The organism is Ferrimonas sp. SCSIO 43195, from assembly GCF_023716685.1.
Taxonomy (GTDB): domain Bacteria; phylum Pseudomonadota; class Gammaproteobacteria; order Enterobacterales; family Shewanellaceae; genus Ferrimonas; species Ferrimonas kyonanensis.
In genome coordinates, this window is the sequence record NZ_CP072679.1 from 4,070,925 (window position 1) to 4,185,647 (window position 114,723).

The 114,723-nt window shown below is 57.9% G+C and carries 107 protein-coding genes and 6 tRNA genes (2 of these 113 running past the window's edge); 40 read left to right on the forward strand and 73 right to left on the reverse strand.

Annotated features, from left to right (window positions below; genetic code table 11):
* The 4 genes from J8Z22_RS18750 to J8Z22_RS18765 form a co-directional block, all read right to left on the reverse strand.
* Window positions 1-1,017: the 5' portion of a methyl-accepting chemotaxis protein gene (locus J8Z22_RS18750; RefSeq protein WP_252007537.1), read on the reverse strand. 843 nt of this gene lie to the left of the window's left edge; only the first 1,017 of its 1,860 coding nucleotides appear in the window; the start codon lies at window positions 1,015-1,017; its stop codon lies beyond the left edge, outside the window.
* 205 nt (window positions 1,018-1,222) lie between these two features.
* Complete coding sequence (locus J8Z22_RS18755) at window positions 1,223-1,963, reverse strand: phosphoadenylyl-sulfate reductase (RefSeq protein ID WP_028114455.1); 741 nt, start codon at window positions 1,961-1,963, stop codon at window positions 1,223-1,225.
* Window positions 1,956-3,668, reverse strand: a complete 1,713-nt coding sequence (cysI, locus tag J8Z22_RS18760; protein ID WP_252007540.1) for an assimilatory sulfite reductase (NADPH) hemoprotein subunit — start codon at window positions 3,666-3,668, stop codon at window positions 1,956-1,958. Before cysI ends, J8Z22_RS18755 begins: the two co-directional genes overlap by 8 nt.
* Window positions 3,668-5,452, reverse strand: coding sequence for an assimilatory sulfite reductase (NADPH) flavoprotein subunit (locus tag J8Z22_RS18765; protein WP_252007542.1), 1,785 nt, complete (start codon window positions 5,450-5,452; stop codon window positions 3,668-3,670). The genes cysI and J8Z22_RS18765 overlap by 1 nt, the downstream gene beginning before the upstream one ends.
* 423 nt (window positions 5,453-5,875) lie before the next feature.
* On the opposite strand from J8Z22_RS18765, the gene J8Z22_RS18770 reads away from it, so the two are divergent.
* The 5 genes from J8Z22_RS18770 (at window position 5,876) to J8Z22_RS18790 (ending at window position 11,747) form a co-directional block, all read left to right on the forward strand.
* On the forward strand, window positions 5,876-7,045 hold the full coding sequence (locus J8Z22_RS18770) for an NAD(P) transhydrogenase subunit alpha (protein WP_028114452.1): 1,170 nt from the start codon (window positions 5,876-5,878) through the stop codon (window positions 7,043-7,045).
* On the forward strand, window positions 7,046-7,324 hold the full coding sequence (locus J8Z22_RS18775) for an NAD(P) transhydrogenase subunit alpha (RefSeq protein ID WP_028114451.1): 279 nt from the start codon (window positions 7,046-7,048) through the stop codon (window positions 7,322-7,324).
* Window positions 7,325-7,330: 6 nt separating this feature from the next.
* Window positions 7,331-8,710, forward strand: coding sequence for an NAD(P)(+) transhydrogenase (Re/Si-specific) subunit beta (locus J8Z22_RS18780; protein WP_028114450.1), 1,380 nt, complete (start codon window positions 7,331-7,333; stop codon window positions 8,708-8,710).
* Between the two features lie 466 nt (window positions 8,711-9,176).
* Window positions 9,177-10,517: an amidohydrolase family protein gene (locus J8Z22_RS18785; RefSeq protein ID WP_252007546.1), complete on the forward strand. Its 1,341-nt coding sequence runs from the start codon at window positions 9,177-9,179 to the stop codon at window positions 10,515-10,517.
* 39 nt (window positions 10,518-10,556) lie between these two features.
* Window positions 10,557-11,747, forward strand: a complete 1,191-nt coding sequence (locus J8Z22_RS18790; protein ID WP_252007549.1) for a carbohydrate porin — start codon at window positions 10,557-10,559, stop codon at window positions 11,745-11,747.
* Window positions 11,748-11,879: 132 nt separating this feature from the next.
* Here the strand turns inward: J8Z22_RS18790 and J8Z22_RS18795 are convergent, their stop codons facing one another.
* The 4 genes from J8Z22_RS18795 to hldE all read right to left on the reverse strand — a co-directional run bounded on the left by J8Z22_RS18795 (window position 11,880) and on the right by hldE (window position 14,958).
* A complete protein-coding gene (locus tag J8Z22_RS18795; RefSeq protein ID WP_028114447.1) occupies window positions 11,880-12,218 on the reverse strand; it encodes a hypothetical protein in 339 nt (112 codons plus the stop codon).
* A 9-nt stretch (window positions 12,219-12,227) separates the two neighbouring features.
* Window positions 12,228-12,470: a hypothetical protein gene (locus J8Z22_RS18800; protein WP_028114446.1), complete on the reverse strand. Its 243-nt coding sequence runs from the start codon at window positions 12,468-12,470 to the stop codon at window positions 12,228-12,230.
* 221 nt (window positions 12,471-12,691) lie between these two features.
* A complete protein-coding gene (locus J8Z22_RS18805) occupies window positions 12,692-13,525 on the reverse strand; it encodes a hypothetical protein (protein WP_028114445.1) in 834 nt (277 codons plus the stop codon).
* The gene (gene hldE / locus J8Z22_RS18810; RefSeq protein WP_252007552.1) at window positions 13,525-14,958 is read right to left on the reverse strand and encodes a bifunctional D-glycero-beta-D-manno-heptose-7-phosphate kinase/D-glycero-beta-D-manno-heptose 1-phosphate adenylyltransferase HldE; all 1,434 of its coding nucleotides are present in this window, start codon (window positions 14,956-14,958) and stop codon (window positions 13,525-13,527) included. The genes J8Z22_RS18805 and hldE overlap by 1 nt, the downstream gene beginning before the upstream one ends.
* A gap of 95 nt (window positions 14,959-15,053) precedes the next feature.
* Between hldE and lpxL the strand changes: the two genes are divergently transcribed.
* Window positions 15,054-15,977 carry an LpxL/LpxP family Kdo(2)-lipid IV(A) lauroyl/palmitoleoyl acyltransferase gene (gene lpxL, locus J8Z22_RS18815; RefSeq protein ID WP_028114443.1) on the forward strand — a complete coding sequence of 308 codons (924 nt, stop codon included), beginning with the start codon at window positions 15,054-15,056 and terminating at the stop codon, window positions 15,975-15,977.
* Between the two features lie 51 nt (window positions 15,978-16,028).
* Here lpxL and J8Z22_RS18820 read toward each other — a convergent pair whose 3' ends face one another.
* Window positions 16,029-16,499: a hotdog fold domain-containing protein gene (locus J8Z22_RS18820; RefSeq protein WP_028114442.1), complete on the reverse strand. Its 471-nt coding sequence runs from the start codon at window positions 16,497-16,499 to the stop codon at window positions 16,029-16,031.
* 61 nt (window positions 16,500-16,560) lie between these two features.
* The gene (glnE, locus tag J8Z22_RS18825; RefSeq protein ID WP_252007554.1) at window positions 16,561-19,380 is read right to left on the reverse strand and encodes a bifunctional [glutamate--ammonia ligase]-adenylyl-L-tyrosine phosphorylase/[glutamate--ammonia-ligase] adenylyltransferase; all 2,820 of its coding nucleotides are present in this window, start codon (window positions 19,378-19,380) and stop codon (window positions 16,561-16,563) included.
* A 67-nt stretch (window positions 19,381-19,447) separates the two neighbouring features.
* Here glnE and J8Z22_RS18830 point away from each other — a divergent pair, with 67 nt between their 5' ends.
* Entirely contained in the window at window positions 19,448-20,338 is an 891-nt protein-coding gene (locus J8Z22_RS18830) for a hypothetical protein (RefSeq protein ID WP_156897112.1), read from the forward strand.
* 7 nt (window positions 20,339-20,345) lie between these two features.
* Window positions 20,346-21,173, forward strand: coding sequence for a potassium channel family protein (locus tag J8Z22_RS18835; RefSeq protein ID WP_252007557.1), 828 nt, complete (start codon window positions 20,346-20,348; stop codon window positions 21,171-21,173).
* Here the strand turns inward: J8Z22_RS18835 and J8Z22_RS18840 are convergent.
* Window positions 21,091-22,005, reverse strand: coding sequence for an inorganic triphosphatase (locus J8Z22_RS18840; RefSeq protein ID WP_252007560.1), 915 nt, complete (start codon window positions 22,003-22,005; stop codon window positions 21,091-21,093). The two genes, J8Z22_RS18835 and J8Z22_RS18840, sit on opposite strands and share 83 nt — an antisense overlap.
* Before the next feature lie 235 nt (window positions 22,006-22,240).
* On the opposite strand from J8Z22_RS18840, the gene J8Z22_RS18845 reads away from it, so the two are divergent.
* The 4 genes from J8Z22_RS18845 to putA all read left to right on the forward strand — a co-directional run bounded on the left by J8Z22_RS18845 (window position 22,241) and on the right by putA (window position 28,345).
* A complete protein-coding gene (locus tag J8Z22_RS18845; RefSeq protein WP_028114439.1) occupies window positions 22,241-22,921 on the forward strand; it encodes a TIGR00153 family protein in 681 nt (226 codons plus the stop codon).
* A gap of 27 nt (window positions 22,922-22,948) precedes the next feature.
* Window positions 22,949-24,217: an inorganic phosphate transporter gene (locus J8Z22_RS18850; protein WP_252007563.1), complete on the forward strand. Its 1,269-nt coding sequence runs from the start codon at window positions 22,949-22,951 to the stop codon at window positions 24,215-24,217.
* A gap of 71 nt (window positions 24,218-24,288) precedes the next feature.
* Window positions 24,289-24,915 (forward strand): TIGR04211 family SH3 domain-containing protein, encoded by a 627-nt coding sequence (locus J8Z22_RS18855; RefSeq protein ID WP_252007566.1) that lies wholly within the window; start codon window positions 24,289-24,291, stop codon window positions 24,913-24,915.
* A 259-nt stretch (window positions 24,916-25,174) separates the two neighbouring features.
* Window positions 25,175-28,345 (forward strand): bifunctional proline dehydrogenase/L-glutamate gamma-semialdehyde dehydrogenase PutA, encoded by a 3,171-nt coding sequence (gene putA / locus J8Z22_RS18860; RefSeq protein ID WP_252007568.1) that lies wholly within the window; start codon window positions 25,175-25,177, stop codon window positions 28,343-28,345.
* Between the two features lie 61 nt (window positions 28,346-28,406).
* On the opposite strand, the gene J8Z22_RS18865 is transcribed toward putA, so the two are convergent.
* The 3 genes from J8Z22_RS18865 to J8Z22_RS18875 form a co-directional block, all read right to left on the reverse strand.
* The gene (locus tag J8Z22_RS18865) at window positions 28,407-31,292 is read right to left on the reverse strand and encodes a DUF748 domain-containing protein (RefSeq protein ID WP_252007571.1); all 2,886 of its coding nucleotides are present in this window, start codon (window positions 31,290-31,292) and stop codon (window positions 28,407-28,409) included.
* A 273-nt stretch (window positions 31,293-31,565) separates the two neighbouring features.
* A complete protein-coding gene (locus tag J8Z22_RS18870) occupies window positions 31,566-32,420 on the reverse strand; it encodes a general secretion pathway protein GspB (RefSeq protein WP_252007574.1) in 855 nt (284 codons plus the stop codon).
* Window positions 32,420-33,958 (reverse strand): ExeA family protein, encoded by a 1,539-nt coding sequence (locus J8Z22_RS18875; protein ID WP_252007577.1) that lies wholly within the window; start codon window positions 33,956-33,958, stop codon window positions 32,420-32,422. The genes J8Z22_RS18870 and J8Z22_RS18875 overlap by 1 nt, the downstream gene beginning before the upstream one ends.
* A gap of 109 nt (window positions 33,959-34,067) precedes the next feature.
* On the opposite strand from J8Z22_RS18875, the gene J8Z22_RS18880 reads away from it, so the two are divergent.
* From J8Z22_RS18880 to J8Z22_RS18890, 3 genes are all read left to right on the forward strand, one after another.
* A complete protein-coding gene (locus tag J8Z22_RS18880) occupies window positions 34,068-35,294 on the forward strand; it encodes a multifunctional CCA addition/repair protein (protein ID WP_028114433.1) in 1,227 nt (408 codons plus the stop codon).
* 135 nt (window positions 35,295-35,429) lie between these two features.
* The gene (locus J8Z22_RS18885; RefSeq protein WP_252007580.1) at window positions 35,430-37,358 is read left to right on the forward strand and encodes an ATP-dependent DNA helicase RecQ; all 1,929 of its coding nucleotides are present in this window, start codon (window positions 35,430-35,432) and stop codon (window positions 37,356-37,358) included.
* Window positions 37,359-37,551: 193 nt separating this feature from the next.
* Window positions 37,552-39,546: a TonB-dependent copper receptor gene (locus tag J8Z22_RS18890; protein WP_252007583.1), complete on the forward strand. Its 1,995-nt coding sequence runs from the start codon at window positions 37,552-37,554 to the stop codon at window positions 39,544-39,546.
* Between the two features lie 79 nt (window positions 39,547-39,625).
* Here the strand turns inward: J8Z22_RS18890 and J8Z22_RS18895 are convergent, their stop codons facing one another.
* The 3 genes from J8Z22_RS18895 to folB are packed head-to-tail and all read right to left on the reverse strand — an operon-like array spanning window position 39,626 to window position 41,292.
* Window positions 39,626-40,420 carry an undecaprenyl-diphosphate phosphatase gene (locus J8Z22_RS18895; protein WP_028114430.1) on the reverse strand — a complete coding sequence of 265 codons (795 nt, stop codon included), beginning with the start codon at window positions 40,418-40,420 and terminating at the stop codon, window positions 39,626-39,628.
* On the reverse strand, window positions 40,421-40,927 hold the full coding sequence (gene folK, locus J8Z22_RS18900; protein ID WP_252007586.1) for a 2-amino-4-hydroxy-6-hydroxymethyldihydropteridine diphosphokinase: 507 nt from the start codon (window positions 40,925-40,927) through the stop codon (window positions 40,421-40,423). It lies immediately after the preceding gene.
* Window positions 40,927-41,292, reverse strand: coding sequence for a dihydroneopterin aldolase (folB, locus tag J8Z22_RS18905; protein ID WP_245595624.1), 366 nt, complete (start codon window positions 41,290-41,292; stop codon window positions 40,927-40,929). Before folB ends, folK begins: the two co-directional genes overlap by 1 nt.
* 154 nt (window positions 41,293-41,446) lie before the next feature.
* Between folB and plsY the strand changes: the two genes are divergently transcribed.
* A complete protein-coding gene (plsY, locus tag J8Z22_RS18910; protein ID WP_028114427.1) occupies window positions 41,447-42,052 on the forward strand; it encodes a glycerol-3-phosphate 1-O-acyltransferase PlsY in 606 nt (201 codons plus the stop codon).
* A 1-nt stretch (window position 42,053) separates the two neighbouring features.
* On the opposite strand, the gene tsaD is transcribed toward plsY, so the two are convergent.
* Window positions 42,054-43,073 carry a tRNA (adenosine(37)-N6)-threonylcarbamoyltransferase complex transferase subunit TsaD gene (gene tsaD / locus J8Z22_RS18915; RefSeq protein ID WP_028114426.1) on the reverse strand — a complete coding sequence of 340 codons (1,020 nt, stop codon included), beginning with the start codon at window positions 43,071-43,073 and terminating at the stop codon, window positions 42,054-42,056.
* A gap of 335 nt (window positions 43,074-43,408) precedes the next feature.
* Here tsaD and rpsU point away from each other — a divergent pair, with 335 nt between their 5' ends.
* The 4 genes from rpsU to rpoD all read left to right on the forward strand — a co-directional run bounded on the left by rpsU (window position 43,409) and on the right by rpoD (window position 47,844).
* On the forward strand, window positions 43,409-43,624 hold the full coding sequence (rpsU, locus tag J8Z22_RS18920) for a 30S ribosomal protein S21 (RefSeq protein ID WP_084144540.1): 216 nt from the start codon (window positions 43,409-43,411) through the stop codon (window positions 43,622-43,624).
* 12 nt (window positions 43,625-43,636) lie between these two features.
* Entirely contained in the window at window positions 43,637-44,080 is a 444-nt protein-coding gene (locus J8Z22_RS18925) for a GatB/YqeY domain-containing protein (RefSeq protein ID WP_028114425.1), read from the forward strand.
* Window positions 44,081-44,165: 85 nt separating this feature from the next.
* Entirely contained in the window at window positions 44,166-45,932 is a 1,767-nt protein-coding gene (dnaG, locus tag J8Z22_RS18930; protein WP_028114424.1) for a DNA primase, read from the forward strand.
* Window positions 45,933-46,011: 79 nt separating this feature from the next.
* Window positions 46,012-47,844: an RNA polymerase sigma factor RpoD gene (gene rpoD, locus J8Z22_RS18935; RefSeq protein WP_028114423.1), complete on the forward strand. Its 1,833-nt coding sequence runs from the start codon at window positions 46,012-46,014 to the stop codon at window positions 47,842-47,844.
* Window positions 47,845-47,911: 67 nt separating this feature from the next.
* On the opposite strand, the gene J8Z22_RS18940 is transcribed toward rpoD, so the two are convergent.
* Window positions 47,912-48,700, reverse strand: coding sequence for a crotonase/enoyl-CoA hydratase family protein (locus J8Z22_RS18940; protein WP_252007588.1), 789 nt, complete (start codon window positions 48,698-48,700; stop codon window positions 47,912-47,914).
* Window positions 48,701-48,885: 185 nt separating this feature from the next.
* On the opposite strand from J8Z22_RS18940, the gene J8Z22_RS18945 reads away from it, so the two are divergent.
* On the forward strand, window positions 48,886-49,782 hold the full coding sequence (locus J8Z22_RS18945) for a response regulator (protein WP_051252883.1): 897 nt from the start codon (window positions 48,886-48,888) through the stop codon (window positions 49,780-49,782).
* Between the two features lie 7 nt (window positions 49,783-49,789).
* Entirely contained in the window at window positions 49,790-50,752 is a 963-nt protein-coding gene (locus tag J8Z22_RS18950; RefSeq protein WP_028114420.1) for a GGDEF domain-containing protein, read from the forward strand.
* Here J8Z22_RS18950 and J8Z22_RS18955 read toward each other — a convergent pair.
* From J8Z22_RS18955 to J8Z22_RS18985, 7 genes are all read right to left on the reverse strand, one after another.
* Window positions 50,746-50,904, reverse strand: a complete 159-nt coding sequence (locus J8Z22_RS18955) for a hypothetical protein (protein ID WP_169629313.1) — start codon at window positions 50,902-50,904, stop codon at window positions 50,746-50,748. The two genes, J8Z22_RS18950 and J8Z22_RS18955, sit on opposite strands and share 7 nt — an antisense overlap.
* A 44-nt stretch (window positions 50,905-50,948) precedes the next feature.
* Window positions 50,949-51,470: a type II secretion system protein gene (locus J8Z22_RS22170; RefSeq protein ID WP_051252882.1), complete on the reverse strand. Its 522-nt coding sequence runs from the start codon at window positions 51,468-51,470 to the stop codon at window positions 50,949-50,951.
* Window positions 51,471-51,533: 63 nt separating this feature from the next.
* On the reverse strand, window positions 51,534-51,887 hold the full coding sequence (gene rraB, locus J8Z22_RS18965) for a ribonuclease E inhibitor RraB (protein ID WP_035416282.1): 354 nt from the start codon (window positions 51,885-51,887) through the stop codon (window positions 51,534-51,536).
* 37 nt (window positions 51,888-51,924) lie between these two features.
* The gene (locus J8Z22_RS18970; protein WP_028114419.1) at window positions 51,925-52,662 is read right to left on the reverse strand and encodes a 1-acylglycerol-3-phosphate O-acyltransferase; all 738 of its coding nucleotides are present in this window, start codon (window positions 52,660-52,662) and stop codon (window positions 51,925-51,927) included.
* 91 nt (window positions 52,663-52,753) lie between these two features.
* A complete protein-coding gene (locus J8Z22_RS18975) occupies window positions 52,754-53,395 on the reverse strand; it encodes a CatA-like O-acetyltransferase (RefSeq protein WP_252007590.1) in 642 nt (213 codons plus the stop codon).
* Window positions 53,396-53,522: 127 nt separating this feature from the next.
* Entirely contained in the window at window positions 53,523-55,778 is a 2,256-nt protein-coding gene (gene parC, locus J8Z22_RS18980; protein WP_252007592.1) for a DNA topoisomerase IV subunit A, read from the reverse strand.
* Window positions 55,779-55,783: 5 nt separating this feature from the next.
* Window positions 55,784-56,875 (reverse strand): sorbosone dehydrogenase family protein, encoded by a 1,092-nt coding sequence (locus J8Z22_RS18985; RefSeq protein WP_252007594.1) that lies wholly within the window; start codon window positions 56,873-56,875, stop codon window positions 55,784-55,786.
* A gap of 460 nt (window positions 56,876-57,335) precedes the next feature.
* Between J8Z22_RS18985 and J8Z22_RS18990 the strand changes: the two genes are divergently transcribed.
* A complete protein-coding gene (locus J8Z22_RS18990; protein ID WP_028114415.1) occupies window positions 57,336-57,674 on the forward strand; it encodes a hypothetical protein in 339 nt (112 codons plus the stop codon).
* Window positions 57,675-57,737: 63 nt separating this feature from the next.
* Here the strand turns inward: J8Z22_RS18990 and parE are convergent, their stop codons facing one another.
* From parE to nudF, 5 genes are read right to left on the reverse strand one after another with little or no spacing between them, the layout of a single operon-like run.
* Complete coding sequence (gene parE, locus J8Z22_RS18995) at window positions 57,738-59,630, reverse strand: DNA topoisomerase IV subunit B (protein WP_028114414.1); 1,893 nt, start codon at window positions 59,628-59,630, stop codon at window positions 57,738-57,740.
* A 57-nt stretch (window positions 59,631-59,687) separates the two neighbouring features.
* A complete protein-coding gene (locus tag J8Z22_RS19000) occupies window positions 59,688-60,263 on the reverse strand; it encodes a YqiA/YcfP family alpha/beta fold hydrolase (RefSeq protein WP_252007596.1) in 576 nt (191 codons plus the stop codon).
* An 11-nt stretch (window positions 60,264-60,274) separates the two neighbouring features.
* Window positions 60,275-61,099 carry a 3',5'-cyclic-AMP phosphodiesterase gene (cpdA, locus tag J8Z22_RS19005; protein WP_028114412.1) on the reverse strand — a complete coding sequence of 275 codons (825 nt, stop codon included), beginning with the start codon at window positions 61,097-61,099 and terminating at the stop codon, window positions 60,275-60,277.
* 8 nt (window positions 61,100-61,107) lie between these two features.
* Entirely contained in the window at window positions 61,108-61,542 is a 435-nt protein-coding gene (locus J8Z22_RS19010) for a DUF1249 domain-containing protein (protein ID WP_051252880.1), read from the reverse strand.
* Window positions 61,535-62,164 carry an ADP-ribose diphosphatase gene (gene nudF, locus J8Z22_RS19015; protein ID WP_252007599.1) on the reverse strand — a complete coding sequence of 210 codons (630 nt, stop codon included), beginning with the start codon at window positions 62,162-62,164 and terminating at the stop codon, window positions 61,535-61,537. The genes J8Z22_RS19010 and nudF overlap by 8 nt, the downstream gene beginning before the upstream one ends.
* A gap of 213 nt (window positions 62,165-62,377) precedes the next feature.
* Between nudF and tolC the strand changes: the two genes are divergently transcribed.
* Window positions 62,378-63,691 carry an outer membrane channel protein TolC gene (gene tolC, locus J8Z22_RS19020; protein WP_252007602.1) on the forward strand — a complete coding sequence of 438 codons (1,314 nt, stop codon included), beginning with the start codon at window positions 62,378-62,380 and terminating at the stop codon, window positions 63,689-63,691.
* Window positions 63,692-63,754: 63 nt separating this feature from the next.
* On the opposite strand, the gene J8Z22_RS19025 is transcribed toward tolC, so the two are convergent.
* The 3 genes from J8Z22_RS19025 to J8Z22_RS19035 are packed head-to-tail and all read right to left on the reverse strand — an operon-like array spanning window position 63,755 to window position 65,857.
* A complete protein-coding gene (locus J8Z22_RS19025) occupies window positions 63,755-64,420 on the reverse strand; it encodes a TIGR04219 family outer membrane beta-barrel protein (protein WP_028114409.1) in 666 nt (221 codons plus the stop codon).
* 7 nt (window positions 64,421-64,427) lie between these two features.
* Window positions 64,428-65,399, reverse strand: a complete 972-nt coding sequence (locus J8Z22_RS19030) for a DUF2333 family protein (protein ID WP_371878031.1) — start codon at window positions 65,397-65,399, stop codon at window positions 64,428-64,430.
* 11 nt (window positions 65,400-65,410) lie between these two features.
* Window positions 65,411-65,857 (reverse strand): copper chaperone PCu(A)C, encoded by a 447-nt coding sequence (locus J8Z22_RS19035; protein WP_028114407.1) that lies wholly within the window; start codon window positions 65,855-65,857, stop codon window positions 65,411-65,413.
* 60 nt (window positions 65,858-65,917) lie between these two features.
* Between J8Z22_RS19035 and J8Z22_RS19040 the strand changes: the two genes are divergently transcribed.
* Window positions 65,918-66,658: an enoyl-CoA hydratase-related protein gene (locus J8Z22_RS19040; RefSeq protein ID WP_028114406.1), complete on the forward strand. Its 741-nt coding sequence runs from the start codon at window positions 65,918-65,920 to the stop codon at window positions 66,656-66,658.
* A 65-nt stretch (window positions 66,659-66,723) separates the two neighbouring features.
* On the opposite strand, the gene J8Z22_RS19045 is transcribed toward J8Z22_RS19040, so the two are convergent.
* The 4 genes from J8Z22_RS19045 to deoD all read right to left on the reverse strand — a co-directional run bounded on the left by J8Z22_RS19045 (window position 66,724) and on the right by deoD (window position 68,383).
* Window positions 66,724-66,885: a hypothetical protein gene (locus tag J8Z22_RS19045; protein ID WP_156897110.1), complete on the reverse strand. Its 162-nt coding sequence runs from the start codon at window positions 66,883-66,885 to the stop codon at window positions 66,724-66,726.
* Entirely contained in the window at window positions 66,870-67,070 is a 201-nt protein-coding gene (locus J8Z22_RS19050) for a PspC domain-containing protein (RefSeq protein ID WP_028114405.1), read from the reverse strand. The genes J8Z22_RS19045 and J8Z22_RS19050 overlap by 16 nt, the downstream gene beginning before the upstream one ends.
* Window positions 67,071-67,175: 105 nt before the next feature.
* Window positions 67,176-67,463, reverse strand: coding sequence for a hypothetical protein (locus tag J8Z22_RS19055; RefSeq protein ID WP_252007605.1), 288 nt, complete (start codon window positions 67,461-67,463; stop codon window positions 67,176-67,178).
* 209 nt (window positions 67,464-67,672) lie between these two features.
* Entirely contained in the window at window positions 67,673-68,383 is a 711-nt protein-coding gene (gene deoD, locus J8Z22_RS19060; protein WP_252007608.1) for a purine-nucleoside phosphorylase, read from the reverse strand.
* An 89-nt stretch (window positions 68,384-68,472) separates the two neighbouring features.
* Between deoD and J8Z22_RS19065 the strand changes: the two genes are divergently transcribed.
* Complete coding sequence (locus J8Z22_RS19065) at window positions 68,473-69,132, forward strand: Crp/Fnr family transcriptional regulator (RefSeq protein ID WP_252007610.1); 660 nt, start codon at window positions 68,473-68,475, stop codon at window positions 69,130-69,132.
* A 60-nt stretch (window positions 69,133-69,192) separates the two neighbouring features.
* On the opposite strand, the gene dusA is transcribed toward J8Z22_RS19065, so the two are convergent.
* Together dusA and J8Z22_RS19075 are read right to left on the reverse strand one after the other, a co-directional pair.
* The gene (gene dusA / locus J8Z22_RS19070) at window positions 69,193-70,146 is read right to left on the reverse strand and encodes a tRNA dihydrouridine(20/20a) synthase DusA (RefSeq protein WP_252010498.1); all 954 of its coding nucleotides are present in this window, start codon (window positions 70,144-70,146) and stop codon (window positions 69,193-69,195) included.
* A gap of 261 nt (window positions 70,147-70,407) precedes the next feature.
* Entirely contained in the window at window positions 70,408-70,818 is a 411-nt protein-coding gene (locus J8Z22_RS19075) for a secondary thiamine-phosphate synthase enzyme YjbQ (protein WP_252007613.1), read from the reverse strand.
* Window positions 70,819-71,043: 225 nt separating this feature from the next.
* Between J8Z22_RS19075 and J8Z22_RS19080 the strand changes: the two genes are divergently transcribed.
* From J8Z22_RS19080 to J8Z22_RS19100, 5 genes are all read left to right on the forward strand, one after another.
* Entirely contained in the window at window positions 71,044-71,430 is a 387-nt protein-coding gene (locus tag J8Z22_RS19080; protein WP_028114400.1) for a curli production assembly/transport protein CsgE, read from the forward strand.
* A 16-nt stretch (window positions 71,431-71,446) separates the two neighbouring features.
* Entirely contained in the window at window positions 71,447-71,836 is a 390-nt protein-coding gene (locus J8Z22_RS19085; protein WP_252007616.1) for a curli assembly protein CsgF, read from the forward strand.
* A gap of 2 nt (window positions 71,837-71,838) precedes the next feature.
* Complete coding sequence (locus J8Z22_RS19090) at window positions 71,839-72,594, forward strand: CsgG/HfaB family protein (protein ID WP_028114398.1); 756 nt, start codon at window positions 71,839-71,841, stop codon at window positions 72,592-72,594.
* Between the two features lie 242 nt (window positions 72,595-72,836).
* Window positions 72,837-73,355, forward strand: a complete 519-nt coding sequence (locus tag J8Z22_RS19095; protein ID WP_084144537.1) for a hypothetical protein — start codon at window positions 72,837-72,839, stop codon at window positions 73,353-73,355.
* Between the two features lie 15 nt (window positions 73,356-73,370).
* Window positions 73,371-75,179 carry a hypothetical protein gene (locus tag J8Z22_RS19100; RefSeq protein ID WP_252007618.1) on the forward strand — a complete coding sequence of 603 codons (1,809 nt, stop codon included), beginning with the start codon at window positions 73,371-73,373 and terminating at the stop codon, window positions 75,177-75,179.
* Between the two features lie 62 nt (window positions 75,180-75,241).
* Here J8Z22_RS19100 and J8Z22_RS19105 read toward each other — a convergent pair whose 3' ends face one another.
* On the reverse strand, window positions 75,242-75,877 hold the full coding sequence (locus tag J8Z22_RS19105) for a response regulator transcription factor (protein ID WP_028114396.1): 636 nt from the start codon (window positions 75,875-75,877) through the stop codon (window positions 75,242-75,244).
* 251 nt (window positions 75,878-76,128) lie between these two features.
* Here J8Z22_RS19105 and J8Z22_RS19110 point away from each other — a divergent pair, with 251 nt between their 5' ends.
* Both J8Z22_RS19110 and J8Z22_RS19115 read left to right on the forward strand, forming a co-directional pair.
* Window positions 76,129-77,115, forward strand: coding sequence for a cytochrome-c peroxidase (locus J8Z22_RS19110; protein ID WP_252007621.1), 987 nt, complete (start codon window positions 76,129-76,131; stop codon window positions 77,113-77,115).
* A complete protein-coding gene (locus tag J8Z22_RS19115; protein WP_252007624.1) occupies window positions 77,112-79,517 on the forward strand; it encodes an ATP-binding protein in 2,406 nt (801 codons plus the stop codon). Before J8Z22_RS19110 ends, J8Z22_RS19115 begins: the two co-directional genes overlap by 4 nt.
* Here J8Z22_RS19115 and J8Z22_RS19120 read toward each other — a convergent pair.
* The 4 genes from J8Z22_RS19120 to J8Z22_RS19135 form a co-directional block, all read right to left on the reverse strand.
* Window positions 79,444-80,361: a DUF5692 family protein gene (locus J8Z22_RS19120; protein WP_252007626.1), complete on the reverse strand. Its 918-nt coding sequence runs from the start codon at window positions 80,359-80,361 to the stop codon at window positions 79,444-79,446. The genes J8Z22_RS19115 and J8Z22_RS19120 overlap by 74 nt on opposite strands.
* Before the next feature lie 182 nt (window positions 80,362-80,543).
* Window positions 80,544-81,383: a hypothetical protein gene (locus J8Z22_RS19125; protein WP_252007628.1), complete on the reverse strand. Its 840-nt coding sequence runs from the start codon at window positions 81,381-81,383 to the stop codon at window positions 80,544-80,546.
* Window positions 81,384-81,429: 46 nt separating this feature from the next.
* Entirely contained in the window at window positions 81,430-82,602 is a 1,173-nt protein-coding gene (locus J8Z22_RS19130; protein ID WP_028114392.1) for a DUF5692 family protein, read from the reverse strand.
* Between the two features lie 49 nt (window positions 82,603-82,651).
* Complete coding sequence (locus J8Z22_RS19135) at window positions 82,652-83,314, reverse strand: hypothetical protein (RefSeq protein WP_252007631.1); 663 nt, start codon at window positions 83,312-83,314, stop codon at window positions 82,652-82,654.
* 639 nt (window positions 83,315-83,953) lie between these two features.
* On the opposite strand from J8Z22_RS19135, the gene J8Z22_RS19140 reads away from it, so the two are divergent.
* A complete protein-coding gene (locus J8Z22_RS19140) occupies window positions 83,954-84,514 on the forward strand; it encodes a chalcone isomerase family protein (protein ID WP_028114391.1) in 561 nt (186 codons plus the stop codon).
* Window positions 84,515-84,556: 42 nt separating this feature from the next.
* On the opposite strand, the gene alr is transcribed toward J8Z22_RS19140, so the two are convergent.
* Both alr and dnaB read right to left on the reverse strand, forming a co-directional pair.
* Window positions 84,557-85,639, reverse strand: a complete 1,083-nt coding sequence (gene alr, locus J8Z22_RS19145; protein WP_252007634.1) for an alanine racemase — start codon at window positions 85,637-85,639, stop codon at window positions 84,557-84,559.
* Window positions 85,640-85,649: 10 nt separating this feature from the next.
* Window positions 85,650-87,050: a replicative DNA helicase gene (dnaB, locus tag J8Z22_RS19150; RefSeq protein WP_028114389.1), complete on the reverse strand. Its 1,401-nt coding sequence runs from the start codon at window positions 87,048-87,050 to the stop codon at window positions 85,650-85,652.
* Between the two features lie 95 nt (window positions 87,051-87,145).
* On the opposite strand from dnaB, the gene J8Z22_RS19155 reads away from it, so the two are divergent.
* Window positions 87,146-89,350 (forward strand): S46 family peptidase, encoded by a 2,205-nt coding sequence (locus J8Z22_RS19155; protein WP_252007636.1) that lies wholly within the window; start codon window positions 87,146-87,148, stop codon window positions 89,348-89,350.
* Between the two features lie 139 nt (window positions 89,351-89,489).
* On the opposite strand, the gene rplI is transcribed toward J8Z22_RS19155, so the two are convergent.
* The 4 genes from rplI to rpsF are packed head-to-tail and all read right to left on the reverse strand — an operon-like array spanning window position 89,490 to window position 90,948.
* On the reverse strand, window positions 89,490-89,942 hold the full coding sequence (rplI, locus tag J8Z22_RS19160) for a 50S ribosomal protein L9 (RefSeq protein WP_028114387.1): 453 nt from the start codon (window positions 89,940-89,942) through the stop codon (window positions 89,490-89,492).
* A gap of 42 nt (window positions 89,943-89,984) precedes the next feature.
* Complete coding sequence (gene rpsR, locus J8Z22_RS19165) at window positions 89,985-90,212, reverse strand: 30S ribosomal protein S18 (RefSeq protein WP_028109942.1); 228 nt, start codon at window positions 90,210-90,212, stop codon at window positions 89,985-89,987.
* 11 nt (window positions 90,213-90,223) lie between these two features.
* A complete protein-coding gene (gene priB, locus J8Z22_RS19170; RefSeq protein ID WP_084144535.1) occupies window positions 90,224-90,532 on the reverse strand; it encodes a primosomal replication protein N in 309 nt (102 codons plus the stop codon).
* Between the two features lie 5 nt (window positions 90,533-90,537).
* Window positions 90,538-90,948, reverse strand: a complete 411-nt coding sequence (gene rpsF, locus J8Z22_RS19175) for a 30S ribosomal protein S6 (protein WP_028114386.1) — start codon at window positions 90,946-90,948, stop codon at window positions 90,538-90,540.
* 298 nt (window positions 90,949-91,246) lie between these two features.
* On the opposite strand from rpsF, the gene J8Z22_RS19180 reads away from it, so the two are divergent.
* Window positions 91,247-91,990: a YdiY family protein gene (locus J8Z22_RS19180; protein ID WP_252007639.1), complete on the forward strand. Its 744-nt coding sequence runs from the start codon at window positions 91,247-91,249 to the stop codon at window positions 91,988-91,990.
* A 56-nt stretch (window positions 91,991-92,046) separates the two neighbouring features.
* Here J8Z22_RS19180 and rlmB read toward each other — a convergent pair whose 3' ends face one another.
* From rlmB to orn, 22 genes are all read right to left on the reverse strand, one after another.
* On the reverse strand, window positions 92,047-92,784 hold the full coding sequence (rlmB, locus tag J8Z22_RS19185) for a 23S rRNA (guanosine(2251)-2'-O)-methyltransferase RlmB (protein WP_028114384.1): 738 nt from the start codon (window positions 92,782-92,784) through the stop codon (window positions 92,047-92,049).
* A complete protein-coding gene (rnr, locus tag J8Z22_RS19190; RefSeq protein ID WP_252007642.1) occupies window positions 92,784-95,240 on the reverse strand; it encodes a ribonuclease R in 2,457 nt (818 codons plus the stop codon). Before rnr ends, rlmB begins: the two co-directional genes overlap by 1 nt.
* 53 nt (window positions 95,241-95,293) lie before the next feature.
* Window positions 95,294-95,923: a tetratricopeptide repeat protein gene (locus J8Z22_RS19195; RefSeq protein ID WP_252007645.1), complete on the reverse strand. Its 630-nt coding sequence runs from the start codon at window positions 95,921-95,923 to the stop codon at window positions 95,294-95,296.
* A gap of 84 nt (window positions 95,924-96,007) precedes the next feature.
* On the reverse strand, window positions 96,008-97,303 hold the full coding sequence (locus tag J8Z22_RS19200) for an adenylosuccinate synthase (RefSeq protein WP_252007647.1): 1,296 nt from the start codon (window positions 97,301-97,303) through the stop codon (window positions 96,008-96,010).
* A gap of 63 nt (window positions 97,304-97,366) precedes the next feature.
* Window positions 97,367-97,558 (reverse strand): DUF2065 domain-containing protein, encoded by a 192-nt coding sequence (locus J8Z22_RS19205; protein ID WP_028114381.1) that lies wholly within the window; start codon window positions 97,556-97,558, stop codon window positions 97,367-97,369.
* A gap of 59 nt (window positions 97,559-97,617) precedes the next feature.
* Entirely contained in the window at window positions 97,618-98,502 is an 885-nt protein-coding gene (gene hflC, locus J8Z22_RS19210) for a protease modulator HflC (RefSeq protein ID WP_028114380.1), read from the reverse strand.
* Window positions 98,503-98,505: 3 nt separating this feature from the next.
* On the reverse strand, window positions 98,506-99,627 hold the full coding sequence (gene hflK / locus J8Z22_RS19215) for an FtsH protease activity modulator HflK (RefSeq protein ID WP_028114379.1): 1,122 nt from the start codon (window positions 99,625-99,627) through the stop codon (window positions 98,506-98,508).
* A 106-nt stretch (window positions 99,628-99,733) separates the two neighbouring features.
* Complete coding sequence (gene hflX, locus J8Z22_RS19220) at window positions 99,734-101,020, reverse strand: ribosome rescue GTPase HflX (protein ID WP_028114378.1); 1,287 nt, start codon at window positions 101,018-101,020, stop codon at window positions 99,734-99,736.
* Between the two features lie 17 nt (window positions 101,021-101,037).
* Window positions 101,038-101,313, reverse strand: a complete 276-nt coding sequence (gene hfq / locus J8Z22_RS19225) for an RNA chaperone Hfq (protein ID WP_028114377.1) — start codon at window positions 101,311-101,313, stop codon at window positions 101,038-101,040.
* Window positions 101,314-101,408: 95 nt separating this feature from the next.
* Window positions 101,409-102,335, reverse strand: a complete 927-nt coding sequence (miaA, locus tag J8Z22_RS19230) for a tRNA (adenosine(37)-N6)-dimethylallyltransferase MiaA (protein ID WP_028114376.1) — start codon at window positions 102,333-102,335, stop codon at window positions 101,409-101,411.
* 1 nt (window position 102,336) lies between these two features.
* The gene (gene mutL, locus J8Z22_RS19235) at window positions 102,337-104,133 is read right to left on the reverse strand and encodes a DNA mismatch repair endonuclease MutL (RefSeq protein ID WP_028114375.1); all 1,797 of its coding nucleotides are present in this window, start codon (window positions 104,131-104,133) and stop codon (window positions 102,337-102,339) included.
* A gap of 8 nt (window positions 104,134-104,141) precedes the next feature.
* On the reverse strand, window positions 104,142-105,470 hold the full coding sequence (locus J8Z22_RS19240) for an N-acetylmuramoyl-L-alanine amidase (RefSeq protein ID WP_252007649.1): 1,329 nt from the start codon (window positions 105,468-105,470) through the stop codon (window positions 104,142-104,144).
* 4 nt (window positions 105,471-105,474) lie between these two features.
* Entirely contained in the window at window positions 105,475-105,930 is a 456-nt protein-coding gene (gene tsaE, locus J8Z22_RS19245; protein WP_028114373.1) for a tRNA (adenosine(37)-N6)-threonylcarbamoyltransferase complex ATPase subunit type 1 TsaE, read from the reverse strand.
* A gap of 6 nt (window positions 105,931-105,936) precedes the next feature.
* Window positions 105,937-107,433 (reverse strand): NAD(P)H-hydrate dehydratase, encoded by a 1,497-nt coding sequence (locus J8Z22_RS19250; protein ID WP_252007651.1) that lies wholly within the window; start codon window positions 107,431-107,433, stop codon window positions 105,937-105,939.
* A 163-nt stretch (window positions 107,434-107,596) separates the two neighbouring features.
* Window positions 107,597-108,052 (reverse strand): hypothetical protein, encoded by a 456-nt coding sequence (locus J8Z22_RS19255; RefSeq protein ID WP_028114371.1) that lies wholly within the window; start codon window positions 108,050-108,052, stop codon window positions 107,597-107,599.
* Between the two features lie 1,128 nt (window positions 108,053-109,180).
* Window positions 109,181-109,256: transfer RNA gene (locus J8Z22_RS19260), tRNA-Gly, on the reverse strand.
* 42 nt (window positions 109,257-109,298) lie between these two features.
* Window positions 109,299-109,374: transfer RNA gene (locus tag J8Z22_RS19265), tRNA-Gly, on the reverse strand.
* Between the two features lie 41 nt (window positions 109,375-109,415).
* Window positions 109,416-109,491 (reverse strand) — tRNA-Gly (locus J8Z22_RS19270).
* A gap of 42 nt (window positions 109,492-109,533) precedes the next feature.
* Window positions 109,534-109,609, reverse strand: a tRNA-Gly gene (locus J8Z22_RS19275).
* Window positions 109,610-109,650: 41 nt separating this feature from the next.
* Window positions 109,651-109,726, reverse strand: a tRNA-Gly gene (locus tag J8Z22_RS19280).
* Window positions 109,727-109,768: 42 nt separating this feature from the next.
* A tRNA-Gly gene (locus tag J8Z22_RS19285) sits at window positions 109,769-109,844 on the reverse strand.
* 99 nt (window positions 109,845-109,943) lie between these two features.
* Entirely contained in the window at window positions 109,944-110,489 is a 546-nt protein-coding gene (orn, locus tag J8Z22_RS19290) for an oligoribonuclease (protein ID WP_252007654.1), read from the reverse strand.
* A 120-nt stretch (window positions 110,490-110,609) separates the two neighbouring features.
* On the opposite strand from orn, the gene rsgA reads away from it, so the two are divergent.
* The 4 genes from rsgA to J8Z22_RS19310 form a co-directional block, all read left to right on the forward strand.
* Window positions 110,610-111,659: a small ribosomal subunit biogenesis GTPase RsgA gene (rsgA, locus tag J8Z22_RS19295; protein WP_028111623.1), complete on the forward strand. Its 1,050-nt coding sequence runs from the start codon at window positions 110,610-110,612 to the stop codon at window positions 111,657-111,659.
* A gap of 19 nt (window positions 111,660-111,678) precedes the next feature.
* Complete coding sequence (asd, locus tag J8Z22_RS19300; protein ID WP_252010499.1) at window positions 111,679-112,539, forward strand: archaetidylserine decarboxylase; 861 nt, start codon at window positions 111,679-111,681, stop codon at window positions 112,537-112,539.
* Window positions 112,539-113,396: a DMT family transporter gene (locus tag J8Z22_RS19305; protein ID WP_028111621.1), complete on the forward strand. Its 858-nt coding sequence runs from the start codon at window positions 112,539-112,541 to the stop codon at window positions 113,394-113,396. The genes asd and J8Z22_RS19305 overlap by 1 nt, the downstream gene beginning before the upstream one ends.
* An 83-nt stretch (window positions 113,397-113,479) precedes the next feature.
* Window positions 113,480-114,723 carry the beginning of a mechanosensitive ion channel domain-containing protein gene (locus J8Z22_RS19310; RefSeq protein WP_252007656.1) on the forward strand. Its footprint extends 1,909 nt past the window's final position, so 1,244 of the gene's 3,153 nt are visible here — the first part of the coding sequence; its start codon is at window positions 113,480-113,482; its stop codon lies beyond the right edge, outside the window.

Here is a 114,723-nt window from a genome sequence, read left to right on the forward strand (position 1 = left end):
CTGTGCCAGTTGCGCCATAAAGGCATTGAGCTTTTCCGATACCCGGCCAAACTCGTCCCGGCGAACCACCTCGAGACGACGGGTCAGGTCCCCATCCCCGTGAGTCAGATCGTCCATGGCCAGCTCCAGATCCTGCAGCGGCTTCAACAATCGCTTCAGCATGAACGACGCCAGCATCACCGCCAGCAACAGACCGACCAGGGTAATGGCCCCAAGCCGCATCAATGCCGAGCTCATCTGCGCCTGCTGTTTGCTCAGATCCAGCGCCACCAGCACCTGCCAGTCCATACCGGCAATCGGTACCATCGACACTTGAGTGGCCTTACTGTGACGTTCGATGGTCATCACCTCGCCGGAGGCCAGCCTGGAAAAGGCACCAGGCTGCTGCAACACGCTGTTAAGGGGCTGCATCAGCTCATTGCGGTCATTGGCGGCAATCACCCGCTGTTGCCCATCCACCAGCAACAGTTCCCCCTGCTCTTTGGGGAGCAATTGCAAAATCTCCTGGCTCAATGTGGCCAGGCTCAGATCACCACTGACCACCCCGGCCCGGCTGCCCGGCAGCGGCGTAGTCAGGGTAACCACCATCTTGCCGGTAACGGCATCCTGGTAGGGCGCCGTTAATACCGTGGCACCGGCACGCTGAGCGGTCTGAAACCACACCTGCTCCTTCACCCGCATCGCCGGCGGCTGGCCGTCGGCACTCCACACAATGCGGTCGTTATCGGCGTAACCCAGGTAAACCAGATCGAAGCCAAACGCCTTAATCAACTGCAACTGTTCCTCGATGGGCACGACCTGCGCCGACTGACGAGCCAGCTCCTCCAGCAGGACGCTGTGATCCTCAATCCAGGTGGACAACAGATCGGTGGCACTGCGCTGTGACAAGGTACGCGTCTGATCGACGGCATCGGCCTGGGCCTGACGGTATTGGGACAGCCCCAGGAAGGAGCCCACCATGGCCATGGTAAACACCGCCAGGGCGATAAGAAGTTGAAGTTTACGATTAAAGGTCATCAATGCTGCCTGAAAGAGAGAGAATCCGGAGGCCCGTCTCTGTCCATTGAATCGGTCTAACCGCTTAAGCATCCTGCTAAGTGCCTCATTTTCCAGCGAACCCTAGCACAATTCCACTCACAAAGATCAATCCCAGTCGCTCATTCAAGCAAAAAAATGCCGCCCTGCTTGGCAAGGCGGCATTGGCTCTAAGTATTTATTTTAACTAAATATCATAATGAAGCCCGCATTCACGACGAAAACCGGCAAAGCGGCTGTCCTCTTCGCTCATGCCCAGCTCCATCGGCCGGCTGGTGTGGACATCGCCCACTGACGCGTAGCCCTGATGCCATAACGGGTGGTACGGCAACTGATGCTGCTCCAGGTACTGGTGCACATCCTTATTGGTCCACTCCAGGATCGGCAGCAACTTGTAGCGTCCGGAGCGAATGGCCAGAAACGGCAGCTCGGCCCGGGATTGCGCCTGCTGGCGGCGCAGGCCGGCAAACCAGGTGCCCACCTGCAACTGTTCCAAGGCCTGTTGCATCGGCTCAACTTTATTGAGGCGGTTGTAGGTATCCAGCCCCTCCTGCCCTTGCTCCCACAGCTGACCAAAACGAGCCTCCTGCCAGGCTGGCGTCAAGTGACTGCGATACACCTTGAGATTCAGCTTCAGTCGTTCAGTCAGCTCATCAATAAAGCGGTAGGTTTCAGGAAACAGGTAACCGGTGTCGGTGAGAATCACCGGCGTGTCCGGCTTAACCGAGGTCACCAGATGCAGCATCACCGCCCCCTGGATACCAAAGCTGGAAGAGAGCGCATGCTGCCCAGGCAGCTCCTGCAGCGCCCAGGCCACCCGCTGCTCGGGCGTCATCGACGCCAGCTCAGTATTGACCTGTTCGAGCTGATGACGCTGCGCCTCACTGGGCAAGCGCTGCAACAGGGCATTCAAACTTTGACTAGGCATAGAAGTCCGTCCTCGACACAATCACCTCGGGCACAATCCCGATGCGAATCACAAAGTCACCAAACCCCTCTCCGTCGAGGCGCTCACGAGCCCAGCGGCCACTGAGGTTGTCCAGCTCCGCCAGGATGGCGTCTTCATCCAGGTTTTCTTTGTACAGTTTTGGCACTCGGGTGCCCGCCAGGTTGCCCCCCAGGTGCAGGTTGTATTTACCGGGCCCTTTGCCCACCAACCCCACTTCGGCCAGCATCGCCCGACCACAACCATTGGGGCAGCCGGTTACTCGAAAGATAATGGCGTCATCGGCGATGCCATGGCCTGCCAGTACCCCTTCGATGCGAGTGACAAAATCCGGCAGGAAACGCTCGGCTTCGGCCATGGCCAACGGGCAGGTCGGCAGAGACACACAGGCCATGGAGCTTTTACGCTGATTGCTGACGCCCTCATCAAATAAGCCATGCTCGCGTGCCAGTTGTTCAATGGCTGCCTTGTCTTCGCTGGCCACCCCAGCCACCACCAGATTCTGGTTGGCGGTCATGCGGAATTCGCCCTTGTGCTGACGGGCAATGCGCGCCATGCCAGATTTGAGCGGCTTACCCGGGTAATCCAGCAATCGACCGTTTTCAATAAACAGGGTCAGGTTATGCTTGCCGTCAATACCAGCCGTCCAGCCAAAGGCATCGCCACGGCCGGTCAGTTCATAAGGTCGAGTGGGCTCAAACTGGAAGCCGGCGCGTCGCTCCACTTCGGCCTTGAACACCTCCAAACCGACCCGATCCAGGGTGTATTTGGTCTTGGCATTCTTGCGGTTAACCCGGTTACCCAGGTCCCGCTGAGTGGTCACCACCGCTTCGGCGATGGCCAGGGTCTTGTCCAGCGGCAAATAACCAAATTCATCGGCTTTTCTGGGGTAGGTGGCCTCATCGCCGTGGGTCATGGCCAAGCCGCCCCCCACCAACAGGTTGAAGCCCACCAACTGGCCGTTATCGGCAATGGCGACAAAGTTCATGTCGTTGGCGTGCAGATCCACGTCATTCTGTGGCGGCACCACCACGGTGGTTTTGAACTTTCTGGGCAGGTAGGTCTTGCCCAGAATCGGCTCATCCCGCTCCGTGGTCTCCACCTTCTCCCCATCGAGCCAGATCTCGGCGTAGGCGCGCGTCCTGGGCAACAGGTGCTCGGAGATGGTCTTGGCCCACTCGTAAGCCTGGCTGTGCAGTTCCGACTGCTCCGGGTTGGAGGTGCAGAGCACATTGCGGTTGACGTCGCCGGCGGTGGCGATGGAGTCAATGCCGATCTTATCCAGGGTCTGGTGCATCAATTTAATGTCACGCTTGAGCACCCCGTGAAACTGGAAAGTCTGGCGGGTGGTCAAACGAATGCTGCCGGCGCCGGTGTGACTCTCGGCAAACTCATCGATGGCCAGCCACTGTTTCGGGGTGATCACCCCGCCGGGCATCCGCGCCCTGAGCATCACCGTGTGCAGCGGTTCCAGCTTCTGCTCGGTGCGCTCCTGACGAATGTCACGATCGTCCTGCTGATACATGCCATGGAAGCGAATCAACTGAAAATTGTCTGACGTAAAGCCACCGGTCAGGGTATCGGTCAGATCCTCGGCGATGGTGCCTCGCAGCAGATCGCTGTCGCCCTTAATGCGCTCGTTATCCGCCAGCTTGCCGCTGACCTGCAGTTTGCTAATGTCGGTCATCAGTACACATCCTTCTGATAGCGTTTGCTGCTGCGCAATTCGCTCAAATAATCCTGGGCGGCTTCGACACTGAGCCCCCCGTGTTGGGCCACCACGTCAATCAGTGCCTGCTCCACGTCCGCCGCCATGCGGTTGGCATCGCCGCACAGGTACAGGTGGGCACCGCGCTGCAGCCACTGGTACAGCTCTGCGCCCTGCTCCCGAATCCGGTCCTGAACGTAGATCTTCTGCTGCTGATCGCGGGAGAAGGCCAGGCTGATGTGGGTCAACAAGCCACTCTTGACGTAACCCTGCCACTCCAGTTGGTACAGGAAATCTTCGGTAAAGGTGGGGTTGCCGAAAAACAGCCAGTTCTGCCCCTGAGCACCACGGGCGTCACGCTCCTGCAAGAAGGCCCGGAATGGGGCGACCCCGGTACCGGGGCCAATCATGATCACCGGCGTGGTGTCATCACTGGGCAGGCGGAAGTTGTCATTGGCCTCCACATACACCCGCACCCCATCGCCTTCCTGCAGGCGATGAGCAAAGGCACCAGACACCGTGCCCTGGCGAACATGGCCATCGCGCTCCTCCTCCACCAGCGCCACCGTCAGGTGAACCTCCTCATCGACTTCCGCCTGGCTGGAAGCGATGGAATACAACCGTGGCGTCAGTTTTCGCAGGGTTGCCAACAGGGCCTCGGCGTCGACGCTGGCTGGATAACGCTGCGCCAGGTCAATCAGTTGATGCTGCCCAATGAAGGTTTTCAGTTGGTCACGATCGGCGACGATCGCCGCCAGCGCCTCGCTGCCACTGAACTCGGCCCAGGCACCGACCAGGGCCGGATGCAGTAGCGTCAACTCGTAGTGATCCGTCAGCGCCTGGCGCAGCGACAGCGTCTGATCTTTCACCTCAACCTGCTGCTCGCCTTCCAGGGCCAGTAGCCGCAGTAAGGCTTCCACCAGCTCGGGGTCATTGCTCATCCATACGCCCAGCGCATCACCGGGTTGGTAGCTCAGGCCGGATCCCTCCAGGCTCAACTCCACATGACGGGTGTCTTTGACCGAACCTCGGCCGGTGATCTTCTGACTGAGCAGCAGGGACGACTCAAACGGAGTACTGCGGCTATAGCCACTGGCTTGGGCCGGCGGGGCAGAAGCCACGGCGGCGCCGGTCGCCGGCGACACGGTCGCCAACCGCTCCAGCACCTGTGCCTGCCACTGGGCCGCAGTGTCTTCAAAATCCACATCACAATCGGCCCGCTCCAGCAGCCGCCGAGCACCCAGTTGATGCAGGCGCTGATCGAACTCCAGCCCGGTCTGGCAGAAGTTGTCGTAGCTGGAATCCCCCAACGCCAGTACGCTGTAGCTCAACTGCGGCAACTTAGGGGCTCGAGCAGAGTGCAGAAACTTGTGCAGCGCCATGGCATCGTCCGGTGGATCGCCTTCGCCATGAGTACTGACCAGCACCAGCAGTTGCTGCTCCTCCTTCAGTTGCCGGGGCTTGTAATCCGCCATCGACACCAACTTCACCACTCGCCCCTGAGACTGGGCCTGCTGCGCCAAGGCCGAGGCCAGTGAGCGACTGTTACCGGTCTGGCTGCCGTAAAGGATGGTTAGAGACGACGACGGTGGCTGGTCTTCGGCAGGCGACTGCCCCGCGGCCCCCTGATTGGCAAAGGCCGCCAGGTAGCCGCTGACCCAGGCCAACTGCACCGGTGACAGGCCAGAAGCCAGCTGCTGCAACTGTGTTAATTGCTCCTGGCTCAGGCCGCCGGCCCCCTGTTGTAACTGCTGTAACTGCATGCTCTGCGCTCTTCTGATTATGGGATTGACACAGAGTAGGCTCAGTGGAATATATAAAAAAGAATAAAAAAATTCTTTTTATTCCATATAAGAATATGACGATAGCGGCGAAAAACTGTTCACATTTCACAAAAAATGCATTAAATGTAGATAGAGTAAAATAGTTGCTAAAAATGTGACTAATGGAATGGAAGCCTGAATCACATTCTGTCAGGGCGGCATCACCCCCGCCTCAGCACAGAATGCCAGCGAGCTGTCACCTCGACAGCGTGATAACCAGACGACTTCCATTCAATAAGACGATTGTGGCGATTGGGTTTTTTGACTTAGCATCGCATATTAATTAGTTCAAAATACTCAGTGGTTTGCGCTTAAAAGCCAACAATTAGTAATCGATAAACCCATCTGCTAGAGGATAGCGTTGTGAAGATCGCAGTGATCAAGGAGCAACTCGCCGGCGAAACCCGCGTCGCTCTGTTACCCGCCAACGTCACCAAGCTCGTTAAGGCGGGCGCCCAGGTAACGATTGAAACCCAGGCCGGATTCGAAGCCGGCTTTACCGATCAAGACTATCTCGACAGTGGAGCGACCATCGGCTCTGACCGCCAGCACACCCTGGACGGCGCCGAATTGATTTTGACCCTGCATGCCAAAGGCGAACAACTGGAGCTGCTGCTCAACCAGTTGCAGTCAGGCCAGACCCTGATAGGCATGATGGATCCTCTCGGCCACCCGGACAGTGCCCAAAAAGCCGCCGACAAAGGGATCAACACCCTGGCCCTGGAGCTGATTCCACGTATCACTCGAGCCCAAAGCATGGACGTGCTGTCCTCCAACGCCACCATCGCCGGATACAAGGCGGTGATTCAGGCGGCCGAACTGACGCCGCGACTGATGCCGATGATGATGACCGCCGCCGGCACCCTGAAACCGGCCCGCACCTTTATTATGGGCGCCGGTGTAGCCGGTCTGCAGGCCTGTGCCACCGCCAAACGTCTCGGTGGTGTGGTCGAGGCCTACGACATCCGTCCGGCGGCCCGAGAGCAGATCCTCTCCGTTGGTGCCCGTCCGGTGGAGTTGGACATTGAAGACGCCGATACCGAATCCAGTGGTGGTTACGCCAAGGAGCAATCCGCCGAGTTCATTGCCAAGCAACAACAGGCCATGGCCAACGTGCTGGCACAGCAAGACATCGTCATCACCACCGCCGCCATTCCCGGCCGTAAGGCACCGACGCTGATCACCAAAGAGATGGTGGCGCAGATGAAACCCGGGGCGGTGATCGTCGACCTGGCCGCCGAAGGTGGTGGTAACTGTGAACTGACCGAACTGGGCAAGGTGATCACCGTCAACGGTGTCATCATCTCCGGTCCCGATAACATCGTCGCCAGCACCGCCAACCACGGCAGCCAGATGTTCGGCACCAACCTGGAAAACCTGATTCGTCACCTGATCACCGACGACGGCGATCTGTACTTCGATTTCGAAGACGAAATTGTCCACGACACCGTCACAGCCTACCAGGGCCAGGTGGTCAATGGCCGCATTCGTGAACTGCTCAACCTGCCCGCCATCGACAAGGAGGAGGCGTAAATGGAAACCCTGCTGTTGTTATTAACCCTGTTTGTTATCGCCATTTTCCTTGGCGTCGAACTGATCACCAAGGTACCGCCCACGCTGCACACGCCGCTGATGTCCGGCTCCAATGCCATCTCCGGCATCACCCTGGTGGGGGCCCTGTTGTCCGCAGGCTCCGGCTCCGGCATGCTGGTTAATGTGCTCGGCTTCATCGCCGTGACCCTGGCCACCATCAACGTCATCGGCGGTTACATGGTAACCAACCGCATGCTGGCCATGTTCAAAAGGAAGTAAGACACGATGAATACAGCCATAATCTACCTGGCCTACCTGGTGGCCGCGGTGTTCTTCGTGCTCGGCATCAAGAACCTGACCAAACCCAGAACCGCCGTACGCGGTAACCGTCTCTCGTCACTCGGTATGTTCATTGCCGTGGTGGTAACCCTGTTTGACCAGCAGATCCTCAGCTATGAGTGGATCATCGCCGGTGTGGTCACCGGTGGCGCCCTGGGCGCCATCATGGCCAAGCGGGTACAGATGACCTCCATGCCACAAATGGTGGCCGCCCTGAACGGCTTCGGTGGCGGTGCCTCGCTGTTTGTGGCCCTGGCCAACTTCATGGATCCGGCGGCAGCCACCGGCCTGGTGGCCCAGGTGTCGGTCGGCGCCACCATACTGATCGGTGCCGTAACCCTGTCCGGCTCCTTTATCGCCTTTGGTAAATTGCAGGAGATCATCTCCGGTAAGTCCATTGCCGTACCCGGCAACACCCTGGTCAACGGCCTGTTGCTGTTGGTTTCCGTCGGCCTGGTGATCGCCCTGGTGATGGATCCGAGCCCAATGCTGGTGTATGCCCTGGTGGCCGCAGCCCTGCTGCTGGGCATTCTGCTGGTACTGCCCATCGGCGGCGCCGACATGCCGGTGGTCATCGCCCTGCTGAACTCCTACTCCGGCATCGCCGCGGCCACCGCTGGCTTTATCTCCAACAACACCGTACTGATTGTGTCCGGTGCCCTGGTGGGGGCCTCCGGCCTGATTCTGACCCAGATCATGTGTAAGGCGATGAACCGCAGCCTGACCAACGTCCTGTTTGGGGTGATGGCCGAAGCCGGCGAGATCATCGACGCCGACGAGGTGTATCAAGGCAAGGTTAAGTCCTCCTCCCCGGAAGAGGTGGCGATGATGCTGGAAACCGCCGAGCGAGTGGTGATTGTCCCCGGTTTTGGTCTGGCCATGGCCCAAGCCCAACACGCGGTGCGGGAACTGGCTGACGTACTGGAAGGCCGGGGTACCGAAGTGAAATACGCCATTCACCCGGTGGCCGGACGGATGCCGGGTCACATGAACGTGTTGCTGGCCGAAGCGGAAGTGCCCTACGACCAACTGGTGGAGATGGACGCCATCAACCCTCAGTTTGAACAGACCGACGTGGCCATCGTGATCGGCGCCAACGACGTCACCAACCCCATGGCCCGGGAAGACAAAGGCAGCCCGATTTACGGCATGCCAATTCTGAATGTCGACAAGGCCCGCACCGTGGTGGTGGTAAAACGCTCCCTGAGCCCGGGTTTTGCCGGCCTGCCGAATCCGCTGTTCGCCAAAGACAACACCCTGATGCTGTTTGGCGATGGTAAGAAGGCGATCATCGACCTCACCGGTAGCCTCAACGAAGCCGACTAACGATTTGCTAGCGCAGCAAACAACCCAAAACGGAGCCATTAGGCTCCGTTTTTTTCATGGTCATCATTCAGAGCCAGGACAGCCCCGCCAGCAGCCCCCACTGGTTTGACGCCGGTGGCGTTGACCTTGGTCAATAACCACCAAACTCCCCGCCCCTTCGGCAAACATGCACCGGAAAACCGTAGAAAAAACAGGGGCAATTACCGTCTGAACCGCACTTCTCATCCATGGCAAAGCCAGATTTCTCGACTAGACTAGTTTACCGAACCCCGCTCATGGCGGATGCGACTCCTCTCCAGCCCCGTCCCAAAGGAGAGCAGGTTACCGGTTACCAAACCAAGCCCGGATAGCATTGCCTGAGCCCTGTCACCCTTTTCTGGCCCGGATGGCCCGAGGGGAATGGCAGGCCTTTCACCCCCGTAGGGAGGCAACAGCCCCCCATGAAGTTCGACAGCAGGAGTAGCTGATGAAGAATGTAGTGCGCCTATTCGTTGCCGCAGTGGCAGTTGTGACCAGCCTGAGCGGCGTCGCAAACGGCAACGAGCAAAACCAGATTTTAATCAAGAACGTCAACGTGTTTGACGGCAAAAAAGACTCACTGATTGAAAATGTCGATGTTCTGGTCGAGGGCAACCTCATCGCCAAGGTAGGCCGCGACACCGGCGCGCACACCAACGCCACCCTCATCGACGGCAAGGGAATGACCCTGATCCCGGGGCTTATCGACATGCACGCCCACTTCTGCATTCAGGAGGGAATGCTGGCGGGACGGGATGCCTATGACCAGATGGCGATGGGCGCCAGGGCTCATCAATCGATGCTGCAGTACCTGGACCAGGGCTTTACCACCGCCCGGGACGCCGGCTGTAACATTCTCGGCCTGGCCAAGGCGATCAACAATGGCCTGTTAGAAGGTCCCCGGCTCTATCCATCCGGAGGCTTTCTCAGCCAGACTGGCGGCCACGCCGACACCGGTAGCTTCAACGACGTGCCTGGGCGGGTGGACGATCTTGAGCGTCACAGCTTCGGCTACATCGTCGATGGTGGTACCGAGGCCCGCCGGGCCGCGCGACAGAACCTGCGCGCCGGAGCCACTCAGATCAAGATCATGGCCGGCGGCGGCGTCGCCAGTGAGTTCGATCCCATCCACACCACCCAGTTCTCCGAAGAGGAGATGAGAGCCATCGTCGAGGTCGCCGAAGACTACGGTACCTATGTGATGGCTCACGCCTACCACGATCGCTCGGTCAACCGGGCCATCGACGCTGGGGTCAAGGTTATCGAGCACAACTTCCTGGTCTCGGAGAAAACCATTAAGCGAATGAAGAAAGAGGGAGTGGCATTATCAGCACAAGCGGTGATGTCTCTGGAAGCCTTCGCCGAACCGGAATCGATCACCTTCTTCAGCCCGGACCAGAAAGCCAAGGCCGCCTCGGTAAACAAGGGGGCCACCCAGATGTTCCAATGGGCTCGCAAACACGACCTGCTGATCGTCACCGGCGGCGACATGTTCGGCCCAGCCTACAACCTACGCCAGGCCGACAACATGGTGTGGATGTCCAAAGTGGGCTTCTCACCCTTTCAGATCATGAAGATGGGCACTTCCAGCGCGGCGGAGGTACTGAGCTGGTCCGGCGGCATGAATCCCTACAAGTACGGCAAGCTGGGGGTGATCGAACCGGGGGCGTACGCCGATCTGATCCTTGTCGACGGCAATCCACTCGAGCAGATCGCCATCCTTAATGACTACACCGACAAGTTCAAGGTGATCATGAAAGATGGCAAGATCCACAAGAACTCCCTTTGATTCCAAGCACCTGACCGACCACCTTCAAGAGGGTTTGCGATGCACAACGGTTATCATCCCCATGCGGCGCTTGTGGGCCTGCTGTTGCCACTGGTTGTCACTGGTGCGGCCGCCAGCGATACCAATTTTGGCGGTCCCGACGCCGTCGACAACCAGATCAGCGCCGATAAAAGCGATCAGCAGACGCCCCTTCGGGAACAGTGGTCTGCCAAAGGGATTGAGTTAGGCCTCGACTACTCGGCGGTGGGTCTGTACGCCGACACCGTGCTGCCGGGCTCCGACAAGGAGGCGGTCAGCGGCATGGTAAGGTTCTACGGTTCCTGGCGCCCTCAGGGACAGCCGCAGAACGGGGGCGGCTCCCTGGTGTGGAAGCTGGAACACCGGCACAGCTACAGCGACACCTCGGTGAAGAATTTTGAGTTTGGCGCCGGCGGCCTGGGGTTGGTTACGCCCCCCTTCAGTGACGAGAAGGGCAGACTCACCAACCTCTACTGGAAACAGACCCTGTCCGACGGCGAGGGTACTTTGATCGCCGGCTTTATGGATGTCACCGACTATGTCGATGTCTACGCTGCCGCCAGTCCGTGGACCGGCTTTATGAACTTCGCCTTCAGCACTGGCACCAACACCATCGCCCTTCCCAGCGACGCCACCTTTGGCGTGGCCATGGGTCACATGCTCACCGACAGCCTGTTTGTCATCGCCGGCATCAGCGACATGGAGGCGGATCCCACCCGTCCCCTGGAAAGCGTCGACAACTTCTTCAGCGACAACCGTTACTTTAAGAGCTTAGAACTCGGCTGGACCTCTTCACAGCAGCAGATCTTCCTCAACAACATCCACCTGACCCTGTGGCAGTCGGACAACAGCGACTTTCTCAATCAGGCCAGCGACCAGGGTTTCAACCTCTCAGCCTCGGTGATGAAGGGCAACTGGCTGCCCTTTGTCCGCTACGGTAATGCCCAGGATGGCAGCCTGCTGGGTATCAAGGAGTCACTGAGCCTGGGCGTGGTCTACTACGGCATGCTGGCGCCCAAAAACCACTTCGGCTTTGCCGTCAACTGGGCCGACGCCGGCAGCGACCAGTACACCGCCGAAGCCTTCTACTACATGAAACTGGGCCAACACCTCGAGCTGACACCGGATCTGCAGCTTATCGTCGATCCCGCCCTCAACCCCGGCCAGGACCAGATCTGGATCGCCGGCATTCGGGCCCGACTGTTCTGGTAATCCCCTCGACACCCAAGCCGCGGTTGGGCAAGCCCAGGGGACGAAGTCCAGCGCATCCATATCACTTTAGTGATGCCGCCACCTCAAGCATCAAGCCGTTTGTGGTTATTGAGCCGGGCGGTAACGGAAGACTCAGAGGTGCCGAATCGCCTGGTCAACCTGATGGCCGCTGTCGGTCACCAACGCCTCCAGGGTTTCAATGCGCCGGCGGTCGTTTTCCGACTGCGCCTTCAGCGCCGCCAACTGCTGCTCGAGTTGCTGCAGGCGCTGCGCCATCGGCTCGGATTCCGCCTCCCCTGACGCATCCATCTCAGCGGCCAAATCGCCGCTCCCCAGCACCTTGTTGATAACGGAAGTGTACTTGTCGTAATGCTGCTTCAGCTTGGACTTGTTGCTGTCGTTCAATACCAGCGAGCCGAGGCCCCACAGGATCAACCCGGCAAATACCAGGATCAGAATCATGGATTCCATAGCCCCTCCCTATCCCAGCCGGGATATCTCCTGCTTGAGATCAAAGCCGGAATCGGTGACGATCTTCTCCAGCACTTCGACCCGCTCCTGCAGCGCCAGGGTCTGCTTGCGCGCCTGTTGCAACTCCTGCTGCAGCTTCTCCAGCTGGCCCCGGCTGGCCCGGCTCTGGCTCTTGTGTTTTGATTCAATCATCGCCACCAGGCATCCCATCACGATGGCGACGACTGCAATAATGGTTCCCGAGCTAAACATATCCGCTCCCTTTGGTTGTGTTGTTCTCGTCAATGCCCATCGCCGCCGAACCAAGATCCAGCGGCGATGGGCGGTCGTTGTCGTCAAGGCGGGGGGTTTCCCGTCGCTGCCGGGAGGTCAAGCCCGGCAGTAACCACAATGTAGCAACTTTCACACCAAAAAGTTAAATGATTGATTGGTTTGAGATTTTAAATTTGGGGTCAGCAGGGCAGTGACGAAAATCACCGTGAATTAGCGGATTTCACCATCATCGACTCCACCCGCTGACGATAGCTTGGGTAGTCTGCCGCCAGCAACAGCGACAGGGTCGGCTCCAGCATTCGCCACCAACGTTGCACCAGCGGCGGTGGCACATAGGGAAAGCCGCTGCTGTGGGGCGAGCCGCCAAATTGACGCTGGCCCAGCATGCGGTAATGATTCAGGTCTGACAGGGTAAAGCGACTCTCGAGCAGCATCGACTCGAACGATGCCTCGGCGGCACGCTGCAATCGCCGTGGCTGCGACAACCAAGGATACAGCACCGGCACACTCCAGTGGCTCCAGTCCGGTGCCGATTGAATCAGATTGATGTTGCGCAGGTGATACAGGCGCCAGGCCATGTCAAGCTCGCCGCGGCGGGCGCTCTGCCAAAGCAGATGCAGATCGGCCACCACTTCGTCGGCCCAGGGGCTGGGCCAATGGGGGGCTCGAAACGCCTGTCCCAGAGAACGGGGCAGCAGGTGCCCCTGTTCATGAGCCAGGGCCAGAGACGGGCTATGAACACTGGGCCATTCGATGACCCTGCCGTCCAGCAACACGATGTGTGGTTGGGCAATGCGACGACGATCGGTCACGATCAGTGCCTGCTGTTCGAGCAGCAGGGTTACCGCACCCTGACCGTCCAGTTGCCGGCTCAAATGGGCGGCCTGTTGCTCGGCAGACTGCCCCCAGAGGGACGGAAACGATCGCCGCAGTGACGGCGGCAATGACGCCACACAGGCCGGCAGTTCGGCGCGATCGCACACCGGCGCCGACGGCATGGTCAACCCTGCCGCCAACAGCAGGGTAACAAGCATCAATCGGCCCGGGACTGAATTGAGTTGATAATGGCCGTGGTGGAGCAGCCATCCTCAAAGCCCAGAATTTTAACCTCGCCACCGTTGGCCATCACCTCCTGACCGCCGGCAATCTCCTCGACCCGATAGTCACCGCCTTTGACCAGTACCGACGGCAACACCTCACCGATCAACCGCTGCGGGGTGTCTTCAGCGAACGGTACCACCCAATCCACCGCACCCAGTCCAGCCAGGACCGCCATGCGACGATCGACGCTGTTGACCGGACGGCCGTCCCCTTTCAGCTTGCGCACCGAGGCATCGGTATTGACCGCCACGATCAGGCGATCCCCCAACTCCCGCGCCTGTTGCAGGTAACTGACGTGACCGGCATGGAGAATGTCGAAACACCCGTTGGTCATGACCACGGTTTCGCCGCGAGCCTTGGCACTGTCGACCGCATACTTGAGCTGGGCTTCCGACATCACCCCGTAACCGCCCTCCTGATGGTTATGGGCCACCGCCTGCCCCAGTTCCAGCGCCGAAACCGTCGAGGTGCCCAGCTTACCGACCACCACCGAGGCCGCCGCATTGGCCAGGGCGCAGGCCTGATCCAGCGGCGAGCCGGCCGCCAGCGCGGTCGCCAGCGCCGAGATCACCGTATCGCCGGCACCGGTGACGTCGTACACTTCACGGGCGGCGGCAGGCAGATGCAATTCCGGTTTTCCCGGCTCCAACAGGGTCATCCCTTTTTCCGAGCGGGTCACCAGCAAGCCATCCAGTTCCAGTTGCTGAATCAGTGCCTGGCCCTTGGCCACCAGATCCGCTTCATCGGCGACCGGTCCCACCACCTGCTCAAATTCGCTCATATTGGGGGTCAACAGGGTCGCGCCGCGGTACTTCTCAAAATCGCTGCCTTTAGGATCCACCAGTACCGGAACTCCGGCCTGGCGACCGAGTCGCACCAGTTCACCGACGTCGGTCAGGGCGCCCTTGGCGTAATCGGACAGCACCAGGGCACCGACGCCAGGCAGCAACGACTCGGTGCGCTCGGCGATCAGAGCCGGATTGATGGGAGCAAAGGACTCTTCGAAGTCCAGCCGAATCAGTTGCTGGTTGCGGGACAGCACCCGCAGCTTAGTGATGGTGGGCCACTGAGCCACCTCCACCAGAGATTCACGGACACCCAGGCCTTCGACCCCTTTTCTCAGGGCATCGGCGGCTTCATCCTTCCCCACCAGCCCCACCAATTGAGCCTGGCCACCCAAGGCGGCAATGTTCAGGGCCACGTTGGCGGCACCACCGGGGCGATCTTCGATCTGCTCCACCTTGACCACAGGCACCGGCGCTTCCGGTGAGATGCGGCCAGTAGGGCCGGTCCAATAACGATCGAGCATCACATCACCGACGACGAGCACTCGGGCTTGATCAAAAGCAGGCAGGGAAACTTTCATAGCGAATCTTAGTTAAATGCAATGCAGCAAAGTGTATCACAGCGCCCCGCAGGGCTGTTAGAATACCCAGCTCACTCTTTTTTAATGGGATTACCATGGTCACCGACGCTCAATTTGATCGTGCGTTTCTGCACCCCAGATTCTGGCCCATGTGGCTCGGCATTGCCGTACTCAAGGTACTGGTTTTATTGCCCTTGCCAATCCAGTGGCGGCTGGGGAAAGCCCTTGGCGGCGTATTGAAACGGCTGTTGAAAAAACGCGCTCATGTGGCTCGGGTGAATCTGAAGCTGTGTTTTCCTGACAAAAGCGACGCCGAGCGGGAAGCCCTGCTCGATGCCAACTTCGCCGAAACCGGCATGGCGCTGCTTGATTGCGTCAACGGCTGGTGGTGGAGCGATGCCCGCATTCAAAGCCACATGACCCTGAAGGGGATGGAGCACATCGATCAGGCTAAAGCGGACGGCCAGGGAGTGATCCTGTTTGCCGCTCACTGCCTGATGCTGGAGCCCGGCGCCCGGCTGTTCGGTCAGCACTGCCCCGGTGTGGGCGTCTACCGGCCCCACAACAACAAATTCATGGAATACCTGCAGGTGAAAGGTCGACTGCGTTCCAACAAGGGGCTGATTCCAAAGAAAGAGGTTCGGCAGATGGTCAAGGCGCTGCGGGCTGGAGAGGTGATCTGGTATACCGCCGATCAGGACGCCGGCCGAAAAGGGGCGGTGTTTGCCCCCTTCTTTGCCGTAGACCAGGCCGTCACCGTGACCGGGGCCTCGACCCTGGCCAAGCTGGGTAAAGCCAAGGTGATGCCGTTCTTTGTCGAGCGCAATGCCGATCACTCCGGCTACACCATCGAGGTGTTGCCACCTCTGGAGAACTTCCCCGGCGACAGTGATCAGGCCGATGCCGAACGCGGCAATAAGATTCTGGAGTCATTGATCAGCCGCCGTCCTGAGCAGTACATGTGGCTGCACCGGCGCTTTAAAACCCGGCCCAACCCGGACGATCCCAAATTCTACTGACCCCTGCTGACGCCCGCTTCATCGCGGGCGTCTGTCCATTGACCGCCTGGCTCAGTGGCGAGCCGGCTTCTCCGACAACCACAGGTTGATCACCCCTTTGACCACCACCGTACCTTGGTCATCGTAAGCGGTGACGCTAACCGGCAGGTTACCCGGTTGCCAGGCATCGGCATCGGTCTCGGCCACACAGCGAATGTCTGAGCCCGCCTTGGCGGTGTAGTCCAGGCTCATCCCTTTGGGAATCCAGCGCAGGTGCTTAGGTATCGACGCTTCGGCCACCAGCCCCATCGCAATCTCCAGACCATTACAGATGGCGATCACGTGCACGGTGCCGATGTGGTTCTCGACTTTGCGCTTCTTGGGGATCACACAACTGGCACGGTTGGGCTCCAGCCCATCGAGACGGGCGGAGATGGTTTTAAAGTAGGGAGCCTTGTTGGCCACCACCCGCATCAGCAGCCAATCACCAAAGGGCAACACCCCGAGTCGCTTACGTAACTTGAGCAGATAGTTGTCTGACATACTCTTCCTTGTCACTGGTCGGATCAGTTTAGGGTGATTATTCCCGCTACTGTGATCAATGTCAAAAAATCGCCTGCCACAACGCCGCCACTTGCTCACACAGCGGCGGCCGGTCCTGCAGCGCAATCACCCCGCTTTGCCCCGCCAACACCAGGTGGTGATTGCTGTCGCGAATGTCGGTATAGGTGCGCACCAGCAAGTCGGCCTGCTCGGCGCTGAGCAAGCCTTTCTCCAGCGCCAGTTCCAGAATCCGGACATTGTCGGACCAGCGGGTCAATTCCGGCATCGCTTCGCCGTGGGCCAGCACCAGGTATTGAGTAATGAACTCGATGTCAGTAATGCCGCCGGGGCCTTGTTTCAAGTCAAACTGGTCGGCGCCGCCTTTGAGCAGGTGATCGCGCATCTTCTGACGCATCTCAGCCACCTGCTGGGTCAACACCGACCGATCGCGGTGCTGACACAACACCTGCTCACGAATGCCGTTAAACTGTTTCACCAACTCCGCGTCACCGTACACCATTCGCGCCCTCACCAGGGCCTGATGCTCCCAGGTCCAGGCTTCCTGGCGCTGATAGTCGGCGTAACTGTTGATGTGGCTCACCAGCAACCCGGAGGCACCGGAAGGCCGCAGGCGCATGTCCACCTCGTACAAAATGCCGGACAGGGTGCGAGTGGAGAACAAGTGCAGCACCCGCTGAGCCAGCTTGAGGTAGAAATGACCATTGTCGATAGGCTTGTCGCCGTCGGTGCTGCCCGGTTGGGCGTTATGCAGAAATACCAGATCCAGATCCGAGCCATACCCCAGCTCCAGCCCCCCCAACTTGCCGTAGGCCACCACCGCAAAGCCCTTGTCCGGACCGACCCCCGCCGGCGCTCCGTGGCGCACCAGCAGCTGTTGCCAGGCCTGGTTGACCACCTGCTCGATGATGGCTTCGGCCAACCAGCTCAGGTGATCACTGACTTTCATCACCGGCAACACTCCGGTGACATCGGCGGCGGCGATGTGCAGCTGACTGATCTGCTTAAACTGCCGCAATGCTTCCATCTGCTGCTCCATGTCCTCCTCAGGCACCCGCATCAGGAACTCCCGCAGCTGGGCCGCGTAGCCATCCTGGGGCAGCACCTGATACAGCTGCATGGGATCGATCAGTTCATCGAGCAGGATCGGATAGGCCGCCAGCTGTTCGGCGATCCAAGGGCTGGCAGCACACAGGCGCACCAACTGCTGCCGAGCGGCGGGGTTTTCCAGCAGCAACTCCAGGTAGGTGGTCCGGGTTAAAATGGTGGCCACCACCGCCACCGTGCGCTCAAACAACTGCACCTGGCCGACATTGCCCGCCAGCTCCAGCAGCAGCCTCGGCATCAACTTGTCCAGGGTATCGCGTCCCCGGGGGCCGATGGTGCGACGGGAGAACTCGCTGCGAATCCGCATCAACGGCGCCGCCAGCTCGGCCTCCAGCCCCTGTTCAGTCAAGATGGCGTCCACATCCGGCTCCGGGTGCTGCCACAATGCCGGCAGCTCACCCAGCTCCTCCTCGTCCTGCTCGCCACCACCGATGGTCTCCTTAAACACCATATGGATGCCATCCATATGGGTCTGAATCTGTTCCAGCAACTGCGGGTAATCGGCGTACCCCATGGTCAGCGCCAGCCGCAGCTGATCCTCCGGGTTGTCCGGCAGGGTCTGTGTCTGTTGATCCGCCAGCGCCTGCAACAGGTTTTCCAGCCGCCTTAAGAAACGGTAACCGTCATGGAGGCGACGAAAATCCTGACCGGTAATGCAGTTACTGCGCTGCAGCTCCGCCAGCACCGGCAACAGTTGCTGACGCCGAAGTGCTGGCTCCCGGCCGCCGCGGATCAGTTGGTGAGTCTGCACCACGAACTCCACCTCACGAATGCCGCCGCGGCCAAGTTTAATGTTATTGGTCAGGGCGCTGCGCCTGAGCTGAGACTCGATCAACGCCTTCATCCGCCGCAGGGCATCGATGGCGGAAAAGTCCAGATAACGACGATAGATAAAGGGTCGCAACAACTTCGCCAGCGCGTCTCCGGGTTCGCTGGCCCCCATCACCCTGGCCTTGACCATGGCGTAACGCTCCCACTCACGCCCCTGTTCCTGATAGTAGTCCTCGATGGCATCGAAGCTGACGGCCAGCGGTCCGGCCTCGCCAAAGGGACGCAGCCTCATGTCTACCCGGTAGCAGAAACCGTCACCGTCCACGTCGGCCAGCAAACCGATCAGCTTCTGCCCGAGACGAATAAAGTACTGCTGATTGTCCAGTTGTCGGTCGCCGTCGGTGCTGCCGTTCTCCGGGTAGGTAAAGATCAGATCGATGTCAGAGGAAAAATTCAGCTCACCACCGCCCAGCTTACCCATCCCAAGAATCAACAGGCGTTGCCGTTCCCCCTCGGCGTCACAGGGGTAGCCGTAGCGCCCGGACATAAACTCCGCCAGCCAGTCGCGGCTGGCCACAATCAGCGCCTCGGCCAGCTCTGACAGGTGGGCCAGCGATTCGTCCAGTCCGGCGTAGCCGAGAATGTCGCGACTGGCGATCAGCATCATCTGCCGCTGCCTGAACTGCCGCAATGCCCGCTTGGCCTCGGCTTCTGACTGACACCGGGCCAGTGTTTGTGTCAACTCGGGCAGGTACTGAGGATGCCGCAGGTGCTGTGACAAGGACTCAAAGAACGGTGGCAACCACTGGCTGTCGCGGCTCATCTGGGTACCGATGAAATCAGAGATGGCGAACAACAGCAGCAATTGCTGCCGCTGCAATGGCGGCAGATTTGCCGCCGCCGCGGAATCCAATCGGCCAAAATGATGCCGAGCCTGCTGCTGCAGCGGCGAAGGGAGGTTGTCGAACTCAAACGGCAGGCTCATAATAACTTCCTGTGATGACGGATTTTTCTGCGATTACCTTAGCAGAAACCAGGGAGGAAGGCAGCGGGTGACAATGGCTCAATGGTGGCAACCAGACTGGGGATACCTGGGTTTGGATATCGGTGTCAGTCTGGCGCTGTTTACCCTATTACGCTTCAGCCAGGGCTGGTGGGAGGGGGTCAGCAGTCAGCAGGAACTGGCCGACCGTGACAACGTTGCCTTTGGCATCAGTACCTCTGGGTCGTTGCTGGCCATGGCCATGGTCATCAGTGGCATCCTGCCGCGGACGGCCGCGGCCGGTTATCTCGAGCAGGGACTGAGTCTGGCCAGCTTCGGCCTCGGTGGCCTGCTGCTGATCCGCATCAGCCTGTGGGTCAACGACCGTTTCGCCATCGATCGGGTCGAGAAGAAAACCCAGATACTGGCGGGCAACCTGGCCATGGCTCTGACCGATGCCAGCGCCGCCATCGCTGCTGCCCTGGTGGTGCGCGCCCTGCTTCAACAACTGACCCCCGCCCCCAACTTCATGGCCTTCATCAGCTACAGTCTCCTCTACCTCGCCAGCCTGGCGCTGCTGACCGCCATCAGTCACGGTATTCAGTGGCTGCACAACCGCCGAAGCTATGGCCCGTTTCAGCAAGCCATTGGTCAGGACCAACGTTCGGTGGCCCTGAACCACAGTGGCATCATCCTGGCCTCGGCCATGGTGATGGCCAATGCCATCCCTCTGACCGATGGCAACGTTCATCAGCCGCTGTCCCTGTTGTGGCAATGGCTAAGCATCAGCCTGGTAGGCCTGGTGATTCTGGTCCTGTGGCAGCGGTTGCTCAGTACCTGGGTGATGCTCAAGATCAATCCGGACAAAGAGATTGCCCTGCAGGACAATGGCGGTATCGCCGCCCTTGCCGCCGCCCAATGGATCGGCGTGGCCTGGTTACTCGATGCCATCATGAATTGAGAGAACTATGAATAAAGACTCACTAAGCCCCAGAGAACTGGGAATGATGCTGCTGTCGCTGCTGTCGGTGATCATCGTGCTGGTCATCGCCTTCAACGACGAAACCAAGGAATCGATTCGGCTGTTGATCCTGCTCGATTTCGCCATCTGTATGGTGTTCATCAGCAACTTTTTCTGGGGGTTGTTTAAATCGGATCACAAGGGGCACTTCATTCGCGACCACTGGATCGATCTGGTTGCCTCGTTGCCGATGATCGAACAACTGCGTTACGCGCGGATTTTTCAAGTGCTGCGGGTCATCCGCCTGGTGCGCATGAGCCGATCGCTGTTGACGCCGTTTCTGCAGCACAAGCGGGAAACCACCGTCACCAGCCTGCTGGTGGGGCTGGTCACGGTACTGACCCTGTCGTCGGTGCTGATTCTGCTGTTTGAAGACGGCGTGGCGGGCGCCAACATCACCACCGCCGAAGACGCCATCTGGTGGTCGTTGGTGACCATCTCCACCGTGGGCTACGGCGATTTCTATCCGGTGACCATGGAGGGACGCGTCATCGGCGCGGTGGTGATCGTCTGTGGCGTCAGCTTCTTCGGCATCGTCGCCGGTTACCTGGCGTCGGTGTTTGTCTCCCCCGAAGAGGAAGAAAAGCTGCACCAGCAAAACCAGCAGCTGCAGCAGCGCTCCGATGAGCTTGAGCGACAGCTCAAGCATCTGCATCAACAAAATGAACAGATTCTGGCCCGGCTGGAAACCCTTACTCCGGCTCCTGCGCCAGTACCCGTGCCAACAACGCCAACTGAGCCTGACCATAGCCCGGATTCGCCAACAACGCCCTGAGCCGACGCTCGGGGTCCTCGGCGTCCATCAAAGATTGTCCCAGCGCCCCCAGGCGCATCGCCAGCGCCGGCTCAGTGGCCATCAGCGCCTGGGTCAGCGCACTGAACTGAGTGACCAAAGCCTGGCAGGCAGCGGCCCCCCCGGCCAGCAAAACCGATTCATTGGCCTGCCAGGCCGCCAGCCCCTGCGCCAGGCTGGGGGCCGCTTCCGTCTCCAGAGCCATCGGCGGCTGCAATCCCGCCAGCCGGTAGCCCCTGGCCGCTTTACTGGCCCGCCCCAGGCGCAGCGCAAATCGCTGTGCCAGCCCCTGGGCCAGGGTCAGCGCACTGGCCAGCGAGCCCTCGATCAGCTCCAGCTCCAACTCATCGATGGCGTCACTACGACCAGCCGCCAACACCTGCCCCTGATCCAGCGCCACCTCCAGCCGAGTACCGTCCGCCAACAACAGTTCGATGGCGTGACGCTCAAAATTGGTGGCAAACTGCTGCTGCAACTGACGCTGCAATTCGGCCACGTCCGCCCCCTGCCACACCCCGGCCGGAAACGCCCTCAAGTCCGGCCAGTCACCCTCGAGGTCAAGGTTATACTCCGGCCGACTGTGGACACCGGCGACCGAGGTACCGGCGGTTTTAATGGTTTGTTCACGGGCCAGGCCCTTTTGGCGTACCCTTAGACCAATGTCCATTCGACGCAGATCCAGGGCCGGCGTATCGAAATAGCGATTAATTAGGTAGTGCCGTGATTCTCCCAGCACCTGGCCATGCTCCGACAGGGCATCGACGAGGTGATGGTGGTTCACCCCGGTCAAAAGAAGCTTTAATTCAGTTTCCATAAGCAGTTAAAATTAGTGAAATCTTCAATTTACTGTCAGCAAGGTGTCACATTGTCATATAAGTGTCACACAACTGTCCTAGGATTCGCCCGGCCTTGAAAATCGATGCGTTTATAGCGCATGGTTCTAAAACGAACCCCCCAAGGTCGACTATTTGATGTTGCTTATATTGGTGCATAGGGTAACATGCGCGCGCCAATGCAATTGAGCTCAATACCCAGAAGGTTATTTGGCTATGCCAGTGAACTCGATCTTAGGTGTCTTTGCAAAGTCACCGATTAAACCGCTTCAAGAGCACATGCAGAAAGTGCATGAAGCGTCCAAAAAGCTGATTCCATTTATGGAAGCGGTAATCGACCAACAGTGGGATGACGCCCGCGCCCTGCAAGCGGAAGTAAGCCGCCTGGAACGCGAAGCCGACTCTCTGAAGCGGGAGATCCGTCTGACCCTGCCCGGGGGCCTGTTCATGCCGGTAGAACGTACCGACATGCTCGAGCTTCTGACTCAGCAGGATAAGATCGCCAATAAGGCCAAAGACATTGCCGGCCGCATTATTGGACGAGAGATGGTGATGCCTGCAGAACTACAGGAAGATTTAAAAGCCTATCTACAACGCTGCATTGACGCAGTATCTCAAGCCGCCAAGGCCATCAACGAACTGGACGATCTTCTGGAAACCGGCTTCCGTGGCCGTGAAGTGAACCTGGTCGAAGAGATGATTCAGCAACTGGACCGCATCGAAGACGACACCGATCACATGCAGATTATTCTGCGCCGTCGTTTGTTCAGCATTGAGGACACCCTTAATCCTGTGGATGTGATGTTCCTGTACAAAATTCTTGAGTGGGCCGGCGATTTGGCCGACCAGGCAGAGCGTGTAGGCTCACGTCTGGAGTTGATGCTCGCTCGCGCATGATGCGAAAACAATAGTTAAGGTTTTACCATGGTTGAAGTACTGGTAAATTACGGCCCCTGGTTGATTTTGGTGGCTGCAGTATTCGGTTTTCTGATGGCTTACGGTATTGGCGCCAACGACGTCGCCAATGCGATGGGAACCTCGGTGGGTTCCGGCGCACTGACCATTAAGCAGGCCATTATCATTGCAATGATTTTCGAGTTCGCGGGTGCCTATCTGGCTGGTGGCGAAGTGACCTCGACAATCCGTAAGGGGATCATCGATTCCGCCTACTTCGTCGATAGCCCAGAGCTATTGGTGTACGGCATGATCTCCGCTCTGTTGGCTGCCGGCATCTGGCTGGTTGCGGCCTCCTTCCTCGGTTGGCCGGTGTCCACCACCCACTCCATCATTGGCGCCATCATCGGTTTTGCCTCCGTGGGAGTCGGGGTTGACGCCGTCTCCTGGAGCAAGGTTGCCGGCATCGTCGGCTCCTGGATTGTGACCCCCGCCATCGCCGGCTTTATCGCCTATCTGATTTTCCAAAGTGCCCAAAAGCTGATTTTTGATACCGAAGATCCGCTCAAGAACGCCAAGCGCTGGGTGCCTTTCTACATGGGTCTGGCTGGCCTGGTGATCTCTCTGGTAACCATCAAGAAAGGTCTGAAGCACGTCGGTCTGCATTTCGACAATGCCGAAGCCTGGGCGCTGGCCCTGCTGGTTTCGGTGATTGTTGCCATCATCGGTAAGTTCTTCATCGGCCGTCTCAAGCTCGACCCCAGTGCCAACAAAGACACCCACTTCGCCAACGTGGAGAAGGTGTTCGCGGTACTGATGATCGTCACCGCCTGTGGCATGGCCTTTGCGCACGGCTCTAACGACGTTGCCAACGCCATTGGTCCGCTGGCCGCCGTGGTCTCCATCGTCCACGCCGAAGGTGCCATTACTGCCAAAGCCGGTCTGGCCTGGTGGATTCTGCCTCTGGGTGGCGTCGGTATTGTTATCGGTCTGGCGACCCTGGGCAGCCGGGTAATCACCACCATCGGTAAGAACATCACCCACCTGACCCCAAGCCGTGGCTTCGCCGCCGAACTGGCCGCCGCGTCGACCGTAGTGATCGCCTCCGGTACCGGCCTGCCAATCTCCACCACTCAGACTCTGGTCGGTGCGGTATTGGGTGTGGGCATGGCTCGTGGCATCGCCGCCCTGAACCTGGGCGTGGTACGCAACATCGTGGTGTCCTGGGTCATCACCCTGCCTGCCGGTGCGGGTCTGTCGATCGTAATCTTCTACCTGATTCGCGCCATTATGGGTTAATATCAGGGTAAGATAATACCCGCTGTCTTAACGGGCAGCGGGTTTTTTTGGTTTTGAAAAGGCACAAAAACATGCGCAAGACATTAGCAGGTTCTGCTTTTCTGCTCAGTCTTCTGTTTGCAGTAGGCGCGCCGGTAAAGGCACAAGAGTTCAGTATCTCCGAAGACATCTACGTCTACCTGGTCGCCGGGCCCGGCACTCAGTTCCGCATCCTGGGGTCGGTCTCCGCCGGCACACCGGTCACCCCCACCGGGGAGACTCAGGGTGACTACGTCCAGATCACCGATGACAAAGGCCGCACCGGCTGGATCAAGCAGGATCAACTGGCCCAGAGTGAGAGTTTTCGCCTGGCGGTTCCTCGCCTCAATCAGCAGGTCGACAACCTGCAGCAGCAACTTCAGCAACAGCAGCAGCAAAACAGCCAGTTGCTGAGTCAGGTTGAGCAGTTGAACAGCCAACTCGAGGACGGCCAGCGCTCGGCCATGAACGTCGAGGCCGATCTGAAAACCAACCTCGACGCGCTCTCCATCGAGAATGAGCAGCTCAAGCGAGAAAACAAGAGCATGAAAAACAACGAACGTTGGCAGTGGCTGCAGCAAGGGGGCATGGTGGCCGGCGGCGGTCTGCTGGTGGGGTTGATTCTGGCCTACCTGCCACGACCTCAACGTCGACGCAAATCCCAGGGTGGCTGGGTCTAAGACGGTCGGCCCAATTTGAGTGATTAATGACTCAATAGGCTGATTCTAAAGCCATTACTCCTCATGCTACCGCGACAGTTCAGGCGCCCCACAGGGGCGCCTTTTGTTTGTCCGCCGACCACTGAATAATCCTTAGCCAAGAGCTGTTCCAGGTCACAATTTAGCGATATACTGTGCGCGCCATTGGCGCGGATTGTATACAAAAATAACCCAGATCACAGCAATTCGTGCCCCCCCCATGGAATTAGAGGGACACGCGATGTTTAAAGCAAGCCAAGTACTGGCTAATGGAACCCCTGCGGATCTCAGCAGCCTGAGAGAGGCCATTAGCCTCAATCACTCTGCCGATGAGCAGGGCTATCTGAAAGAGCTACTGCAGTTGGTTCCGCAGGACCAGCAAACCCTAACCCGCATCACCACTCGGGCCGAGGCCTTGGTAACCGAGGTCCGCAGCGTCGAGAAGAAGGGACTGACCGTCGGCATCGATGCCTTCCTGCAGGAGTACAGCCTCGACACTCAGGAAGGCATCATCCTGATGTGCCTGGCGGAGGCGCTGCTGCGCATTCCCGATGCCGCCACCGCCGATGCCCTGATTGAAGACAAACTGTCCGGTGCCAACTGGGCCAAACACCTGAAGGGCTCAGAGTCGGTGCTGGTTAACGCCTCCACCTGGGGGCTGATGCTCACCGGCAAGGTGGTCACTCTGGACAAGACGCTGGACGGCAACCCCAACAACCTGCTGGCGCGACTGGTAAACCGCGTCGGCGAGCCGATCATTCGCAAAGCGATGTACGCGGCCATGAAGATCATGGGCAAGCAGTTTGTGCTGGGACGCAACATCGACGAGGCACTGAAAAACAGTGATGCCAACCGTGGCATCGGCTACACCCACTCCTACGACATGCTCGGCGAGGGCGCCCTGACCCAAAGCGATGCTGATCGCCATTTCCGCGAGTACAGCCAAGCGATCAATACTCTGGGCAATCATCGCTATAACAACAGTGACGCTCCCCTACCCAGCATCTCGGTCAAGCTGTCCGCCATCCATCCCAAATACGATGCCGCCAACGCGTCACGGGTGCTGGATGAGTTGTACCAGACCATGATCAAGCTGATCACTCAGGGACGACAACTGAATGTCGGCATCACCCTGGATGCGGAAGAGGCGGATCGGCTGGAACTGTACCTGTCCCTGTTTGAAAAGCTGTATCGCAGCGACGCCAACCGCGGTTGGGGCAACTTCGGCGTGGTGGTCCAGGCCTACGCCAAGACCGCCCTGCCGGTCCTGTGCTGGTTCAACGCCCTGGCGAAAGAGCAGGGGGATCGCATCCCGATTCGACTGGTAAAAGGCGCCTACTGGGACACCGAAATCAAGCACTGCCAGCAACTGGGAGTGAAAAACTACCCGGTCTACACCCGCAAAGCCGCCACCGATGTCTCCTACCTGGCCTGCGCCCGCTTCCTGTTGTCAGAACTGACCCAGGGCAACATCTACCCGCAGTTTGCCAGCCACAACGCCCACACCGTGGCGGCCATTCTAGATATGGCTGGCGAGCGGGAATTTGAGTTCCAGCGTCTGCACGGCATGGGCCAGGAGTTGTATGATCCGGTGATCCGCCAGCATCACCCACGGGTACGCATCTATGCCCCGGTGGGCGCCCATGAAGACCTGTTGCCCTACCTGGTTCGCCGGTTGCTGGAAAACGGCGCCAACACCTCGTTTGTGCACAAACTGGTGGATCCCAACACCCCAGTCAGCAGCCTGATCGCTCACCCGGTCAGCACCCTAACCGCCTGCGCCACCCTGCATAATAATAAGATTGTTCTGCCTGCGGCCATCTTTGGCAATGAGCGTCAGAACTCGAAAGGAATCAACATGAACATTGCCGCAGAATCCCGCCCCTTCTTCGCCAAACTGGACAGTTTTAAAGACAGCCAGTGGCAGGCCGCCCCGCTGGTGGACGGCGTCGCCCTGCTCTGCGGCGAAGAGCAATCGGTCACCAGCCCGCAGAACCACACTCACAAGGTAGGCCAGGTGCACTTTGCCGATGCCGACACCATCGAGAAAGCGGTTCAGGTCGCCAATGCCAGTTTCCCAGTCTGGAGCCGCACCGACGTGGATTTGCGGGCCAGTGCCATCGAAACCCTGGCCGATCTGCTGGAAAGCCACCGGGAGGAGCTGATCGCCCTGTGCACCCGCGAAGCGGGCAAGACCCTGCAGGACGGCGTCGACGAAGTGCGGGAAGCGGTGGACTTCTGTCGCTACTACGCGGTACAGGCCCGAAAGATGCAAGGTGAGCCGACCACCCTGCCCGGTCCTACCGGCGAACTGAACGAACTCTTCGTACAGGGACGAGGCACCTTCCTGTGCATCAGCCCCTGGAACTTCCCGTTGGCGATCTTCCTGGGGCAGGTGGTCGCGGCCCTGGTTACCGGCAACACGGTGATCGCCAAACCGGCGGAACAAACCAGCCTGATCGCCTACCGGGCGGTGCAGTTGGCTCACCAAGCGGGTATCCCCACCGGTGCGCTGCAACTGCTTCCTGGTACCGGCGCCCTGGTTGGTGGCACCCTCACCGGTGACGACCGCATCGCCGGCGTCTGCTTTACCGGCTCGACCCAGACCGCCAAGGTGATCAACCGCTCACTGGCGGGCCGGGAGGGGGCCATCGTCCCCCTGGTGGCGGAAACCGGAGGCCAGAACGCCATGGTGGTCGACTCCACCTCCTTGCCAGAGCAGGTGGTGCTGGATGTGGTGCAATCGGCCTTTGCCAGTGCCGGCCAGCGTTGCTCGGCCCTGCGGGTGCTCTACGTGCAGGACGACATCGCCGACAAAATGATTGAACTGCTCAAAGGCGCCATGGCCGAGTTGCATGTGGGCAACCCGGCCCTGTTCAAGACCGACCTCGGCCCGGTCATCGACGCCACCGCCCAGGCCAACCTCAACGGCCACATCGACCGCATCGGCAAAGAGGGCACACTGATCTTCCAGACGCCCCTATCGGCGGAGTGCGACCACGGCCATTTCGTTCAGCCAACCGCGGTCGAGATTCGCCACATCGGTCAGCTGGAAAAAGAGCACTTTGGTCCGATCCTGCATGTGATTCGTTACCCGGCCAATCAACTGCAGCAAGTGGTGGATGAGATCAACAGCACCGGCTTTGGCCTCACCCTGGGGATCCACAGCCGCAACGAGTCTCACGCTCAGTCCATCGCCGATCAGGTTAACGTCGGCAACGCTTACATCAACCGCAACCAGATTGGTGCCGTGGTCGGAGTACAACCGTTCGGAGGCCAGGGCTTGTCCGGAACTGGCCCTAAGGCGGGTGGTCCTCACTACCTGACCCGGTTTGTCACCGAGAAGACTCGCAGCAACAACATCACCGCCATTGGCGGCAATGCCACCCTGCTGTCTCTCGGCGATGGCTAACCCGTCCGCAATTCAATAAAAAGCCCGCGCTTCGGCGCGGGCTTTTTTGTCCAGGTCTCGGTCAGGGATCGGCATCCAGTTCCAGAATCACCTTGGCACCACTGCGATCAAGCTCCACCCGGCTCTCGCGAATGAACACCCGGTTCGCCGCCAATCCCAGATCGTCACTCAGCACTCGCTTAACGGCATCGGCGCGGGCCGCCGCCAGCGCTGCCAACTCGTCGTCGGCCACCTGGGTCTGAGCCAACAACTGCCGGTACAGTTCAGCCCGCCAGTCGGCATCGGCGTCGGGGTAACTGACTTTCAGGGCTTCGGCGGCACCGACCTCCCGGGTTGCATCGAAGGCCGCCACCAGGGCAGGCTCCAGCGCCGGATCCGGCGCCAGTTCATCGACCTCGGCGCTGGCCCCAAGGCGAGGATCCAGTCTGGCCTTGGCCAGGGCGTGGCCATCCACCGCTGGCATCACCGCCCCCTGCACCGACAGAGTCAGCTTAGGCCGCTGCGCTAACGCCGACACCAACTGTTTCAACTGCCCCTTTTGCGCCGGCGCCACCTGGTCGCTGCCGGCCACAAACACCACCTCATTGGCCGGCTCTTCGCCACCGAGGAGGCTGCCAAGCAGAGAAAAGGGGGAAGTAACAATCTTGGTAATGGCATTAAACAGCGCCTTGCCAATCAATGGACCGATGGCAAAATCCGGCTCGTCGACGTTACCACTGACCTCCAGCCCCAGATCGATAACGCCATTGGCGTCCTGCATCAAGGCGATGGCCAAGGCGACCGGCAGGCTGGTGGCCTTGTCTGAGTCACTGCGCTTACCCAGTTTCAATTTGTCGACCACCACCTGGTTACTGCCTCGAAGCATTTGATCCTCGAGGGCATAGTGCAGCGCCAGATCCAGTTGTCCCTGATCGATGTAGTAACCGGCATACGTGCCGGAGTAGGCGTTCAGGGAGGTGAGATCGAGGTTATCAAACGTCAGCGCCAGGTCGATAAAACTCTCTACCGCCAACGGCTGCAACTCGCCGGTAAGGCTCATCGGAGCATAACGATCCACCTGTCCTCGAATATCAACCACCGCGCGGGAAGCGGGGTCCGAATTCAGCCCTTCGATGCTGCCAGCGAGGGTTTCGATGCCGGTGGCGAATTTCGGGGTCAGGCTGTTATCCGCGAAGAAGGCGCCACCGTCGTTCAACTCGATCCGCTTAATCGCAATCGCTATCGGTGCCGCGTCAGTCTCCTGAGACTGAGGCTGTTCAGCCGCGGGCTTGGCACTGGCGGGCGCCGCTTCAGCAGGCGCGGTCAATGCCTGAATATTGGTACTGCCATCCTCCTCGATGATCACCCGCGCATAGGGCTGATCCACGGTCACCGTATCGATGGACAGTGCCATTGGCACAGTGGTGAATGACAGATCCGCCACTTTCAGCGACTGCCACTTCACAAAATCGCGCCCCTGTTCCGGGTCCTGAGTGACCAGGTCTGCCACCGTTAACGCGCCATCGTAGCTCAGTGCCAGCGGCGACAGCCCCTGAATCACCAATCCCCCCTGGGTCGACAAGGCCCCCTGGGTCAAAGACAACGGCACCAAGGACTGCCAATAGGGCAAGGTATCGGTCAGGGCGAACGTGGACAGACTCAGTTGACTGGTTAGTGAAAATGGCTGCGGGGTCACCTGTCCGTCAAAGGTCAGTGGGCTACGTTCGTTAATGCGGCTGGCCAAAGCTACGTCGATGCTCTGGCTCAGATCCGAACTGATGGGGCCCGCACTGGCCTGATCCAGGTCCAGGCGCCAACTCACCGGCTCAGCCTGGGTGGCATCGGTGAAGGCCAGCCCCAGGTCGCGCAGCTGCAGCTGCGTTAACCTGACCTGCCAGGGGGGCGCAGGCTGCTGTTGCACCGGCTCCGCCGCCGGCGACTCACCACTGTCGGCCAGCAATTCGGCCCAATCCAGCCCCTGAGGGTTCAATTGCATTCTGGCCTGGCCACCCGATAAGGTCACACTGTCCAAGCCAAGGCGTTGCTCCAGCAGCGACATCTCAACGCCCGTCACGGCCAGGGACTCCAGGTTAAGCAAGGGCCGCTGCGCTCGGGTCAGAAGCAATTGACTCAGTGTCAATTGGCTCTGGGACAGTGCCAACTCCAACTCCTGCTGCTGTTGAGCCAGGCGTAATGAAAATTGCGCGTCCACCAGCCCCTGCTGCAGATCAAAATTGAACAACCTGGCCACGAAGGGCCAGTAACGGGTCAGATCCGCCTTATCGAGCCGACCATCCACGGTCAACGCCAGTGGGTTCAATCCCGCCACCACCGACAGCGCCAGGGTGCCGCCGCCTTTTCCGGTCAGCGCCAGTTGCAGCCGGTTGTCCTGGGCCGCCAGCGCCAGGTCTGTGGCTTGCAACTGCAGTTGAGTCAGTTCGGTACTGGCACCATCCTGCTGCTGATAACGAACCCGGCCTTGGGACAGTTGAATCCGGTCGATGGTGACCCCGGGCGGCTTAGCCGCTGGCGCAGGCGCCGGGGTATCGTCTTCCGGTGCGTTAAGCACCGGCGCCAGAACCTGCATCAGGTTAGAGTCACCTTCAGCCCGCTCGATGTAATTCACATAGGGGGCCGTCAGGGACACCTCACGCAGACAGGCTTGCCAGCTAAACAGGGAACGCCAGGGATCCAGATCCACCGAGAAATGCTCAAAGCCCGCCAACGACTGGCCATCGGCATCCATCAGCGCCAACCGGTGCAACTGCAGTTGCCAGGTGAAGGGGTGAAACTGAGCCTGCCCCAGTGTCAACTGGCCATTGAGCTGTTCGCCTGCCAGTTGCGGTAACTGGCGCTCAATCACTCTTGGTAATACCCAGCCACTCAGCAGCAGATACAGACCCAACAGCGCCACCACCACAGTGATGCGCTTTGTCCAGGGTCGCGCCCACACAGTTTTAATATCCACACGGCTCCCTAGTCGAAAACGACAACCTTAACGGCCAGTTTTGCGGCGAGTCTTAATCATAGACCGCCGCGGCTCTTTCCCTGGCTGACAGTGCTTATTCAGTCACGGCACGCCGTTTAATGACGCCGCCGAGATCATAGAGTTATGACGATCATTATACCCGCAGCCACTGGATAAGTTGCTGTCGCAATGACATTTCTCAGCTGCTTTTTTTGTCGCGGTAAGAACCACAAAAAAAGGAGCCCGCAGGCTCCTTGGTGTTCACCGCCGCAATCAGAGTTGACCCAGGGCGGGCACGCTGAATGCCTGGCCGGCTTTCTCGAGAATCACCTCATTGGGACGAATCTCTTTCAGGGTGACACCGGGCGCCACCGCATCCCCCTCCTGAAGCTCTCGACCGTTGGCCCGCAGCCAGCGGTTGTCGGCGTCGGAGGAGTACACATGGGCGGTGATGTTGATGTCCGGCAAGCCCTTCTGGAAGGCCCAGGGTAAGGTGCCCAGCTTGGGCGCCTCGGTCGGTTGTTGGCTAGCCACTTCGGCAGGCTTTGGCGCCATCAGCGCTTCGGCGCTCAGTGACGTCGCCTCAGGCTCGCTCACTGGCGTCGGCTCCACGGCTGGTTCCTCGGCCGGCTCCGCCAAATCCAAATCCGCCACCGCCTGTTCAAAGGCCGCCAACAGCTTGGCATTGGCCGGTTCACTGACCTCGGCCGGCGTCGAAGCCACGACCTCAGGCTCGGTAACAATGGCAGCGTCGCTGCGAACCTCCTTGCCTGTCGGGGCTGCCGGCTGGCTTACCTCGGTCGTCATACGCTGCTGCTCGGGTTGGTACAGATACTGCACCGGCTCTGGTTCTGGTTCTGGCGCGACGTCGAAGGCCACCGGAATCGGCATCGCCACCTGCTTGACCCGCACCACCTCAGCCGCCACCTGGGCTGGCGCCTCGATTTCGGGCACCGGTTGCAGGGCCAGTACGGCGTACATCGCCACCGCCCCCGTCAGGGCCCCCGCCAGCGGCCAGGCAAAATGCCAGGGCAGGGCCGACTTCGGTGCCAGAGGCACCGCCACGGTGGCATCGAGTTGGCCTTGCTGCTGCTTTTCCCGACCCACTGCATCCAATAAATACGACATTAGCCCTGGCCTCCATCACTCAGGCGCGGGCCATGGGAATTCCCCAGCACGCTGATCAACTCCAGAGTCTGCCTGCCGGCCACTCCATCCACATCCAGACCATACCGCCGCTGAAAGCGCTCCACCGCCTGACGAATACCCTCGTCGTAATGGTCAACAATTCTGGCCTGGCGCTGTTGTAACCGGCTCAGGCTGTTCTCCAACCACTGCACCTGGCCTTCAGGGCTGCCCTGGCTGATGAGCCGCGGCAACGACTCGGAAGCCTGCCACAGCAGGGTGTAATGGCCATCGAAATGACGAATAAACCACTCCTGGGATACCGCCACCCATTGGTCGCCAAACTGCAACGTCAGTTGCTGTGACTCTCGGCTGAGTAAAGCCCCGTAATAAGGCGAGCCATCGTCATCCCGCAAGCCCACCACCGCCGGATAATCCATCTTCAGCAACTGCTGCCAACTGCTGACTCCTGCCAGGCAGGCCAGGCCCTGAGTCTGGGCAAAGTCGCAGGGGGCGTTGGCCGGCACCGGCTTATGCCAATGATGAAACAACGCCTGATAGGCCTGCAGATCCTGTTGGAAGCGCGCCAAATCCGGCGCCGGCTCCGCCGCCTCCACCGCCTGGGACACCGTCACCGGTTCCGGTCGCGGTGTCAGGGCATAGACCACGGCGGCACTGGCCAGCGCCGACACGGCGGTGGCCGCCAGCCAGGGCCAACGCCCCCGAGCCTTGGCTTTGATCCCCAGCACCTCCGCCGCGGCCGCCTCCACTTCGCGCCGTCCGAGATGAATTTTCTGGTGGGCAAAGCCCCCCATCAACGCCCGCTCACACAACAGGTTGATCACCCGCGGCACGCCGCCGCTGTACTGGTGCAGGGCACGAATGGCCCCGGGCTTAAACAGTGGCTGAGGCCGTCCCGCCACCTGCAACCGATGCTGCACGTAAAAGGCCACCTCTTCCCGGGTCAACGGCAACAGATGGTAGCGAGCGGTAATTCGCTGGGCCAACTGACGCAGTTCCCGTCGCTGCAACAACTCCTGCAACTCCGGCTGACCAATCAAAATCACCTGCAACAGTTTGCGAGTGTCGGTCTCCAGGTTGGTCAGCAGTCGCAATTGCTCCAGCACCTCGGGTTTCAGGTGCTGAGCCTCATCGATGATCATCACCGTGTTGCGGCCAGCTTGGTGGTTGGCCAACAGGAAGGCGCTGATCTTATCCGTCAGCTGCTTTAGGGTCGGGTCTGGATCGTAGCCAATCTTCAGTTCGTCACACAGAGTTGCCAGCAACTCCAGCTCGGTCAGGGCCGGATTCAGAATGAAGGCGGTGTCGGTATTGTCCGGCAACTGAGCCAGCAGGCTGCGTGACACCGTGGTTTTGCCGGTTCCGACCTCGCCGGTTAACAGCACAAACCCCCCGTGCTCGCCGAGGCCATAGGTCAGATGGGCCAGGGCTTCTCGGTGGCGGCCGCTGAGAAACAGAAACGCGGGGTTGGGGGCGATGGAAAACGGGCTTTCCGTTAGCCCGTAAAATCCCTTATACATAGCAGGTGTGCGCTCTCGAACGAATTTGCCCCAAGGTACGACCTGGCTTCTGGCTTGTCAAAGCCGAGAAGTCATATAATGACCGAGCTAATACTATTGGGAGCAACAAGTGCAGATTTACTTAGTAGGCGGAGCCGTCCGGGATCAGTTGTTGGGCTTGGAGATCAAAGACCGGGATCATGTGGTGGTGGGCGCCACCCCTGAGCAGATGCTGGCACAGGGATACCAGCAGGTGGGTAAGAGCTTTCCGGTGTTTCTGCACCCCGACAGCCACCAGGAGTACGCCCTGGCCCGCACCGAGCGCAAAGCCGGCCATGGCTACACCGGCTTCGACGTCTGTGCCGATCCGAGCGTCACCCTGGAAGCGGACCTGTTGCGCCGGGACCTGACCATTAACGCCATCGCCCAGGCCCAGGATGGCAGCCTCACCGACCCCTATGGCGGCCAGCAGGATCTGGAGAAGCGCCTGCTGCGCCACGTCTCCGGGGCCTTCGTCGAAGATCCGCTGCGCGTATTGCGAGTAGCCCGGTTTGCCGCCCGCTTCCATAGCCTGGGTTTTACCGTGGCCGACGAGACTCTGGCGCTGATGCGTCAGCTGGCCGAGTCCGGCGAGTTAGCCCACCTGACGCCGGAACGGGTCTGGAGTGAAACCGAGCGCGCCCTCTGCGGCCCGACCCCCAGAGTCTATTTCGAGGTACTGCACGCCTGCGGCGCCTTGACGGTACTGATGCCAGAACTGGCGGCCCTGGCCGGCGTGCCCCAGCCGCCGGCCCACCACCCGGAGGTCGACAGCCTGGAGCATACGCTGCTGACCCTGAACCGGGCGGCGGCGCTGTCGCCGTCTGTGACTATTCGGTTTGCCGCCCTGGTCCACGATCTGGGCAAGGCGCTGACCCCCAGGGAGCAATGGCCCCAGCACATTCGCCACGAGCAACTGGGACGAGAGCCCTTGTTGGCACTGTGCCAACGCCTCAAGGTACCCAACGCCTGCGCCGAACTGGCGGAGATCGCCTGCGTACAGCACCTCAAAGTCCATCGGGCCAAAGAGTTGAAGCCGCAAACCCTGCTGAAGCTGTTTGACCGGGTCGATGCCTGGCGCAAACCGGAGCGGTTTGCCGACCTGCTGTTGGTTTGCCAGGCCGATGCCCAGGGACGACAAGGCTTTGAGCAACGGCCCTACCCTCAGGCGGATTACCTGAGCCAGGCGCTGGCGGTAGCCAACCGGGTTCAGGTGCGCCCCATTGTCGAAGCTGGCTTCAAAGGCCCGGCCATCAAGGCCGAACTGGCTCGACAACGCATCGAAGCGCTGAGCCGCTATAAAGCCGACGCACAATGAGCCCCGGGTCGATGGCGGCCTTGTGCGCCATTGACCTGCTATGCTCCCCGACTTTGCTGATCCTGTTGCCGGCACCGCCACCGACGCTCCCCGGGCCATATACTGAGATCAGCCTCCTTTATCAGGATCCTTGTTATGCCCCACTCTCTGCTGCAGCAGCACTTCGGTTTCACTCAGTTTCGTCCTGGCCAGGAAGCGGTCATCGGCCACCTGCTCGGCGGGCACAGCAGCGCCGCCATTTTTCCTACCGGCTCCGGCAAGTCGCTGTGCTATCAACTGCCGGCGCTGGCCTTGCCCCACCTGACCCTGGTGATCTCGCCGCTGCTGGCGCTGATGCAGGACCAGCTGGCCTTCCTGCAATCCAAGGGCATCGCTGCCGCCAGCATCGACTCCAGCCAGAGTTACGACCAGGCTCAGCGGGTGATGCAGCAGGTGCGCCAGGGAGAGATCAAGATCCTGATGATCTCGGTGGAACGCCTCAAGAACGAGCGTTTTCGCCGCTTCATCAGCCAGGTTCCGTTGTCCCTGCTGGTGGTGGATGAAGCCCACTGCATCTCGGAGTGGGGACACAACTTTCGCCCGGACTACCTGAAACTGCCGGATTACCGTCGCTGGCTGAAGATCCCACAGGTGCTGCTGCTCACCGCCACCGCCACCCCCAGAGTGATTGAGGACATGGCAGCCCGGTTTGAGATTCCGCCGCAACAGATCGTGACCACCGGTTTCTACCGCCCCAATCTGGATCTGAATGTGGTGGCACTGACCCCGGCCGAGCGCCAGCCCTACCTGTTGGAATACCTGCTCCCCAGGCAGGGACAGCCGACCATCGTCTATGTCACCCAACAGAGCAGCGCCGATGATCTGGCCCGCTACCTGTCCGATCATGGCGTCGCTGCCCAGGCTTACCACGCCGGCATGGACCATCCTCGGCGTCAATCCCTGCAACAGAGCTTCATGGCCGGGACCTGCAACACCATTGTTGCCACCATCGCCTTTGGCATGGGGGTGGACAAAGCCGACATTCGCCAGGTGGTGCACTTCGATCTGCCCAAATCCATCGAGAACTACTCGCAGGAGATCGGCCGCGCCGGCCGCGACGGCGAGCGCTCCGAATGCCTGCTGATGGCCAACACCGCCAACCGTTCGGTGCTGGAGAATTTTGTCTACGGCGACACCCCGGAGCTGGCCGGCATTCAGGAGGTGGTCAATCAAATGGCCGCCGCCGGGCCGCAGTGGGAACTGCTGGCCACCGCCCTGTCCAACGACAGCAACGTCCGCTCCCTGCCGCTGCGAACCCTGCTGGTGTACCTGGAGATGGCAGGGGTCGTGCAGCCCCAGTACAGCTACTTTGCCGAGGTCAAATTTAAGCTGCTGGCCGATGAAGCCACGTTGTTGACCCGTTTCGACGGTGAACGGCGCCAGTTCTTGCAGGCGCTGTTGACTCACTCCAACAAGGCCCGCACCTGGTACCAGCCCGACTTCGACGCCCTTCATCAAAGCTATGGCTCCGATCGCAACCGCGCCATGGTGGCGCTGGAGTACCTGGCGGACCAGCAGTTGCTGGAGCTGCAAAGCAAGCAGATGACCGAAGTCTATCGAGTGACTCAGCCGCTGCCGCCGTTACCCCCTCTGGTGCAGCAGTTGCATCAACAGTTTCTCGACAAGCAGCAGAGTGAGATCGACCGCATCGCCCAGATGCTGGCGTTGCTGCAGGAGCCCAACTGCCTGAGCCGCGCTTTGGCACAGTACTTCGGTGACCCGGACGCGCCGCAACGCTGCGGTCACTGCTCGGCCTGTCGCGGTCAGGGGGTCTCCCTGCCCGCCACCCCACAGGCCGACGATGAATCGATGCCGCAATACCAACAGTGGCTTTCGCCACTGGCCGAGGCGGTGGAACGACGTTACCAGACGCCGCTGACCCCAGAGTTGGCCAGTCGCTTTCTGGCGGGAATCCCCACCCCCTGGCTTGGAAAACTGCGGGCCCGCTCCCTGGCCGGATTTGGTGCCCAGACTCAGGTGCCCTTTGCCCGGCTGCTGGAACTGTGCCGCCAGGCACTGGCATGAACCGCGGTCATCGCTCTCACCCAGCAAACATAAAAAGTAAAAAAATTCCTCAAAACCAGTAGATAATTCCCCATTAAAACAGGCAACTGCGACCGATTGTCGCAGTTTGCCCCGGCGCGATTGCCGCCCTGAGACTAAGACAAAATAATGGCATTCATTCCAACATTACTTGTCTTAACACTCAGGAAGAGAAATGAAATTTGCATTGTTACCCAGTGCCATTGCAGTCGCCGGTCTGCTGTCCTGGCCCGCCGCGGCCGAGCCCACTGATAGTCAGGATGACGGTCAGTGTGACCATCAACGCTGCGACGAACGGATGGTGATCACCGCCGAACCCATGCAGACCCCGCTGACCATCGTCACCGATCCCAAGCAGCCCAGGCAGCCGCTGCCGGCGTTTGACGGCTCCGGTTTTCTTCGCACCATTCCCGGCTTTACCGTAACCCGCAAGGGCGGCTCCGGCGGCGACATCAGCCTGCGTGGCCTGGGAGGATCTCGCATCAATGTGGTCAACGACGGTCAGCAGGTCGGCGGCACCTGTGGCGGCCGCATGGATCCGCCCACCAACTACATCTCACCGGAAACCTATGAGCAGGTTACAGTCATCAAAGGCCCGCAGACCGTCAAATACGGTCCGGTAGGCAGCGCCGGAACCGTGTTGTTTGAGCGCACTCACTATGGCCTGGCCGAAGCGGGTACCGAAGGCCGCGCCAGCCTCACCGCAGGCAGTTTTGATCGCAAAGATTACCTGATGGAGCTGAGCGCCGGCACCACCGAGCACTACTGGAGCCTGGACATCAACGGCTCCCAGAGCGACGACTTCAAAGACGGCGACGGCACCACCATGCAGTCGGAGTACGACCGCCAGAGCGTACATACCGCCGTGGGCTGGACGCCAGACGAAGATACCGTGGTGGAGCTGGGTTACGGGTACTCTCAAGGCAGCGCCGAGTACGCCGACCGCGCCAACAAAGCCCGCCAGATCGACAATGAAAATCTGACCCTGTTGGCCCGGACGGGCCTCGACTGGGGCTGGATTCAGGGGGTGGAATGGCAGGCCTACGCCAATGAAAATGACCACATCATGGATCAGTTCGATCGGCCGGTAACCGATCCGGACAACCTGCCCATGGGCATGAACCCCAAACGCACCAACTACGGCGGCCACCTGTGGCTGGAGCTGATGCCCAATGTCAACTGGGGGGCCACCGTCGGCCTGGATCTGCTCGACAGCACCCAGGAGATGCGCGGCGGCAAGAGTCTGGATGAACTGGAAAGCGCCAGCTTCGAAGAGGTGTTTAACAAACAAAACCTGGGGCTGTTTATCGAATCCGATGCCGCGGTGGGTCAAGGCACCCTGTTTACTGGGCTACGATACGATCGCTGGCGTACGCGTCTCAGCGGCAGCTGGGCCGGCGCCGGCAAAGACAACGATCGTGACGACGACCTGTTCAGTGGCTTTGTCCGTTACGAAATCGAGCGCGGTAACCACCAATGGTACGTCGGCGCCGGCCACGCCGAGCGTCTGCCGGATTACTGGGAAGTGATGAAAGCCGGTAAACGCCTGACCCTGGACCCGGAAACCACCGACCAACTCGACATCGGCTGGATCCATCAGGGGCCGTTGGAGCTGTCGCTGTCGCTGTTCTATGCCGACATTCAGGACTACATCCTCATCGACACTCAGACCATGCCTAACGCCCGCAACATCGACGCCACCCTGTGGGGCGGCGAAGCCGGCCTGACCTACCGGTTTGCCGAGCGCTGGAGCTGGGTCACTACCCTGGCCTACAGCCATGGCGACAACGACAGCGACGATACCCCCTTGGGCCAGGTGTCACCGCTGGAGGGTAAGCTGGCGCTGAACTACGACGGCGATGCCTGGAACTTCGGTGCCCTGTGGCGGCTGGTGGCGGCCCAGGATCGGGTCACCGTGGGCCAGGGCAACATCGTTGGCCAGGATCTGGGGGAGACCGCCGGCTTTGGCGTGCTGTCGCTGAACGGCGCCTGGAAACCCACCGCCGCGGTCGCAGTCAGCCTGGGTATCGACAACCTGTTCGATAAAACCTATGCCGAGCACGTCAGTAAATCCGGCGCCGGTAACGACCTGTTGCCCCCCGAGCAGCGCACCGTGCAGGTGAACGAACCCGGCCGCAACCTGTGGGTCAAGCTGGACTACCAGTTCTGATTCCGAGGCCGGCGCCGTTACGGCGTCGACCCGCACAAAAAAACGGCCACTGAGGCCGTTTTTTTATTGTTGCCTGACTTCAGACAAAGAAGGCGAACAGCACCCCGGCCAGCGCCAGGCGATAGATCACGAAGGGCAGCATGCCCATTCGACTGATGATCTTCAGGAAGAAGTGGATGCACAGATAGGCGGAGATAAAGGCCACCACCAATGCGGCACTGAGAGAGGTCCAGTCTACCGGCTCTGGATTGCTGACCAACCCCAAGGCCTCATAGCCTCCGGCCAGGGCACCGACGGGAATCGCCAGCAAGAAAGAGAACCGGGCCGCCGCCATGCGGCTCAGCCCCAGAAACAGCGCCGCGGTAATGGTGGCTCCGGAGCGGGAAGTCCCCGGGATCAGCGCCAGGGCTTGAGCCAGACCAATCACCAGCACGATCTGCCAGGTGATGTCGGCGATCTCCCGCTTCTCGCTTGGCTTACTGTCGGCCCACCACAGCAACAGACCAAACACCAACGTGGTGGAAGCCAGTACCCAGGATGCCCGCAGCTCGGTGGAGATAAAATCGTTAAACAGGATGCCCGCCAGGCCGACGGGAATGGTACCCAGAATGATCAGCCAGGCCAGGCGACTGTACTCACTGTGCTGGCCGGTCAGAGATCGAAGCCAGGCCATCAACAACTTGCTGACGTCCTCTCGAAAGTAGATCACCACCGCCACCCAGGTGCCCAGATTAATGATGGCATCAAAGGCCAATCCCTGATCCGGCCAACCCAGTACCTGAGAAGGCAAAATCAGGTGCGCCGAGCTGGAAATCGGCAAAAACTCGGTGACGCCTTGAATCAGCGCCAGCCAAAAGGCTTGAATCAGGTCCATTTACTGTTGGTCTCCCGCACGCGGCCAGTGAAAGCTCACCGGCCACAGCTTCTGTGTAGTCTTATCAAATTTCTGCCACAGCTGTGACAGGCTCGCACCACTCCCTGGCAAGATCATGGTCGGGGCCAGCTCCGACAGTGGCCACAGCACAAAGGCGTTGTAGCGAATTTCCGGCCTGGGCAATACTACGGGGTGCTGACAACACAAATCGTCGTACAGCAGCAGATCGAGATCGACGCTGCGACTGGAAAATTTCCTGGCGTTCAACGGCCGGCCATGGGCCAGCTCAATGGCTTTCAACCTGGCGATGGTATTGGCCACTGACTCATTCGAATCGCAGGCCACCACAAAGTTCAGAAAATTGTCACCGGAGAAGCCAACCGCTTCACTTTCAAACACCTGGCTCAACTGCAGCGGTCCGAACTGGCGCTGCAGATCGTCCAGCGCCGGCGGCAAGGCCCGGTGCGGGTCGATGTTACCACCGACGCTGATGAAGATGCGTGCCATCAGCCCGCCCGCTGACCACGGGCGATGCGTACTCCCAGCGTGGTGGTATTGGCCACCGCGCCCGGTTTATGCACCGTTACCTGGACCCAGTTAACGGAAAAGCGGCTACGGATCAGCTCGGCCACCTTTTCCGCCACGGTTTCAATCAGTTCATGAGGTGCCCCTTCGACCAGCTCCACCACCGCCTTGGACACCGTGTCGTAACACAGGGCCTGGCGATAGTCGTCACTGCTGGCCGCCGGCTTGATGTCCCAGCTCATCTCCAGATCGAGATACAGGGCCTGACGAATCTGCTTTTCCCAGTCGAAAACGCCGATCACCGACTCACATTTCAACTGCTGAATAAACACCGTATCTGCTTGCAAGGCTGGTACTCCCATCAAAGGTTAGATACCCTAACGCTCTGTCTGTTTTAGGTTTGCGCAGGATAATAATCGCTTTCGGCGTCTGTCAGCAAACCCAATCCGGCCGCGTCGGCATTAGCGCCAGAATTTAGGTTGCGAAGGAAACCCTCACTCTATGGTTCCACTGATGATTGTACTGGCCTACCTACTGGGATCGATTTCCAGTGCGGTTTTGGTGTGCAAACTGAAAGGGTTACCGGATCCCCGCTACCATGGTTCCAACAACCCGGGCGCCACCAACGTCCTGCGTCTGGGGGGCAAGGCGGCGGCGGTGATGGTACTGCTGTTCGACGTCCTCAAAGGCACCATTCCAGTCTGGACCGGCTACTACCTGGGCATCGACCCTCTGTCGTTGGCCTTCATCGGTATCGCCGCCTGTCTGGGCCACATCTACCCGGTATTTTTTGGCTTCAAAGGCGGTAAAGGCGTGGCCACCGCCCTGGGAGCGCTGGCCCCCATCAGCGACTGGATGGGCTTGCTGATCATCGCCACCTGGCTGGTGATCGTGTTTATCACTCAGTACGCGTCATTGGGGGCGGTGCTGACCTCAATGCTGGCACCGCTGTATACCTACCTGATCAAGCCCCAGTACACGTTGTCGGTGGCGCTGCTGTGCCTGCTGATCATCTGGCGTCACCAGGACAATTTGGTGCGGCTATGGCAAGGCAAGGAACCCAAGGTGTCCGAGCGCATCAAGCGCAAACGCGACGGACACCCCTGACTCAGCTTCCCGGCTTCTCCAGGCTGTCCAATGGCCAGCGCGGCTGCCCTTTGACGGCCAGAGGCTGGGTCTCACCCGCCTTCAGACGCTGCAACCCCGCATAGGCGATCATGGCGCCGTTATCGGTGCAGAACTCATTGCGCGGGTAAAACACCTCACCGTTGAGCTTATCCATCATCGCCTTTAACTCCGCCCGCAAGTGACGGTTGGCACTGACGCCTCCGGCCACCACCAGCCGGTTCAGGCCGGTCTGCTTCAGGGCTCGACGACACTTGATCGCCAGAGTGCCCACCACCGCATCCTCGAAGGCGCGGGCGATGTCGGCCCGAGTCTGATCGCTGTCGTCTTCGGCGGCAATGGTGTTGGCCGCGAACGTCTTCAGGCCGGAAAAGCTGAAATCCAGGCCGGGGCGATCACACATGGGACGGGGAAAGGTAAATCGGCCACTGTGCCCCTGCTGAGCCAGCTTAGACAGCAGCGGGCCACCTGGGTAATCCAACCCCATCAACTTAGCCGTCTTATCGAAGGCTTCACCGGCAGCATCGTCGATGGACTCGCCCAGCATCTGGTACTGACCAATGCCGTCCACCTGTACCAGCATGGTATGGCCCCCGGACACCAGCAGTGCCACGAATGGGAACGATGGCGGCACCTCCTCCAGCATCGGTGCCAGCAGGTGCCCCTCCATGTGATGCACGGCCACGGCGGGCTTGTCCCAGGCAAACGCCAGGCTACGACCGACGCAAGCGCCCACCAGTAACGCGCCAACCAGACCCGGGCCGGCGGTGTAGGCGATGCCGTCGAGCTGCTCAGCCGTGGTGTCGGCATCGATCATCGCCTGCTTGATCAGCGGAATGATCTTGCGAACGTGGTCCCGGGACGCCAGTTCTGGCACCACGCCACCGTAATCCGCATGCAGTTTCACCTGGCTGTAGAGGGCATGGGACAGCAATCCCTGCTCATCATCGTAGATGGCAATGCCGGTTTCATCACAGGAAGTTTCGATTCCCAACAGTCGCATGCTAGACTCTCTTGCTAAAATTTGAAGGACGCAATTCTACCTGTGCTCAGCGCCGGATACCAACCCAGCATTCTGCCGGGACAGTAACCGGGGGACGGTCCCGCCGTACGGACGGGCCCGACAAGGCGGAAAAATACCAATAAATTGCTTAATTCAGAGCAGTTTGCGTTACCACCCTTGGGCCTGCCCAAGGGTGTGGGTGACTATTGGGTCAGTTATCGACATGACTGCCCTTTACAAGCCTGCCTTGTTCAGAGTAGAATTTCGCACCATTTTGAAGTTCTGCTGGTCAAAAGATGACCAGCGTTAACCCCATTTATTGAGGTGAGTGGCAGATGCCAGTAATTAAAGTACGTGAAAACGAACCGTTTGACGTAGCCCTACGTCGCTTCAAGCGTTCTTGTGAAAAGGCAGGTATCCTGTCTGAAGTACGTCGTCGCGAGCACTACGAGAAGCCTACCACTGCACGTAAGCGTGCTAAAGCTGCCGCTTCCAAGCGTCACGCTAAGAAGCTGTCTCGTGAAAACGCACGTCGTACTCGTCTGTACTAAGTAGAGACGACTATGTCTGTAATTGAGCGTTTAAAAGAAGAGCAAAAAGCTGCCATGCGTGCCAAAGCTAAGGCGCGTCTGGGAGCCATTCGTCTCGCTCTGGCTGCCATTAAGCAGCTGGAAGTCGATGGCCAGAAAACACTGTCTGACGACGAAGCCATCGCTGTACTGACCAAAATGGTTAAACAGCGTCGCGATTCCATCAGTCAGTATGAAGCTGCCAATCGCCAGGACCTGGCCGACGTGGAAGCCGCCGAAGTCGTGGTGCTGCAGGAGTTCCTGCCACAACCTCTGACCGACGACGAACTGGCCGCTCTGATTGAAAAGGCAATGGCTGATTCCGGTGCCAGCTCAATGCAAGACATGGGCAAGGTGATGGGGCTGCTGAAGCCTCAGGTTCAGGGTCGTGCCGACATGGGGGCCTTAAGTGGTCTCATTAAGGCGCGTCTGGGCTAAGTCAGCTTGCCTTCGCGTGAAACAAGCCGTGCCCTGCACGGCTTGTTCGTCTCTATTCGATCGCTTTCAGGAGACTCTGAAGTAAGTGGCAGGCCGTATCCCAAGAGATTTCATTGACCAGCTACTGGCCCGAGTCGACATTGTCGACCTGATCGACGCACGCGTAAAATTAAAGAAATCAGGCAAAAACCACAGCGCCTGTTGCCCTTTCCATAACGAAAAATCCCCCTCCTTCACCGTCAGTCAGGATAAGCAGTTCTATCACTGTTTTGGCTGTGGCGCCCACGGTAACGCCCTGGACTTTGTGATGGAGTACGACCGTTTGGAGTTCGTTGACGCCATCGAAGATCTGGCGGCAATGATGGGTATGGAAGTCCCCCGGGAGCAAGGCAATCAACGCAGCAATGCGGCCCAGGCCCCCAAACTGACCAGCCATTACGAATTGATGGACTGGGCAGCCAAATTTTTTCAATTGCAGCTGAGAAAACACCCCAGCCGCCAAGCCGTCATTGAGTACATCCAGCAGCGTGGGCTGGACGGTGACACGGTCAAACGCTTCGGAATCGGCTTTGCCCCCGATGGCTGGGACAACCTGCAATCGCAACACAAGCACAACCCCAGCGGCCTGGCGACGCTCACCGAGTGTGGCATGCTGATCGCCAAAGAGGGCGGCGGCCGCAGCTACGACCGCTTCCGCGACCGGCTGATGTTTCCCATCCGCGACCGTCGCGGCCGGGTGGTGGCCTTTGGTGGCCGGGTACTGGGTGACGGCACCCCGAAATACCTGAACTCGCCGGAAACCCCTATCTTTCACAAGGGACGGGAGCTGTATGGGCTGTATGAACTGAAACAGCACCAACGCAATCCGCAGCGAATCCTGGTGGTGGAAGGCTACATGGATGTGGTGGCCCTGGCCCAGCATGGCATCCCTTACGCGGTGGCGTCTCTGGGCACCTCAACCACCTCGGATCAGATGCAGTTGCTGCTGCGCACCAGCAGCCAGATCATCTGCTGCTATGACGGCGACAATGCCGGCCGGGAAGCGGCCTGGCGCGCCATGGAAACCGCATTGCCGCACCTGCGCGATGGCGTGCAGCTGAAGTTTATGTTCCTGCCGGACGGCGAAGACCCTGACAGCCTGGTGCGCCAGCAGGGGCAACAGGCTTTTGAAGCCCTGGTGGACGACGCCACGCCGTTGTCGGACTACCTGTTCTCCACCATGTTGAAACAGGCGGACCTCTCCAGCCAGGAAGGCAAGTCCAAGTTGGCCACCAGCATGGTGCCACTGTTGAATCAAATCCCGGAGGGGCTGCTGAAAGAGAGTTTATTCTCACAGCTGGAGCGCTCTCTGGGCTGGGGAGCCCGCTCCCTTCGAACCCAATCCACTCCCGCGGTGTCTCAACCTAAGGGAGTGCAAGGCCGAGGCACACCGGTTCGCCGGGCCATCGCCTTGTTGCAACAACACCCTCAGTTGGGTTACCAGCTGCCGGCCCAGGAGGAGTTAGCTCACCTGGACCTGGCCGGTCTGCCACTGCTGAGGGAGATGTTGGAGCTGTGCCGTCCAGAGCCTTTGACCACAGGGCAGTTGATGGAACGGTTCCGCGGGCGCCCGGAATATGGTGCCCTGAGTAAACTCCTTGGCTGGAAACTGGAGATCGAAGACGAATCTCTTTTCGAACAGGAGTTTACCGATTGTTTATTGTGGTTGAATCAACGATTTTTTGAGCAGATGTCAGAGCAACTGCAGCGTAAAGCGCGTGATGGTTCGATAACCACCGAGGAGCTTAGGCAGTTACAAGAGATGAATCTGTTATTACAGGGGCTGAAAGCGTCCCGAAAGGCTAGCGATTGAACATGCAAAAAGCTATAATTGGCTATTTGCGCGCCAATCGCCAAATACCCGTATTCACAACCGTAAGTGGATGATATCTATGGATCAAACTCCGCAGTCACAACTTAAGCTTCTGGTAGCAAAAGGCAAAGAGCAGGGCTACCTGACCTACGCCGAGGTGAACGATCACCTGCCGGCGGATATGATCGATTCCGATCAGATCGAAGATATTATCCAGATGATTAACGACATGGGCATCAAGGTCTTCGAGACCGCACCTGACGGTGACACCTTGATGATGTCGGAAGACGCAACGGATGAAGATGCCGCCGAAGCGGCAGCCCAGGCGCTGGCCAGCGTCGAAGGTGAGCTTGGCCGTACCACCGACCCAGTCCGCATGTACATGCGTGAAATGGGCACCGTGGAACTGCTGACCCGTGAAGGTGAAATCCTGATCGCCAAGCGCATTGAAGATGGCATTAACCAGGTTCAATGTTCCGTTGCCGAATATCCGGAAGCCATCTCGTTCCTGCTGGATCAATGGGACCGATACGAAGCCGATGAGATTCGCCTGGCGGAGATCATCTCCGGCTTTATCTCCGACGACGAAGACGAAGCGAACGTGGCCCCCACCGCCACCCACGTGGGTTCTGAGCTGTCGAAAGAGGAGCTGGAAGACGAAGACGAAGACGACGAGGATGACGACGACGACACCCCGTCCGGTCCGGATCCAGAGGAAGCCCGTGAGAAATTCGCCGAACTGCGCCGCCATTATGAGCTGGCTCAGCAGGCGATCGCCGAGCACGGCCACGACTCTCTGGAAGTGGCAATGATCGTTACCCGGCTGTCCGAACTGTTTAAGCAGTTCCGTCTGGTTCCTAAGCAGTTTGATCATCTGGTCGGCAACATGCGCACCATGATGGACCGAGTTCGTGTTCAGGAACGTCTGATCATGAAACTGTGTGTCGAACAAGCCAAGATGCCGAAGAAAAACTTCATGAAGGCGTTCGCCGGCAGCGAAACCGATCCTGCCTGGCTGACCACAGAGTGTGACGCCGGCAAGAGCTACAGCCCCGCCCTGGCGCTGGTGCAGGAAGAGCTGAACCGCTGCATGGGCAAGCTGAAGCTGGTGGAGCAGGAAACCCGCCTGACCATCGGCCGCATCAAAGACATCAACCGTCGCATGTCCATTGGTGAAGCCAAGGCCCGTCGCGCCAAGAAGGAGATGGTGGAAGCCAACCTGCGTCTGGTGATCTCCATTGCCAAGAAATACACCAACCGGGGCCTGCAGTTCCTGGATCTGATTCAGGAAGGTAACATCGGCCTGATGAAGGCGGTGGACAAGTTTGAATACCGTCGCGGCTACAAGTTCTCCACCTACGCCACCTGGTGGATCCGTCAGGCCATTACCCGCTCCATTGCGGACCAGGCCCGAACCATCCGGATTCCGGTGCACATGATCGAAACCATCAACAAACTGAACCGCATCTCCCGTCAGATGCTGCAGGAGATGGGCCGAGAAGCCACCCCGGAAGAGCTGGCTGAACGGATGATGATGCCGGAAGACAAGATCCGCAAGGTACTGAAGATCGCCAAAGAGCCGATCTCCATGGAGACGCCCATCGGCGATGATGAAGACTCCCATCTGGGCGACTTTATCGAAGACACCACCCTGGCTCAGCCCATAGATGCCGCCACCAGCGAAAGTCTGAAAGTGGCCACCAATGAGGTGTTGGAAGGCTTGACCGCCCGCGAAGCCAAGGTGCTTCGAATGCGTTTCGGTATCGACATGAATACCGACCATACCCTGGAAGAAGTGGGCAAGCAGTTTGACGTAACCCGGGAGCGGATTCGTCAAATCGAAGCCAAGGCGCTGCGTAAACTGCGTCACCCTTCCCGTTCAGAGATTCTGAAAAGCTTCCTGGACGAATAGGATTTCGGTTACCGAAACAATAAAAACGCCCTGCCATTGCAGGGCGTTTTTTTATATCAACCAACCACTATCTGGGTAAATAATTTCGCTCTTTCCCCATCTGTTTGGCCACCGCTATTCGCTGGTTTTTAGACAGCATCATTTTAATCTGGCCCCAGGTTTCGCCAATCAGAATTCGGCCATTTGAGGCAAAGCCCCGCCGTCGATATAAACGCTTCACTTCCGCCAGGGCATTCGGAGAACGCTCCATCAGGGCCTGCGCCAATATCTCGGCGCGCTGTTTGGGCTGTTCGGCCACTTCGGTGACCAGGTTCAGCTGCAGTGCCCGCTCCGCTTCCACCGGCTCCGCCAGCATCGACAACATCAGCGCCTGATCCTGGGGCAATTGTTCCCGCAGGGCCAATGTGCCGCCCATATCAGGAATCAGCCCCCAGCGCCCCTCCATCACCGCCAGGCTGGCGTCGGGCGCAGCGATGCGAAAATCGGCCCCCAGGGCAATCTGCATGCCTCCGCCCCAGCAACGGCCCTCGATGGCGGCAATCACCGGCACCGGCAGATCCCGCCAACCGGTGTTGACCCTCTGAGCCAGGTTAGCCCGCCAGGGAAACACCTTAAACAACAATTTCATTGCCGAAGAGGGAGAATTAAACAACGACTTAATATCGATGCCCGAGCAAAAATCTCGTCCCTCACCGGACAAAATAACCACCCGCACATCTCGACGTCGATGCAGCTGTTTTTGCACGGATACCAAGGCCTTGAACAACGCATAATCCAACGCATTGCATTTATCCGGGCGATTCAATGACACCCAGGCAACACCATCTTTTACTGCCAATTTTACTTTTTCCGACATGACCACTCCTTTGCCGTCAGAAATTCATCACCGTCAGGATCATGACATTCTCGAATTAATTCAATAGAATGTTCACTAATACCACTGAATAAGAAGGTCTTTTGACCCAAGGGCACGGAGGCACCACTATCAAGGTTCTAATATGCGATGACTCAGCACTGGCCAGAAAGCAGCTGGCTAGGACCTTGCCGTCTGGCCTCTGCAGCGACATTGCGTTCGCCGAAAGTGGCGAGCGAGCGCTGGAAATGCTGAGCCAATCTGATTATCAGTTGCTGTTTCTCGACCTGAATATGCCAGGAATCGACGGCTATCAGGTGTTAGAAACGCTATCTGGTCAGACCTCCAAGCCTCAGACTATCGTGGTTTCCGCCGATATCCAAGCCCGGGCACTGCAAAGAGTCAAAGAACTCGGCGCGTTGGACTTCCTGAAAAAGCCCCTCAGTGCCTCGGATCTGGCCAGTGCCCTGGCCCGCTATCAGTTGCATGACGACAGCCCACCAACCCGGGTGGACGCCCAAAACGTCAGCCTGGAAGACGCGCTGCGGGAAATCTGCAACGTCGCCATGGGGCGTACCGCGTCGCTACTGGCGAAGGTGATCGATGACTTTGTGCACCTGCCGGTCCCCAAAGTCTCTCACTGGAGCGCCAACGATCTGGAGATGATGCTGACCGGTGCTCGCCAGGACAACGGCACTCAGATTCTGTCCCAGGGGTTTATCGGCGCCGGCATCGCCGGTGAAGCACTGCTGCTGTTCCATGACATCAATGAAACCGATCTGGGCCAGCTGTTTGGCTTCCAGGGGTGCAGCATCGACCAGCAGGAAGAGGTACTGATGGACGCCGCCAACCTGCTGTTTGGCGCCTTCCTCAACAGCCTGTCAGAACAGCTCAACGTTGCCTTCAGTCAGAGCCCGCCACTGATCTGGCGACACTCCAGCGAAGACACCCGGCTCTCCGGCGAGGTGTACGCCATCGAAATCAGTTACCGTCAGGAGCAGCACAAGCTCAATTGCGACCTGCTGCTACTGCTGCCCCAACCCAGCTGGCAACTGTTGCAAGTTCAACTAAAAGACCTCGTCTGAGCCCACCATGTCCAATAAAATCAGTCCCAATCCCGAACTGGATGCCCTGCACCTGCTCACCCAACTGGTGCAAACCATCGAAGTGGGGCTGGTCGTACTCGACCGGGATTGTCGAGTGCACCTGTGGAACAGTTTCATGGAAAACCACAGTGGCAAGCGTGCATCGCAACTGCGTGGCAGACGCATCTTTGATGTCTTTGCCGAATTGCCGGAGCGCTGGCTGACCAGCAAGCTGGAAACCGCCTTTCTGCTCAATAACCGCGCCTTTACCACCTGGGAGCAACGGCCGTTTATTTTTGAGTTTCCCAACTCGCGGCCGGTTACCGGGCAAAGCCCTTATATGTATCAGAACCTCACCATTCAGCCTCTGAGCAACCGTCTGGGCGAGGTCAACCATGTGGCGCTGGTCGTTTACGATGTCACCGTCGAGGCCAATCACCGCATGGCCCTGGCGAGAATGAGCCAAATCGACACCTTGACCGGACTGGCTAACCGGCGCCTGTGGCAGGAACACCTGGATAAAGAGTTTGAACGCAGCCGTCGCTACCAGCACCCTGCAACACTGATGGTACTGGACATCGACCACTTCAAATCCATCAACGATACCCTGGGCCACAGTGCCGGCGATACCGTCCTGGCCCAGGTCGGACAGCAACTGCGTAAGCTGCTCAGAAAGAGTGACATTGCCGCCCGGTATGGCGGTGAAGAGTTTACCCTGCTGCTGCCGGAAACCGGGCCCGAACAAGCGGCCCTGTTGGCCGAGCGGATTCGAAGTACCATGGAAGCGCAAGAGGTCAGCACTGAAAGCGGTTTAGCCCGCTTCACCGTCAGCATCGGTTACGCCATGTTTGAGCCGGGATTCAGTGACGATAAACAGTGGTTCAGGGCTGCCGACAAGGCCTTGTACGAAGCCAAACGCAGTGGTCGCAACCGCTGCATCCTCTACAGCGACACCCTGGATGCTCACTGATTCGGATAGCTGAAGGGCCCGTCTTCACGACGCCTGCCGCCCCCGTGACGCCGCTCAGCCTTGCCGGGTTCCCAGCGAATGTACTGACGACGATCTACCGTCTGGCGACGATGGATGCTGCGGCGTTCGACGCCGGATTGATGCTCTGCCATGGCCCCACCCCTCAACAGTCAGGTTGTTGAGCCACTCACTATAGCTACAAACGCACCACCTCTCCAGAAAGGCTGTTGTAACGAAATCTTAGACTGGTGTCTGATAGCAGGGTATAGCGACAACTCTGGCTGCCGATGTATTCAGACTGATAGGTGGCCAACTCTTTGGATACGGCCGGAGCGCGGTTGTCGGAGGCACTCCAGACCCCCTGTTCGGTATCAAGAATGGCATCCCACAGCAGCAGGCAGTCGTGTTCGTTGCCCACCGACTTGGTGCCGCCGCCCTCCAGGGTGCCTACTGGAAAGCCCTCGGCGTTGTAATCGACGCTGTTGTACAGGGCCTCGTTGGAGCAACTCAGGTTTTCCTGATCGCTGCCGCCACCACGGAGGCGCCAGCACAAATGGCTCTGATTCACGGCCTGACGAAACGCGGCAAAGGTGGTTTCAAACACGGCGGTTTCGGATTCGGAGTTAAGATCGATGAAGCGAGGTGCGGCGACAACCGCCAGAATGGCGAGCAGGATGATCACCACCACCAGCTCGATTAATGTAAACCCTTTGTTCATTCGCCCTCCCTGGCGCCTAAACCTAAGCGCCTTCATCAGCGCATCAGAATACCACCTGAGTGGTTACTCTACAAAATAGGTTCCCCAACCGTCGTACTGAACACCGTGTTTTTCGGCAAGTTCAATCAAAGTTTTGGCATCGCTGTTCAGGCGTTCGATATCGAGCTTATGTTCGATGATGGCATCAAACGCAAACACGGTGGCACCGTCATCCAGCTCCAGCTCTTCGGCGTCATCCACCTCAAAACCGGCCTTAAAGGCATCCACCGCCGCCTTCTCCAGTTTGTCAAAATTGGCACCGGAAAAATGGTGCTCAATGGTGTAGTCGGCATCGGGATTGGAGCCGTCTTCCAACAGCGCCTCGACAATATCCTGATTCTCTTGCAACTGCTCCTGAACCAACTCTTCAATGGTCATCGCCATCTCCACTAATAAACAAGTTTAGCCAATTATATCAGGCTGGCGTCGCCTTAGCTCCAGCCAGGCTCAATGCTTCCTGATTCAATTCATTGAGGCGCTGCTGCATCCGCTGATACACCTCTTCGGCCAACTCGCGAACGTGCTCCCGGCCATAGCCCTTGGTGGGAATCGGCTCCAGAGTCTCGACAATCACCACGCCATTGTTTTTCTGGTTCAGGTGTATGCCCTGCTGGTTGGAGGCCACCACCGGCACAATGGGCACCCCAGCCTGAATGGCAGTGTGGAAGGCGCCAGTCTTAAACGGCAACAAGCCGCGGCCACGGGAACGGGTACCTTCGGGAAAGATCCACACCGACAGCGACTTGGCGGTGATCTTCTCCGCCGCCTGCTGCAGGGTTCGTACCGCTTTGGAGCGATTAGCGCGATCGATCAGAATGTTGCCGGTCAACCAATACAACTGGCCGAAAAATGGAATCCATTTGAGGCTCTTCTTACCCATGGACACGGTTCCCGGAGGCACCGAACCGGTATGAGTAAACAGATCGTAGTTATTCTGGTGATTACTGACGTACACCACCGGCTCGTCACTGTCAGACTGGTGACCACGGTGGATCACCTTGATGCCCAGCACCGGCGCGACGCTGGAAAACACCTTGGCGGTATAGTGGACATTATTCCGGTGAAACGGGCGCAACAGGCACAACAGCATTCCCATCAGGGACACCACCACCAGTAGCACCGATAAAATCAAAGAACGCAACAGCAGCAACATCGGCGAATCTTTCTCCTCAAATCAGGGGCGCCCAGTATAGGCAACTCCCCTCATCGAAACAACGAATTCGTTACAACTGTGCGCTCAAATTTTATACCCAGTTGTGGCAGTCATCGAGACGTTGCTGTAATTGCTGATAAAACTGACCGGCATGCAAACCATCGGCAATGGCATGATGAATCTGAAATGCCAGCGGCAACACCACCTTATCGGGCTGTATGTCGTATTGGCCCCAGGTGATCCTCGGTACCGAATCGGCCGGACTCAAAGGCATCGGGTTGGTCATCTGGGTAAAGCGAACCCAGGGCAGACAGGACATGAAAATGGCGTCATCGTCGCTGTCATCCTGGTCGGAGAACAACTCTGAGCGCCGTACCGAGGCCAGTGACTGTTCGGTCATCGCCTGGGAAAACGCCTGAAAATCCTCACTGAATGCCACCCGGGTAAACCGCACCTGCTGATCCTCGCCCAAGGACGTCAGACCGGCATTGAGCCTGGGGTGCTCCAACACCCGTTGGCCCCGTATGCGCCAACGCATCCAGGGCAGTTCATTGGCCACGGTCATGATGGCATGGCTGATGGCGTGATACACCGAGATTCGACCGGACTGTCCCAACTGATGCAAGGCGGTGATCTCAACGTCGGCGCAGAGGCTAAAATAGGGTTGGTCCAATTGATTGAAAAAATGAAACTGCTGAGCACGAGGCCAGGTTTCCATGTCGAGGTACTTCATATATCCCTGTCTGAATCGGGCTGACCAAAGCCAGCAATAACGGCGCACCTATGCTACCACCATCGTGGCCACGAGTAGCCACTGCGCCATAAAAAAACGGAACCGTTGCGGTTCCGTTTGTGTGTTATCAGCCCTGAACCAGCTCCAGGTTATCCACCCGCTGCAGCCCCCTGGGCAACTTGTTGCCGCGACGGCCACGCTCGCCCTGATAGTGGGCCAGGTCGTCCGGCTTCAGGGTCAATTTGCGCTTGCCCGCCCACAAGGTCACTGCGGCCGTTTCCGGCACCACCATCAGGTGTTTGACAAACTCTTCGCGATTTTTCACTCGCTCGGTGGGGATGCCGATGATCTTGTTGCCCTTGCCCTTGCTCAGCACCGGCAGTTGGGCGATGGGGAACAACAACATCCGCCCTTCGGTGGTGATCGCCAGCAAGCGATCACTGGCCTGATCCGCCACCAGCGTCGGCGCCACAACCCGGGCACCCAACGGCACCGTCAGCAACGCCTTACCGGCCTTATTGCGGCTGATCATGTCCTTCAGGGCGCAGACAAACCCGTAGCCGGCATCGGTTGCCAGCAGGTACAAGGCCTCCGGGTCACCCATCATGGTGTGTTCCAGCACCTCGCCCGCCACCAGGTTAAAGCGGCCGGACAACGGCTCGCCCTGGCTGCGCGCCGACGGCAGGGTGTGGCTGTCGGTGGTGTAGCTGCGACCGGAACTTTCCAGGAAAATTACCGGCTGATTACTGCGGCCTCGAGCATGAGACAGGTAGCTGTCGCCGGATTTGTAGTTGAGCGTCTCAGGGTCCACCTCATGGCCTTTGGCCTGACGGGCCCAGGCTTTCTGAGACATCACCACGGTGATCGCTTCGGTGGGCATCAGCTCGGTTTCGCTCAGGGCCTTGGCTTCTCCCCGCTCCTGCAACGGGCTGCGACGTTCGTCACCGTAGGTCTCGGCATCCGCCAGCAGCTCTTTTTTGACCAGTGTCTTCATCCGTCGCTCGGAAGACAAAATCAGCTGCAGCTTATCGCGCTCGGTCGCCAGCTCATCCTGCTCGGCGCGAATCTTCATCTCTTCCAGCTTGGCCAGGTGGCGCAGCTTCAGATCCAGAATCGCTTCGGCCTGTTTCTCGCTGAGACCAAAGTGGGCCATCAGCACCGGCTTGGGCTCATCCTCGTTGCGAATGATGGCGATCACTTCGTCGATGTTCAGAAACGCAATCAGCAAACCATCGAGGATGTGCAGCCGAGCCAGAATCTTATCCAGACGGAATTGCAACCGCCGCCGCACCGTTTCCAGCCGGTACTCCAGCCATTCGGACAGGATGGTTTTCAGTCCCTTCACCGCCGGGCGCTGATCCAGCCCCAGCATGTTAAGGTTCACCCGGTAGCTTTTCTCCAGGTCCGTGGTCGCAAACAGGTGGGCCATGACCTGGTCCAGATCGACCCGGTTAGAACGAGGCACCACCACCAGGCGAGTGGGGTTTTCATGGTCGGACTCATCGCGAAGATCGGTGACCATCGGCAGTTTTTTGGCCTGCATCTGGGCGGCGATCTGCTCCAGAATCTTGGCGCCGGACACCTGGTGCGGCAATTCGGTAATCACCACCTCTCCCTGCTCGATGCTGTAGACCGCCCGCATCTTGATGGATCCCTTACCGGTGGCGTACAACTTGGCAATGTCGGCCTGGGGGGTAATGATCTCCGCCCGGGTCGGGTAATCCGGCCCCTTAACGAAGGTCATCAATTGCTCCAGCTCGGCCCTGGGGTTGTCCAGCAGGTGCGCACAGGCGTTGGCGACTTCGCGGGCGTTATGGGGTGGAATGTCGGTGGCCATGCCGACCGCAATGCCGGTGATGCCATTAAGCAGGATGTGAGGCAATCGAGCCGGCAGGGTTTTCGGCTCCTTCATGGTGCCATCAAAGTTGACGCCCCAGTCGACGGTGCCTTGCCCCAGCTCTCCCAGCAACACCTCAGAGAACTTAGACAGGCGGGACTCGGTATACCGCATGGCGGCAAACGACTTAGGATCGTCGGCGGCGCCCCAGTTGCCCTGGCCATCCACCAGCGGGTAACGATAGCTGAAAGGCTGGGCCATCAAGACCATGGCTTCGTAGCAGGCGCTGTCACCGTGCGGATGGTACTTACCCAGCACATCCCCCACGGTCCGGGCGGACTTCTTGTATTTGGCGGTGGCCGACAACCCCAGCTCACTCATGGCATAGATGATTCGCCGCTGTACCGGCTTGAGGCCATCACCAATGTGGGGCAGAGCACGATCCATGATCACGTACATGGAGTAGTTCAGGTAGGCCTCTTCGGTGAAAGCGTGCAGCGGCCGCTGCTCAATCCCTTCCAGGCTCATTTCAGTTGCATCACTCATTGTCATTATCTATCCGCGTGGGCCGGCGAGTCGGTGTACGTCAATTTGTAAACGGCACCATTATAATCGTCAGAAATCAAAAGCGAACCGTCTGGGTGCTCAAGAAAAGCGACCGGACGGGCCAAAGGTTGTTCTCCATCAAGCCAACCGTCAATAACCACCTGATATTGAGGCGCTCCCTGCTCATCCTCTCGCAACATGGTCACCCGGTAACCCACCTTGCTGCTGCGATTCCAACTGCCGTGTTCGGCGATGAACAACGCCTGCCGATACGGGGCCGGAAACTGAGTTCCTCGATAGAAATGCACCCCCAGGGGGGCAACGTGAGCCTGCAGTTCAAACCACGGCGGCTGAACTGCCCGCAGCCGATCCTCGGAAGTACGAAACTGCGGATCCAACACCGAGTTACCATGGACAAAGGGAAAACCAAAATCGGCTCCGGCCGTGCTCAGGCGATTGATCTCATCCGGTGGTGAATCGTCCCCCAGGTGATCGCGGCCGTTGTCGGAAAAAAACAGCTCACCGGTACGGGGATGGAAGTCAAAACCGACGCTGTTCCTCACCCCGGTGGCCAACACCTCATAGTGCCCCTTGTGCAGATGCAGGGCCAGCAGACTGGCGTAAGGCCGCCCCCGATTGCAGACGTTGCAGGGCGCCCCCACGGGGACAATCAACCGACCGCTCGAATCGAAACGGATGAACTTCCAACCATGATGGGAATCGCTGGGTAAACCATCAAATGCCACCTCATAGGTGGGGTCCATCAAGTTGGCTTCGATGTCATCGAAGCGCAGGATGCGGTTCACCGCCGCCACGTACAAGGCGCCGTCACGAAACGCGATGCCGGATGGCATAAACAGCCCTTTGGCAATGATGTCGCGGGTTTCATAGTGGCCATCGCCATCGAGATCGCGCAAGGCATACACCTTGCCCTGTTTGCGGCTACCGACAAACAGGGTCCCCTGTGCTCCCCAGGCCATCTGCCGGGCGTCGGGCACCCGATCCGACACTGTCTGCAGAGAAAATCCCGGCGGTAACTGCACCGCCCACACCCAGGCAGGCAACAACCACAGACTCACCATCGCCACTATCCGCATCCAACAATCTCCTTTTGTCACTGTCACCAACCTAGTGCAACCAGCCAGCCAAAGAAAGCCATCTACTCTGTGAGCTCAGAAAAACAGTGCATTAATCGGCGTATTTGCTGAATATGCACTCACAGACAGACTGAACCCTCTGGTGGCTGTTGTTTGCTCGAATGTTAAGAAAAAACCACCGACAGATAACCAGCTTTGCGTTTCCCGACCAGCAGATCTTCAATATTTATTATAATCGGATGGTTAACATCAATAATTTGTGATTATTTCGCAAATTCCGGAGATCACAAAACCAGGCAGAAACGCGACAGCCATCACCACACCAACACCTCATCAGTGACCGCAAGCACAGAAAGAGAGGTTAAAAAAACCGCAGATCCATTAGTGTGAACTGGTCACAGAATCCACCAATCACGGTTTGCTATTAATACGCCAGCACTCAACAAGGTGGGTAAAAACCATGCAAAGCGTAATCAATACATTGGATAAAAACAGCCCTTCAACGCCGCGCCGCCCAAAACTGGAAGATTTGGTCAAAGACAGCGGCTGGATCAATGAAACCACCGCCGTTACCCAGGAACCCGATGGCAGCCTGGTGCATTGGCGCATGCCTCTCCACCAGGTGGTGGCTGCCCGTCTGTCCTACCCGGCAAAATCTCTGCGCAGCGAGCTGGGCGGCAGCTTTTCCAAATGCGTGGTGCAGGTCGCCCATGAAAAACGTGAACTGGCAGAAGACTGGTCCAGCGGCGTTGTCAGTGCCCTTAACTTTATGGACTGCAAAAAGCGCACCGCCTGGTAAGCCCTGCCCGATCGAAAAGGGCCACCTGATGGCGACCCTTTTTCTGAGGGTGGCGTGGCGCACTCAGTTTTCCAGTGCCGCCAGGTCGCCCTTACTTTCCAACCAGCTTTTGCGATCGCTGGCCCGCTTTTTCGCCAGCAACATGTCCATCAAGGCCTCGGTGGCCTGCTGATCGTCCACGGTTAACTGCACCAGGCGACGGGTATTGGGGTCCATGGTGGTTTCCCGCAGTTGCCCCGGATTCATTTCACCCAGGCCCTTGAATCGGGTGACCTGGACTTTTCCGCGTTTCTTCTCGGCGGCGATGCGATCCAGAATGCCTTGGCGCTCACTGTCATCCAGGGCGTAGTGCACCTCTTTACCCACATCGATGCGGAACAGCGGCGGCATGGCAACGTACACGTGTCCGTGCTCCACCAGGGTGCGAAAGTGCTTCACAAACAGGGCACACAGCAAGGTGGCGATGTGGAGGCCGTCGGAGTCGGCATCGGCCAGGATGCACACCTTGCCATAACGCAACCCGGACAGATCCTCGGAATCCGGATCCATGCCCAGGGCGATGGAGATGTTGTGCACCTCCTGAGACGCCAGCACTTGAGAGGCGTCCACCTCCCAGGTATTCAGAATTTTCCCCCGCAGCGGCATGATCGCCTGGAAATCCCGATCCCGGGCTTGCTTGGCACTGCCACCGGCGGAGTCACCCTCCACCAGGAACAGTTCACCGCGCATCGGCTCGGTGGTGGTGCAGTCGGTCAGTTTGCCGGGTAGGGCCGGCCCCGAGGTGATTTTCTTGCGGGCCACTTTTTTGGCTTTGCGCAGACGCGTTTGAGCGCTGGAGATACAGAACTCGGCGATCGCCTCGGCCTGCTCGGTATGCTCATTGAGCCACAGGCTGAACGCGTCCCGAACCACGCCGGAGATGAACGCGGCAGATTGCCGGGACGACAACCGCTCCTTGGTCTGGCCGGCGAACTGGGGATCCTGCATCTTGGTGGAGAGGATGTAGCTGACCTTGTCCCAGATGTCTTCTGGTGCCAGCTTGATGCCCCTGGGCATCAGGTTGCGGAACTCGCAAAACTCCCGCAACGCTTCCAGCAGCCCCTGGCGCAAACCGTTGACGTGAGTTCCCCCTTGCGCGGTGGGGATCAGGTTGACGTAACTCTCGGTGATCGATTCGCCGCCCTCCGGCTGCCATACCAGGGCCCAGTCAACCGCTTCATTGTTTGCGGAAAACGCACCGGTAAACGGAACCTCAGGCAGCATCGGCCACGACTTGACCGAGTCATACAGATAGTCTTTGAGGCCATCCTCGAAATACCATTCGGTGACTTCACCGGCGACCTTGTTGTCAAACTTGATCCTCAGTCCCGGGCACAGCACCGCCTTGGCCCGCAGCAGGTGGGTCATTCTCGCCACCGAAAAATTGGCGGAATCGAAGTAGCTGGGATCGGGCCAGAAATGAACCCGGGTGCCGCTGTTGCGGCGGCCACAGGTGCCGGTCACCTGCAAATCCTGAACCTTATCCCCGTGTTCAAACGCGATCTCGTGCACCTGGCCGTCGCGGCGAACACTGACTTCCACCCGGGAGGACAAGGCGTTCACCACCGAGATGCCCACCCCGTGCAGACCGCCTGAAAACTGGTAGTTCTGGTTGGAGAATTTACCGCCGGCGTGCAGCTTGCACATGATCAATTCGATTCCCGGGACCCCCTCTTCCGGGTGAATGTCCACCGGCATCCCCCGGCCATCGTCGATCACTTCCAAAGACTGGTCTTTATGAAGGATGATCTGAATGGAGCTGGCATGACCCGCCAGGGCCTCATCGACGCTGTTGTCGATCACTTCCTGCCCGAGGTGGTTGGGGCGGGTGGTGTCGGTGTACATTCCCGGGCGCCGTTTAACCGGCTCCAGTCCATTCAGAACCTCAATGGCATCAGAGGTATATTGAGTTGTCATCTAGGGGTCCAATTCGATTTTACTAAGGGTCATAGTACCGAGTGTGATCACCGGCAATCAAGCCAGTTCCAGGAACCGGCAGGCGTCAGGCAACTGCCGCTCGAAATTGACAAAACTGTGGTCGCCGCCCGCCTCCACCACCATCTGGCAGTGATGGTACTTATCGACAGCCTGACGATAATCCAGCACTTCATCGCCGCTTTGCAACAACACCAAGAACTGTTGCGGTTCGCTGATCACCGGCGTATCCAGCGCCTTGAGCTGAGTCATGTGCTCAGGCAACACCTCAAAGTGCTCCTGAGTGTAGGGATTCTGTTGCGGCCCCAGATAATCCCGCAGCAACTCATAGGGCCGCACCGCCGGATTGATCAACACCGCCTTACCGCCGTACTTCTGAGCCAGGTAACTGGCAAAGTATCCCCCCAGGGAACTGCCCAGCATTCTCAGGGGCTCTCCGGCCGCGACCGCCGGGGCCACCAGCGCCTGCAACTGGGCCATGGCCTCCGTCGGAGTGGTCGCCAATCTGGGCACCGCCAGCGGTTCGTGCGGATGGTGGCGCGCCAGATAGCGCCGTACCTGCATCGCCTTTTCAGATTGGGGGGAACTGTTGAAACCGTGGATATAGAGCAGCATAGGTCCCTTGCCTAATAGCCCGATGCAGTCCTGTCCGGTTGGAACTGATCACCAGGCAATCGTTTCACTTGGGTGTCGATGCTACCATCGGCACCCAGGGTCAGCAAACGGTAGCCCGGTTGCAGATGATCCAGGGTAAAGTCATGGCAGTGGGGACGAAACTGAATCGAGGTCGAAGGCGCCGCCATCATTCGAATCCCCCCAATGCGCTGATCCATCTGCTGATGCACGTGTCCCCAGATCACCCCTTTAACGGTGTCGAACCGCTGAATCAATGCATTGAATTCAGGTCCGTTGTCGAGACGATGCTGGTCCAGCCAGGTACAGCCGGTATCCAGTGGGTGGTGATGCAGGGCGATCAAGGTGTGGTAAGCCGCAGAGTGGGTCAGCACCGCTTCCAACCACTCCAGCCGATGATGGTTGAGGTGGCCACCCGGCAGCCCCAGCACGGTGCTGTCGAGCTGCAACAACTGCCAACGTCCGAGGATGATGCGCCGGTCAAGCATGATGCCACTGCCCGCCAGGCCTTGCTCCATGCGGTCAAAGGCATCGTGGTTGCCTGGCAGGGCGGTGGCCGGCAGGCCCAGTTGACCCACGGCATCGGCAAAATTGCGGTAGGCGCCGATGCTGTGATCCTGGCTGATGTCCCCGGAGGCGATCACCATGTCGATCGGCTCCTGCGCCACCTGCTTCAACACCGTCTCAAAGCTGTCCCAGGGATTCAGGCCCAGAAACTCCGCCCCTTTATCGGCAAACAGGTGGGGATCAGAAATTTGTGCGATGCAAACATCCTGCCGGTGGGCAGGGAACGTCAATGCCTTGGCTCGAACACTCAAGGGCCGGTTTACTCCCTAACTACAGCCGCCATCGATTTCAGCCGGTGGGGCGCTAAACATTCCAATATCTCAGCCAGAAACAAGTTCGTCTGAAACCTGTCCCGAGCAAGTAACAATTTGGCAGTCTTCCAATCATATACCGGCCACAGTCCAGAGATCTGTTGACCACTTAACACTTCTGCAAGCTGAGCATCGTGGTACATCCTAACCGACATTGTCGGCAGAGTCAGCCAGGCACTGGAAGGCAACCAGCGTTGAATCTGTAACACCTGGGTGTAGCGAGTTTGTTCCAGCAGACAGAACCCCAGCTCCACATTGGGTGCCAGATTCAGGTGCCAGTGTTGGCCCTGAGAGACGGTCTCCGGCACCAGGGGCAGCAGCCGCAAATAGTTGCGGCCATAGAGTGCGTGCAGCTTTGCCAGCGAGTGGCGGCCTTTAGCCATGATCGACCCGATGCTCCAGTTTATGATGATTCAGCTCAAGCCATTGTAGCCCAATCACACTGCTGGCATTGTCGATTCTTCCCTGCTCCACCCACTGATAGGCGTCGGCACGGGGCAACACCAGCACTCGAATGTCTTCATGTTCGTGATCCAACCCGTGCACGCCGGATGCCCGCTCGCTGTCCACTTCCGCCAATACCAGGAACAGCCGCTCCGAACTGCCACCGGGCGAAGACAAGTGACTGCCCACCTGAGTCAGACGGCGGGCGCTAAGGCCGGTTTCCTCCATCAACTCCCTGGCCGCGACTTCGAGCACCGACTGCTCATCGTCCATCATTCCGGCCACCAACTCATACAACCAGGGCGAATCGGCATTACCGATGGCCGGCACCCGCAGTTGCTCAATCAGCACCACCCGATCCCGAACCGGGTCATAGGGCACCACCACCACCGCATTGCCGCGCTCAAACACCTCCCGGGTCACCGTGCCACTCTGGCCGCCCTCGAACAACGGATGGCGCAAAGTCAGCTCCACCACCTTGAAAAAGCCCTGGTAGACGACTTTTCTATTTAAAATATCAATGTTTTCAACAGATAACTGAGTTGGAACGTCGTTATTCATCGCAGTCCCCTGTGTTTGATGAATTGTTGCAAGCTGTCTGATTCCATAACCTGTTACACTTATCGAAGTAAAATGATTGACTTACCTAGGCTCAATTCAGTTTACTAAGCCTGTCAAAGTCAAGGTCGTCTTGGGAATAACGGGTTTTCCCAGCCCGGAAATATAGCTTGCCATAGGTGCAGGCTAGCTTTGTATTTACTTTAAGGATTTGAAATGCGATTCAAATTTCGTGCAATGACCATTGCGCTTGGCCTGGCCAGTGCGACCCTGCCAGCCCAAGCGGACGATCTGTACCAGATCTACCAGCAAGCACTTACCAAGGACCCGGTACTGCTGCAAGCCAAAGCCACCCGGGATGCGGCGTTCGAAGCCATCGATCAGAGTCGAGCCTCTCTGCTGCCACAAATCAGTGGTTCATTGGGCTACGGCGTTAACTGGTTCGATGATTTGGGCGAACAGACCGACGACGGCGGCAGCGGCAGCGCTGGCTTGTCGTTGAACCAAAGCATCTACGACCACGCCAACTACGTCAATCTGGCGTTGTCAGAGAAGAGTGCCTCTCAATCCGATGCCAACTACGCTCTGGCGGTGCAGAACCTGGTGGTTCGCGTGTCTCAGGCCTATTTCGACGTACTGTCGGCTCAGGATGCCCTGGAGTTCGTGCAGGCCAACAAGCGCGCCATTGAGCGACAGTTGGAACAGACTAAGCAGCGGTTCGCCGTCGGCCTGACCGCCATCACCGATGTGCATGAAGCACAGGCGCAATACGATCTGGCGGTCGCCGAAGAGATCAACGCTCAGAATACGCTGGAAAACAGCTACGAAGGCCTGCGTGAAATCACCGGCATACCGCACACCGACCTGGCGGTGCTGGACACTCAACGATTCAGCCCTTCCACACCGACGCCGTCCACTCACGAAGCCTGGCTTGCCCTGGGTGAAGAGAGCAGCCTGGAGCTGTTGAGCCGTCGTCTGGGTGTGGATATCGCCAAAGAGCGGATCAATCTGGCCAAAACCGGACATCTGCCAAGCCTGGGCCTGAGTGCCGGCGTGACCAAGTCGTTCAGCGAGGACGATCGGGTCGGCAGCATCAGCAATGACACCACGGGTAATGTGGCGTTGCAGTTGAGCGTGCCGATTTTCCAGGGTTTCTCCGTCAGCAGCCAGGTTGAACAGGCGAAGTACAACTTCGTGGCTTCCTCCCAGGCACTGGAAGAGTCTCACCGCTCGGTGGTACGCAGCCTGCGCAACAGCCTCAACAACGTCAACGCCTCCATGAGCACCATCCGAGCCTATGAGCAATCCGTTGTCTCGGCGGAAAGCGCCCTGAAAGCCACCGAAGCCGGCTTTGAGGTGGGCACCCGTACCATTGTTGAAGTACTGACCTCCACCCGTCAGTTGTACAGCGCCAAGCAGCAACTTGCCGACGCCCGTTACAACTACATTCTGGCGGTGCTGTCGCTGAAACAAGCGGCCGGTACCCTGAGTGAAGAAGACGTGCAGATGATCAACAAGGGTCTGAAATAACCCGCGTTCATCGGCCACAAAAAAACCGCCCTCGGGCGGTTTTTTTATGCTTTGTATCTGGACTCAGAAGCTGAGTTCGACACCGGCAAACACACCGGAGAACTCCAGATCGGCGTTGGTGCCCCAACGGCTGACATCAAAGCTGTGCTGACGATAGCCGCCTTTGACCGCCAGATTCAGGGGCAGCATGTCCAGCTCCCAGCCCAAACCCAGTTGATAATCACTGATGTCCTTGTCGTCGTATTTGCCCACAGACACGTCGGTATAGATAAACAGACCGGTGCCAACCAGGTTCACCTGGCCTTTGGCGTACGCCAGCAAAATGCCGTCATCGAGATCATCGCTGTTAAAGCCACCGTCATTGAGTTTACCGCTGTAGATGCGGTAGTTGGCACCCAGATCCAGCTCGACGGCGCCGTTGTCCAGCAGCTCATAATAGGCAATGAAATCGGTGTTGGTCAGATCCGCACTCAATGAACCGTTGCCGTCGGCTTCCTGCTGGTTATGACGCACCATCAAGTTTGGTAGCAACGGAATGAAGTGCTCAAACGCCACATAGCCGCTGAAGCGGTAGCTATCGTCCCAGCCGGCACCACTGCCACGCACATTGCCATCAACGCTGTTCTGCTGAAGATCCAGGCCCAGTTTCACTCCCAGCACATCGGCATGAGCGCCCACGGAGATCAACGAAGCAATTGCGGCGGCAGCCAGGCTTAGTTTTACACGCATTGTCTATTTACCCTTGAGTTAACAACTGTTTTAAGTCAATCAGTGCGGCATTAGCCCGACTGATGTAGTTGGCCATTACCAACGAATGGTTGGCCACAATTCCAAAGCCACTGCCATTGAGCACCATCGGACTCCAGACGGTTTCCTGGGTGGCCTCCAGTTCACGAATGATCTGTTGCAGGCTGACGGTGGCATTTTTCTTTTCCAGCACCTGTTCGAAATCCAGCTCCACTGCCCGCATGATCCCCAGCAGGGCCCAGCAACTGCCGCGAGACTCGTAGAACACGTCATCGATCTTCCACCAGCTGGTTTTGACGATCTGATCGCTGACGGTCAGGGTGGAACTACTGGCGGAGCTGTCTCCGGCCAGATCGGTATTCAAACGACTCTGGCCGACACTGGCGGACAATCGCTGTGACAGGCTGCCCAGACGCTTATCCACCTGGTCCAGCAGAGCCACCAGGTTATCGGCTCGGGCGTAAAATTGTGCCGTTGGCTGAGTCGGATCGCTGATTCGGTCCCGATAGGCACGCAGCGATGCGGCTCCTTCCCGGTACTGGGACTCGGCGCTGGGAATCACCCAGCTGCGATGATCGATGTTGAATTTAGGCTGCGCCTTCTGCAGATCCGGATCGGCGGTAGATTGCGACTGAGACCGGGACAGGTCCTTGCGCATCACCAAGGTCAGATCCCGCACCTGCTCCAGGGCACCAAACTCAAAGGCCGGCATGTTATCCATAAACACCGACGGTGGCAGTTTGTCGTTGGACAGAAAACCTCCGGGCTTATCCAGCAGGGTTTCGGTGATCAAAATGGCGGCGGTGGTCGTCGCATACCCGGTGACCTGTGGTTCACTGCGCAGCTGCGCGTACTCGATGGCATCCGGCTCAATGCTCCACCATACGGCGATCAGCCAGCCCAAAACGACCAGGCCCAATGTGGACCCGATAACCCACTTGCGATTCAGTGCAACCATCATTAACTCCCTACTCAGTGATTGTGGTGGTGGGCCCCATGTGCCTTCATAGCGACCACCGGCAGCTGCAGCTGTTGGCTGCTGCCATTGTCAAAAGACAGCTGACAGGTCACCTGCTGGCCTGCCTTGGGCGTGTGGTGTATGGCCAGCAGCATCAAATGATCGCCACCTTGCTGAAGCTTAACTTCTTTCTCTTTCGGCAACGCCACCTTTTCAATGCGCCGCATCTTCATCATGCCATTTTCGGTCAGCATGGTGTGGATCTCGGTCTTAGCGGCCAGGTCACAGCTCGCCCCCACCAGGGCGGTGTCTTCACCGTGATTGATCAGTGTCATATAGGCGGCGGTATTGGGCACACCCGGTGGCATCTCTCTGACCATTCCCTGGACAATCTCAACCTGAGCAAACAGCGGTGTCGCCAGCAGCAATGCCGACCAAGCAAACAGTTGTTTGAATTTCATATGGCTTACCTTACACTTCCTTGGTATAAAAAATACTCACCTCCACGGAAAGGAACTGAAATGGCATCCAGCATAGAATTGTCCCGTGACGGTCATGTCATGGTACTGACCATCAATCGCCCGGACAAGCGTAACGCACTGACTCAAGAGATGTATTGCAGTCTGACAACACACCTGCAACAGGCTGATGACGATCCCGAGGTGCGTGCCTACCTGATCCGCGGCCAGGAAGACTGCTTTACCGCCGGCAACGATCTGTCTTCTTTTCTCGATACCGGCTTTGGCGAAGACAATGAAGCGGTGCGCTTCATCAAGACACTGCCCACCCTGAAAAAACCGCTGATCGCCGCAGTCGCCGGCAGCGCCGTGGGCGTCGGCAGCACCCTGCTCCCTCACTGTGACATGGTCATCGCCGCCGACAACGCCAAATTTGTCCTGCCCTTCGTCAATATCGGCATTGTTCCGGAAGCCGCCTCCAGCACCTTGATTCCGCAGATGTGTGGCGGCCCTTTGGCCTCGGAGTTGCTGCTGCTGGGCGAACCCTTCGGTGTCGAAAAAGCCAAGGCCGTGGGATTAGTGAACCACAGTTGTCCGGCTGACCAGCTGATGAAGCTGGCCATGGAGTACGCCCAGAAATTTGCCGCCCGACCGCCCGAAGCGATGCAGCAAGCCAAGGCGCTGCTGAAGTTGTCTCAACCTCAGTTGGGCCAGGTGATGCAGGCGGAGTTTGCAGCGCTGGCCGAGCGGCTGAGCAGTAATGAGACTCGTCAGGTGATCGGCGCGCTGATCAACAACAAGTAGCGCCAACGCTGGATTAAGGTGGCGGAGCCCCTGAGAGGGCGATAGGGACTCCGCCGAAACTGACATTACCGGCTTCTCTGCCACACCCAGCAAGCCAGCAGCAAAACCGCCACCAACAGCAGTGACGGCGTGCCATAGTCCTGCCACCACCACACCATGGCGGTGGCGTCTGCGATGGTGACCATTATCAGGCACACCACCAACAGGATAATCAGTAATACCGGCATCGCCGCTTTGGCATCAGCAAAGAGGCCACAATGTAGATCAGGGTGGCGGAAACAGGCTCTATCATCAGATAGACCGCGAACACCACCCGGCACCAAAACAGATTCAGGCCCCAGTGCTCACACAGGCCGGCAAATAATCCAGCCACCCACCCCTTTGCGGGGTCCCGCATTAATCGACTGCTCATGTCGCTCTCCTTAGTGTCGAGATTGATACCACCATACGCCCAGGGCGCTGACGCCCCACCCGGCTACCGGTAACATGCACAGCAGCACGGGGGTCCAGCCGGCGATCATTCATCGTCTCCGAATTGGCCGTTGGAAGCGGTCAAGTTGCTGTCATCGGTGATCAGCACCAGCTCGGTACGCATCTCGGCAATGCCGCGGGATGCATCGGACTTCAGTTCACCATCGAGTTGAGCGGCGATGTCCAGCCGCAGGGATGAGATCTGGGAAGACACGAACTGCTCGACTCCCTGTTCAATCTCATCTTGTGGGTTTGCAACCGCAGCGCCAGACACCATCATCAGGGTGACCAGGGATACCGACAGCAGGGACTTCACTTTGATTGAACCTTCCATGAGTTGCTCCATTTAGGATGTTGGTTAATGACACTGATGGTTATTCAATCAGCGTGCCAACTTTTATTTCATTGATACTAAAAGGAATTGTTAAAAACCGAGGAGGGTGTGGTGTGCCGATTTAAGGAGATTGCCGGGGAAATGGTGATTTTCACCACCCCTTGGTGAAATTGGTCAAAAAAGGGACAGCAGCTGCCCCTTGGTCTGAATCAAACCGGCTGCACCGCTGTGGCCAGAGCCAGCTCGACCATGTCGCCGAAGCTTTTCTGGCGCTCCTCAGCGGTGGTCTCCTCGCTCTTCAACAGATGGTCGGAGACGGTGAGAATGGTCAGGGCACGCACCCCATGTTCTGCGGCGATGGCATAGAGGGCCGATGCCTCCATCTCCACCGCCAGCACCTTCATTTTCTGCAGCGCGGGCAACAAAGCCGGATCGCTGCCGTAGAAAAGGTCATTGGTAAACACGGTGCCAAAACGGGCGGCCATCCCCAGCCGCGTCGCCTGCTGCTGACAGGCCATCGCCAGATCGAAATCCGCGACCGCCGGGTAGTCATAGCCTGCAAAGCGAGTACGATTGGTCAGTGAGGCGGTGCCCGCTCCGGTCGCCACCACCACATCCCTGAGCGAGAGATCCTCGGCCACCCCGCCACAACTGCCGACGCGGATCAGGGTTTTTACCCCATAGTCGCGAATCAGCTCCTCGGCGTAGATCGAGATCGACGGGACGCCCATGCCGTGTCCCATCACCGACACCCTATGGCCATTCCAGGTGCCGGTAAAGCCCAACATGTTGCGCACATTGGTCACTTCCACCGCATCCTCGAGAAAGGTATCGGCAATGTACTTGGCCCGCAGGGGATCACCGGGAAACAACAGCAATTCGGCAAAATCACCAGGCTTAGCGTTGATATGGGGAGTCATTTTGATTTCCTCTTTTTTCAGTGTCGGGGACAGTGTAAAAAGAGGTTTGAGATCAGCATGAGGACAATTGTCCGCCAGGGGAGTCAGAAATGCCTGCGTCAGCGTCCCGCCCTTTAAGCAGTGCCATTAACGAGGGCCATCAACAGTTGATGGACGCCATCCACGCCCTACCTTTAAAGCAATGGCAGTTGGAGGAGGGACAGCCCTTGTTGCACCAGGGAGAGCATGTCAACGCCCTCTACTGGGTGGAGAAAGGCGAGTTTACCCTGCACTACGCCGCCGCCAACGGCAAAGAGTTTGGCCTGGGGATCTGGCAAGGGAATCGGCGGCTATTCGGCGAAGTGGAACTGCTAACCGGTCTTCCCTGCCAGTTTGACGTGGTGCCGCTGGCGCCCGTCATTGTCCGGCAACTGCCCAGAGCCAAACTGGAGTCCTTGCTCATCGAACACCCCAAAATCGGCCTGTGGCTCAGCCAACAGTTGGCGGGTTATTACCAGCAACAGATGCAGCGAAACATGACGCTGAGCCTCTATCCTCTGGCGCACAATATCGCCTTGGATCTGATGCAGCGCAGAGCCCGGGGCGAGCCGGACCTCAAGCTCTATCAGGAAGCGGCCCGCTTCGGCTGCTCCGAACGGGTCTACCGACGCGTGGTGGCCCAGTTAACCGAATTGGGGCTGTTGGAAAAGCGTGGAGGGCGGCTGGAGGTCGTCAGCCAAGACAAGTTAACGGCCTTTCTGGACCTGTAAACAACAACGCCGCCCCGATAGGGCGGCGTTGGCTTATTCGCTATCCCGGGTGACCAGTGATCAACCCGCCGCGTCCTCGAGGGGCTCGCCCACGTGGGCCATCGCCTCCAGCAGCAATGCCGGTGTGGCATCCGCGTGATGGGCTCGCTCGGACAGAGTGCGGCGCCAGGTGCGGGCGCCGGGCAGCCCGTTAAACAGACCCAGCATATGGCGGGTCACGTGGTTTACCCGGCCGCCACCGGCAAGATGGCGTTCTACGTAAGGCACCATCATCTCCACCACTGCGCGGCGATCCACTGCCGGGGTATCACAGCCGTAGATCTCTCTGTCCACCGCCGCCAGCAGGTAAGGGTTCTGATAGGCCTCGCGACCGACCATCACCCCATTCAGGTGCTGCAGGTGGGTCTGACACTCCTGCAGGGTTTTTATGCCGCCGTTGAGGGCCAAGGTCAGCGCCGGGTAATCCCGCTTCAGTTGATAGGCCCGCTCATAATCCAGCGGTGGAATCTCACGGTTCTCTTTCGGACTGAGCCCCGACAACCAGGCTTTTCGAGCATGGATGGTAAAGCTGTCGCACCCCGCCGCCGACACGGTATCGATAAACTGAGTCAAAAACTCGTAGCTGTCCTGATCGTCGATGCCGATGCGGGTCTTCACCGTCACCGGCAGATCCACCGCCTGTCTCATGGCGTCCACGCAGCGGGCCACCAATGTCGGCTCCGCCATCAGGCAGGCGCCAAAACGGCCATTTTGCACTCGATCCGATGGGCAGCCGACGTTGAGATTGATCTCGTCATAGCCCAACTCCTGCGCCCGCTTGGCACACAGGGCCAGATCCGCGGGATCGCTGCCCCCCAGCTGCAGAGCCAACGGATGTTCCTGCTCGTTGTAGCCAAGATAATCGCCCTTACCGTGAATGATGGCACCGGTGGTGACCATCTCGGTATACAGCAGGGTGTGACGGGACATCAGCCGTGCAAAATAGCGATAATGGCGGTCGGTCCAATCCAGCATGGGGGCAACGGAAAACCGGCAGTTGTGTTCAACCTGACTCAAGAGCATGACACCTTTTACAAATTCACTCAGACCATTCGGTCGCGGATGGTCAACCCGGCCGCCCAGCTTGGGCAACCTAAGGCCCTAACGGGCCAGGGGCGGCAGTATAGCAGAGCCAGGCGGCACTGAAAAAAGCCAATCGCCCCTCGGTCTATGGTGCCTCGACACCACCCGGCCTAACTCCCTGCCGGTACTGACTTTACCCTGAACAACGCCTCGTTAGCCCATCAGGGTAGCCAGCAGCCGTCGTGCTCCGCCGTGATCCCGGTGTTCACCGAGATAGATCCCTTGCCACTGTCCCAGCCCCAGTCGCCCTTGTCGCACCGGCAGCAACAAACTGGTGCCCAACAGGCTGCTCTTAATGTGGGCAGGCATGTCGTCATCGCCTTCATAATCATGGCGAAAATAGGCGCTGCCATCGGGCACCAGACGATCAAAGAAAGCGCTGAAGTCACCCCGCACGGTAGGATCACAGTTCTCATTCAGGGTCAGGCTGGCGGAGGTGTGTTGCAGTTGCAGATGCAACAGGCCACTGGGCAACTGCGTCAGCGGCAACGCCGCCTCAATCTCATCGGTGATTAGGTGAAACCCCCGCGGGCGCGGGGACAGGGTCAGCATGCGCTGGTTCATGGTGGCGCTCCATCGTAATTCTTATTCCGGCATGATGGCCACAAGCGCCCGTCAGGGCAAGTCCCTCCGACGGCACCGCAGGCATGGATGGGCTAGCCCATTGGCACCAAAACGGCTCAGAAACTAAACTTTTGGGTGATGGGAAGCCCGCGTGATTATCCCTAAGTTACGTCCATGGGTTTGACCGACAACTCACCTTTTTTCAGATACCTAAGGCCGTAGACCATGATGTGGCGAGCGCTGTTGCTATCCCTACCGCTGCTCCTGTCAGCCCCCGCCTGGGCTCAGGAAGACGACATCGAACTGGATGGCCTGCTGGTGGATCGGACCCTGACCCGGTTTGGCAAAGATTTTCTCTACTACTATTCCGGCTACTGGCGGGATCTGCCCGGCACTCAAGGGTTCATCGTCACCGTCAGTGAAACCGTCTACCCGCAAGCCGGGACTCGACTGTGGATAGAGGTCAATCAAACAAAAATATATGAGACCTATTTTGGCCGCCGCCACAACAACATGAAGGAACGCGCGGATCAGGCCATGTTGGTCACCATCGACCACGTAACACAGGTGAAAGCCAACATCATGCTGGGCCAGCACGATGACCACTGGTGATCACATGGAGGTGAACATGCGCATCCGTTTTCTCTGGCTACTGACCCCGCTGCTGAGTTTTGCCGTCGGTGCCACTCAGCTCAGCTACCAACCCATCAACCCCAGCTTTGGCGGCAATCCACTTAACGGCAGCTTCCTGCTTGGCAAGGCGCAGTCTCAGAATGACCATACCGCCGATCGCACCGAAGCCAGCTTCGTAGAGCGGTTCCAGGAGTCGCTGGAACGCAACCTGTTGTACAGCCTGACCCGCAGCATCTCCAACGGCGAGTTTACCGCCGGCACTTACAATACCGGCGACTACATCGTCGAGGTGCTCGACAGCGATCCCAATAACATCATCGTCCGCATCACCGACATCACCACCGGTGAGATTACCGAGATCGTCATGCCTCGAGTGGAGTTGTAGCCATGAGACTGCCACTGATTCTGCTGATGCTCATGCTGCTGTCCGGCTGCGCGGCCATGCCCAAGCCTGACCTGTTTACCGAACAGGCACAGATCGATCCGGTCAGCGAGCTGATGTTGTCGATGCAGCAGGCACCGACGCCACAGTACCCGATACCGGTGGCGGTGTACGCCTTTCGAGACCAGACCGGACAATATAAGCCCCAGGCCAATGTCAGCTCCTTCTCCACCGCGGTGACTCAGGGCGCCACCTCGATGCTGATACAGACACTGTTGGAGACCGGCTGGTTTGATCCGGTGGAACGTGAAGGGCTGCAGAACCTGTTGACCGAACGCAAGATCATTCGCCAGCGACAAAGCAAAGAGGAATCTCTGCCGTCACTGGCGGATGCCAGGTTGCTGTTTGAGGGCGGCATCATCTCCTACGATACCGACACCTCTACCGGCGGCATCGGTCTGGAGTATTACGGCATCGGCATCTCCGAGCTGTTCCGCAAGGATCAGGTCACCCTGTACCTGCGGGCGGTCGACGTCCACAGCGGCAAGGTGCTGCTGTCGGTTTCTGCCACCAAGAACATCTTCTCACAGGAACTGCGAGCCGGCTTTTTCCGCTACATCAGCCTCAACCGGTTGGCGGAAGCAGAAACCGGCTACACCACCAACGAGCCGGTGCAACTCTGCGTTCGCCAGGCCCTGGAAACCGCGGTGGCGGAGATCATCGAACAGGGCAAACAGAAGGGCTTCTGGAGCAGCAGTTAACCCTCCAGCACCGTTCCTGCTTCAACGCTTGCCTCGGGCAGCCTACGGGCTGCCTTTTTTTTTTGCCTGAAAACAGAGCTAACCCGCCGAAAAACAGCCTAACCCCGATGAACTAGCCCGCGCCAGCAACAACCGAACAATACCTAGACAACAAGCTATTAATCAGCAACTTAAGCATAAAATTGTCAGAACCAGAAAACCCCCCATAACGGCTATAGAGGCCCTCAAATGGGATAGGTAGCATGGAGCTACTTTCTGATGAGGTTGTTATGAAATCGCTGCTTCTGAGTTTTCTATTACTCTGCACGCCACTGCTGGCGAATGAGTTGTCTTTGCCTCTGCAGGCCTTGATGGACTCTCGCTCGGTAGCGGATTTGCTGGCGCAGGAAAACCCGAACAGGATCTCGCTGCAACAAACCGGCGCCTTTAACCGCGCCGCTCTGTATCAGTCGGGCAACGACAACCTCATCGCCCTTTTACAAAATGGCGAACACCAAGACAGCATTATCCAACAGCAGGGAGAGGGCAACCGGGTTGCGGCGCTGCAGTATGGCACTAACAACGAGCTAACGCTCAGCCAGTACGGCAACGATAACCAGGCCCACATCTTTCAGGGGGGTAATGGCAGCAAACTTGAGATTCACCAGGAGGGGGACGCCAACCTCCTCGATGTCGGGATCTATTCAGTGACGCCGATGGAATCGCCGCTCACCATCCAGCAGACCGGATACGGCCGTGATCTCCTGATAGGCTTTTACTAATCCGAAAAGGAACTGATGATGAAACACGGAATTAAGTTATCACTGGTGGCCGTTGCTCTGGCCAGTGTGGGTTTTGCCGCGACGGCAGAAGACACCGTCTCCATTACCCAAACCGGCAATGACAACGCCGCCAACTACCACTCCAATGGTGGCAACAGCGCGACCATGACTCAGAGCGGCGACAATAACGACATCGCCACCGGCCTGTTTGCCGATGGCGGCAACACCGCCATCCTGAGCCAGAGTGGCGACAGCAACGCCATCAGTCTGAATGAAACCAGCACCACCACAGGTGCCGGCAGCGACTACAACCTGACTCAGAACGGCAGCACCGGCCTGCTTGACAAGGCACAGGGCCAGCAGATTGCCATCGACATGTTTGGCGGTAACAACGACGTGACGGCCACTCAAACCTATGGCGATGGCCAGGATGTCGAAGGCGCCGCCGTCGGCAACCAGATCATGATGAGCGCCGCCGGCGTCGACAACACCTTGATGTTGGATCAGAGCGGCGACAGCAACGTCATCAGCTTCCACTCCGAAAACGCCTCCGGCAATACCGTGACTGCCGGTCAAAGCGGCGACAACAACAACCTGGACATGTCCGACGTCAACAACCTGCAGGGCGTCGGCGTGACCACCCTGCAGAACGGCGATAGCAACATCATCGACATGAGCGACGTCGAAAATGTCGAAGGCGGCAGCATCGACGCCTTCCAAAATGGCCAGGGCAACAGTGTTAACTTGCTCAGCGTCACCAACCTGAGCGGTGCCACCATCTCCAGCGACCAGAACGGCAGCGCCAACAGCTTCAACCTGTCCGGTGTCAACGACGTCAGCGCCTCCATCATTAAGGGCGTACAGGCCGGCAGTGGCAACAGCATCGACTTCTCCGATGCCGATGGCATCAACGGCTCGACCATCACGGCCGACCAGGCGGGCAATGGCAACATCGTTACCGGTACCGTCAGCAACATCAGCAACTCCACTCTGTCGGCCACTCAGGGCGACCTGGCCGAAGGCAACGGCAACGACGTTGACTTCATCGCCGTGGACCTGACCGACAGTGAGCTGGTCACCAACCAGACCGGCCAGAGCAACGAAATCGACGTGGACGTGCGCTGGTCAGAGAACGTGGATTACACCCTGACTCAGACAGGCGAGAGCAACCAGATCGATTACGCCAGCTCCTGGGGCTCGACCAACTCGACTCTGACCATCGACCAGTTGGGCGATCGTAACTACGCCAATGTCATTGCCGACGGTGACGGCAACACCCTGACTCTGGGCCAAACCGGCAGCGATCATCGCGCCGACGTCGACGTCTATGCCGACAGCAATACTCTGACTCTGACTCAAAGCGGCAGCCTGCAGGAGTTCGATGTGGACGTGACCGGCGACGGCCACGGCATCACCATGAGCCAGAGCGGCAACGATAACTACGCCAAGGTCAATGCCAAAGGCAGTGGCGGCACCATCTCTACCACCCAGGATGGTGAGATGAACAGCCTGTCTCTGCTGACGTCCGGCGCCGGCCTGACCGCCACCCTGCTGCAGGAAGGCAATGGCAACGTCATCGCCGCCAACGAGTCCGGCGGTGCTTATGAGTCCAACGGTAACGGCAACACCCTGCTGGTCAGCCAAACTGGCGGAAATAACAACGCCCTGTACGGCAGCCAGATTGGCGATGGCAACACCATCGACCTGACTCAAACCGGTTCATTCAACACCGCCACCATTGATCAGAGTGGCATGGGTAACACCGCCACTGTGATGCAGGGTGGCATGTACAACAGCGCCACTGTGGTACAGATGAATCCATAACCGGCGCCCTGAACAACAAAGGGAGACCCTGAGGTCTCCCTTTTTACGTCCGTTTACGCCGCTCAGGCCAGGCCGAGCTTACTCACCAGCTCAACCCGGTTGCGGGTTTCGGTTTTACGAAAGATGGAGGCCAGGTGAGCCTTAACCGTGTACTCGCTGATGAACAACTTGCGGGCTATCTCCTTGTTTCTGGCTCCAAGGGCCACCAGTCGCACCACGCTCTGCTCACGATTGGTCAGTTTGTCTTGCTCCTGGCGACTGCTCTGTTGCGCCTGGGCACCGATCATCTGGCACACCGCCTGCTCCAGAGTCGCCCGTGAAAACCACAACTCCCCCTGAATCAGCGCCCGCAGCGCCGACAGGCTCATGTCGACCCGATCGTTGTGGTACAGCACCCCCTTCACTCCCTGAGTCAGCAGGTGCACCGGATCGACACTGTCTTCGGTGACGCCGAACAACGCCACCGATTGCTCTGGCAGCAACCGCTGCACCCACACCGGCACGCCATTTCGGTTTAGACCACAGGAGTCCTGTGACACCAGCAGCAACAGATCCGGCCGGTTCAGCTCCGACGCACGCACGTCGCCGGGCTGGTTGCGGACCTCGATCTCCACCTCCAGGGTCTTGCACAGCATTGGCAGGGAGTTGGCGCTGTCATCTCCCTGTATAAACAACACTTTGGAAAATTTTGTAGTCATCTCGCAATCCTTCGCTCCCACTGAATCAATCACTTGATCTCCGGGGTTCACTACAGCAGCTTTTAAGCTATCGGCTAATGCCGGCCAGCTCAAGCAGAACCTGAACCAGGGTCAACCAGTTACACTTGTCACTTTACCCTATTTCTTGCCAACAATGACCCTGCAACAGGCCATTTTTTGGTGTTTTTTTGGACAATGGCTATCTTGGCACCTATAGGTTACAAGGAGATAAACACACTCAAGGATTGAGTATGAGACCGCTCTGGGGTGCCTGGATCGCCCTGTTGCTGCATGGATGCAGCCTCGAACAACCGCACCTGCACCCCAACATCGTGGCGGATTTGCAGCCACTGAAGACTCACCAGAATCGGCCTGTCGTCCCCATTCCCGTCGCTGTTGATGACAACCCGGCACTGACCCGCATCGGCCTGGCGCTGTTTATGGATCCGCGCCTGTCCAGCAATGGCAAGGTCAGTTGTGCCACCTGCCATCCGCTGAATCAATACGGTGCTCAGCCCAGCGCCCTGTCCCCGGGAGTTGCTGGCAGCGGCCCCCGCAACAGCCCGACGGTCTTCAATACCAGCCTGAATCCGAGCCAGTTCTGGGATGGCCGCGCTCACTCCCTGGAAACTCAAATCGACGGCCCGCTGCACAACCCACTGGAGATGGACAGCGACTGGCCCGCGGTGGTGGCCAGGTTATCGAACGATGCCGCCTTTCACGACGCCTTTATCGATGCCAGCGGCCAGCCCCTGAGCGAACACAGCATCAAGGCGGCCATCAGCCATTTTGAACGGCAACTGCTGACGCCGGGCTCACGCTTTGATCGCTACCTTCAGGGAGAGTTAACCCTGACCGCATCAGAGTCCGCCGGCTGGTCGCAGTTTCAGTCCCTGGGCTGCATCCTGTGTCATCAGGGGGTCAACCTGGGCGGCAACCTGCAACAGACCTTCGGCCTGACCCAAAGGCCCGCCAGCACCAGCGTCGATCGGGGCCTTGGCGACAACAGCGGCGACAAACGGGACGCCCATGTATTCCGGGTTCCAGGCCTGCGCAATGTGGCGCAAACAGCCCCCTATTTCCATGACGGCTCGGTGACCCACCTCGACCAGGCCATTGAGATCATGGCGATGTCGCAACTGGGCATCACCCTGACGGCTAACCAGACCCACGACATCGGTGCATTTCTTCACAGCCTTACCGCGCCGCCGCCAGCCATTTTGCGGGAGGCACCATGAAAATCGCCACCCGCCTGAAGCCGTTGGCTGCCGTTGCACTGATCGTCAGCGCGGCCATGATCGCCATCATCGTCTACGGCCGCCTGCAACTGAAGCAATTGACTCATCAACAGGCCAGCCTGACCGAGGCAGAATACCTGATCACCGCCGCCCTCAATGATCTGATGACTCAGGGGCAGGAAAACCGACGCAACCAGGACTACTCGGGCTGGTTGCATCACTACCTCATCAATAACAGTCGCGACAAGGTGTACAGTGCCCCACAGCATCAACAGCTAACACTGAAACTGACCCAGTTTGCTCGCCACTACCACGCCCTGCAACAACACCAAGTCGCCATGGCCGTCAGTGCTCGAGCACTGCGGGCCCAGTTTCTCCAGATAGAGCACCGCGGCTCCCCGACGCAGAAGCTCAATGCCGCTTGGCTGGAACGCCACTACCTCAGCAGACACCGGGACTCTGCCGCGATTGTGAAACCCTCACCACGATGGCTCGCGTCACTTCCGCCAGGAAACCAGAGTCAGATTAACGTTCACGGCCAAGCGCTAGCGCGCTCCCAAGCCGCGCATCAATACCACCTGACGGCGCTGCAGCAAACGCGCACGCCGGAGGCTCTGGCTCAAGCGATACAAACCAACCACCGCACCGCCAAGCACTACGATAATCAACAGGCATTGGCTTTCGTGATGCTGGTGCTCACCTTGATCGCCCTGTCTGCCATCGAACTGATACGAAAACTGCGCTCCATCAGTAAGCTCAACAACGAACTGGCCCGAATCTCTGAGCTAAAAACTTTTTTCCTGGCCACCATGAGTCACGAGATGCGCACCCCGCTGAACGCCATCAGCGGTTTTACCGACCTGTTGAGTCAAAGTTCCTTGAGTCCTCAGCAGCGAGAGCAGGTCAGTCACATCGGTCAGGCCTCCAGCACCCTGCTGACCCTGGTCAATGACATCATGGACCACAGCAAGCTCAAAGCCGGAAAACTGGTGTTGGACAAACGCCACTTTGCCGTCGACGAGCTGTTGGAGGAACTGCACCACTTGTTCGCCAAGCATTGCCGCGATAAATCCCTGGCCCTGTGGGTGCATTGCGATCCCAGTGCACCGGAAGTAATACACAGCGATCGCTTCCGCTTGCATCAGATACTGTGCAACCTGCTCAGCAACGCCTGCAAATTCACCACACAGGGCCATGTCGAACTGCGACTGAGTCGCACCAACGCCGACTCGCTGCTGATCACGGTGACCGACACCGGCATCGGCATTTCACCTGAGGCCCAGAAGCACCTGTTCGATGCTTTCACCCAAGCCGACTCCTCCATCTCCCGCCGCTTCGGAGGCACCGGCCTGGGACTGGCCATCAGCCACAGTCTGGCAACCTTGCTGGGGGGGGAACTGACGGTCACCAGTACGCCGGGCGCCGGGACCACGTTTCGATTTTCACTGCCCATTGACGACACCGTTCCTCAATCCCGCCCCAGCCTGGGACAGGTGCTGGTGCTCGGGCAGGACCGGGTGGCCGTTCCCGCCCTGCTGGACATTCTTCGCCGCCAGCATTTCGATGCCAGCGACAACCCCGCCATGCTGAGCCGCACCGACGAGCCGGGACTGCTTCACGTTATCCTGGCCGACGCGCAAGGGCGACAACAGTGGCGGCAACTGAAACCAACCCTGTCACCGCGACGGGGGAAGTGGAAACTCTACTGCATCGACACCGAAGGGAGCACACCGACACCGGAGTTCACCGCCATTAGCCTTCCGGTCTCCGCCAAAGACCTGCAGCAACTGCTGCACCAACAGGCACCGGTAGAATCGCAACCTGTCCTTCGGGACAATGGTCACCCGTTGCGCGACAGGCGGATTTTGGTGGTCGATGACGTCATGACCAATCGGCTGGTGGCTAAGCAGATACTGACCAAAATGGGGGCCACCGCCACGGTGGCTGATGGGGGGAAACAGGCAATTGAGTTATTGCAGACCCAGGGGTTTGATCTGATTCTGCTGGATATCCAAATGCCGGGCATGGACGGCTACCAAACCTGCCAGGCCCTTCGCCGTCAACTGCCTCAGCACCACGGCACTCCGGTGATTGCCCTGACCGCCAATGTACTGTCGCAGCGGGACCCAAACCTGCTGGCGTCCGGCTTTGAAGGCTGCATCACCAAACCCATCACCCGGGAACACCTGTTGTCAGGCTTATCCAGGATCGTGCCTGGGTTGCTGGATACTCAGGATCGGCACCGCATCGACGGGGAGGGAGCGGCCGGCCCGATGGGACCAATGCAAGGAGAGCCGGCCGCAGTACAGCGAAAGAGGAAGCGAACCGCTAACGGGACGCCGCCACCTTTTGATAGGCAGGAAGATGCTGATACAACTCATCTTTCAGAGGATGAAGCTTAGCCTGAGCGATGCGACGGAACTGGTACACCACCAGGGCCACATTGGACGCCAGCGCAATGGCGGAGACCCACCACAGGGCTTGCGGGTTGTTGGAGGCCTTGACCGCAAACATCGAGGTATCCACAAAGCTCGGGAAGCACATGACGAACATCATCCAGAATCCCAGCGTGTGGGCCCGGTGCTGCAACCACGCGCCTTTACGCATGAAGAAAGCCGGAATGGTGCAAGACAGGAGCAAGGCTCCTCCGGCATAAAACGCATGATCGCCGACGCAGTTGTAGACGTAAGCGAAATTCCACAGATCGTAGGCGACGATCCAGAACCACAGCATGTCCGGCCACAGCATGTCTTTGAATTTGTCGTTACTGATGAAGATGCCGGCCCAGCCACAGATGGCGATGATATTGAGAATGCCGGCCACGCCGTTCATGATGTTCCAGACGCCGCCGGTGATCATGATGCCATCGACCATGCCGTTAAAACTGAAGCACTGAAAGTCACGGACCACCGCCTCGGCGATGTTGATCGCCAGGATCGCAGGCGGAAACATCAGCACCCACTTCTTGTCCGCCGCCCCCTTGATGTACCGAATGGCCATAAAACCGACGCAGCCCGCCAGCGAGGAATACACCTTGGCCCAATGGAACCAGGTGCCGACACTGGAACCTTCTGCCGAGGTGGTTTTCGGCCACACGGTAAAGGTCAGAATCAATGGCAGGACAACGAAACAGGCAATGCCGGCCCACATGCTGCGGCGGGAGATCTCATTCAGAATAATCAACGCCACCAGCACGCCCAGAAAGGCCGCCCAGGAGTACCAGGGAATGGGTTCAAACAGAAACATAATGCTACCTCGTCAAGGTAGGGGGTGACCGCCGGGACGCTAATAACGACGGTCACCCATTTCAGTACTCGTCGGGTGAGGATGAACCCGACATTGACCGAAAAGGAGCGTGGGTCTCTTTGCCAGCCCAGGCACTCAGGAGACGGTGACTCCCGAGCCGGCAAAGATCCCACAGGGGTGGATTAGAAGGCGTAGTTGTACTCAACCCAGAAGCTGTCGTTCTTGGCAGTCGAGTAGTAAGTACGCACATTTTGCTTCTTGGTCAGCTGGTAAGCGACAGACACCTCAAACTCGGTGGCATCCATCTGCAGACCGCCGTCCATCACATCGTCATCCCAGGACTTACCGTTCAGCTCCATGGTGTAACGGTAGCTGGCCAGCATCCACCACTTATCGGTGAACTTCCAGTTGACGTACACCATGGCGGTACCGATGGTCGAAGCGATGTCGACGCCGCTGCTGCTGCTGTCGGGCCACTCAGGGTTCAGATCCTGAATGTTGTCGTCCATGATCACGCCACCCACATACAGGATGGGCCAGATCAGAATCTTATCGCCCACCGGAATGGTGGCCACCGGACCGGCCTGAATCACCGAGGTGGAACCGAAGAAGGGGTGATCCGCAAACACCGCGTCGACCGAGAAGCCCAGACCATTCAAAGTGTTGATGGTACCGTAACGCAGGCGATAGGAACGGTTGCTGGCCTTGCCCTTGGTCTTGGTACCGACCGGGCCAACACTGCCATCCGGGTACAGGCCGTACTCGATGCCGCCAAACTTGTCGCTTTTATCGCCTTCGTTAAAGATGTTTTTCATCTCAAACAGGATACCGGACTTCTGCGCGTACTCACCCTTGTCTTCCGACAGCGACATCATCCCTTTCAGGTTGGCCCCTTCGGTACCGTATGAGGCCCCCAGGTAGGTATACACTTCGGTGGGGCTGCCCATGTTAGGGGCGTCGTCCGCAGCCAGTGCACAGAAACTCATTGCGGCTAAGGTGAGAGCAATTGTCTTTTTCATCATAAACTCCATCGAGATTTTGTATTTATATAATCAGTGCCTAATAAAACTAACTAACCATTTCTTGTTGTAGTCTGTAATTACGCCATTTCGCTCCATATACCTGGATGAACAAAATAGTGTTCAGCAGGAAACTCAAGAAACCAATTGCCAGCATCAATTCATCATTACGTGGCAACATCACAACATTACTTTCGTACATCGCGGGGTTGGTGAAGTAATACATAAATGACAGGGCGAGAGTAAACGCCCGGGCCTGCAACCAAGTTCCCTTAGTAATAAGCAGAGAAGGAATGGTCGCTGCGGTTAACACCATGAACTGAGCGGTAGCGGAACCTGGAAAGTTCAAATATACAAACGCAAAGTTCCAAACGTCGTAGGCGATGATCCAGAAGGTGGTCATGGCCGGCCAAACCATATCTTTGTCTTTGGTTTTCGCGGCTTGAATTTGTGCCCACCCGGTCAGTGTGATAATGGAGAAAATACCACCAATGGCGTTCAATACGTTGGCGGTATAACCCATGCTGAAATCCTGAAGTACCGCTTCAGAAATATTCAAGGCCAGGAAACCTGCCGCACAGAATTTCGCCCACTTCATCTCTCCGACCTTGGTGTACCGAATCAATGTAAACAGCACACAGGCACCCACAACCGAATACAGCTTCACCCACTTGAACCAGTAGCTGACGCCATAGCTGGCCCACAGGGGAATCAGCACAATCGGCAGAACAAAGAAGATCACCACAGTTGGCCATTTATAGCGGCGACAGATTTCGTTCATCACCATCAGGCCAATCAGAACGAACAACACATGAGCGTAGGCTCGCACCTGTACCCATTTATGGCCGGTAAACTTCTTGTTGCCCTTCTCATACAGGAAGCGGTCAACCGCAACCATTGGCATCGACACATCATCGAAATCATCAATGATCTGGCCGCTGCTGCTGGTGATGGTCAATTGCTGATCCTGGACCTGCCAGCGCTTCTGTTCGACGACGTTATGACCACCGTACTGCTTGGTCACAGTAACCTGGTTGTCAGCGGCAAACTCCATGCGGAAAAAAAGACTTCCTTGTCCAGGATCTCCATCCATGGTTCCTTGCCAAATCTGACCAACCAACTGGTCTTGAAAATCAACTCCTTCCAGATCGGTTGCCATGGCCGCCGGGGTCAGCAGCAACATCAGCATCATCGCCTGAAATGCTTTCACTAATCTGTTCATGCTATCGATTCCCTGACGGGGTGGTGGTAACCACCCCGCTCCTTACCGGTTACGCCGTTACGGGTTTCTGACCAGAGGCCATCGAAGGCTTTTGGGTCTCCAGCAGCGGACTGCTCTCCTCGGTTCTGGCATCCACCACCAGCGGCGGTGTTCGATTGCCATAGGGCGGTTCCTTACCCCCTTCAGCATTGGGCTGACGGAATTTCTTGAAGTAGTAAATCAGGTAGGCGATGTGCAGTACGGCGTTGGCCACACCCCAGAACATCAACACGTTGTCGTTGGCCCAGTGGGTGGAGTCCATCACGTCGGCAAACGGGTCGCCCATGGCGCGCACCAGAATGTGGAACGCCAGGGTGTAGACTCGAGCAATGATGTACAGCTCTGGTCGGCCTTTGATCAGCGGATACAGCTCGGCGGCCATCAGAATACAGAAGGAGCTGGCGAAGTAACCGGGGTTTTCGCCATACACAAATGCCATGTTCCAGGTGGTGTAGAGGAAGTTCCAGGCAGCGGTAGAGAAAAACAGCAGATCGTTGGGTGCATCTTTACCAATCAGCCAGTACTGACGCTTGCCGTTTTTGTATTTTGGCAGCGGCATGGTGGCCAGCAGCACACAACCGGCAATAAAGTTAAAGTAGTTCTGAGTAACCAGATCCTTAACTGTCGCCTCGGCAATATTCAGGAACAGGACGCCGTACAGACACCACAGCACCCAGTCTTTTCGGAAAAACTTGAGAATTCTGTTTGGATTATCGTAATAAAGATAAGCCAATCTCGCACTACCAACAATAATGGCAGTTGGAATCAAAACACTGACGGTTTTAGCCCAGCGGAACCAGCCGTCTAAGTTATCAGCCCATAATGGAGCTGTAAGTAAAGAGAGCATCCAAAATGCGAAAGTGAATCTTGGTGTTCTTCTCATCATCTCTACTAATACAAGTAGAAATACTATGTAGCCAACCATCGAAACGATGTAGGTGGAAATTGGTATGCCCATAACCAACCCGTCCTCTTTTTATTATCCCAAACAAAATTAGTGTATTTACTCTAATTCGAGGTCTGACCAGATAACGTGACTAAGATCATGCTATGGATTTATTCATTAAAAAGGTAAACGCAATGTGAATCGAACCACATTCTTTAACACAGGGCCAATCAAAAAGGCTAAATGGAGTCTCTCAAACAGAAGCAATCACCACGATAGATTGCCAACACAGCCAAAGCGTGCTTTTTGATAACAATTCAAACACAAGCGATACCAACACCGGACATAAAATTGATCCAGGTCAGAAAAAAAACAAATTAGAGCATATACTCTAATCGAATCTCCCCCAATCAATCGGTGGCTTACATGCGTAAATTGTTAACTGCGATTCTTCCTTTATCTTTGTGCCTGAGTGCGCCCAGCTGGGCATTGACCGTGGCCGACGTTAATATTGATGACTCCCTGAATGTTCAGGGCATTGAAATGCCACACCGTGGTGCCGGTATTCGTAAAAAGTTCTTTATGAAGCTGTATGTCAGTAGCCTGTATAACCAGGACAACCTGCCAGCAGAGGAGTTGATGAAAGGCAAATCCGCCGCCGCCATTCAGCTGGACATCATCTCTTCGATGATCACCTCAGAAAAGATGACCGCCAGCATGGAGGAGGGCTTTGAGCAGTCCGCCGGTGACCGCCTACCGCAGATTCAGGATAAGGTCGATCAGTTCACCGCCGCCTTTAGCGAACCGGTTCAAGAAGGGGATCGATTCCGCATCGTCTCTCTGCCAGAAAGTGGTGTTGAACTGCGAAAAAATGGCAAATCACTGGTGACCATCGAAGGGGAAACCTTCCGCGAAGTGCTGCTGGGGATCTGGCTCGGTGATGACCCGCTTGATGATGACCTGAAAGAAGCGATGCTGGGAGAGTAAGGTCTCAGCCTCTACAAAAAAGCGGCCCGCAGGCCGCTTTTTTTATTCCACATACTGATACTGTACCCGGGCGGTGGTACTGCACAACAGCTCATAGGGGATGGTGGTGGCGCACTCGGCAATCTCCTCCACCGGCAGGCCCCTTCCCCACAGCACCACCGGATCGCCGACGCTTACCTCGGCGTCACCGATGTCTACCGTCATCATGTCCATCGATACCCTACCCGCCAATGGAAAGCGTCGACCATTGATCAGCACCGGGGTGCCGCTGACCGCGTGCCTGGGGTAGCCATCACCATAGCCCATGGCGATGACCGCCAGGCGGGTATCCCGACCGCTGCGCCAACTCTGACCGTAACCCACAGGCTCTCCGGCCTTAAGCTCCCGAACCGCCAGTACCGCGGTTTTCATGGTCATTACCGGCTGCAGCTGAAAATCCTGAGGTCGCCCGGCGATCATCGGTGATCCACCGTACAGCGCCAGCCCGGTTCGCACCCAGTTGCCGTGCGCCGCCGGCCACACCAGGGCGCCGGCCGAGTTAGACAAAGTGCGTTCGCCAGGCAGGTCTCGGGTCAGTTGATTAAACAGGGCGATCTGGCGTGCTGTTTCCGGGTTTTCGGCTTCGTCGGCCACCGCGAAATGGGTCATAAAGTTAATGTCCCCCTGCAGGTGCGTCAGGGCACTGAGCCGTTGGTAGATGGCCGCAAACTGCTCAGGCTGAATCCCGAGGCGATGCATGCCGGTATCCAGTTTCAACCAGATTCGAATCGGACGACTGAGCACCGCCCGCTCCAGCATCGCCACCTGCTCGACATCATGAATCGCCACTTCCAGATTATTGGCAGCGGCCAGCTCCAGATCCTCTTCCGAAAACACGCCCTCAAGCAGCAACATTCGGGCGCAGATGCCCTCATTGCGAAGGCACAGGGCCTCCTCCAACCGGGCCATACCAAAGCCATTGACTCCGGCCTGATCCAGCCAGCGGGCCAGAGTGGTTAATCCATGGCCATAGGCGTTGGCTTTCACCACCGCCATGATTTTCGAGTGCGGAGCCAGCTTACGCAGCCGCTCCAGATTATGCAGCAAGGCATGACGGCTGATCTCAGCCACAGGGGAGAATCGCACAGCAGATTCCTTATTCGTCGTATTCGAAGCCGCCGCCGGCGTAGTTGTCAAAGCGGGAGAACATGCCCTGGAAGGTCAGAGGAACCTTACCAATGGGGCCGTTACGCTGTTTACCGATGATGATTTCAGCGGTGCCCTTTTCGGCGGTGTCGGGATGATAGACCTCATCCCGATAGATAAACATAATCAAGTCGGCATCCTGCTCAATGGAGCCGGACTCACGCAGATCCGAGTTCACCGGCCGCTTGTCGGCCCGTTGCTCCAACGAGCGGTTCAGCTGCGACAGGGCGATCACCGGCACGTTCAGTTCTTTCGCCAGCGCCTTCAGCGAGCGGGAGATCTCGGCGATCTCCAGTGTCCGGTTGTCCGACAACGCAGGCACCTGCATCAACTGCAGGTAATCCACCATGATCATCGACAGGCCGCCATACTCCCGGGCAACCCGGCGGGCGCGGGAACGCACATCGGTGGGGGTCAGGCCGGAGCCATCGTCGATGTACATCTTACCCTGCTCCATCATTAGCCCCATGGTGCCGGACACCCGGGCCCAGTCTTCATCATTGAGCTGGCCGGTACGGATTTTGGTCTGGTCTACCCGGCCCAGCGACGCCAACATACGCATCATGATCTGTTCCGAGGGCATCTCCAGAGAGAAGATCAGCACCGGCTTGTCTTCATTCATGGCCGCCTGCTCACACAGGTTCATGGCAAAGGTGGTTTTCCCCATGGAAGGTCGGGCGGCCACGATGATCAAATCCGAAGGCTGGAAGCCGGCGGTCATCTTATCCAGATCCGAGAAGCCGCTGGAAACCCCGGTCACACCGTTATGAGGATTACTGTACAGCTCCTCAATCTTATCCACGGTTTTTTCCAGGATACTCTTAATGTTTTCCGGGCCTTCATTGGCACTGGTGCGGCTTTCGGCGATCTTAAACACCTTGGTTTCCGCCAGATCCAGCAGGGCCCCGGAGTCGCGCCCGTCGGGATTGAAGCCGGCGTCGGCGATCTCATTGGCCACCTTGATCATCTCACGCACCACCGCGCGCTCGCGTACGATCTCGGCGTAGGCGACGATGTTGGCCACACTGGGGGTGTTGCGGGAGATGTCGGACAGATAGGCGATGCCGCCGACGTTATCCAGCTCGCCGAGACGATTGAGCTCTTCGGAGACGGTCACCAGATCCAACGGGTGGCCGTTTTCCAGCAATTGTGACATGGCGGCGTAGATAAACTGATGACTGCGGCTGTAGAAGTCCTCTTTGACAACCCGTTCCGCCACCTGATCGAAGACGTCATTATTCAGCATCAAGCCACCGAGGACCGACTGTTCCGCCTCCAGAGAGTGAGGAGGAATCTTCAGCTGATCCACTGTCTTTTGCCGTTTGTCGTCGCGCTGGCGCGTTTCTGCCATGTTAAACCCGTTACACTCAATGCGTTAAATTGGTAAGATTTCCCCTTTCTGGGCGCATTGCCCAAACAGGAATGATAATAATAAAGGGACCTCCCATGCCAACCAAAGTTTCTTCTTCGGTCTCCGTCCTAGCGCTAAGCCTGGCCGTGGCCCTGCCCGCTGTCGCCAATGAAGGCCAGTGGCTCCCCATGCAGATGCCGCAACTGAGCGATGAGCTTCAGCAAGCCGGCATCCGTCTGCCAGCCGAACAGCTGGCGGACCTGAATCAATATCCAATGAATGCGGTGGTAGGACTGGGGTATTGTACTGCCTCCTTCGTTTCTCCCAAAGGATTGGTTGTCACAAACCACCATTGTGCCTACCGGGGCATTCAGTTCAACAGCAATGAAGAACACAACTACCTGGATGATGGCTTCCTGGCCACCAGCCTGGATAAAGAGCCTTCTGCTGGCCCTCAGGAACGCCTGTACGTCACCGACAAGATCGAAGACGTTACCGAGCAGGTGTACGCCGGTGTCAACGACGACATGGACGGCTATCAGCGCTACCATACCATCCAGGGCAACCGTAAGGCGCTGCTGAAGCAGTGTGAGTCCAACGACAACTACCGTTGCCATGTGCGCAGCTTTCATGGCGGCAAAAAGTACTACCTGTTGCGTCAGTTGATGATTCGCGACGTGCGTCTGGTATACGCGCCGCCTCAAAGTGTCGGCTCCTTCGGCGGTGACATCGATAACTTCGAGTACCCCCGCCATAGCGGTGACTTCACCTTCCTGCGGGCCTACGTTGCCCCGGATGGCTCACCGGCCGCCTACAGCGAAGACAACGTCCCCTACCAGCCCAAGAGCTTCCTTAAGGTCAACGCCAGTGGCGTGAAGCAGGGAGACGGGGTATTGGTGGCAGGCTACCCGGGCCGAACCAGCAGACACAAACTACTGAGCGAATTGGAATTTGCCAGTAACTGGCAGTATCCGGTCGGTGCCAGCCGCTATCAGCAGCGCATCGATCTCATCGACCAGTACGGCCTCGAAGACGGCGTCATCAAGATCGCCTACGCCGGCACCAAAGCCAGCCTTGCCAACCGCATGAAGAAGATGAACGGCCTGCTGGATGGCTTTCGTAAAACCGACATTCCCGCCATCAAGGGCAGCAATGAACACGCCTTCAAAGACTGGCTGAAAGCCGAGCCGAGCCGTGCCGACGCCCTGGCCAAGGTTGAACAGCTGGAGAAAAAGCTGGCCGAGCAACGAAACTACAAGCAGCGGGCGTTCTACTTCGAAAATGCCCAGTCCAGTGCCCTGCTTAACACCGCCAACCGACTGTATAAACTGGCCAATGAGCGCCAAAAACCCGATGCCGAGCGCGAGGAAGGCTATCAGGAGCGGGACATGAAGATGCTCGAGGGCCGTCTCAACCGCCTGACCCGCAGCTTCCATACTCGTATGGATCGGGGCCTGTGGCAGATGGACATCGACGCCTACCTGGCTCAGTCGCACCGGACTGCGGCCCTGGACAAGGTACTGGAAACCCTGGACCTGGATCAGGCCTATGCCAACACCGGCCTCAATGACAGCGGCCAGCGCCTCAAGTGGATGACCCAGCCGGTGTCGGCGTTCAAAGCCAGCGATGATCCCTTCATTAAGATGGCGGTGGCCCTGTACGACGCCAACGAAGCCAATCGCAAGCAACGTCAGACCCTGGCCGGTGACATCACCGCCGTGCGTCCCGCTATGATGGCGGCCTTGCTGGACTGGTACGACAGCCGTAACCAGCCGGTGTACCCGGATGCCAACGGCACCCTGCGCATCAGTTACGGTGTGGTCGATGGCTACCAGGCCGCCGATGCCCTGTACAAACAGCCGTTTACCCGACTGGAGGGCATTGTCGAGAAGCACACCGGCGTCGAACCGTTCAATGCACCGCAAAAGATCCTCGAGGCCATCAAGGCCAAACGCTATGGCAGCTACTCGGTGGACAGCATCAAGGCGCAGACCCAATCCTGGTACTGCGGCATTTTGCCTTGTGCCGAGGCCAATGACGGCCACTTTGGCTCGGTGCCAGTGAACTTCCTCTCCAGCGTCGACACCACAGGGGGCAACTCCGGTTCGCCGATCCTCAACGGCGACGGCGATCTGGTCGGTCTGAATTTCGACTCCACCTATGAGTCGATCACCAAGGACTGGTACTTCAACCCCAGCATCACCCGGGCCGTACACGTCGACTTCCGCTACGTGTTGTGGATGATGGAAAATGTCGACAGCGCCGACAACCTGTTGACCGAGCTGACCCTGATCAAGTAAACGCTTACTAACGAAAAAAGCCGCCATATGGCGGCTTTTTTGGTTGCCACTGCCGAGACTGGCATAAAAAAACACCGCCCTGAGGCGGTGTTTTTCTGCTCCGGTTTCCCGGATTAAGCGACCGGTGTCAGCTTAGTGATTACTCACCAGCAACAATGGTCAGCTTAACAGTAGCAGTCACTTCGTTGTGTACAGCAACAACGATGTCGTACTCGCCGGTGTTGCGCAGAGCGCCTTCGGACAGACGTACTTCAGACTTGGCTACTTCAACGCCGGCAGCGGTGATCGCGTCAGCAATGTCGCGAGTACCGATGGAACCGAACAGCTTGCCTTCGTCACCCGCTTTGGAAGCGATGGAAACGCCTTCCAGAGCAGCCAGCTTCTCAGCGCGAGCTTGAGCAGCAGCCAGCTTGTCAGCGATGTTCTTTTCCAGATCAGCGCGACGAGCTTCGAATTCAGCTACGTTAGCAGCGTTAGCGAATACTGCTTTGCCTTGTGGCAGCAGGTAGTTACGAGCGTAACCAGACTTAACGCTAACTTTGTCACCCAGACCGCCAAGCTTGGCAATCTTATCCAACAGAATAACTTCCATTACCTTTTCCTCTACTTAAAAGGGTTAACCTAATGCCTAAACTTAACCTTGCAGGTCAGTGTAAGGCAGCAGAGCCAGGTAACGAGCACGCTTGATAGCGCGAGCCAGCTGACGCTGGTACTTAGCGCTGGTGCCAGTGATACGGCTCGGTACGATTTTACCGCTTTCGGTAACGTAGTTTTTCAGAGTTGCTACGTCTTTGTAGTCAATCTCAGTAACACCATCTGCAGTGAAACGGCAGAATTTACGACGACGAAAATAACGTGCCATGTGGGCATCTCCTATGAAATAGGTTCAATTGAGTCAGCATGCAAAATCAGGCGGCTTTGGCCATTTCGGCTTTGTTGCCAGGCGAGAAACCCCGCGACCCTGATTGCATGGCCGGAATCCAGATTGTCCAGTAAAGGTTGTGATTGCTGACCGCTGACAACCACTTGAATCCGACAGTAAACGGGACGATTCAGTCCGGCTTCCTGCTGCATGGAGCGATGCTCCAGAATGAAATATCCGTGGGGAATTCCATTGATTCCAGTTGCCTTTTTCGGTGGCCGAAGGACAGTGCCCGTCAGCTCGAGGCGGTTAGTGTTCACAGCTCTTACTCGGCGCTGGCTTCCTCAGCAGCTGGAGCTGGAGCTGGCTGTGCTTCACGACGATCGTCACGACGATCATCACGCTCACGGCGCTCTTCCTTAGCTTTAGCCATTGGAGATGGCTCGGTAACAGCACCCTTGGTACGGATTACCATGCTACGGATAACGGCATCGTTGAAGCGGAAGTTGGTTTCCAGTTCAGCAACGGCTTCAGCAGTCGCTTCAGCGTTAACCAGCACGTAGTGTGCTTTGTGCAGCTTCTCAATTGGGTATGCCAGTTGACGGCGGCCCCAGTCTTCCAAGCGGTTTACAGAACCACCATCTTTAGTGATGGTAGCAGTGTAACGCTCGATCATGCCTGGAACCTGTTCACTCTGATCAGGGTGAACCATAAATACGATTTCGTAATGACGCATTATTGATCCTTACGGTTATTCAGCCTCTTTCAGGCTCAGCCATACCTGGAGGCAAGGAACAAAAGGGTTTCGGCTGATTAGCCGGCGCATATTACAGGATTCCCGCAGGGTGAGCAAGCGATTCTCACCGCCACTCTGGCTCCAGCCGGCTTGGCGCAGCGGCGGCAGAGAAATTCCCTCAGTTGATCGCCGTTTTGAATCGCTTTGAGGTAAGATAACGCCCTGCACCCTAAGCCCGCCACCTTGCCGGGACTGAGAAGAAATCAAACAAAAATACGCAGTGATAGCAGTAGGTATTATGAAACGATTGATGATGGTCGCCGTGCTGTTGTCTCCGTCGGTGTGGGCCTTGGTGCCACCGGAGTACAAAGAGCCTGAAGACAGATTGGACGCCGAAGTGGAGTTGGGGTTGCAGTACACCTCAGGCAACACCGAATCAAGCAACTTCAACAGCCGCGGTAAAATTGTTTACGATGCGGAAGCAGCCCGCCACGAAACCAATCTGCACGCCTACTTTGCCTCTGACAACCAGAGTACCACCGCCGAACAATACACGGTGCAGTACCAGCTGGATTACAAGCTCAAAGGAACCCAGTACGTCTATGGCCGGAGTGAATTGATCTGGGATCGATTCGGCTCCTTTACCCAGCAGCAGATCTACTCCTTCGGTTACGGTTACTCCCCCATTGATCATCGCCACACCAAGCTGTCGCTGGAAGCCGGTGCCGGTTACCGTTACAACAAACCCAATCTCAGCGACAGCGATACCGACAGCGACGGCTCTTCCACCGACGAAGGCATTGCCCGTTTCGCCGGCAAACTGGAACAGCGGTTGCACGAATACACCACCTTCAATGCCGAAGGTGCGGTGGAAACCGGTAACCGCAATACCATCGCCACCCTGAAACTGTCGATTCGGAATCAGTTATGGGCCGATCTGGCTCTAAAGATAGGCACCGACGTCAAATACACCGAAAAGGTGCCGGAAAACAGCGAGAAGACCGACATCATCTCCACCGTCAACCTGCTGTACAGCTTCTAATCCCCTCCAGGAACAAAAAAAGGCGCCAACGGCGCCTTTTTGCTGTGTCTTGAGAATCAACTCCGCCGCTGGCGCACCGCTTCGAACAAGCACACGCCGGTTGCCACCGACACATTGAGGCTGGTGACCACCCCGGCCATGGGAATGGAGATCAGCTCGTCACAGTGCTCCCGGGTCAGGCGGCGCATGCCTTTGCCTTCGGCGCCCATGGTCAACGCCAACGGGCCAGTTAACTTCGCCTGATACAAATCATGATCGGCCTCACCGGCAGTGCCGACGATCCACACCCCTCGCTCCTGCAACTCACGCATGGTGCGCGCCAGGTTGGTCACCTGAAACAGCGGCACGCTTTCGGCAGCGCCCACCGCCACTTTACGCACCACAGGACCGAGACTGGCGGAGCGATCCCGGGGCACGATCACACCGTGGACACCGGTGGCATCGGCGCTGCGCAGGCAGGCGCCGAGGTTGTGAGGGTCGGTCACACCGTCCAGAATCAGCAGCAGCGGCGTCTCCACCCCATTGAGCAGGGCATCCAGCTCCGCCTCGCCTTTCACCGGCGCCGCCTTGGCGGCGGCAACAACGCCCTGATGCTGAGGTGACTTGGCCTTATCATCCAGCGCCTTTCGAGCTGCGGGCTGACAACTGATGCCATGCTGCATCGCCAGTTGATGAATGCGCTGTAGACGATCGTCGTCACGCCCTTTAAGCATCCAAATGGACTTTACCCGTTCAGGCTCCGACGCCAGCAACGCCTCAACGGCGTGCAGGCCAAATACCATCTCTTGTTTCATTAACGATTTTTCCGCTTAGTACTGCTTTTACCCGCACTGCCGCGAGTCTCTGTTTTGTTGCCACCGCTCTTGGCACCGCCTTTGGCTGCCCCGGAGCGCGACTGTGAACCGCCACTGCGCTTGCCACCGCCACTTCGACCCGACTTGGGCTTGCCCTGTTTGGCTTTATAGGGCCCGTTGCTGTCCGCCGGCTTGCGGCCGGACTTGGGCTTACCTTTGCGGCCTTTGGACGGCTCCTGAACCAGACCCAGATCGATCTGACGATCGTCCAGCTTCACCGACATCACTTTCACCTCAACCGCATCGCCGAGGCGATAACGCTTGCCGCTGTGTTCGCCGTACAATCCCTGGCGCACCGCGTCAAAATGGAAATAATCGTTTTCCAGGCTGGAGATGTGCACCAGGCCGTCGATGTGGTATTGGTTCAGGCGTACAAACAGACCAAAACTGGTGACGCCGCTGATCACCGCCTCAAAGGTGTCACCGACGTGATCCTGCATGAACTCGCACTTGAGCCAATCCGACACATCCCGGGTCGCGTCATCGGCACGGCGCTCGGTCATGGAGCAGTGCTCACCCAACTCCACCAACTCCTGGGTGGTGTACAGCACACCGGCATCGTCCGCCTTGGTGGCGTCGCGATTCAGCAGGCTGCCAATGGCCCGTTTGAGCATGCCACCCTCACTGTCCTTGGCCAGCAAACCACGGATCACCCGATGCAAAATCAGGTCAGGGTAACGACGAATCGGCGAGGTGAAGTGGCTGTAACCCTGCAGTGCCAGACCAAAGTGACCTTCATCGTCTGGGCTGTACACCGCCTGTTTCATGGATCTCAGCACCATGGTGGTCACCAGCTCGGCATCGGCGCGGCCACTGAGCGAGGCCAACAGCTTGGCGATGTCGGTCGGCGAAGGCTCATCGCCACCACCGAGTTGCAGCCCCTGCTGACCGAGGAAATCGCGCAGCGATTTCAACTTAGCGTCACCCGGTCCTTCGTGAACCCGGTACAGCACTTCGCCCTTTTGCTTCTTCACGAACCGGGCCGAAGCGACGTTGGCCAGAATCATGCACTCTTCAATCATCTTGTGCGCCACATTGCGCTCACGGGGCACAATCTGCTCGATGCGTCGCTGGCTGTTGAAGATAAATTGGGTCTCGGTGGTCTCCAGCACCAGGGCGCCACGCTTAAGGCGGGCGCCGTCCAGAGCCGCGTACAACTTGTGCAGTTGCTGCAGGTGCGGGAACACCGACTGATAACGCTCGATCAGTCGCTTATCCCCATCCAGCATGGCCGCCACCTTGGTGTAGGTCAGCCGGGCATGGGAATGCATTACTGCCGGGTAGAATTTGTAGCCAGACAGGTTGCCGGAAGCCGATACCGTCATTTCGCACACCATGCACAGACGATCAACCCCCGGGTTGAGGGAACAGAGGCCGTTGGAGAGCTTCTCCGGCAGCATCGGAATCACCTGGGCCGGGAAATACACCGAGTTGCCCCGCTTCAGGGCCTCGTCGTTCAGCGGCGTTCCTGGGCGCACATAGTGACTGACGTCGGCAATGGCCACCCACAGGCGCCAACCGCCGCTCTTCTTCTTCTCGCAGTAAACGGCGTCATCGAAGTCGCGGGCGTCTTCGCCGTCGATGGTCACCAGTGGCAGCTGTCGCAAGTCCACCCGGCCCTGCTTATCGGCCTCGGTCACCTCGTCGTCGATTTGCGCCACCTGATCCAGCACCGCCTGAGGGAACTGGTGTGGCAGATCGTGATTGCGCAGGGCGATCTCGATCTCCATGCCCGGATCCATCTCGTCTCCCAGCACCTCGGTTATCTTGCCCTTGGCGTGGGTATGTCGTCCCGGTCTCTGGGTCAGCTCAACGTTCACCACCTGTCCCAAGCGGGCGCCCAGTCGCTGCTCTGCCGGGATCAGAATGTCCTGGCTGATGCGGCGATCGTCCGGCACCACGAAGCCGATGCCATCTTCGGTGAAATAGCGGCCAATGATGTTGGCGCTGCGGGGCTCGAGGACCCGCACAATTCGGGCTTCCTGACGGCCGCGGCGATCGTGTCGATCCCCCTGGGCCATCACCCGATCGCCATGCAGTACACTCTGCATGGTGCGTTCGGTCAGGAACATGTCCTTACCGGCACCGTCGTCGGGGCGGAAGAAACCAAAGCCATCGCGATGCCCCAGTACGGTGCCGGTGAGCAGATCCATCTTCTCCGGAATGCCATAGCGCCCTTTACGGGTGTACACCAGCTGACCATCGCGCTCCATGGCGCGCAGGCGACGCATCAGGGCCACGTACTGGTCCCCTTCCAGGCCCAGCTGTTCAGCCAGCTCATCGCGACCAATCAAGCCACGACCGTCGGCGATCAACTGCAGCAGATACTCCCGGCTGGGAATCGGATTTTCGTACTTTTCAGCCTCCCGCTGAAAATGGGGATCTTGATTACTCAATAGTGATTTACTCGATAGATAAAAATGGGGTTACCGGAAAAGTATACTGACTCTCAGCGATACTTATCCTGAAATTTTTGGCTGGCTTCGATGGCTTCCACCTCCCGGTTGGGAATAAAGCGGGCCAGTTGGCTCAGCAGCTCATCGGCCGTAGCCTGGTCTTCGTCGTGCTCATACACCTCTTCAAACAGCCACCGATACGCCTGCGGGTAGTCCCGCGGCGCACCGTAGCCTTGAAGGTACATTCGCACTAAATCAAAACGGGCACGTAAATGCCCTTGCTCAGAGGCCAGCTTGTAGTAGTGCACCGCCAGCTCTTGGTTCACCAGGGTGAACTTGCCGATGCGATAGTAACGTCCCAACTGCTCCAGGGCGTCAGGCAATCCGGACTCCGAAGCAGTCTCGAGGTAATAGAACCCCTCTTTGACGTTTTTGTCGACACAGACGCCGTACATCAGCATGTCGGCCCACAGCATCTGATAGGCGGGCTCTTTTAGGATCTTGGCATGAGCCTGTACGTCTTCCACCAACTGGCAATCGTCACGGCGCATCTGCATCAGATGGGTATTGTCGCGAATCATCTGCAACAGTGCGTCCTGAGAGTACAGTTCCACCACCTGCAATTCCGACTGGGCAGGGGCAATCATCAGCAATGTTGTCAACAGCAGATAAATGCGCTTCATACTCTAACGTATCGACCAAACCGGGAAAAACTAAAGTCCACCATAGCATAACGGGGCCAGAAGGCCCCGTTTTACACTCAATGATTAGGCGAAAGGATTTCGCAAAATCATGGTCTCAACCCGGTCGGGGCCGGTCGAGATGATGTCCACCGGCACTTCGAGCAACGCTTCGATGCGGGCGATGTAATCCAGTGCTGCCTGAGGCAGTTTGTCGTGCTCGACCACACCAAAGGTGTTGTCGCTCCAGCCCGGCATGCTTTCGTATACCGGAACCGCGTGTTCGTAGTCTTCCGCCGCCAGAGGTGGCACGTCGACAATGCGACCATCGGCCATCTTGTAGCCGGTGCACAGCTTCAACTCTTGCAGACCATCCAGCACGTCCAACTTAGTCAGACACAAGCCAGTAATGCCGTTGATCTGAACCGCGCGGCGCATGGCCACGATGTCCAACCAACCGGTGCGGCGCTGGCGACCGGTAGTGGCACCGAACTCATGCCCTTTCTCACCCAGATGGGTGCCAACGGCATCGTCCAGTTCGGTCGGGAACGGACCGCCACCGACGCGGGTCGCGTAGGCTTTCACAATACCCAGAACGTAATCGATGCGGTTCGGGCCAAAGCCGGAACCGGTAGACACGCCACCGGCGGTGGTGTTGGAGGAGGTCACGTACGGGTAAGTACCATGGTCGATGTCCAGCAAGGTGCCCTGGGCGCCTTCGAACAGAATCGGCTCACCGGCTTTACGGGCCTTGTCCAGCAGATCGGTGACATCCACCACCATGCTCTTCAGCAGCTCGGCAACGGACATCGCCTGTTCATACACGGTATCGAAGTCCACCGGCTCAGCCTTGTGGTACTCCACCAGCATGAAGTTGTGGTACGCCAGTACCTCTTTCAGCTTCTCAGCAAAACGCTCAGCATCGAACAGATCACCAACGCGCAATGCACGACGGGCAACCTTGTCTTCGTATGCCGGGCCAATACCACGACCGGTGGTACCAATGGCCTTGTTGCCGCGAGCCGCCTCTCGGGCCTGGTCCACGGCGATGTGGTACGGCAAAATCAGCGGGCACGCTTCGGAGATCAGCAGTCGCTCTTCCACCGGAACGCCACGCTCTTTGAGCATGGTCAGCTCAGTCATCAGTGCTTCTGGGGACAGCACCACACCGTTACCGATGATGCACTTTACATTGTCACGAAGAATGCCTGATGGAATAAGGTGGAGTACGGTCTTGTCGCCGTTGATCACCAGAGTGTGACCAGCGTTATGGCCGCCTTGATAACGCACCACATAGGAAGATTTATCGGTAAGCAGGTCTACGACCTTGCCCTTGCCTTCGTCACCCCACTGGGTGCCAAGAACAACAACATTTTTACTCATTATGAATACAGAGGTAGGTGGTTAAAGCAGGATTCTACCAGAACAAAATGCTCAAAACAGCAGCTATCTGGAAAAAATATACAGAATTACCCCACCAATTGTGACCAGTACCCCCCCTAACCGACGCAACAACTGATCCGGTTGCCGGCTCATCTCGGTGACCATTTTACGCCATTGTTCCGGCAACAGCATGGGCCCAATACCCTCTAAAACCAATACCATACCAAGGGCAATCAGCCAGCTCTGGGTGCTCATTTTCGTCCGCTCCATACAAAAAGCCCGGCGGTTGCCGGGCTTTAATTTAAGCAATACTATTATTGCGGTTTAGTGGTGCTCTTCATGTACTGGAAGAACTCCGAGTCTGGCGACACCACCAACACGTCCTGCTTGCTGTTAAAGGACTTCGAGTAAGCATCCAGGCTGCGCAGGAAGGAGAAAAACTCCGGCGCCTTGGTATAAGCGTCGGCGTAGATCTTGGCTGCCTGTGCGTCCCCTTGGCCTCGAATGGTCCGCGCATTTTTCTCTGCCTCAGCCACCATCACGGTCACCTTAGCGTCGATATTCGCCCGCAGTACTTCGGCCTTTTCCTTACCCTGGGAGCGGTGCTCCTTGGCAACGGCGATACGCTCGGCGCGCATACGATCGTAGATGGAAGAGCTGACCTCACGAGGCAGGTTTATCTGCTTCACCCGCACGTCTACCACCTTGATGCCCAGCTCCAGCGCACTTTCGGCCGCGCCTTTCAGGGCTTCCTGCTGCAACTCATCGCGGCTGCCGGAAACGATTTCGGAGATGGTTCGAGTACCAAATTCACTGCGAAGGCCGTTGTTGATCTTACTTTGCAGCAGGGCTTCCGCCTGCAACTGGTTACCGCCTGAGGTAGACAGGAAGTAGCGCTCAAAGTCGGTAATTCGCCACTTAACGTAGGAATCCACCATCAGATCTTTCTTCTCCGAGGTCACAAAACGATCCGCCGGGGCATCCAGCGTCAGGATACGAGCATTGAGGCGAATCACGGTGTCGATACCCGGTACCTTGAAGTGGATACCAGGCTCATACACCAGAGTCACACCGTCGGCGTCTTTGGCAATCTTACCAAAGCGTTTAACGATGCCACGCTCGCCTTCGCTGACCACAAACAGTGAGGACAGGCCCAGGAACAGAATGACGACAATGACGCCAATAGAAATGGGTTTCATGACTTAATTCCTCCCCTGGCGCACGCTGTCGCTGCGAACATTACGGCGGTTGTTAAAATTGTTGCTCGGCAGCGAACTGCTGTCGTTCATCTGCGGTGCCGCGGCTCGATTCGGAGCCTGACCTGCGCTTTGACCAACAATTTTATCCAGCGGCAGGTAGAACATGGAGCCATTGCCTTCGGTATCCACCATCACTTTAGAGGTGCTGCCGTAGACTTTTTCCATGGTCTCCAGGTAGAGACGATCACGGGTGACGTCTGGGGCCGCCTGATACTGAGGCAGCAACTGAACGAAGCGGGCGACTTCACCTTCCGCTTCCAGGGTGACCCGGTCGCGATAGGCGTTGGCTTCCTGTTCCATCCGTTGCACCTGACCGCGGGCACGAGGCTCGATTTCACGGGCATAGGCTTCCGCCTCACGAACGAAACGCTCTTCATCCTCCTGGGCCGAGATGGCATCATCAAAGGCGTCTTTCACCTCTTCCGGCGGACGCGCCGGCAACAGGTTGACGTCCACCACCTGGATGCCCAGACCATAAGGTTCGATGATCCCCTCCAGCTCTGCACGAGTATCCTGACGGACCTGCTCACGACCGGTAGTCAGAATGTCATCCATCACGGTGTGGCCGATGACGTAGCGCAGGGCGCTGTCCATCGCCTCATTCAGAGACTCATCGGGATTGGTGACGTTAAACAGATAGGCGCGAGGATCCACGACCCGGTACTGCACCTTCATCTCGACGGCGACCACGTTTTCATCCATGGTCAGCATCATGCCGGACGCAGGCAGTTCACGAATGTTGTTGATGTTCACCGGGTACACCTGATCCACAAAGGTGGCTTTCCAGTGCAGGCCGGGCTCTCTCAACTCGTAAAACTCACCGAACCGAAGCACGACGCCGCGCTCCGCTTCCTCAATCTTGTAGATGCCCGACAGGAACCAGGTGATGGCCGCCAACACCAGCACACCCAATATCATGCCGGCGCTGACACCACCGCCTTTTCCGCCGCCAAAGCGGCCAGACAGCTTGCGGAACACCTGATCCAGGTCCGGTGGCCCCTGATCGTTGCCACCCCGGTTCCCCCATGGGTCTTTACCCTTATTTCCAGGCTCATTCCAGGCCATGTAGTACTCCGTTTTAACGTATCGGATGAGTTAATGGGGCCCCTGAACAGTCCCGCCAGGGCATCCCCTCCGATGATAAGAGGTTTAACGCTAATTTATCAGGCAATTAGTGGATGATAAAGTCGCTTAACCTTCCCTGAGACGCTTTTAATTGCCGAAGCCACTCCGGCTCGGGCAGAACAATCTTCATCAGGCAGTTGCCTTCGTCATCATATTGACTGCTTTTCACCGCGCTGAGTTCAAAAAACACGTTTACCCAACGTTGTTGCGACGGCGGCAGTTTTAATGATAGTTCAACTATTTGCCGACCGAGTAAGTCCGACAAGGCGCGGAACAACTGCGGTTGGCCGCGGTTCTCCTGGGCCGACACCCACACTCGAATCGGTCTACCGCTATCGTCCCGGTCGATTCTGGGTTCGGCATCGTCCAGCAGATCCACTTTGTTGTAAACCAGCAGCTGTGGTATCTCATCGGCATCGATCTCCTTGAGAACCTTCTGCACCTCTTCGATGTTCTCTCCGGCCCGTTCATCGCTGGCGTCGACCACATGCAGCAGCAAATCCGCCTGACGGGTTTCCTGCAGTGTGGCCTTAAAGGCCGCCACCAGATCATGGGGAAGATGCCGAATGAACCCCACGGTGTCAGCCAGGATCGTCGGACCAACCTCATCGATTTCAATCCGCCGTAAAGTCGGATCCAGGGTGGCAAACAGCTGATCCGCAGCATACACCCCGGAATCTGTCACCAGGTTGAACAGGGTCGACTTACCGGCGTTGGTGTAACCCACCAGAGACACCGTCGGTATCTCTCGACGCTGGCGGGAACGACGCCCCTGCTCTCGCTGCTTCTCGACCTTCTCCAGACGACGAAGGATGGTTTTTATACGTTCACGCAGCAAACGCCGATCGGTTTCCAGCTGAGTTTCACCCGGCCCGCGCAGGCCGATGCCGCCCTTTTGACGTTCCAGGTGGGTCCAGCCACGGATCAGCCGGGTCGAGAGGTGCCGCAACTGCGCCAGCTCAACCTGCAATTTACCTTCGTGAGTTCGTGCCCGCTGGGCAAAAATATCCAGGATCAGACCGGTACGGTCTAATACCCGGCATTGGAAAATGGCTTCAAGGTTACGTTCCTGGGCCGGGGACAAGGCATGGTTGAAGATGACCACGTCCGCCTGCTCCGCCTGGACCAGTGCCGCAATCTCTTCCGCCTTGCCGGCGCCACAGAAGTATTTGGGGTGTGGGGAGGAACGAGCGCCAGTAACGACTCCGCAGGCACTCACGCCTGCGGATGACACCAGTAGGTGCAGCTCTTCCAGATCTTCGCGTTCCCCTTCTCGGGAAAAGTTCAGATGTACCAGTACAGCCCTTTCGCCTGCCTCATACCGCTCAAACAAGCAGACTCTCCTAGCTGTTAGTCTTGATTTCCGTGATCCTGCTGGTTGTATCCACCCTGCTGACTGCCTTGTTGTGCATTATTCATGTTGAATGGACGACCAGGAACCACGGTTGAAATGGCGTGCTTATAAACCATCTGACTGACGGTGTTCTTCAGCAAAATAACAAACTGATCAAAACTTTCGATCTGCCCCTGAAGCTTAATGCCATTCACCAGATAGATGGATACTGGTACCCGTTCACGACGCAATGCATTCAGGAACGGGTCTTGTAAGGATTGCCCCTTAGCCATAATGATTCCTTAACTAAAATATTCTAATTGCTTTTAAAAACCAGCCTGCAAGCAACATCTAACTGAGCTTGTTGGTAGTTATAGCCTATGTAAAGTTAGATGGCGAGCCTTTGTAACATATTATCTACATTACCTGTATTTTCAGAGAGTAACCACTGCAAATCGGGCCAACTCCGCAACCAGGTAATCTGTCTTTTCGCTAGCTGTCTGGTAGCAGCAATGCCCTTTGCGGTCATTCCTTCATAGTCATCTTCACCAGCCAGAAAAGACCACATCTGGCGATATCCAACGCATCGGATTGACGGCAAATTGGGGTGTAAATCCCCTCTTCGGAACAAACGGAGCACTTCCTGCTCAAAACCCGCATCTAACATCATTGCAAATCGGCGTTCGATACGCTGATGCAATTGCTGTCGCTGTTCCGGTGCAATGGCAAACTGACTGACCAGATAAGGTAAAGGCTCACTCTTTCTTTTTGTCAGCTCTGTCAGAGTTTCACCACTGATTCTATAGACTTCCAGAGCCCGCGACAATCGTTGTGGATCGTTAGGGTGGATTCTCTCAGCCGATATCGGGTCAATTTCTGACAATTGCCGGTGCAAATCACCCCAGCCCAGTTCCAACGCCTCGGATTCTATCTGTTTCCGCACCTTCGGATCCGCCGATGGCAAGGGCGACAACCCCTCCAGCAAGGCTTTGTAATACAGCATGGTGCCCCCAACCAGCAGGGGAATGCGACCGGCGGCGGTGATCGCCGCCATCTCCCGCAACGCATCGAGGCGGAAATCCGCCGCCGAGTAAGCGTCGGCCGGATCCAGAATGTCAATCAACCGATGGGGCGCGCGAGCCAACTCCTCGGCGGTGGGCTTGGCAGTACCAATGTCCATGCCGGTATAGATCATCGCCGAATCAACACTGATGATGTCGCAAGGCAGGCGCTGACACAGCTCCATGGCCAAATCGGTCTTCCCCGATGCCGTCGGCCCCATCAGGAAGATCGCCGGTGGCAAGACGTTACTCATATTACTGCTCCAGGGCCGTACGCCAATTCAGCGTCACGGCCTGTGTCTGTATCAATAGGGTGATTCGCTCCGGCGCGCTGCGCTGCAGCTGCTGCCAGACATCGGCGGCGGCGGCAGAGAAATCACCGTGGTCGGCCAGCCAGGCCGTCATCGCTTCCGGCTCCGGTGCCCCGCCCTGTGGGCAGGACAACAGCCACTGCAACAATTCTGGCACGATTTGAGCCAGATTGGCTTGCCGCAACACCGAGGGAACTTTACGGATAATCAGCCGCTGCTTCTGTTCCGCCAGCTCAAACCCCAGTCGCTTCAACAGCCCTTGCTGCTGCCGAAGCACCGGCTCCCAGTCGGGCAGGCGCGCCACACTGACCGGCAGCAGCAAAGGTTGACTGACCAACCCTTGAGGCAGGCGATCCAGCAACTGCTGTTGCCCCCCACAGCGCAACAAGGCGACGAGGGGCAGCAATCTTAGTTGATCGCCCTTGCCGATCAAAGCGTGAGTCTCATCCAACTGCGTCAGCCAATGCCAGTCTGCCTCGACAGAATCACGCCCTGACGGAGTCACCTCGGCGGCCTGCATTAGATCGCCGTAATTAGTGACCGCCTCGACTCTCGGCCGTGGCTGCAGAGGCGGCGGCGTATAGGCGGCCGCCGGTTCTCGAGACTGTCCCGGCTGTGAGTGCACCGCACTGCGGGCCACAGCGGTCGACCCGGCGACGGGCGCCGGAGTCGAATGGGACGAGACGGTCAGCGGGGCCGGTTGGAATGGCGCCGGTTCGCCATCGACGCCGGTCGCCTTGGCGCCCGCCAACTGGCTGACGGCATCGCTGAGACCCTGCAGAATGAAGTCGTGCACATAGCGGGCCTGATGAAAGCGAACCTCGTGCTTGGCCGGATGAACATTGACGTCCACCTCCTGGGGCGGAAGGTCCAAGTGCAGCACATAGCCGGCGTCACTGTTCTGGCCATGCATCTCCAGCGCCTGGCGCAGGGCATGGTTGACCAACCGGTCCCGAACCACTCGGCCATTAACATAGAAATACTGCACGTCACTAAAGCCCTGATGACCATCGCCGATGGCCAGGCATCCATGCAGCTGCAGCTGCTCATTGCCGGTGGACAGGGTCACCGCCGCTTCCGCAAACCGATGGCTGCAGATCGCGCCCAGTCGCTGCTGATGCTGCTTGTCGGTGCGGGCTGCACGGTACTGACGCACCAGCTTGCCATTATGGCTGAGGGTAAAATGGATCGTCGGCTTAGCCAGGGCGATGCGCCGCAACTGCTCATCGATGTGGTTAAACTCGGTTTTATCCGCCCGCAGGAAACGTCGTCTGGCCGGGGTATTGAAAAACAGGTCCTCCACCAACACCGTGGTGCCGACCGGGTGGGCGGCGGGTTGCACCTTGACCGCCATCTCCTGACCTTCAGCATAGGCCTGCCAGGCTTCAGACTGCGCCTGAGTTTTGGAGGTTAGGGTCAGCCGCGAAACCGAACTGATGGACGCCAGGGCTTCACCCCGAAAGCCGAAGCTCAGAATCGACTCCAGATCCTCCAGACTGGCCACCTTGGACGTGGCATGGCGAGACAGCGCCAGTGCCAACTCCTGCTTATCGATGCCCAGGCCGTTGTCGCGAACCAGAATCCGCTTGCTGCCGCCCCGCTCTATCTCCACGTCGACTCGACTGGCGCCGGCATCCAGGCAATTCTCAACCAACTCCTTGACCACCGAGGCGGGGCGTTCCACCACCTCGCCGGCGGCAATCTGGTTAGCCAGCTGCGCCGGTAATATCTGAATCGTCATTGGCGGTCCTATAGGCGAGGAATGGTGAGTTTCTGTCCCACCTGCAAGGTGTCGGTCTTTAACCGGTTCGCCTGACGGATGGCACTGACACTGACCTGATAACGCTGGGCTATCCGCGACAGGGATTCACCTCGGCTGACGGTGTGCTGCCGGGTTTGGGCCAACAAGGCGTCTCGGGGGGGATTGTCAGAGAAGTAGGTCTTCACCGTCTGATAGATGGCGTCGGACATCTTGTTCTGATAACTGCTACTGCGAAGCTTTTTCTCCTCCCTGGGGTTAGAGATAAAGCCGGTCTCAATCAGCAGACTGGGAAAATCCGGTGATTTCAGAACCGCCAGGCTGGCGTGCTGAGGCGTTTTCTTGTGCAGCTTGGCAATTCGTCCTAAACGACGAAGCATCTTCTCGGCAATGGCCTGGCTTTCGACCATGGAGTTCTCCCTGGCCAGGTCCAAAAAGGTGCGTTGCAGATGAGGATCATCGCCACCGGAGGCGGAGATCACCTCACCGATCCCCCGTAACTCCGACAGCTTATCGTCTTTCTCCAGCCAACGACCCATCTCGGAATTGGCGCGGCGTTTGGACAGAATCCACACCGACGCCCCCTGAGGCTGAGGCGAGGTGAAGGCATCCGCGTGGATGGACAGCAACAGATCCGCTTTCTTTTCCCGGGCCAGTTCGGAACGCCGGTCCAGCGACACAAAGTAGTCGCCACTGCGCACCATAAACGCTTCGAAGCCGGGCGTCTTATTGATCTTATCCCGCAACTTGCGGGCGATGGGCAGCACCACGTTTTTCTCGTAAGTGCCGGAGGGGCCAATGGAGCCGGGATCCTTGCCGCCATGGCCAGCGTCAATGGCGATCACCACATTTCGTCCCGGGGTCGATGACGAGGCCGGCTTCGACTTGGCTTTGGCCGAGGGCGCGGCCCCCGCCAGCAGATCAATCACCAACCGGTGCCCATAGTTGCCCTTAGGCCCAAGTTTGAACACCTTGTAGGAGGACGCCTGCTTCAGATCCAATACCAGGCGCAAGGTGCCTTTTTCCGGCGGCGTACTGACCCGAATCCGCTTCAGCTGTTTCGAGTCGGCCTTGACCGAGGACAACTTGGTTTTCAGCGTGCTGCTGCGAAGATCCACCACTAGACGTTCAGGATCGCTGAGTCGAAAGGCACCGTAACTGGGGGCCGCCGACAGATCCAGCACCACTCGAGTGCGCTCCTTGTCGGGCCATACCCGGATCTTATCCACCGTGGTGGCCTGCGCCGCCATGGGCAGCATCAGTACTGACAGCAACAACCCCATCAGGGTGGTCGCCTTGAATCCCCAAAACTTTATCATCGATTTAAAGCTGTTCCAGTATGGCCTCGCCCTTGGTGGAATGGCTACTGAGAGTCACGCATCGCCCTTCACCCTGATAGCTTAGGGTAATGGTAAGATCCGCCGGGGGCAATACACCCTGCCCTTTACTCGGCCACTCTACCAGACACAGGGACTGGTCACTGAAATAATCCCGAATCCCCATAAATTCAAGCTCTTCTGGATCGGCCAACCGATACAGGTCGAAGTGGTAGACACTGATTTCATCCAGCTCATAGGGCTCAACCAGGGTATAGGTCGGGCTTTTTACATGGCCTTGATGCCCCAGTCCCTGCACCAGCGCCCGAGACAAGGTGGTTTTTCCGGCCCCCAGTTCGCCTTCGAGGTGAATCACCAGGGGCGGCCGCACGATGGCCGCCAAAGCCGTCCCCAGCTCGAGAGTCTGGGTTTCGCTCTGCAGATTCAGAGTTTTGTCGCTCATAAATTGTCAGTCTTCAGGGTTTACCAATTGCCTAATATAAGGCATCAGATCCGATGCCAGCATGCCTCGCTGTCCCCCTTCGGCTGCCATGTCCGCCGCTTCGCCATGCAGGCATACGCCACATGCCGCCGCATCCAGAAGAGACAGGCCCTGGGCCAGCAAGGAGGCGATTATACCAGACAAAACGTCACCGCTGCCTCCTGTGGCCAACCCGGGGTTGCCCACCGGCGCCACCAGCATGGTTTCTCCATCAAAGATCAGGGTTCCCGGGCCTTTCAAGACCACCACACCGCCGTACTTTTTCTGCAGATCCCGCACCGCCTTGAACCGATCCCGCTGCACGTCGGCGTTGTCGACACCCAGCAACCGCGCCGCTTCTCCAGGATGCGGAGTCAGCACCCAGTCCTCGCGGCGGCAGGGGTTTTTCGCCAGGATATTCAGGGCATCGGCGTCCATGACCAGCGGACGCTCGGCGTTTTGAGCCACCCGCCACATATGGAATGCCCAGTCGCCGCTGCCCAGACCCGGGCCACACAGCACCACTTGGCCCCAACCCACACGCTGATACACCTCCATATCGGCGATGTCGCTGCCCCACAGCATCAACTCCGGACGACCGGCCTGAATCAAGGGCAGGTTTTCATAGCGACTGATGATGCTCACCAGCCCGGCACCGCTGCGCAGCGCCGCTTCCGATGCCAGGCGTACCGCACCGGGCATGCCATGGTTGCCACCGATCACCGCAATGCGACCATGGTGGCCCTTGTGAGAGTCTGCCTGCCGCGGCTTGAGGTGATGACGATAGTCCTGATAGCTGATCTTCATCGCATCCGGACGTACCTGGCTGGCCAGGGCGCTGCCAATCACCAGCGGCACCAACTGAATGTCGCCGCAACAACTGGCGGCCGCTCCGGTCAACAGACCCAATTTAACGCCGACGAAGGTCACGGTCAGATCGGCACTGACGACATCGTCACCGGCAAAGCCGTTGTCACCGTTGAGGCCGGAAGGCAGATCCAGACTCATGACCCGGGCCGGCGCCTCGTTGATGGCGGCAATCATCCGCGTAAAGTCGCTGCGAAGCTCCCCTTCAAAACCGGTTCCCAGCAAGCCATCGACAATGTGGCTGACTCCCGCCAGGCGGCCTGGCTCGGCATTCTCAATATGACCACCGGCGTCCAGATACTGCTGCTGAGCGATCTTGGCGTCCCCTTTCAGCGGCCGCTCCGGCTGCATCTGCAGCACCCGTACCTGCAACCCGTCTTTTAAGGCACTTCGGGCCAGCACATAAGCGTCACCGGCATTATTGCCACGACCACAGACCACCGCCAGCGATACCGCCTCGGGCCAGCGCTGATGAAATGCCTGCCATGCCTGTTGGCCCGCCTCCTCCATCAAGGACCACATCAACACCCCGTGTTGCTTGGCCAGCAAGGGTTCCCACCGGCGCACGGTGGCGCCGGAAAACAGCGTCGCAGGTAATTCGGCCGTCGCTTTTCGCATAGTGTTTTATCCCGTCTCCCTTCCACATACAGAAACGGCCAGGAAATCCCGGCCGTTTTCATTGCAGTCACACAGTGTGTGATCTAAATCAGCTCATCGTTATTGATAGGTAACCTATCCTCACACAAGCCGCTAGCCCTATCGGGCCTTGTTTTGATCGGTATCAAATATCATCCATGCGCAGGGTGCTGTGAACGAATCGTTGCTGACGAATGCGCTCTGCCTGAAGTACCGACTCCAAAGCCTGACGAGTCTCCTGATGCTCGGACTGCTCCAGGGCCAGGTGCAGCAGCGCCAGCACCTTGTTGTCCAACTCCAGCGCCAGATTCATGACATCATGCTCATCCACGCCGGCATTCAAGGTTACGGCGGTGCACTCTGCCACGATGTCATCATAGTCCAAACGCTTAAACCAGGTATCCAACACTCCCTGAGGGGCATCATCGATGTATTCGCTTACCTTGTCGGCCACCTCGATCTGATGGTTTTTCAGGTAATCCAAGAGCAGTTTTACCCGTGATGAATCCGCCTGATTATTCAGCCGTTCATACAGCTTGCTCATGGCCATACGGCATTCAACCACGTACTCGAGAAGCTCTCGCATCTGTTTGAAGCGCATAAAATCTCTCCGCAAATTCAAGCGTTTGATAGTAGGTATAGCGCCATTATGGTGACTTTGTAAAAAAGATATTTTGAAGAAAGTCACCCTTTAATGATCTTTGATCACATTCGCTATTACGACCACCGTGAGCCGGCTCTCCTTCTGAATAAAATAATAAAAACAGATACCTGCATTCCCTCTTCGATGAGCTCTGTCGACGCCCTCCAGATCAACAACGTCACTGCAAATGCCCTGAGCAGACGAAGAACCCGCTTCAAAATCAAAAACATACCCATTCACTTCGATGGGACTGCCACGGGCGGAGCGGCGTTCACATTCGTCGACATTGATGACATCAACCCAACCCGACATAAACGGTGAATGTGCCGTGACCCAAGAGGTGCCGTCTCCACCGCAGAGAGTGTGACCTCAACCCCCTGGCAAGGTGGCGCTTTGCCCGCTGAGCCACAACGCAAAAAGGCCACCCCGTTTGCAGTGGCCTCATGGTATTGGCAGCGACACACGAGGTGCCGTCTCCACCATAGAGAGTGTGACCTCAACCCCCTGGCAAGGTGGCGCTCTGCCCGCTGAGCCACAACGCAAAAAGGCCACCCCGTTTGCAGTGGCCTCATCGTATTGGAGCGACACGCGAGGTTCCGTCTCCACCATAGAGAGGGTGACCTCAACCCCCTGGCAAGGTGGCGCTCTGCCCGCTGAGCCACAAAGCAAAAAGGCCACCCCGTTTGCAGTGGCCTCATGGTATTGGCAGCGACACACGAGGTGCCGTCTCCACCATAGAGAGTGTGACCTCAACCCCCTGGCAAGGTGGCGCTCTGCCCGCTGAGCCACAACGCAAAAAGGCCACCCCGTTTGCAGTGGCCTCATCGTATTGGAGCGACACACGAGGTTCCGTCTCCACCGCAGAGAGTGTGACCTCAACCCCCTGGCAAGGTGGCGCTTTGCCCGCTGAGCCACAACGCAAAAAGGCCACCCCGTTTGGAGTGGCCTTTTCTAAATTTGGAGCGACACACGAGGTTCCGTCTCCACCATAGAGAGTGTGACCTCAACCCCCTGGCAAGGTGGCGCTTTGCCCGCTGAGCCACAACGCAAAAAGGCCACCCCGTTTGGAGTGGCCTTTTCTAAATTTGGAGCGACACACGAGGTTCGAACTCGTGACCTCAACCTTGGCAAGGTTGCGCTCTACCAGCTGAGCTAGTGTCGCAGATCCAATCAACTTTTTAGCCTGCTGATTTCGCAGAAAATTTGGAGCGACACACGAGGTTCGAACTCGTGACCTCAACCTTGGCAAGGTTGCGCTCTACCAGCTGAGCTAGTGTCGCCTCACAATTAACTTTTTAGCCTGCTGATTTCGCAGAAAATTTGGAGCGACACACGAGGTTCGAACTCGTGACCTCAACCTTGGCAAGGTTGCGCTCTACCAGCTGAGCTAGTGTCGCAGATCCAGTTAACTTTTTAGCCTGCTGATTTCGCAGAAAATTTGGAGCGACACACGAGGTTCGAACTCGTGACCTCAACCTTGGCAAGGTTGCGCTCTACCAGCTGAGCTAGTGTCGCCTCACAATTAACTTTTTAGCCTGCTGATTTCGCAGAAAATTTGGAGCGACACACGAGGTTCGAACTCGTGACCTCAACCTTGGCAAGGTTGCGCTCTACCAGCTGAGCTAGTGTCGCAGATCCAGTTAACTTTTTAGCCTGCTGATTTCGCAGAAAATTTGGAGCGACACACGAGGTTCGAACTCGTGACCTCAACCTTGGCAAGGTTGCGCTCTACCAGCTGAGCTAGTGTCGCCTCACTTTTTGTTTCCTCACTTGCGTCAGGAAACGAGGGCGCATTATAAGCGAAAATCGCCACGCTGCAACCCCCGACAAATAAATTTGGTTTAAGTGGTCAAATTTTAAAAACTTCGCTTCGATAATAAGCCAACTCGGCAATGGATTCACGAATGTCATCCAACGCCAGGTGGGTTCCCTGCTTAGTGAAGCCCTTCAACACCTCCGGTTTCCAGCGGCGCGTCAACTCCTTCACCGTGCTGACATCCAGGTAGCGATAATGGAAATACTGTTCCAGCAACGGCATATAGCGATACAGGAAACGGCGATCCTGGCCGACGCTGTTGCCACAGATGGGGGACACGCCTGCCGGTACCCATTGCTGCAGAAACTCGAGGGTCTGACGCTCCGCCTCTTCAACGGTAATGGAGCTCTGCTGCACCCGCTTGGTCAGACCGCTATTGCCATGAGTGTCGGTACACCATTGATCCATCTTCGCCAATTCAGAGTCCGGCTGATGAATGGCGATCACCGGGCCCTCCGCCAGCACATTCAATTGAGCATCGGTCACTATGGTGGCTATCTCAATGATGCAATGCTGCTCCGGATCCAGTCCGGTCATCTCAAGGTCGATCCAGATCAGATTACTCGGGTCCGATGACATAGGCTATTTACCTCAATTCCAGTATTTTTGATGCTATTAGTAGTATGATACCCGTTTTACTTCACCCTCGGCCAACTTAGTGAGATCACGACTCTGGCGTGAGCAAGGTTAAAAATACGCGTGAGCAAAGGCAAAAAGAAACTGACAAAAGGGCAGATTCGCCGGGTTAGGGCGAATCAGCAAAAGCGACTGAAGCGACAGGAACCGGAGTGGGACAGCGACCAGCTGGGCACCCAGATGATCGGCCGGGTCATCAGCCGCTATGGCCAGCATGCCGATATCGAAGCCGAAGATGGCACGGTTCACCGCTGTAACCTGCGCCGAACCATCACCAGCCTGGTGACCGGTGATGAGGTTGAGTGGCGCCAGGGCAAGGAGCACCTGCAGGGGATCAGTGGTGTGGTTGAAGCGGTTCACCCCCGCCGCACCGCCCTGACCCGGCCGGATTACTACGACGGTGTTAAAGTGGTGGCCGCCAACATCGATCAGATCTACATCGTCTCTTCGGTGCGCCCGGATCTGTCCAGCCAGATCATCGATCGCTACCTGGTGGCTGCCGAAGACACCGGCATTCCACCGGTACTGGTGCTCAATAAGATCGATCTGTTGGACGACGCCGGCCGGCAAGAGGTGGATCAGGTACTGGCGCCGTATCGGGCGATCGGTTATCCGATCTTTCTGCTCTCCAGCCACACCGGCGAAGGCGTAGAGGCATTCCGGGAACAACTGAAAGACACCGTCAGCATTTTTGTTGGCCAGTCCGGAGTAGGAAAATCCTCCCTAATCAATGCGTTGATGCCGGAAACCGAACTGGATGTGGGTGAAATCTCAGAGGTCAGCGGCCTGGGCCAGCACACCACCACCACCGCCAAACTGATCCACTTCCCCGGTGGTGGCGATCTCATCGACTCGCCGGGAGTTCGGGAATTTGCCCTGTGGCACCTGGACACCGAGCGGGTGACCTGGGGCTTTAAAGAGTTTCGAGAATGGATGGGCAGCTGTCGCTTTCGAGACTGTAAGCACCAAAATGATCCTGGCTGCGCCTTGCAACAGGCCGTAGAACAAGGAAAAATCAGTCAACAGCGATTCAGTAATTACCACAGAATCATTGAGACCATGGCCACCGATCGCCCCACGCGTCAAAGCAGCGATCCCCTGGACCGAAAATAACAAAGGAACTACCGTGTCTCTGGACAAATTGAAAGTAAACCTCCAGTACATTCTGCCAAAGCACGCCGTATCAAGGCTGGTGGGCAGCTTTGCCGCCTCCGAAGCCGGCCCGCTGACTCAGGCATTCATTAACTGGTTCATCAAGCGCTACAACATCAACATGGATGAAGCGCTTCACAGCGACCCCAAGGCGTTCAAAACCTTTAATGACTTCTTTACCCGGGAGTTGAAGCCCGGACTTAGACCGATTGCCGAAGGCGATAAGGTCGTTGTCCAGCCCGTAGACGGCGCCGTCAGCCAGGCTGGTCCCATCGAGGGCGGCCGCCTGTTCCAGGCCAAGGGCCACGATTACAGCCTGCAAACCCTGCTGGCCGGCACCAGTGAAGACGAAGCCAAGTTCCACGACGGCCAGTTCACCACCGTGTACCTGTCGCCCACCGACTACCATCGCATTCACATGCCGATGACCGGCACCTTGCGCAAGATGATCTACGTGCCAGGCGATCTGTTTTCGGTCAACCCGCTGACCACCGCCCACGTCCCTGGGTTGTTTGCCCGTAATGAGCGGGTGGTTACCATCTTTGATACCGACCACGGTCCCATGGCCATGGTGCTGGTGGGCGCCACCATCGTGGCCAGCATTGAAACGGTCTGGGCTGGCACCGTTACGCCCCCTACCGGCCCCCATGTGTTCAGCTGGGACTATCCGGCCGAGGGTGACAACGCCATCGCGCTCAACAAAGGTGATGAACTCGGACGCTTCAAACTGGGCAGCACCATCATCGCCCTGTTTGGCAAAGAGATGCTGGCGCAGTTCGACGACGACTTCGAACCCGGAGCCACCACTCGACTGGGGCAGCCCATGGCCACCCTGCGTTAATGACGCCCCTGCTGCAACTGCACCTGGCGGTGCTGCTGTTCGGCGGCACCGCCCTGTTTTCCAATCTATTACCACTTCCCGCCACCGACATTACGGCGTTTCGAGCGGCCATCGCCTCGGTGGTACTGAGCCTGTTCGTCAGCCGACGCCGTGGCCACCTCAAACTGCGACAATGGCAGGACTACGGCATCGTCATTGGCCTGGGCGTCATCGTCGGCCTGCATTGGGTGACCTATTTTGCCGCCATGCAGTTCTCCAATGTGGCCATCGGCATGATCGCCTTTTTCACCTACCCGGTGATGACCGTCATCGCCGAACCCTTGCTCAATCGCCAGCGCATTCACCGTCGCGACCTGCTCAGCGGTGTGGTGGTGCTGGCGGGCATCGCCTTGTTGATCCCCGCCCCGTCTCTGGACAACGACGTCACCACCGGGGTATTGCTGGGTACGGTTTCGGCGGCGCTGTTTACCGCCCGCAACCTGCTGCAAAAACGCTATTTCAGCGGCTATGACGGCCCCACGACCATGGCCTATCAGACCGGCGTAGCGGCACTGATGCTGCTGCCCTTTGTCAGTCAGCAGCCGCTGTCACTGCCCGGCGGCGATCTGGGGCTGTTGCTGTTACTGGCGGTAGTGTTTACCGCCTTACCCCACGCCCTGATGTCTCAATCCCTTCGCCATCTGAGCGCCAAAACCGTTGGCTTGGTCGGCTGCCTGCAACCGCTGTATGGCGTCTCCCTGGCGGCGCTGCTGCTGGCCCAGTGGCCCAACTGGCAGACCCTGCTCGGTGGCACGCTGGTGGTCTGCACCGCACTCTTGGAAACCCATCTGCAAAGCACGGCCAAGAATCAAAAATAGGCGCAAAATCAGTATTCACACCCGTCGTTGTCGGCTACCATTGGGGCAGCCCTTACAGCCCTGCAAACTCCCTTAAATCGATCATGTGGCGCATACTCAGTTTCTGTTTAACCCTGCTGGTTATCTCATCGGTAACCGCGGCCCCGTTTTCCCTGGAAAAAAAGCTGACCCCGGCCAGCGACAGTTCCCAACCCCTGACTCCGGCCCAGTGGCAACAAGCGACCGCAGTGGAGATTCAGCGAGCCCATGGCTTCCAGCGTCAGCTGGACGATTTTGCGGTGCTGCAGCAACAGATCCTGTCTCAGTTGCAATCCCCGGCCCAGCCACAGGTCGACCCGACTCAGCCACTGTCTCAACAGCTGTCGCTGGCCCATAACCTGCTGCAAGAGTTTAAGAGCAGTTTCGATGCCCTTGGCGACAAGGTGGATCAGTTACGGCATCGCCTCGACGCGATTAAGCAGGAACTTCAGCAGGCGGAAGGGCAACAGCAACTGGCCAGTGACACCCCCAATGTGATGCCCGAACGGCTGGAGTACCTGCAGCAGTGGCAGCAAAGCCTCAACCTGGAGCAGCAAAGCCGACCGCTGGAGCTGAAACTGACCCAACTGCGCCAACAACTGGTCCGGGCACAGCTGCTGGCCCAGGAGCGACTGATTGAGGCCCTGAACCAGCAAGCCAATCAGCAGCGACGGCAGCAGAGTGAACGGGCCCTCAACGACAGCTCCCAGGCCGTTAGCAGCAATCCGGCCTTGCAGCAGTTGAACGACACCAATGCCAACCTCGCCCGCCAGCTGGCCTCGGTCAACACCACCACCGAGACCCTGGTGCAGCAACAGCAACTGCTCGAGCAGCATTACCAGAAACAGAGACAGCGCTTAAAAGAGATCAAAGAGCAGTTTGAGTGGATGACCCGAGACGCCACCTTCGGCGCCAGCCTGCTCAAGCGACTGCGGCAACTGGAGCGTCAACAGCAATCGCCGGTACTGGATCACGACATCAGCCGCTCACGGGTGCAAAAATTTGACATCGAGCAACGCCAGGCGGACATGGAATATCAGCTTCGGCAGTACCCCACCGATGAGCGCGCACCGCTATGGCAACAGCAACTGACCCTACTCAACCAGCTGCAGTCGGCGCTGGAACAGCAGGTTGTTGAGCTGTCGCGGCTGAATCAACTGCGACACGAAGCGGAGCAACTGGAAGACAAGCTGGTGCAGCTGATCAGCGAACGCATGTTCTGGTTGCCCAACGCCCAATCCATCGACACCAGCTGGTTTTCTCAGGTCATCGGCAGCGTGCACTGGCTGCTGACCACCGATCGCTGGCA

Excerpts from the sequence above, each read along its gene's own strand:
- J8Z22_RS18755 (WP_028114455.1), bottom strand. The coding sequence starts at position 1,963 with ATGCCTAGTCAAAGTTTGAATGCCCTGTTGCAGCGCTTGCCCAGTGAG.
- cysI (WP_252007540.1), bottom strand. The coding sequence starts at position 3,668 with ATGACCGACATTAGCAAACTGCAGGTCAGCGGCAAGCTGGCGGATAAC.
- J8Z22_RS18765 (WP_252007542.1), bottom strand. The coding sequence starts at position 5,452 with ATGCAGTTACAGCAGTTACAACAGGGGGCCGGCGGCCTGAGCCAGGAG.
- J8Z22_RS18775 (WP_028114451.1), top strand. The coding sequence starts at position 7,046 with ATGGAAACCCTGCTGTTGTTATTAACCCTGTTTGTTATCGCCATTTTC.
- J8Z22_RS18780 (WP_028114450.1), top strand. The coding sequence starts at position 7,331 with ATGAATACAGCCATAATCTACCTGGCCTACCTGGTGGCCGCGGTGTTC.
- J8Z22_RS18785 (WP_252007546.1), top strand. The coding sequence starts at position 9,177 with ATGAAGAATGTAGTGCGCCTATTCGTTGCCGCAGTGGCAGTTGTGACC.
- J8Z22_RS18790 (WP_252007549.1), top strand. The coding sequence starts at position 10,557 with ATGCACAACGGTTATCATCCCCATGCGGCGCTTGTGGGCCTGCTGTTG.
- J8Z22_RS18795 (WP_028114447.1), bottom strand. The coding sequence starts at position 12,218 with ATGGAATCCATGATTCTGATCCTGGTATTTGCCGGGTTGATCCTGTGG.
- J8Z22_RS18800 (WP_028114446.1), bottom strand. The coding sequence starts at position 12,470 with ATGTTTAGCTCGGGAACCATTATTGCAGTCGTCGCCATCGTGATGGGA.
- J8Z22_RS18805 (WP_028114445.1), bottom strand. The coding sequence starts at position 13,525 with ATGCTTGTTACCCTGCTGTTGGCGGCAGGGTTGACCATGCCGTCGGCG.
- hldE (WP_252007552.1), bottom strand. The coding sequence starts at position 14,958 with ATGAAAGTTTCCCTGCCTGCTTTTGATCAAGCCCGAGTGCTCGTCGTC.
- lpxL (WP_028114443.1), top strand. The coding sequence starts at position 15,054 with ATGGTCACCGACGCTCAATTTGATCGTGCGTTTCTGCACCCCAGATTC.
- J8Z22_RS18820 (WP_028114442.1), bottom strand. The coding sequence starts at position 16,499 with ATGTCAGACAACTATCTGCTCAAGTTACGTAAGCGACTCGGGGTGTTG.
- glnE (WP_252007554.1), bottom strand. The coding sequence starts at position 19,380 with ATGAGCCTGCCGTTTGAGTTCGACAACCTCCCTTCGCCGCTGCAGCAG.
- J8Z22_RS18835 (WP_252007557.1), top strand. The coding sequence starts at position 20,346 with ATGAATAAAGACTCACTAAGCCCCAGAGAACTGGGAATGATGCTGCTG.
- J8Z22_RS18840 (WP_252007560.1), bottom strand. The coding sequence starts at position 22,005 with ATGGAAACTGAATTAAAGCTTCTTTTGACCGGGGTGAACCACCATCAC.
- J8Z22_RS18845 (WP_028114439.1), top strand. The coding sequence starts at position 22,241 with ATGCCAGTGAACTCGATCTTAGGTGTCTTTGCAAAGTCACCGATTAAA.
- J8Z22_RS18850 (WP_252007563.1), top strand. The coding sequence starts at position 22,949 with ATGGTTGAAGTACTGGTAAATTACGGCCCCTGGTTGATTTTGGTGGCT.
- J8Z22_RS18855 (WP_252007566.1), top strand. The coding sequence starts at position 24,289 with ATGCGCAAGACATTAGCAGGTTCTGCTTTTCTGCTCAGTCTTCTGTTT.
- putA (WP_252007568.1), top strand. The coding sequence starts at position 25,175 with ATGTTTAAAGCAAGCCAAGTACTGGCTAATGGAACCCCTGCGGATCTC.
- J8Z22_RS18870 (WP_252007574.1), bottom strand. The coding sequence starts at position 32,420 with ATGTCGTATTTATTGGATGCAGTGGGTCGGGAAAAGCAGCAGCAAGGC.
- J8Z22_RS18875 (WP_252007577.1), bottom strand. The coding sequence starts at position 33,958 with ATGTATAAGGGATTTTACGGGCTAACGGAAAGCCCGTTTTCCATCGCC.
- J8Z22_RS18885 (WP_252007580.1), top strand. The coding sequence starts at position 35,430 with ATGCCCCACTCTCTGCTGCAGCAGCACTTCGGTTTCACTCAGTTTCGT.
- J8Z22_RS18890 (WP_252007583.1), top strand. The coding sequence starts at position 37,552 with ATGAAATTTGCATTGTTACCCAGTGCCATTGCAGTCGCCGGTCTGCTG.
- J8Z22_RS18895 (WP_028114430.1), bottom strand. The coding sequence starts at position 40,420 with ATGGACCTGATTCAAGCCTTTTGGCTGGCGCTGATTCAAGGCGTCACC.
- folK (WP_252007586.1), bottom strand. The coding sequence starts at position 40,927 with ATGGCACGCATCTTCATCAGCGTCGGTGGTAACATCGACCCGCACCGG.
- plsY (WP_028114427.1), top strand. The coding sequence starts at position 41,447 with ATGGTTCCACTGATGATTGTACTGGCCTACCTACTGGGATCGATTTCC.
- tsaD (WP_028114426.1), bottom strand. The coding sequence starts at position 43,073 with ATGCGACTGTTGGGAATCGAAACTTCCTGTGATGAAACCGGCATTGCC.
- rpsU (WP_084144540.1), top strand. The coding sequence starts at position 43,409 with ATGCCAGTAATTAAAGTACGTGAAAACGAACCGTTTGACGTAGCCCTA.
- J8Z22_RS18925 (WP_028114425.1), top strand. The coding sequence starts at position 43,637 with ATGTCTGTAATTGAGCGTTTAAAAGAAGAGCAAAAAGCTGCCATGCGT.
- rpoD (WP_028114423.1), top strand. The coding sequence starts at position 46,012 with ATGGATCAAACTCCGCAGTCACAACTTAAGCTTCTGGTAGCAAAAGGC.
- J8Z22_RS18940 (WP_252007588.1), bottom strand. The coding sequence starts at position 48,700 with ATGTCGGAAAAAGTAAAATTGGCAGTAAAAGATGGTGTTGCCTGGGTG.
- J8Z22_RS18950 (WP_028114420.1), top strand. The coding sequence starts at position 49,790 with ATGTCCAATAAAATCAGTCCCAATCCCGAACTGGATGCCCTGCACCTG.
- J8Z22_RS18955 (WP_169629313.1), bottom strand. The coding sequence starts at position 50,904 with ATGGCAGAGCATCAATCCGGCGTCGAACGCCGCAGCATCCATCGTCGC.
- J8Z22_RS22170 (WP_051252882.1), bottom strand. The coding sequence starts at position 51,470 with ATGAACAAAGGGTTTACATTAATCGAGCTGGTGGTGGTGATCATCCTG.
- rraB (WP_035416282.1), bottom strand. The coding sequence starts at position 51,887 with ATGACCATTGAAGAGTTGGTTCAGGAGCAGTTGCAAGAGAATCAGGAT.
- J8Z22_RS18970 (WP_028114419.1), bottom strand. The coding sequence starts at position 52,662 with ATGTTGCTGCTGTTGCGTTCTTTGATTTTATCGGTGCTACTGGTGGTG.
- J8Z22_RS18975 (WP_252007590.1), bottom strand. The coding sequence starts at position 53,395 with ATGAAGTACCTCGACATGGAAACCTGGCCTCGTGCTCAGCAGTTTCAT.
- parC (WP_252007592.1), bottom strand. The coding sequence starts at position 55,778 with ATGAGTGATGCAACTGAAATGAGCCTGGAAGGGATTGAGCAGCGGCCG.
- J8Z22_RS18985 (WP_252007594.1), bottom strand. The coding sequence starts at position 56,875 with ATGCGGATAGTGGCGATGGTGAGTCTGTGGTTGTTGCCTGCCTGGGTG.
- J8Z22_RS18990 (WP_028114415.1), top strand. The coding sequence starts at position 57,336 with ATGCAAAGCGTAATCAATACATTGGATAAAAACAGCCCTTCAACGCCG.
- parE (WP_028114414.1), bottom strand. The coding sequence starts at position 59,630 with ATGACAACTCAATATACCTCTGATGCCATTGAGGTTCTGAATGGACTG.
- J8Z22_RS19000 (WP_252007596.1), bottom strand. The coding sequence starts at position 60,263 with ATGCTGCTCTATATCCACGGTTTCAACAGTTCCCCCCAATCTGAAAAG.
- J8Z22_RS19010 (WP_051252880.1), bottom strand. The coding sequence starts at position 61,542 with ATGGCTAAAGGCCGCCACTCGCTGGCAAAGCTGCACGCACTCTATGGC.
- nudF (WP_252007599.1), bottom strand. The coding sequence starts at position 62,164 with ATGAATAACGACGTTCCAACTCAGTTATCTGTTGAAAACATTGATATT.
- tolC (WP_252007602.1), top strand. The coding sequence starts at position 62,378 with ATGCGATTCAAATTTCGTGCAATGACCATTGCGCTTGGCCTGGCCAGT.
- J8Z22_RS19025 (WP_028114409.1), bottom strand. The coding sequence starts at position 64,420 with ATGCGTGTAAAACTAAGCCTGGCTGCCGCCGCAATTGCTTCGTTGATC.
- J8Z22_RS19030 (WP_371878031.1), bottom strand. The coding sequence starts at position 65,399 with ATGATGGTTGCACTGAATCGCAAGTGGGTTATCGGGTCCACATTGGGC.
- J8Z22_RS19035 (WP_028114407.1), bottom strand. The coding sequence starts at position 65,857 with ATGAAATTCAAACAACTGTTTGCTTGGTCGGCATTGCTGCTGGCGACA.
- J8Z22_RS19040 (WP_028114406.1), top strand. The coding sequence starts at position 65,918 with ATGGCATCCAGCATAGAATTGTCCCGTGACGGTCATGTCATGGTACTG.
- J8Z22_RS19045 (WP_156897110.1), bottom strand. The coding sequence starts at position 66,885 with ATGCCGGTATTACTGATTATCCTGTTGGTGGTGTGCCTGATAATGGTC.
- J8Z22_RS19050 (WP_028114405.1), bottom strand. The coding sequence starts at position 67,070 with ATGAGCAGTCGATTAATGCGGGACCCCGCAAAGGGGTGGGTGGCTGGA.
- J8Z22_RS19055 (WP_252007605.1), bottom strand. The coding sequence starts at position 67,463 with ATGGAAGGTTCAATCAAAGTGAAGTCCCTGCTGTCGGTATCCCTGGTC.
- deoD (WP_252007608.1), bottom strand. The coding sequence starts at position 68,383 with ATGACTCCCCATATCAACGCTAAGCCTGGTGATTTTGCCGAATTGCTG.
- J8Z22_RS19065 (WP_252007610.1), top strand. The coding sequence starts at position 68,473 with ATGCCTGCGTCAGCGTCCCGCCCTTTAAGCAGTGCCATTAACGAGGGC.
- dusA (WP_252010498.1), bottom strand. The coding sequence starts at position 70,146 with ATGCTGGATTGGACCGACCGCCATTATCGCTATTTTGCACGGCTGATG.
- J8Z22_RS19075 (WP_252007613.1), bottom strand. The coding sequence starts at position 70,818 with ATGAACCAGCGCATGCTGACCCTGTCCCCGCGCCCGCGGGGGTTTCAC.
- J8Z22_RS19080 (WP_028114400.1), top strand. The coding sequence starts at position 71,044 with ATGATGTGGCGAGCGCTGTTGCTATCCCTACCGCTGCTCCTGTCAGCC.
- J8Z22_RS19085 (WP_252007616.1), top strand. The coding sequence starts at position 71,447 with ATGCGCATCCGTTTTCTCTGGCTACTGACCCCGCTGCTGAGTTTTGCC.
- J8Z22_RS19090 (WP_028114398.1), top strand. The coding sequence starts at position 71,839 with ATGAGACTGCCACTGATTCTGCTGATGCTCATGCTGCTGTCCGGCTGC.
- J8Z22_RS19095 (WP_084144537.1), top strand. The coding sequence starts at position 72,837 with ATGGAGCTACTTTCTGATGAGGTTGTTATGAAATCGCTGCTTCTGAGT.
- J8Z22_RS19100 (WP_252007618.1), top strand. The coding sequence starts at position 73,371 with ATGATGAAACACGGAATTAAGTTATCACTGGTGGCCGTTGCTCTGGCC.
- J8Z22_RS19105 (WP_028114396.1), bottom strand. The coding sequence starts at position 75,877 with ATGACTACAAAATTTTCCAAAGTGTTGTTTATACAGGGAGATGACAGC.
- J8Z22_RS19110 (WP_252007621.1), top strand. The coding sequence starts at position 76,129 with ATGAGACCGCTCTGGGGTGCCTGGATCGCCCTGTTGCTGCATGGATGC.
- J8Z22_RS19115 (WP_252007624.1), top strand. The coding sequence starts at position 77,112 with ATGAAAATCGCCACCCGCCTGAAGCCGTTGGCTGCCGTTGCACTGATC.
- J8Z22_RS19120 (WP_252007626.1), bottom strand. The coding sequence starts at position 80,361 with ATGTTTCTGTTTGAACCCATTCCCTGGTACTCCTGGGCGGCCTTTCTG.
- J8Z22_RS19125 (WP_252007628.1), bottom strand. The coding sequence starts at position 81,383 with ATGATGAAAAAGACAATTGCTCTCACCTTAGCCGCAATGAGTTTCTGT.
- J8Z22_RS19130 (WP_028114392.1), bottom strand. The coding sequence starts at position 82,602 with ATGAACAGATTAGTGAAAGCATTTCAGGCGATGATGCTGATGTTGCTG.
- J8Z22_RS19140 (WP_028114391.1), top strand. The coding sequence starts at position 83,954 with ATGCGTAAATTGTTAACTGCGATTCTTCCTTTATCTTTGTGCCTGAGT.
- dnaB (WP_028114389.1), bottom strand. The coding sequence starts at position 87,050 with ATGGCAGAAACGCGCCAGCGCGACGACAAACGGCAAAAGACAGTGGAT.
- J8Z22_RS19155 (WP_252007636.1), top strand. The coding sequence starts at position 87,146 with ATGCCAACCAAAGTTTCTTCTTCGGTCTCCGTCCTAGCGCTAAGCCTG.
- rplI (WP_028114387.1), bottom strand. The coding sequence starts at position 89,942 with ATGGAAGTTATTCTGTTGGATAAGATTGCCAAGCTTGGCGGTCTGGGT.
- rpsR (WP_028109942.1), bottom strand. The coding sequence starts at position 90,212 with ATGGCACGTTATTTTCGTCGTCGTAAATTCTGCCGTTTCACTGCAGAT.
- rpsF (WP_028114386.1), bottom strand. The coding sequence starts at position 90,948 with ATGCGTCATTACGAAATCGTATTTATGGTTCACCCTGATCAGAGTGAA.
- J8Z22_RS19180 (WP_252007639.1), top strand. The coding sequence starts at position 91,247 with ATGAAACGATTGATGATGGTCGCCGTGCTGTTGTCTCCGTCGGTGTGG.
- rlmB (WP_028114384.1), bottom strand. The coding sequence starts at position 92,784 with ATGAAACAAGAGATGGTATTTGGCCTGCACGCCGTTGAGGCGTTGCTG.
- J8Z22_RS19195 (WP_252007645.1), bottom strand. The coding sequence starts at position 95,923 with ATGAAGCGCATTTATCTGCTGTTGACAACATTGCTGATGATTGCCCCT.
- J8Z22_RS19200 (WP_252007647.1), bottom strand. The coding sequence starts at position 97,303 with ATGAGTAAAAATGTTGTTGTTCTTGGCACCCAGTGGGGTGACGAAGGC.
- J8Z22_RS19205 (WP_028114381.1), bottom strand. The coding sequence starts at position 97,558 with ATGAGCACCCAGAGCTGGCTGATTGCCCTTGGTATGGTATTGGTTTTA.
- hflC (WP_028114380.1), bottom strand. The coding sequence starts at position 98,502 with ATGAAACCCATTTCTATTGGCGTCATTGTCGTCATTCTGTTCCTGGGC.
- hflK (WP_028114379.1), bottom strand. The coding sequence starts at position 99,627 with ATGGCCTGGAATGAGCCTGGAAATAAGGGTAAAGACCCATGGGGGAAC.
- hfq (WP_028114377.1), bottom strand. The coding sequence starts at position 101,313 with ATGGCTAAGGGGCAATCCTTACAAGACCCGTTCCTGAATGCATTGCGT.
- miaA (WP_028114376.1), bottom strand. The coding sequence starts at position 102,335 with ATGAGTAACGTCTTGCCACCGGCGATCTTCCTGATGGGGCCGACGGCA.
- mutL (WP_028114375.1), bottom strand. The coding sequence starts at position 104,133 with ATGACGATTCAGATATTACCGGCGCAGCTGGCTAACCAGATTGCCGCC.
- J8Z22_RS19240 (WP_252007649.1), bottom strand. The coding sequence starts at position 105,470 with ATGATAAAGTTTTGGGGATTCAAGGCGACCACCCTGATGGGGTTGTTG.
- tsaE (WP_028114373.1), bottom strand. The coding sequence starts at position 105,930 with ATGAGCGACAAAACTCTGAATCTGCAGAGCGAAACCCAGACTCTCGAG.
- J8Z22_RS19250 (WP_252007651.1), bottom strand. The coding sequence starts at position 107,433 with ATGCGAAAAGCGACGGCCGAATTACCTGCGACGCTGTTTTCCGGCGCC.
- J8Z22_RS19255 (WP_028114371.1), bottom strand. The coding sequence starts at position 108,052 with ATGCGCTTCAAACAGATGCGAGAGCTTCTCGAGTACGTGGTTGAATGC.
- orn (WP_252007654.1), bottom strand. The coding sequence starts at position 110,489 with ATGTCATCGGACCCGAGTAATCTGATCTGGATCGACCTTGAGATGACC.
- J8Z22_RS19305 (WP_028111621.1), top strand. The coding sequence starts at position 112,539 with ATGACGCCCCTGCTGCAACTGCACCTGGCGGTGCTGCTGTTCGGCGGC.